General features: G+C 65.7%; 104 protein-coding genes, 1 other RNA gene, 1 pseudogene and 1 riboswitch (1 of these 107 cut by a window edge). Of the genes and pseudogenes, 50 read left to right on the plus strand and 56 right to left on the minus strand.

Annotated features, from left to right (window positions below):
• A protein-coding gene (locus tag HAP40_RS30170) for an FAD-binding oxidoreductase (RefSeq protein WP_166814365.1) crosses the window boundary here: on the minus strand, window positions 1–276 show its start. It extends 1,149 nt beyond the left edge of the window; only the first 276 of its 1,425 coding nucleotides appear in the window; its start codon is at window positions 274–276; the stop codon falls past the left edge of the window.
• Between the two features lie 83 nt (window positions 277–359).
• On the opposite strand from HAP40_RS30170, the gene HAP40_RS30175 reads away from it, so the two are divergent.
• The gene (locus HAP40_RS30175; protein ID WP_166814364.1) at window positions 360–869 is read left to right on the plus strand and encodes a thioesterase family protein; all 510 of its coding nucleotides are present in this window, start codon (window positions 360–362) and stop codon (window positions 867–869) included.
• 52 nt (window positions 870–921) lie between these two features.
• On the opposite strand, the gene HAP40_RS30180 is transcribed toward HAP40_RS30175, so the two are convergent.
• Window positions 922–1,095 carry a DUF1328 domain-containing protein gene (locus HAP40_RS30180; RefSeq protein ID WP_018319670.1) on the minus strand — a complete coding sequence of 58 codons (174 nt, stop codon included), beginning with the start codon at window positions 1,093–1,095 and terminating at the stop codon, window positions 922–924.
• 238 nt (window positions 1,096–1,333) lie between these two features.
• On the opposite strand from HAP40_RS30180, the gene HAP40_RS30185 reads away from it, so the two are divergent.
• The 9 genes from HAP40_RS30185 to HAP40_RS30225 all read left to right on the plus strand — a co-directional run bounded on the left by HAP40_RS30185 (window position 1,334) and on the right by HAP40_RS30225 (window position 9,679).
• Window positions 1,334–3,922, plus strand: coding sequence for an ATP-dependent helicase (locus HAP40_RS30185; RefSeq protein ID WP_166814363.1), 2,589 nt, complete (start codon window positions 1,334–1,336; stop codon window positions 3,920–3,922).
• Between the two features lie 8 nt (window positions 3,923–3,930).
• On the plus strand, window positions 3,931–4,221 hold the full coding sequence (locus HAP40_RS30190) for a type II toxin-antitoxin system HicB family antitoxin (RefSeq protein WP_166814362.1): 291 nt from the start codon (window positions 3,931–3,933) through the stop codon (window positions 4,219–4,221).
• Between the two features lie 88 nt (window positions 4,222–4,309).
• The gene (locus HAP40_RS30195; RefSeq protein ID WP_166819281.1) at window positions 4,310–4,726 is read left to right on the plus strand and encodes a hypothetical protein; all 417 of its coding nucleotides are present in this window, start codon (window positions 4,310–4,312) and stop codon (window positions 4,724–4,726) included.
• Complete coding sequence (locus HAP40_RS30200) at window positions 4,726–5,394, plus strand: OmpA family protein (RefSeq protein ID WP_166814361.1); 669 nt, start codon at window positions 4,726–4,728, stop codon at window positions 5,392–5,394. Before HAP40_RS30195 ends, HAP40_RS30200 begins: the two co-directional genes overlap by 1 nt.
• Before the next feature lie 155 nt (window positions 5,395–5,549).
• Window positions 5,550–6,086, plus strand: a complete 537-nt coding sequence (locus tag HAP40_RS30205; protein ID WP_166814360.1) for a DUF962 domain-containing protein — start codon at window positions 5,550–5,552, stop codon at window positions 6,084–6,086.
• A 29-nt stretch (window positions 6,087–6,115) separates the two neighbouring features.
• Entirely contained in the window at window positions 6,116–7,147 is a 1,032-nt protein-coding gene (locus HAP40_RS30210; RefSeq protein WP_166814359.1) for an NAD-dependent epimerase/dehydratase family protein, read from the plus strand.
• A gap of 27 nt (window positions 7,148–7,174) precedes the next feature.
• A complete protein-coding gene (locus HAP40_RS30215) occupies window positions 7,175–7,801 on the plus strand; it encodes a methyltransferase family protein (protein ID WP_166814358.1) in 627 nt (208 codons plus the stop codon).
• A gap of 221 nt (window positions 7,802–8,022) precedes the next feature.
• Window positions 8,023–8,232, plus strand: a complete 210-nt coding sequence (locus HAP40_RS30220) for a hypothetical protein (protein WP_166814357.1) — start codon at window positions 8,023–8,025, stop codon at window positions 8,230–8,232.
• A 142-nt stretch (window positions 8,233–8,374) separates the two neighbouring features.
• A complete protein-coding gene (locus tag HAP40_RS30225) occupies window positions 8,375–9,679 on the plus strand; it encodes a PQQ-dependent sugar dehydrogenase (protein WP_166814356.1) in 1,305 nt (434 codons plus the stop codon).
• Window positions 9,680–9,683: 4 nt separating this feature from the next.
• Here HAP40_RS30225 and HAP40_RS30230 read toward each other — a convergent pair whose 3' ends face one another.
• Complete coding sequence (locus HAP40_RS30230; RefSeq protein ID WP_166814355.1) at window positions 9,684–10,508, minus strand: aspartate dehydrogenase; 825 nt, start codon at window positions 10,506–10,508, stop codon at window positions 9,684–9,686.
• Between the two features lie 35 nt (window positions 10,509–10,543).
• A pseudogene (locus HAP40_RS30235) lies at window positions 10,544–11,457 on the minus strand (LysR family transcriptional regulator).
• A 150-nt stretch (window positions 11,458–11,607) separates the two neighbouring features.
• Here HAP40_RS30235 and HAP40_RS30240 point away from each other — a divergent pair.
• The gene (locus tag HAP40_RS30240) at window positions 11,608–12,681 is read left to right on the plus strand and encodes a tartrate dehydrogenase (RefSeq protein ID WP_166814354.1); all 1,074 of its coding nucleotides are present in this window, start codon (window positions 11,608–11,610) and stop codon (window positions 12,679–12,681) included.
• A gap of 16 nt (window positions 12,682–12,697) precedes the next feature.
• On the opposite strand, the gene HAP40_RS30245 is transcribed toward HAP40_RS30240, so the two are convergent.
• The gene (locus tag HAP40_RS30245) at window positions 12,698–13,543 is read right to left on the minus strand and encodes a tetratricopeptide repeat protein (protein WP_166814353.1); all 846 of its coding nucleotides are present in this window, start codon (window positions 13,541–13,543) and stop codon (window positions 12,698–12,700) included.
• A 21-nt stretch (window positions 13,544–13,564) separates the two neighbouring features.
• Window positions 13,565–14,212 carry a FecR family protein gene (locus HAP40_RS30250; RefSeq protein WP_166814352.1) on the minus strand — a complete coding sequence of 216 codons (648 nt, stop codon included), beginning with the start codon at window positions 14,210–14,212 and terminating at the stop codon, window positions 13,565–13,567.
• 442 nt (window positions 14,213–14,654) lie between these two features.
• Here HAP40_RS30250 and HAP40_RS30255 point away from each other — a divergent pair, with 442 nt between their 5' ends.
• Window positions 14,655–17,270 carry a VCBS domain-containing protein gene (locus tag HAP40_RS30255; RefSeq protein WP_166814351.1) on the plus strand — a complete coding sequence of 872 codons (2,616 nt, stop codon included), beginning with the start codon at window positions 14,655–14,657 and terminating at the stop codon, window positions 17,268–17,270.
• Window positions 17,271–17,381: 111 nt separating this feature from the next.
• Here the strand turns inward: HAP40_RS30255 and HAP40_RS30260 are convergent, their stop codons facing one another.
• From HAP40_RS30260 to HAP40_RS30275, 4 genes are all read right to left on the minus strand, one after another.
• The gene (locus HAP40_RS30260; RefSeq protein WP_166814350.1) at window positions 17,382–18,323 is read right to left on the minus strand and encodes a LysM peptidoglycan-binding domain-containing protein; all 942 of its coding nucleotides are present in this window, start codon (window positions 18,321–18,323) and stop codon (window positions 17,382–17,384) included.
• Window positions 18,324–18,469: 146 nt separating this feature from the next.
• Window positions 18,470–18,796, minus strand: coding sequence for a hypothetical protein (locus tag HAP40_RS30265; RefSeq protein WP_246741243.1), 327 nt, complete (start codon window positions 18,794–18,796; stop codon window positions 18,470–18,472).
• A 95-nt stretch (window positions 18,797–18,891) separates the two neighbouring features.
• The gene (locus HAP40_RS30270) at window positions 18,892–19,779 is read right to left on the minus strand and encodes a DUF3313 domain-containing protein (RefSeq protein WP_414645350.1); all 888 of its coding nucleotides are present in this window, start codon (window positions 19,777–19,779) and stop codon (window positions 18,892–18,894) included.
• A 204-nt stretch (window positions 19,780–19,983) separates the two neighbouring features.
• Window positions 19,984–20,463 (minus strand): MarR family winged helix-turn-helix transcriptional regulator, encoded by a 480-nt coding sequence (locus HAP40_RS30275; protein WP_166814348.1) that lies wholly within the window; start codon window positions 20,461–20,463, stop codon window positions 19,984–19,986.
• A 111-nt stretch (window positions 20,464–20,574) separates the two neighbouring features.
• Between HAP40_RS30275 and HAP40_RS30280 the strand changes: the two genes are divergently transcribed.
• Both HAP40_RS30280 and HAP40_RS30285 read left to right on the plus strand, forming a co-directional pair.
• Complete coding sequence (locus HAP40_RS30280; protein WP_166814347.1) at window positions 20,575–21,783, plus strand: ABC transporter substrate-binding protein; 1,209 nt, start codon at window positions 20,575–20,577, stop codon at window positions 21,781–21,783.
• Window positions 21,784–21,799: 16 nt separating this feature from the next.
• Window positions 21,800–22,978, plus strand: a complete 1,179-nt coding sequence (locus HAP40_RS30285; RefSeq protein WP_166814346.1) for a cytochrome P450 — start codon at window positions 21,800–21,802, stop codon at window positions 22,976–22,978.
• Between the two features lie 27 nt (window positions 22,979–23,005).
• Here the strand turns inward: HAP40_RS30285 and HAP40_RS30290 are convergent, their stop codons facing one another.
• Window positions 23,006–23,626 (minus strand): CGNR zinc finger domain-containing protein, encoded by a 621-nt coding sequence (locus tag HAP40_RS30290; RefSeq protein WP_208024922.1) that lies wholly within the window; start codon window positions 23,624–23,626, stop codon window positions 23,006–23,008.
• 124 nt (window positions 23,627–23,750) lie between these two features.
• On the opposite strand from HAP40_RS30290, the gene HAP40_RS30295 reads away from it, so the two are divergent.
• Window positions 23,751–24,602 carry an alpha/beta fold hydrolase gene (locus HAP40_RS30295; protein ID WP_166814345.1) on the plus strand — a complete coding sequence of 284 codons (852 nt, stop codon included), beginning with the start codon at window positions 23,751–23,753 and terminating at the stop codon, window positions 24,600–24,602.
• An 81-nt stretch (window positions 24,603–24,683) separates the two neighbouring features.
• Here HAP40_RS30295 and HAP40_RS30300 read toward each other — a convergent pair whose 3' ends face one another.
• Window positions 24,684–25,400 carry a hypothetical protein gene (locus HAP40_RS30300; RefSeq protein ID WP_166814344.1) on the minus strand — a complete coding sequence of 239 codons (717 nt, stop codon included), beginning with the start codon at window positions 25,398–25,400 and terminating at the stop codon, window positions 24,684–24,686.
• A gap of 289 nt (window positions 25,401–25,689) precedes the next feature.
• Between HAP40_RS30300 and HAP40_RS30305 the strand changes: the two genes are divergently transcribed.
• Both HAP40_RS30305 and HAP40_RS30310 read left to right on the plus strand, forming a co-directional pair.
• The gene (locus tag HAP40_RS30305; protein WP_166814343.1) at window positions 25,690–26,613 is read left to right on the plus strand and encodes an ABC transporter ATP-binding protein; all 924 of its coding nucleotides are present in this window, start codon (window positions 25,690–25,692) and stop codon (window positions 26,611–26,613) included.
• A complete protein-coding gene (locus HAP40_RS30310; protein ID WP_166814342.1) occupies window positions 26,610–27,371 on the plus strand; it encodes an ABC transporter permease in 762 nt (253 codons plus the stop codon). The genes HAP40_RS30305 and HAP40_RS30310 overlap by 4 nt, the downstream gene beginning before the upstream one ends.
• Before the next feature lie 114 nt (window positions 27,372–27,485).
• On the opposite strand, the gene HAP40_RS30315 is transcribed toward HAP40_RS30310, so the two are convergent.
• Window positions 27,486–27,806 (minus strand): hypothetical protein, encoded by a 321-nt coding sequence (locus HAP40_RS30315; RefSeq protein ID WP_166814341.1) that lies wholly within the window; start codon window positions 27,804–27,806, stop codon window positions 27,486–27,488.
• Between the two features lie 287 nt (window positions 27,807–28,093).
• Between HAP40_RS30315 and HAP40_RS30320 the strand changes: the two genes are divergently transcribed.
• Window positions 28,094–28,906, plus strand: coding sequence for a L,D-transpeptidase (locus HAP40_RS30320; protein ID WP_208024869.1), 813 nt, complete (start codon window positions 28,094–28,096; stop codon window positions 28,904–28,906).
• 71 nt (window positions 28,907–28,977) lie between these two features.
• Window positions 28,978–29,958 carry a glycerophosphodiester phosphodiesterase gene (locus tag HAP40_RS30325; protein ID WP_166814339.1) on the plus strand — a complete coding sequence of 327 codons (981 nt, stop codon included), beginning with the start codon at window positions 28,978–28,980 and terminating at the stop codon, window positions 29,956–29,958.
• Window positions 29,959–30,111: 153 nt separating this feature from the next.
• Here the strand turns inward: HAP40_RS30325 and HAP40_RS30330 are convergent, their stop codons facing one another.
• Entirely contained in the window at window positions 30,112–32,391 is a 2,280-nt protein-coding gene (locus HAP40_RS30330) for a spermidine synthase (protein ID WP_166814338.1), read from the minus strand.
• Window positions 32,392–32,615: 224 nt separating this feature from the next.
• Between HAP40_RS30330 and HAP40_RS30335 the strand changes: the two genes are divergently transcribed.
• The gene (locus HAP40_RS30335; RefSeq protein ID WP_166814337.1) at window positions 32,616–34,226 is read left to right on the plus strand and encodes a phytoene desaturase family protein; all 1,611 of its coding nucleotides are present in this window, start codon (window positions 32,616–32,618) and stop codon (window positions 34,224–34,226) included.
• Between the two features lie 303 nt (window positions 34,227–34,529).
• Here the strand turns inward: HAP40_RS30335 and HAP40_RS30340 are convergent, their stop codons facing one another.
• Window positions 34,530–34,694: a Flp family type IVb pilin gene (locus tag HAP40_RS30340; protein WP_166814336.1), complete on the minus strand. Its 165-nt coding sequence runs from the start codon at window positions 34,692–34,694 to the stop codon at window positions 34,530–34,532.
• Window positions 34,695–34,846: 152 nt separating this feature from the next.
• Between HAP40_RS30340 and HAP40_RS30345 the strand changes: the two genes are divergently transcribed.
• Window positions 34,847–35,734 (plus strand): 50S ribosomal protein L11 methyltransferase, encoded by an 888-nt coding sequence (locus HAP40_RS30345; RefSeq protein WP_166814335.1) that lies wholly within the window; start codon window positions 34,847–34,849, stop codon window positions 35,732–35,734.
• Between the two features lie 94 nt (window positions 35,735–35,828).
• Here the strand turns inward: HAP40_RS30345 and HAP40_RS30350 are convergent, their stop codons facing one another.
• Window positions 35,829–36,008 carry a hypothetical protein gene (locus HAP40_RS30350; RefSeq protein WP_166814334.1) on the minus strand — a complete coding sequence of 60 codons (180 nt, stop codon included), beginning with the start codon at window positions 36,006–36,008 and terminating at the stop codon, window positions 35,829–35,831.
• A gap of 187 nt (window positions 36,009–36,195) precedes the next feature.
• On the opposite strand from HAP40_RS30350, the gene HAP40_RS30355 reads away from it, so the two are divergent.
• Together HAP40_RS30355 and HAP40_RS30360 are read left to right on the plus strand one after the other, a co-directional pair.
• The gene (locus HAP40_RS30355; RefSeq protein WP_166814332.1) at window positions 36,196–38,025 is read left to right on the plus strand and encodes an aminopeptidase P family protein; all 1,830 of its coding nucleotides are present in this window, start codon (window positions 36,196–36,198) and stop codon (window positions 38,023–38,025) included.
• 315 nt (window positions 38,026–38,340) lie between these two features.
• Window positions 38,341–39,615 (plus strand): multidrug effflux MFS transporter, encoded by a 1,275-nt coding sequence (locus HAP40_RS30360; protein WP_166814330.1) that lies wholly within the window; start codon window positions 38,341–38,343, stop codon window positions 39,613–39,615.
• Between the two features lie 122 nt (window positions 39,616–39,737).
• Here the strand turns inward: HAP40_RS30360 and ligA are convergent, their stop codons facing one another.
• The 19 genes from ligA to rsmH form a co-directional block, all read right to left on the minus strand.
• A complete protein-coding gene (gene ligA / locus HAP40_RS30365; RefSeq protein WP_166814328.1) occupies window positions 39,738–41,891 on the minus strand; it encodes an NAD-dependent DNA ligase LigA in 2,154 nt (717 codons plus the stop codon).
• Between the two features lie 156 nt (window positions 41,892–42,047).
• Window positions 42,048–43,721, minus strand: coding sequence for a DNA repair protein RecN (gene recN, locus HAP40_RS30370; RefSeq protein ID WP_166814326.1), 1,674 nt, complete (start codon window positions 43,719–43,721; stop codon window positions 42,048–42,050).
• Between the two features lie 13 nt (window positions 43,722–43,734).
• Window positions 43,735–44,619: an outer membrane protein assembly factor BamD gene (locus HAP40_RS30375; protein ID WP_166814324.1), complete on the minus strand. Its 885-nt coding sequence runs from the start codon at window positions 44,617–44,619 to the stop codon at window positions 43,735–43,737.
• Between the two features lie 242 nt (window positions 44,620–44,861).
• Entirely contained in the window at window positions 44,862–45,824 is a 963-nt protein-coding gene (gene lpxC, locus HAP40_RS30380) for a UDP-3-O-acyl-N-acetylglucosamine deacetylase (protein WP_166814322.1), read from the minus strand.
• Window positions 45,825–46,187: 363 nt separating this feature from the next.
• Window positions 46,188–47,975 carry a cell division protein FtsZ gene (gene ftsZ, locus HAP40_RS30385; protein WP_166814320.1) on the minus strand — a complete coding sequence of 596 codons (1,788 nt, stop codon included), beginning with the start codon at window positions 47,973–47,975 and terminating at the stop codon, window positions 46,188–46,190.
• A gap of 90 nt (window positions 47,976–48,065) precedes the next feature.
• Window positions 48,066–49,388: a cell division protein FtsA gene (gene ftsA, locus HAP40_RS30390; RefSeq protein ID WP_166814318.1), complete on the minus strand. Its 1,323-nt coding sequence runs from the start codon at window positions 49,386–49,388 to the stop codon at window positions 48,066–48,068.
• Entirely contained in the window at window positions 49,385–50,407 is a 1,023-nt protein-coding gene (locus HAP40_RS30395) for a cell division protein FtsQ/DivIB (protein WP_166814316.1), read from the minus strand. The genes ftsA and HAP40_RS30395 overlap by 4 nt, the downstream gene beginning before the upstream one ends.
• Before the next feature lie 349 nt (window positions 50,408–50,756).
• Window positions 50,757–51,743: a D-alanine--D-alanine ligase family protein gene (locus HAP40_RS30400; RefSeq protein ID WP_166819278.1), complete on the minus strand. Its 987-nt coding sequence runs from the start codon at window positions 51,741–51,743 to the stop codon at window positions 50,757–50,759.
• Between the two features lie 126 nt (window positions 51,744–51,869).
• Complete coding sequence (gene murB, locus HAP40_RS30405; RefSeq protein WP_166814314.1) at window positions 51,870–52,790, minus strand: UDP-N-acetylmuramate dehydrogenase; 921 nt, start codon at window positions 52,788–52,790, stop codon at window positions 51,870–51,872.
• Between the two features lie 4 nt (window positions 52,791–52,794).
• Window positions 52,795–54,198: a UDP-N-acetylmuramate--L-alanine ligase gene (gene murC, locus HAP40_RS30410; protein ID WP_166814312.1), complete on the minus strand. Its 1,404-nt coding sequence runs from the start codon at window positions 54,196–54,198 to the stop codon at window positions 52,795–52,797.
• A 123-nt stretch (window positions 54,199–54,321) separates the two neighbouring features.
• A complete protein-coding gene (gene murG / locus HAP40_RS30415; RefSeq protein WP_166814310.1) occupies window positions 54,322–55,422 on the minus strand; it encodes an undecaprenyldiphospho-muramoylpentapeptide beta-N-acetylglucosaminyltransferase in 1,101 nt (366 codons plus the stop codon).
• A 190-nt stretch (window positions 55,423–55,612) separates the two neighbouring features.
• Window positions 55,613–56,764, minus strand: coding sequence for a putative lipid II flippase FtsW (gene ftsW / locus HAP40_RS30420; protein WP_166814308.1), 1,152 nt, complete (start codon window positions 56,762–56,764; stop codon window positions 55,613–55,615).
• A 182-nt stretch (window positions 56,765–56,946) separates the two neighbouring features.
• Window positions 56,947–58,344, minus strand: coding sequence for a UDP-N-acetylmuramoyl-L-alanine--D-glutamate ligase (gene murD / locus HAP40_RS30425; RefSeq protein WP_166814306.1), 1,398 nt, complete (start codon window positions 58,342–58,344; stop codon window positions 56,947–56,949).
• 7 nt (window positions 58,345–58,351) lie between these two features.
• Entirely contained in the window at window positions 58,352–59,455 is a 1,104-nt protein-coding gene (gene mraY, locus HAP40_RS30430) for a phospho-N-acetylmuramoyl-pentapeptide-transferase (protein ID WP_011089345.1), read from the minus strand.
• A 171-nt stretch (window positions 59,456–59,626) separates the two neighbouring features.
• Entirely contained in the window at window positions 59,627–61,006 is a 1,380-nt protein-coding gene (locus tag HAP40_RS30435; protein WP_166814304.1) for a UDP-N-acetylmuramoyl-tripeptide--D-alanyl-D-alanine ligase, read from the minus strand.
• Window positions 61,003–62,460: a UDP-N-acetylmuramoyl-L-alanyl-D-glutamate--2,6-diaminopimelate ligase gene (locus HAP40_RS30440; protein WP_166814302.1), complete on the minus strand. Its 1,458-nt coding sequence runs from the start codon at window positions 62,458–62,460 to the stop codon at window positions 61,003–61,005. Before HAP40_RS30440 ends, HAP40_RS30435 begins: the two co-directional genes overlap by 4 nt.
• Window positions 62,461–62,544: 84 nt before the next feature.
• Window positions 62,545–64,290, minus strand: coding sequence for a peptidoglycan D,D-transpeptidase FtsI family protein (locus tag HAP40_RS30445; protein WP_166814300.1), 1,746 nt, complete (start codon window positions 64,288–64,290; stop codon window positions 62,545–62,547).
• Window positions 64,287–64,679, minus strand: coding sequence for a cell division protein FtsL (ftsL, locus tag HAP40_RS30450; protein WP_166814298.1), 393 nt, complete (start codon window positions 64,677–64,679; stop codon window positions 64,287–64,289). Before ftsL ends, HAP40_RS30445 begins: the two co-directional genes overlap by 4 nt.
• A 3-nt stretch (window positions 64,680–64,682) precedes the next feature.
• Complete coding sequence (gene rsmH / locus HAP40_RS30455) at window positions 64,683–65,672, minus strand: 16S rRNA (cytosine(1402)-N(4))-methyltransferase RsmH (protein ID WP_166814296.1); 990 nt, start codon at window positions 65,670–65,672, stop codon at window positions 64,683–64,685.
• A 434-nt stretch (window positions 65,673–66,106) separates the two neighbouring features.
• Here rsmH and HAP40_RS30460 point away from each other — a divergent pair, with 434 nt between their 5' ends.
• Window positions 66,107–66,970: an N-acetylmuramoyl-L-alanine amidase gene (locus HAP40_RS30460; RefSeq protein ID WP_208024868.1), complete on the plus strand. Its 864-nt coding sequence runs from the start codon at window positions 66,107–66,109 to the stop codon at window positions 66,968–66,970.
• 43 nt (window positions 66,971–67,013) lie between these two features.
• Here HAP40_RS30460 and HAP40_RS30465 read toward each other — a convergent pair whose 3' ends face one another.
• Window positions 67,014–68,246, minus strand: a complete 1,233-nt coding sequence (locus HAP40_RS30465) for an RNA polymerase sigma factor (protein ID WP_166814293.1) — start codon at window positions 68,244–68,246, stop codon at window positions 67,014–67,016.
• A 138-nt stretch (window positions 68,247–68,384) separates the two neighbouring features.
• On the minus strand, window positions 68,385–68,738 hold the full coding sequence (locus tag HAP40_RS30470; RefSeq protein WP_166819277.1) for a YciI family protein: 354 nt from the start codon (window positions 68,736–68,738) through the stop codon (window positions 68,385–68,387).
• Window positions 68,739–68,887: 149 nt separating this feature from the next.
• On the opposite strand from HAP40_RS30470, the gene rnpB reads away from it, so the two are divergent.
• Window positions 68,888–69,367: RNase P RNA component class A (rnpB, locus tag HAP40_RS30475), an RNA gene on the plus strand.
• Between the two features lie 205 nt (window positions 69,368–69,572).
• Here the strand turns inward: rnpB and HAP40_RS30480 are convergent.
• Both HAP40_RS30480 and HAP40_RS30485 read right to left on the minus strand, forming a co-directional pair.
• Window positions 69,573–70,286: an alpha/beta fold hydrolase gene (locus tag HAP40_RS30480; protein ID WP_166814291.1), complete on the minus strand. Its 714-nt coding sequence runs from the start codon at window positions 70,284–70,286 to the stop codon at window positions 69,573–69,575.
• Between the two features lie 165 nt (window positions 70,287–70,451).
• Complete coding sequence (locus HAP40_RS30485) at window positions 70,452–70,880, minus strand: DUF983 domain-containing protein (RefSeq protein ID WP_166814289.1); 429 nt, start codon at window positions 70,878–70,880, stop codon at window positions 70,452–70,454.
• A gap of 79 nt (window positions 70,881–70,959) precedes the next feature.
• Here HAP40_RS30485 and HAP40_RS30490 point away from each other — a divergent pair, with 79 nt between their 5' ends.
• Window positions 70,960–72,330 (plus strand): PLP-dependent aminotransferase family protein, encoded by a 1,371-nt coding sequence (locus HAP40_RS30490; RefSeq protein ID WP_166814287.1) that lies wholly within the window; start codon window positions 70,960–70,962, stop codon window positions 72,328–72,330.
• A gap of 5 nt (window positions 72,331–72,335) precedes the next feature.
• On the opposite strand, the gene HAP40_RS30495 is transcribed toward HAP40_RS30490, so the two are convergent.
• The gene (locus tag HAP40_RS30495) at window positions 72,336–72,599 is read right to left on the minus strand and encodes a hypothetical protein (RefSeq protein WP_166814285.1); all 264 of its coding nucleotides are present in this window, start codon (window positions 72,597–72,599) and stop codon (window positions 72,336–72,338) included.
• A gap of 229 nt (window positions 72,600–72,828) precedes the next feature.
• Between HAP40_RS30495 and HAP40_RS30500 the strand changes: the two genes are divergently transcribed.
• Window positions 72,829–73,572 (plus strand): sulfite exporter TauE/SafE family protein, encoded by a 744-nt coding sequence (locus HAP40_RS30500; protein WP_166814283.1) that lies wholly within the window; start codon window positions 72,829–72,831, stop codon window positions 73,570–73,572.
• Window positions 73,573–73,640: 68 nt separating this feature from the next.
• Here HAP40_RS30500 and HAP40_RS30505 read toward each other — a convergent pair whose 3' ends face one another.
• From HAP40_RS30505 to HAP40_RS30520, 4 genes are all read right to left on the minus strand, one after another.
• Complete coding sequence (locus HAP40_RS30505; RefSeq protein WP_166814281.1) at window positions 73,641–75,047, minus strand: MATE family efflux transporter; 1,407 nt, start codon at window positions 75,045–75,047, stop codon at window positions 73,641–73,643.
• A 66-nt stretch (window positions 75,048–75,113) separates the two neighbouring features.
• Window positions 75,114–76,913: an ABC transporter ATP-binding protein gene (locus HAP40_RS30510; protein ID WP_166814279.1), complete on the minus strand. Its 1,800-nt coding sequence runs from the start codon at window positions 76,911–76,913 to the stop codon at window positions 75,114–75,116.
• A 535-nt stretch (window positions 76,914–77,448) separates the two neighbouring features.
• Window positions 77,449–79,032: a DHA2 family efflux MFS transporter permease subunit gene (locus HAP40_RS30515; RefSeq protein WP_166814277.1), complete on the minus strand. Its 1,584-nt coding sequence runs from the start codon at window positions 79,030–79,032 to the stop codon at window positions 77,449–77,451.
• Window positions 79,033–79,059: 27 nt separating this feature from the next.
• Complete coding sequence (locus tag HAP40_RS30520; protein ID WP_166814275.1) at window positions 79,060–80,367, minus strand: HlyD family secretion protein; 1,308 nt, start codon at window positions 80,365–80,367, stop codon at window positions 79,060–79,062.
• A gap of 193 nt (window positions 80,368–80,560) precedes the next feature.
• Here HAP40_RS30520 and HAP40_RS30525 point away from each other — a divergent pair, with 193 nt between their 5' ends.
• The gene (locus HAP40_RS30525) at window positions 80,561–81,196 is read left to right on the plus strand and encodes a TetR/AcrR family transcriptional regulator (protein WP_166814273.1); all 636 of its coding nucleotides are present in this window, start codon (window positions 80,561–80,563) and stop codon (window positions 81,194–81,196) included.
• A gap of 54 nt (window positions 81,197–81,250) precedes the next feature.
• A complete protein-coding gene (locus tag HAP40_RS30530) occupies window positions 81,251–81,589 on the plus strand; it encodes a DUF6665 family protein (RefSeq protein ID WP_166814271.1) in 339 nt (112 codons plus the stop codon).
• 85 nt (window positions 81,590–81,674) lie between these two features.
• Here HAP40_RS30530 and HAP40_RS30535 read toward each other — a convergent pair whose 3' ends face one another.
• A complete protein-coding gene (locus HAP40_RS30535; RefSeq protein ID WP_166814269.1) occupies window positions 81,675–82,889 on the minus strand; it encodes an extensin family protein in 1,215 nt (404 codons plus the stop codon).
• 468 nt (window positions 82,890–83,357) lie between these two features.
• A complete protein-coding gene (locus HAP40_RS30540; RefSeq protein WP_246741242.1) occupies window positions 83,358–83,633 on the minus strand; it encodes a DUF2147 domain-containing protein in 276 nt (91 codons plus the stop codon).
• Window positions 83,634–83,833: 200 nt separating this feature from the next.
• Between HAP40_RS30540 and HAP40_RS30545 the strand changes: the two genes are divergently transcribed.
• From HAP40_RS30545 to HAP40_RS30555, 3 genes are all read left to right on the plus strand, one after another.
• Window positions 83,834–84,154, plus strand: coding sequence for a hypothetical protein (locus HAP40_RS30545; protein WP_246741241.1), 321 nt, complete (start codon window positions 83,834–83,836; stop codon window positions 84,152–84,154).
• A gap of 267 nt (window positions 84,155–84,421) precedes the next feature.
• The gene (locus tag HAP40_RS30550) at window positions 84,422–85,177 is read left to right on the plus strand and encodes a DUF2147 domain-containing protein (RefSeq protein WP_166814267.1); all 756 of its coding nucleotides are present in this window, start codon (window positions 84,422–84,424) and stop codon (window positions 85,175–85,177) included.
• Window positions 85,178–85,451: 274 nt separating this feature from the next.
• Window positions 85,452–86,864, plus strand: coding sequence for a FecR family protein (locus HAP40_RS30555; protein WP_166819276.1), 1,413 nt, complete (start codon window positions 85,452–85,454; stop codon window positions 86,862–86,864).
• Between the two features lie 110 nt (window positions 86,865–86,974).
• Here HAP40_RS30555 and HAP40_RS30560 read toward each other — a convergent pair whose 3' ends face one another.
• Complete coding sequence (locus HAP40_RS30560) at window positions 86,975–87,538, minus strand: NUDIX hydrolase (protein ID WP_166814265.1); 564 nt, start codon at window positions 87,536–87,538, stop codon at window positions 86,975–86,977.
• Window positions 87,539–87,609: 71 nt separating this feature from the next.
• On the minus strand, window positions 87,610–88,473 hold the full coding sequence (gene asd / locus HAP40_RS30565) for an archaetidylserine decarboxylase (protein WP_166814263.1): 864 nt from the start codon (window positions 88,471–88,473) through the stop codon (window positions 87,610–87,612).
• 35 nt (window positions 88,474–88,508) lie between these two features.
• Here asd and HAP40_RS30570 point away from each other — a divergent pair, with 35 nt between their 5' ends.
• On the plus strand, window positions 88,509–90,173 hold the full coding sequence (locus tag HAP40_RS30570; RefSeq protein WP_166814261.1) for an aminotransferase class III-fold pyridoxal phosphate-dependent enzyme: 1,665 nt from the start codon (window positions 88,509–88,511) through the stop codon (window positions 90,171–90,173).
• Window positions 90,174–90,430: 257 nt separating this feature from the next.
• Here the strand turns inward: HAP40_RS30570 and HAP40_RS30575 are convergent, their stop codons facing one another.
• The 3 genes from HAP40_RS30575 to HAP40_RS30585 form a co-directional block, all read right to left on the minus strand.
• Window positions 90,431–91,090 (minus strand): hypothetical protein, encoded by a 660-nt coding sequence (locus HAP40_RS30575; RefSeq protein WP_166814259.1) that lies wholly within the window; start codon window positions 91,088–91,090, stop codon window positions 90,431–90,433.
• 137 nt (window positions 91,091–91,227) lie between these two features.
• The gene (locus tag HAP40_RS30580) at window positions 91,228–91,917 is read right to left on the minus strand and encodes a class I SAM-dependent methyltransferase (protein WP_166814257.1); all 690 of its coding nucleotides are present in this window, start codon (window positions 91,915–91,917) and stop codon (window positions 91,228–91,230) included.
• Window positions 91,918–91,952: 35 nt separating this feature from the next.
• On the minus strand, window positions 91,953–93,005 hold the full coding sequence (locus HAP40_RS30585) for a glycosyltransferase family 4 protein (protein ID WP_166814255.1): 1,053 nt from the start codon (window positions 93,003–93,005) through the stop codon (window positions 91,953–91,955).
• 275 nt (window positions 93,006–93,280) lie between these two features.
• Here HAP40_RS30585 and HAP40_RS30590 point away from each other — a divergent pair, with 275 nt between their 5' ends.
• Both HAP40_RS30590 and HAP40_RS30595 read left to right on the plus strand, forming a co-directional pair.
• A complete protein-coding gene (locus HAP40_RS30590) occupies window positions 93,281–94,006 on the plus strand; it encodes a L,D-transpeptidase (RefSeq protein ID WP_166814253.1) in 726 nt (241 codons plus the stop codon).
• Window positions 94,007–94,117: 111 nt separating this feature from the next.
• Complete coding sequence (locus HAP40_RS30595; protein ID WP_246741240.1) at window positions 94,118–94,540, plus strand: c-type cytochrome; 423 nt, start codon at window positions 94,118–94,120, stop codon at window positions 94,538–94,540.
• Between the two features lie 40 nt (window positions 94,541–94,580).
• Here HAP40_RS30595 and HAP40_RS30600 read toward each other — a convergent pair whose 3' ends face one another.
• A complete protein-coding gene (locus HAP40_RS30600) occupies window positions 94,581–94,844 on the minus strand; it encodes a hypothetical protein (protein ID WP_166814249.1) in 264 nt (87 codons plus the stop codon).
• Window positions 94,841–95,632 carry a DUF899 domain-containing protein gene (locus HAP40_RS30605; protein ID WP_208024867.1) on the minus strand — a complete coding sequence of 264 codons (792 nt, stop codon included), beginning with the start codon at window positions 95,630–95,632 and terminating at the stop codon, window positions 94,841–94,843. Before HAP40_RS30605 ends, HAP40_RS30600 begins: the two co-directional genes overlap by 4 nt.
• Window positions 95,633–95,785: 153 nt before the next feature.
• Between HAP40_RS30605 and HAP40_RS30610 the strand changes: the two genes are divergently transcribed.
• The 8 genes from HAP40_RS30610 to HAP40_RS30645 all read left to right on the plus strand — a co-directional run bounded on the left by HAP40_RS30610 (window position 95,786) and on the right by HAP40_RS30645 (window position 105,223).
• Window positions 95,786–97,006 (plus strand): helix-turn-helix domain-containing protein, encoded by a 1,221-nt coding sequence (locus tag HAP40_RS30610; protein ID WP_166814247.1) that lies wholly within the window; start codon window positions 95,786–95,788, stop codon window positions 97,004–97,006.
• Between the two features lie 36 nt (window positions 97,007–97,042).
• Complete coding sequence (locus HAP40_RS30615) at window positions 97,043–97,681, plus strand: glutaminyl-peptide cyclotransferase (protein ID WP_166814245.1); 639 nt, start codon at window positions 97,043–97,045, stop codon at window positions 97,679–97,681.
• Between the two features lie 137 nt (window positions 97,682–97,818).
• Window positions 97,819–99,384 carry a DUF4403 family protein gene (locus HAP40_RS30620; RefSeq protein ID WP_166814243.1) on the plus strand — a complete coding sequence of 522 codons (1,566 nt, stop codon included), beginning with the start codon at window positions 97,819–97,821 and terminating at the stop codon, window positions 99,382–99,384.
• A 129-nt stretch (window positions 99,385–99,513) separates the two neighbouring features.
• Window positions 99,514–100,623 (plus strand): ABC transporter ATP-binding protein, encoded by a 1,110-nt coding sequence (locus tag HAP40_RS30625; RefSeq protein ID WP_166814241.1) that lies wholly within the window; start codon window positions 99,514–99,516, stop codon window positions 100,621–100,623.
• A 62-nt stretch (window positions 100,624–100,685) separates the two neighbouring features.
• Window positions 100,686–101,744: an ABC transporter substrate-binding protein gene (locus HAP40_RS30630; protein WP_166814239.1), complete on the plus strand. Its 1,059-nt coding sequence runs from the start codon at window positions 100,686–100,688 to the stop codon at window positions 101,742–101,744.
• Window positions 101,745–101,766: 22 nt separating this feature from the next.
• Window positions 101,767–103,029: an ABC transporter permease gene (locus HAP40_RS30635; protein ID WP_166814237.1), complete on the plus strand. Its 1,263-nt coding sequence runs from the start codon at window positions 101,767–101,769 to the stop codon at window positions 103,027–103,029.
• Window positions 103,026–103,853: an ABC transporter permease gene (locus tag HAP40_RS30640; RefSeq protein ID WP_166814235.1), complete on the plus strand. Its 828-nt coding sequence runs from the start codon at window positions 103,026–103,028 to the stop codon at window positions 103,851–103,853. The genes HAP40_RS30635 and HAP40_RS30640 overlap by 4 nt, the downstream gene beginning before the upstream one ends.
• Window positions 103,854–104,011: 158 nt before the next feature.
• On the plus strand, window positions 104,012–105,223 hold the full coding sequence (locus tag HAP40_RS30645) for an ABC transporter substrate-binding protein (RefSeq protein ID WP_166814233.1): 1,212 nt from the start codon (window positions 104,012–104,014) through the stop codon (window positions 105,221–105,223).
• 138 nt (window positions 105,224–105,361) lie between these two features.
• Here HAP40_RS30645 and HAP40_RS30650 read toward each other — a convergent pair whose 3' ends face one another.
• Both HAP40_RS30650 and HAP40_RS30655 read right to left on the minus strand, forming a co-directional pair.
• On the minus strand, window positions 105,362–105,889 hold the full coding sequence (locus HAP40_RS30650) for a PRC-barrel domain-containing protein (protein ID WP_166814231.1): 528 nt from the start codon (window positions 105,887–105,889) through the stop codon (window positions 105,362–105,364).
• Between the two features lie 248 nt (window positions 105,890–106,137).
• Window positions 106,138–106,710, minus strand: a complete 573-nt coding sequence (locus HAP40_RS30655) for a hypothetical protein (RefSeq protein WP_166814229.1) — start codon at window positions 106,708–106,710, stop codon at window positions 106,138–106,140.
• 180 nt (window positions 106,711–106,890) lie between these two features.
• Between HAP40_RS30655 and HAP40_RS30660 the strand changes: the two genes are divergently transcribed.
• Together HAP40_RS30660 and HAP40_RS30665 are read left to right on the plus strand one after the other, a co-directional pair.
• Window positions 106,891–107,661: a response regulator gene (locus tag HAP40_RS30660; protein WP_166814227.1), complete on the plus strand. Its 771-nt coding sequence runs from the start codon at window positions 106,891–106,893 to the stop codon at window positions 107,659–107,661.
• Between the two features lie 12 nt (window positions 107,662–107,673).
• A complete protein-coding gene (locus HAP40_RS30665) occupies window positions 107,674–109,002 on the plus strand; it encodes an ATP-binding protein (protein ID WP_166814225.1) in 1,329 nt (442 codons plus the stop codon).
• A 2-nt stretch (window positions 109,003–109,004) separates the two neighbouring features.
• On the opposite strand, the gene HAP40_RS30670 is transcribed toward HAP40_RS30665, so the two are convergent.
• Window positions 109,005–109,220 (minus strand): hypothetical protein, encoded by a 216-nt coding sequence (locus tag HAP40_RS30670; RefSeq protein ID WP_166814223.1) that lies wholly within the window; start codon window positions 109,218–109,220, stop codon window positions 109,005–109,007.
• Window positions 109,221–109,461: 241 nt separating this feature from the next.
• Between HAP40_RS30670 and HAP40_RS30675 the strand changes: the two genes are divergently transcribed.
• The 5 genes from HAP40_RS30675 (at window position 109,462) to HAP40_RS30695 (ending at window position 113,047) form a co-directional block, all read left to right on the plus strand.
• Complete coding sequence (locus HAP40_RS30675) at window positions 109,462–110,025, plus strand: lytic transglycosylase domain-containing protein (RefSeq protein WP_166814221.1); 564 nt, start codon at window positions 109,462–109,464, stop codon at window positions 110,023–110,025.
• A gap of 153 nt (window positions 110,026–110,178) precedes the next feature.
• Window positions 110,179–110,307, plus strand: a riboswitch (TPP riboswitch).
• Window positions 110,295–111,317, plus strand: coding sequence for an FAD-dependent oxidoreductase (locus tag HAP40_RS30680; protein WP_166814219.1), 1,023 nt, complete (start codon window positions 110,295–110,297; stop codon window positions 111,315–111,317). It overlaps the preceding riboswitch by 13 nt.
• Entirely contained in the window at window positions 111,308–111,505 is a 198-nt protein-coding gene (gene thiS, locus HAP40_RS30685) for a sulfur carrier protein ThiS (protein WP_166814217.1), read from the plus strand. Before HAP40_RS30680 ends, thiS begins: the two co-directional genes overlap by 10 nt.
• A gap of 164 nt (window positions 111,506–111,669) precedes the next feature.
• The gene (locus HAP40_RS30690) at window positions 111,670–112,452 is read left to right on the plus strand and encodes a thiazole synthase (protein WP_166814215.1); all 783 of its coding nucleotides are present in this window, start codon (window positions 111,670–111,672) and stop codon (window positions 112,450–112,452) included.
• A complete protein-coding gene (locus HAP40_RS30695; RefSeq protein ID WP_166814213.1) occupies window positions 112,439–113,047 on the plus strand; it encodes a thiamine phosphate synthase in 609 nt (202 codons plus the stop codon). The genes HAP40_RS30690 and HAP40_RS30695 overlap by 14 nt, the downstream gene beginning before the upstream one ends.
• Window positions 113,048–113,193: the final 146 nt, after the last annotated feature.

Consider the following 113,193-nt stretch of genomic DNA (forward strand, 5'->3'; position numbering starts at 1 on the left):
CTGGCCCTCGAGCGAGGTGCCGGTGCCGAAGGGAATGACGGGGACGCGGTTCTTGGCGCAGATCCGCACCACGTCCTGGATGTCGGCGGTCTCCTGCGCCATCACGACGCCGTCAGGCGGCTGGTTGACGATCCATGTGGTGGTATGGCCGTGCTGCTCGCGAACGGCCTGCGAGGTGATGAGGCGGTTGCCGAAGCGTGCGGCAAGCTGCTCCAGCGCGCTTGCGAGGGCTTTCGGCTCCGGCCGCGGCGGATTATTGGTGATGGTGGTGCCCACGGACATTCCTCCCGAGAGAAGAACCGTGGCAAAGGACATAAAACCGGTCAAGTCAAGCGATCGGACGCATAACAGGAAGAAACATGCCCGAGACTGCCGCCCCAGCGCCCCCAGCAGAGCCGTTTCGCGCCTCGATCATGCAGATCGAGCCGCAATGGATCGACTATAATGGCCATCTCAACATGGCCTATTACAACGTGATGTTCGACCGCGCGATCGACCAGCTCTGGCTCGAGCTCGGGATGGGGCCGGCCTACATGAAGGAGCGCGGCGGCTCGAGCTTCACCGCCGAATGCCACGTGCGCTATTTGCGCGAGATCCATCTCGGCGATCCCGTGCAGATCTTCGTCTGGCTGCTGGAGGCCGACGACAAGCGGCTGCACACGTTCGAGGAGATGCGGCACGCAACCGAAGGCTGGCTGTCGGCAACCTCCGAGAACATGTCGCTGCACATGGACATGACGGCGCGGCGCGTTGCGCCGTTTCCGGCCGATATAAGCCAGCGGATCGCTGCGGTCAGAAAGGCCCACAGCGCCGCCACGCGACCCGAGGGCATCGGCCGAAACGTGGCGATGCCCTCGAAGCGGTCATAGGTGTCGGTGCTCGTGATTCACCTTATCCCGGGCGGGAGGTGGACACGCTGCGCTAGACCCTGTTGCGGCCGCGGGCCAAGCCGACCACGGCCGAGACCAGGAACAGGACGACCGCGATGAAGAAGATGATCTTGGCGATCTCGATCGAAGCGCCGGCGATGCCGCCAAAGCCCAGGATACCGGCGATCAGTGCGATAACCAGAAACGTCACAACCCAGCCAAGCATGGTCAAACCCTCGTCTTGATGTCTGTCTTGCGTCGACGCGGCTGACCGCGCCACCTGCCCAGACAATCACGAGGCGGGAACGATTGTTCCGGCCCGCCCCGGCGCGAAATTCGCTGCCTTGGCAGGAACAAATCGGCCTGCCACGCACGTGGAAAACCTGGCACCGGCGCCCCATATAGGGACCAATCCCTGTTAAGAAGGCTCCCTTCCACCACCCCGCGGTGCCATCGTGGGGCCAATGATTCGCATGACCGAGCCGAGCAAGATCACAGGCGTACCCGACCACCAGCCCGCAGCCGGCGGCATTGCCGCGCGTGCGCGCGCCTCGGTGGGCCCGAAATATCTGTCCGGACTTAATCCGGAGCAGCGCGACGCGGTCGAGACCCTGGATGGCCCGGTCCTGGTGCTGGCCGGCGCCGGTACCGGCAAGACGCGCGTCCTGACCACGCGGATCGCGCACATCCTGAGCCAAGGCCGCGCCCGCCCCGCCGAGATCCTGTCGGTGACCTTCACCAACAAGGCCGCGCGCGAGATGAAGCACCGGCTCGGCCAGATGCTCGGCCATGCCGTGGAGGGCATGCCCTGGCTCGGCACCTTCCACTCCATCGGCGGCCGCATCCTGCGCGTCCATGCCGAGCTGGCGCAGCTCAAGTCGAACTTCACCGTGCTCGATGTCGACGACCAGGTCCGACTGCTCAAGCAGTTGCTCCAGGCCGACAACATCGACGACAAGCGCTGGCCGGCGCGCATGCTGGCCGGCCTGATCGACGGCTGGAAGAACCGCGGGCTGATGCCGTCGCAGGTGCCGTCAGGCGAGGCCGCCGTCTTCGCCAACGGCAAGGGCGGCAAGCTCTATGCGAGCTACCAGGAGCGGCTTAAGATACTGAACGCCGCCGATTTCGGCGATCTGCTGCTGGAGAACATCCGCATCTTCCGCGAGCACCCTGACATCCTCAGGCAGTACCAGCAGCGCTTCAAATACATCCTGGTCGACGAATATCAGGACACCAACGTCGCGCAATATCTGTGGCTGCGGCTGCTGTCGCAGGCGCCGTCTTCCAGCTCGTCATTGCCGGGCTTGACCCGGCAATCCATCGATTCCTCACAAGATGGATCACCGGCTCTCGACGCTTCGCGCCGGCCCGGTGACGACGAGCAAAGCAATGCGGCACCTATTCCCGCCAGCGAACGGGCCCTCACCAAAAACATCTGCTGCGTCGGCGACGACGACCAGTCGATCTATGGCTGGCGCGGCGCCGAGGTCGACAACATCCTGCGCTTCGAGCACGATTTTCCCGGCGCCAAGGTGATCCGCCTGGAGCGCAACTACCGCTCGACCGGCCACATCCTCGCCGCCGCCTCGCATTTGATCGCGCACAACGAAGGCCGGCTCGGCAAGACGCTGCGCACCGAGGACCAGGACGGCGAGAAGGTCACGGTCACGGGCTCGTGGGATTCGGAAGAGGAAGCCCGCGGCATCGGCGAGGAGATCGAGCAGCTGCAGCGCCAGGGCGAGAAGCTCAACGAGATCGCAATCCTCGTCCGCGCGTCCTACCAGATGCGCGAATTCGAAGACCGTTTCGTCACGCTCGGCCTGCCCTATCGCGTCATCGGCGGCCCGCGCTTCTACGAGCGCGCCGAGATCCGCGATGCGCTGGCGTATTTGCGCGTCATCAATTCACCCGCCGACGACCTTGCCTTCGAGCGCATCGTCAATACGCCGAAGCGTGGGCTTGGCGACGCCACCGTGCAGATGCTGCACGACCACGCCCGCAAGCGCCGCATCCCTCTGTTCGAGGCGGCGCGCGCCGTGGTCGAGACCGACGAATTGAAACCGAAGGCGCGCGGTTCCCTGCGGGATCTGGTCGCGCATTTCGACCGCTGGCGTGCCCAGCGCGAGGTCACCGCGCATACGGATCTCGCCCAGATCGTGCTCGACGAGAGCGGCTATACCGAGATGTGGCAGAAGGACCGTTCGGCGGACGCCGCGGGCCGGCTGGAGAACCTGAAGGAGCTGGTGCGGTCGATGGAGGAGTTCGAGAACCTGCAAGGGTTCCTCGAGCACATCTCATTGGTGATGGACCGCGACGGCGGCGCCGAGGACGACGCGGTGTCGCTGATGACGCTGCATTCCGCCAAGGGGCTCGAATTCGACAACGTGTTCCTGCCGGGCTGGGAGGAAGGCCTGTTCCCGAGCCAGCGCACGCTGGACGAACAGGGCCGCGCGGGGCTGGAAGAAGAGCGCCGGCTCGGGCATGTCGGCCTGACCCGCGCCCGCCGCCGCGCGATGATCTATTTCGCGACCAACCGCCGGATCCACGGCACCTGGTCCACCACGATCCCCTCGCGCTTCCTCGACGAATTGCCGGCGGCCAATGTCGAGATCACGGAATCCAAGGGCGGCTCGGCCTGGGGCGGCACCGGCGGCTACGGCGCCTCGCGCTTCGACGACATGGAGGCGTTCGGCTCGAGCTATTCGACCCCGGGCTGGCAGCGCGCCCAGGCCAATCGCAACCGCGGCAGCGGCCGCAGTGGAGGCGGTCGAAGCGGCGGCTTCGAGGAGGAAGCCACGACGTTCTCGTCCTCCTCATCATCCGGACCCGATTTCGGCAGCTTCTCCTCGCGCCGCCGCGGCCCCTTGACGATCGAAGGCGAGCTGGTCGCCAAATCCACCGGCACGATCTCGGAATTCTCGCTGGAAGACCGCGTCTTCCACCAGAAATTCGGCTACGGCCGCGTCACCAAGATCGACGGCAACAAGCTCACCATCGCCTTCGACAAGGCCGGCGAGAAGAAGGTCGTGGACAGCTTCGTGCAGCGGGCGTGAGGCCCGGCGTGGCTCATTACATCGCCATCATCGAGGAGGCCGGCCCGGACGCCCCCGTCAGCCTCTGGTTTCCCGACCTGCCCGGCTGCATCTCCGGCGGCGACGACGTCGACGAGGCCCTCGAGAATGCACCCGAGGCGCTCGCGTTCTATGCGCAGGAGCTGAGCGCGGACGGCCGCCAGCTTCCTCCGCCGCGGACGCTGGACGAGCTCAAGGCGGATCCGGAATTTGCCGACGATCTGGGGAAGCACACGGCCGTCCCGATCGAATGGCCGCCGCTCGCCGAGGCCACGGAGTGAGGACTGTGCGCCGCACTGGCGCAACTCTCGACAGTTCTGGTCCGAACAGGCCTTGACCACCACGAACTTCCCCGTATCAGATACCTTCATGGTCCGGGGCTCCGTCACACTGATCGTGCTTGCATTGGGGATGCCGTCGCTTGCGGCGGCGCAGACCGTGAGCTTTGGCGATTCGATCGGCAAGCTGGCCGCGAGCTGCGGGGCGGAAATCGTCGCCAATTGCCGCGGCGTCAATCCGGATTCGAACCGGCTCAAGGAGTGCCTGTCGCGCAACCGCGACGTGCTCTCGCCGCAGTGCGCGAGCGATTATCTCGGCGTCTTCGACGCCATCCAGAAGCGCGTGGCGGCGCGCGTGACGGTGGCGAACGCCTGCCAGCGCGAGATCGTCAAGGTTTGCGGCGGCTCGACCAAGGAGACCAGCAAGTCGGTCCCCTGCCTGGTCTCCACGCCCAAGGGCATCAGCAACAATTGCCTCAAGGCGGTCGACGATGCGGGGTATCGCTGATGCGCGCGAAGGGGCTCGCCACCGCCGGTCTGGGCATCGCGCTGGGCTTCGTCCTGCTCGCGGGCGCCGCGCGCGCGCAGACGGCGGCACCGACCCGCGACGACATCGTCGCCAAGCTGAACCATTTCGAGCAAGCCGCCGAGGTCGACCTTCACGCCCTGAAGCAGCAGGTGATGGAGCGCGCCAAGACCAGGATCAAGAACGATCCCGGTCCGGTGAACCGGCCGTTGATCGCGCCCGATCTCGCCAAGCTGCCCGCTTTCAACGCGCAGATCCAGTTCGATGCCGACACGCCGATCATCCAGCCCTCGTCCTACCAGACCGTCGGCCGCATCGCGGACGCGCTGGTGCATTCGTCGCTGCTGCCCTACACCTTCCTGATCGTCGGCCATGTCGAATCCAATGCGAAGACGCGCGAGGCCAACGCGATCCTGAGCCAGCGCCGGGCGGACGCCATCCGCGACGTGCTGGTGAACACGTTCAAGATCTCGACCAAACGGCTGCATCCGATCGGCCTCGGCGAGGAGCAGTTTCTCGATCGGGCCAAGCCGACCTCGGCCGTCAACGGCCAGTTGCAGATCCTGACCTATGCCAAGCTGCCGGAGGAGCCTGCGCATCCGGCTGCGGCACCTGCGCCTGCGCCGAAAAAGCCTGCCAAGAAGCGCTGAACGCGCGCGGCTTGCTTCCTACGGAACCCTTTGAAGTCCTGACCGTTTTGTGACCTGTCTCACAGCGCAACGGCGCGGTTTCGCGCGACAATGGCACCGGTTTGTGCACCGCCCTATCCGGTGCTATAGGCTTTTTTCGTCCTTCCCCCGACCCCATGCTGAACGAGAGCGAGATGGCTGGCTATTTTCAACGCCAACTGGCCGATTACGTCGAATATCATCGCGATCCCTGGAACTGCGCGATGCACGTGGTCGGCATCCTGCTGCTGTTCACCGGCGCCGTGCTGCCGCTGACCTTCGTGCATTTCTCCATCTTCGGGATCGAGGTCAGCCTGGCGGTGATCATGGCGTTGCCGGTGCTGGTGTACTGGCTGATGCTGGACGCCGGGATCGGGCTCGGCATCCTCGCCGCGGCGGTCGTGCTGCTTTCGGTCGCAACCGTAATCGGCAATCAGGTCTCGATCGCCATGATGTGGTCGATTTTTGCCGTGCTGATCGGGCTTGGCGTCGCTTCGCAGATCGTCGGTCACAAGGTTTTCGAGGAACGGCAGCCGTCGATGGTCGACCATCCCACGCATTTCCTGCTCGGACCGATGTTCGTCATGGCGAAATTGTTCATTGCATTGGGGTTCCGTCCCGACCTTGCCGCGATTCTGACGCCTGTTCCGGCCAATTCTCTTTCGACTCGATAACTTCCAGAAGCGAAACAGCAAACGTCTTCATGGCTCTCGTACTGGTTACCGGTGGCAGCGGCTTCATCGGACATCATCTCGTAGAAGTGCTCCGCGCCAATGGGCAGCGGGTACGGGTTCTCGATGTTCGTCCGCCGGCCGCAGCCAACACTGACGTCGAACATATGCACGGTTCAGTGCTTGATGCCGCTGCCGTCGATGCGGCCGTCGCAGGCGTCGATCAGGTCTATCACCTCGCCGGCCTGCCCGGCATGTGGGTCGCCAACAAGCAGGACTTTCACGAGGTCAATTGCCGCGGCACCGAGATCGTGCTCGCGGCCGCGATGAAGCACGGCGTGTCGCGCTTCCTGCACTGCTCGACCGAATCGATCCTGTTTCCCTATAGCGAGCTCAACGGTGTTCCCGCAGAAGAGGCGCTGCAGCCGGCCGATGCGATGCCCGGCGCCTATACGCGCTCGAAGTCGCTCGCCGAGCATTGCGCCGCCAAGGCCGCGGCCGACGGCTTCCCGCTCGTGATCGGTACGCCGACCATGCCGATCGGCGCCGCCGACCACAATCTGACGCCGCCGACCGCGATGCTCTGGTACTTCCTCCAGAAGAAGGTGCAGCCGCATCTCAACTTCCTGGTCAACCTCGTCGACGTCCGCGACGTCGCCATGGGCCTGGTGCTGACCATGGAGCGCGGCCGCCTCGGCCAGCGCTACATTCTCGGCGGCGATTGCGTCCCGCTCGGCAACATCCTGCGCATGATGGCGGCGATGAGCGGCCGGCGGCAGTTTCCGGTCGTCGTGCCCGGCAGGATCGCCGAGCTCTCCGCCATCATGCTCGAAGCGATCTCCGACCACATCACGCACCGGCCGCCCAACGGCACCGCCGAGGGCGTGCGCATCGCGCTGGCCGCGAGCGACCTGTCGATCGGCAAGGCGCGTACCGAGCTCGGCTATTCGCCGCGTCCGATCGAGCCGGTGCTGCGCGAAACCATCACCCATCTGCTCGTCCGTAACGGCCAGCCGGTCTCCGGCGCCATCGAGCATCGCGCGCTCTCTTCGCGCGCGAGCTGAGCTTCCGCCCCAACGCAAAGAACCTTCATGTCCTTCGATTTCAGCAAGCTTCTCTCCGTCGCCTGGGGTGGCTGGACCACGGCCTGGCCGACCGAACTCCTGGCCCTGATCTGGCTCGCCTTTCTCGCAAGCTGGGTCGGCGCATCGTTCTGGCAGGGGCGGACCAAGAAGCAGGTCATGACGCTGGAGTCGCAGCGCTATCGCCTGCCGATCCTGGTCGGCGGCATCCTGTACACGCCGTGGATTGCACAGCTCCTCGGCTGGAAGCCGCTCTGGGTGCTCGGCAACACCGGCATCTACATCGCCGCGGTCCTTTCGGCCGCCGGCATCGCCTTCGCCTGGTGGGGCCGGCTGCATCTCGGAAAATTCTGGTCCAACACCATCACCCAGAAGGAAGATCACCGCGTTATCGACACCGGCCCCTACGGCATCGTGCGTCACCCGATCTACACCGGTTTGATCTTCGGCATGCTCGTCACCGGAATCGCAATCGGCCTCATAACGACGATCCTCGGCGCGATCCTGATCTCGCTCGGCATGTGGCAGAAGGGCCGGATGGAAGAAGTATTCCTGTCGAAGGAACTCGGTGAGGATGCCTACGGCGCCTATTGCCGCCGCGTGCCGATGATCATTCCGTTCCTGTCGCCGCGGTGAGGGCTTGAGCGAGCCGCATCTTCGGTGTCGTCCCGGCGAAGGCCGGGACCATCACCACAGGCCGTGGTTTGGCGAACGCTCGTCGTTCGGTACTGCTGCCATCCGCGAACGATAGATTCCGCGCTATGGGTCCCGGCCTTCGCCGGGACGACAGCGACAGGAACCGCCATCCCGCTCGCCCGTTACCCTCGACACCTGCACTCGCCGCAGAGCATCGAGCCATGTCGGACGCCTACGATTATTTTCGCCAGCATGCGATTGCCGCCGTCCGCAAGGCGCGAGCGTTGCCGCCCGGGCGGCCGAAGCAAAAGCAGCGCACGGTGGCGCGGGTCTATCATCTCCTGTCCAAGGAAGCCGCGCTCAGACCGAACATCCATCACCTCGATGATTTTCGCGCGGCTCGGCGGCTCGAGCGGCAAATCGGCCGCTGATCACCGGACAAAGCCCGGCAGCGTTCGTCCCATGCAAATTCAGTCGGCTGCCATTCCAAGGGAATAGACCCTGACGGCGCCCCGCGCCGGTTGACGTCTGCCCCGTCAGCCAGTTGGATGCGCGCGCAAACAGGGGCTTGTCATGACTTTTTCCAGTATCTTCGCGCAATTCGTTGCGCTCCTCGGCGGCGTCGCGCTGCAATGGCGGAAGCTGTCAGGCACCGAGCCCACACCGGCCTGGGGAGACAAGCCGGCGATCCCCGAAGCCAAGCCGCAAGGCGCGATCCCGACCTTGAAGATGCCCACCGCGCGCGGCTGGAGCGATGGGCATAAGCCGACGGTCGCGCCCGGGCTCAAGGTCAATGCGTTCGCAACCGGGCTCGACCACCCGCGCTGGATCGAGGTGCTGCCCAATGGCGACGTGCTGATCGCGGAGGCAACACAGATCGCAAGCCCCCCACGCACCGTGTTTCACTATGCGATGCAGGCGACGATGCGGCGGGCCGCCGCGCTCGGCGTTTCCGCCAACCGCATCACGCTGCTGCGCGACAAGGATGGCGACGGCGTTGCCGAGGTTCGCGGCGCCTTCATGGAGAATCTCAGCCAGCCGTTCGGCATGGCGCTGGTCGGCGACACCTTCTATGTCGGCAACACCGACGGCGTGATGGCGTTTCCCTATGTGGCCGGCGCCGATCGCATCACTGTACCCGGCAAGCGGCTCACGACGTTCAAGCCGGGCGGCCACTGGACGCGCAGCCTGCTCGCAAGCCCGGACGGCAAGAGGCTCTATGCCGGTGTCGGCTCGCTCAGCAACATCGCCGAGATGGGCATGGAGGTCGAGCAAGGCCGCGCCGCGGTCTACGAGCTCGACCTCGCCGCCGGCACGCATCGCATTTTCGGCGCCGGTCTGCGCAATCCCGTGGGCCTCGCATGGGAGCCCAATACGAACGTGCTGTGGACCGTCGTCAACGAGCGCGACGGTCTCGGCGACGAGACGCCGCCGGATTATCTGACCTCGGTGCGGGACGGCGGTTTCTACGGCTGGCCTTATTGCTACTGGGGCAAGACGGTCGACGACCGCGTGCCGCAGGATCCGGCGATGGTCGCCAAGGCGCTTCAACCGGACTATGCGCTCGGCGGCCACACTGCCTCGCTGGGGCTGTGCTGGATGCCCGCGGGCACCCTGCCCGGCTTCCCCGACGGCATGGTGATCGGCCAGCACGGCTCGTGGAATCGCAGCACGCTGTCCGGCTACAAGCTGGTGTTCATTCCGTTCGAGAACGGAAAGCCGTCCGGCCCCGGTCGCGACATCCTGTCGGGCTTCCTGTCCCCCGACGAGAAGGAATCCTACGGTCGCCCGGTCGGCGTCGTGATCGGCCCCGACAAGAAATCGCTGCTGATGGCCGACGACGTCGGCAATGTGATCTGGCGCGTCACCGGAGCCTGAGAACTCACGTCCCGACGCAGAGCGTGGCGCGCTGCTTGCGGAGCAGCGCGATCACGGACAGTGCCGTGATCAGGCCGGTCTTGGGATTCTCGGACGGAATGTTCTCGATCGCCATCGAGAAGCGCGCCGAATCCGACTCGACCTCGATGCGGTGAACGTTGCGCGTCACGGTCGGATCGGCCCAGATCTGCACCTCTGTGCGATCGGGCCCGACACCCGCGAGCGACAGCGCCACCGCGACGTTGAGATTGGCCGGAAAGCCTTTTGCGGCCTCGCGCGCGGTGCCCTCGAACAGCTTGAGCGGCTCGCTCAGCCTGTCGATGTCGATGTTGTTCTCGACGATGAACGGCGCCCCCTTCAAGCCGTCGATCGGCTTGCGCGTCACCATCTTCACGGAATGAATGGTGCCGATTGCGGCGGCATTGACCGCATCGAGCCCGATCAGCGCGCCCGTCGGCACGATGATGCGGCCGCCATTGGCGCGGGCGAGATCGACGAGATCGAAATTGTCGAGCAGCCCGCCGACGCTGACGACGACCGCCGCCTTGCCGCGCCTCACCGCAGGCTCGACGATCTCACGCAGATGCCGGCTCGGCGCGCACTCGACCACGATATCGGCGGCATCGCCAAGCTGGTCGATGGGCAGCACGGACGGCGCGCGGCGCAGGGTGCCGAGAAACGTCTGGTGCTTGGCGCGATCGCGCACGGCGACGGCGGACAGCGTCAAGCCTTCGATGCCCTGGTCGAGCGCGGCCGCGATCTTGGTGCCGATCGAGCCCAGCCCTGCAATGGCGACCCGCAACCCGCTCGACGCTCGCTGTTCAGTCATCGCACTCACCTTCTCCGGGCTTTCGTCATAGCGCCTCACGCCCCTCGCGCATAGCTGCGCAGACGCGCCGCGAGCACCGCCAGCATGGCATCGCGGGCCGGATCGCGCGAGCCGCGCAGCCATGCGGCGGCGAGCGGCAGGCGGCCGACGGGACCCTTCTGCTTGAGCCGGAGCGGCACGAAGCGCACGCCGGGGACTGCCATCCGCGCGGTCCAGCGCGGTACGATCGCAACGCCGAGCCTTGTTGCGACCAGGTTGACGATGGTCTGCTTCTCGTCGGCGACCTGCACCACGCGCGGCGTCAATCCGGCCTGCTCGAACAGGTTGATCGTGAGGTCGTGGCTGTGTGGCCGCGAGCGGCGATCCGGCACCAGCATCGCCTCCTCGGCGATATCGGCCAGTGTGATCGACTTCTTCCCGGCCAGCGCATGCCGCTGCGGAAACGCCACGATCGCGGTCTCCTGAAGCAGGTCGCGGAACTCGAGCCGCTTGTCGGGGCGCTCCGGCGGCCGGACGAAGGCGAGATCGAGTGCGCCGGTCAGGATCTTCGGCAGCAGCCGGACGGTCTTGTCCTCGCGCAGCTGCACCGCGATCTCCGGATGTTTGGCGCAAAAGTCCCGGAGCAGCGGCGGCAGCAATCCGGCCGCGGCGCTGTCGATGGCACCGACCCGGAGCCGCCGCGCGACGCCCGCGCGCGAGCGGTTGCGCAAATTATTCTCGGCCGCTTCGACCCGGGCAAGGATGGCGCGTGCATCGCGCAGCAGCGTCGCGCCATCCTCGGTGAGCGACACCGCGCGCGTGGTCCGAACAGCTGCGTTCCCAGGTCGTCCTCCAGCAGCCTGATCTGGCGACCGAGTGCGGAGGGTAGCATCTGAAGCTGTTGCGCCGCGCGGCCGAAATGCAGCTGCTCGGCCGCCGCCAGGAAGCATCGGAGCTGATGCAGTTCCATCCCGCAGATCCTCTCGTCTCGCCAGACGATGATTATATCATTTTTTTGTATAAACCAGCGGCAATTGAGTCGCCCCGGTACTCCCTCTAGAGTCGCCGACGAGGCCGACGGTCGGATCTTCCGGCGCGATCTCTCACAAGGAGTATTCCCATGCGCACCCATTCGATCGCAGCAATCCCCGCCGACGGCATCGGTCCCGAGGTGATCTCGGCCGGCGTGCGCGTGCTGGAGGCGCTGGCAAAGCGCAGCGGCGATCTCGCCTTCAACGTCAAGACGTTCGACTGGGGCTCGGACTATTACAAGAAGCATGGCGTGATGATGCCGGCCGACGGCCTCGCCGAGCTGAAGACATTCGACGCGATCTATTTCGGTGCGGTCGGCGCCCGTGATGTGCCCGACCATATCACGCTGTGGGGCCTGCGGCTGCCGATCTGCCAGGGCTTTGACCAATACGCCAATGTGCGGCCGACGAAAATCCTGCCGGGCGTGGCCTCGCCGCTGCGCAATGTCGGCGTCGGCGATCTCGACTGGGTGATCGTACGAGAGAACTCCGAGGGTGAATATGCCGGCATGGGCGGCCGCGCCCACAAGGGCCTGCCGGAGGAGGTCGGCACGGAAGTCGCCGTCTTCACCCGCGTCGGCGTCACGCGGATCATGCGTTATGCGTTCCAGCTCGCGCAGTCACGGCCGCGCAAGCTGCTGACCGTCGTGACCAAGTCGAACGCGCAGCGCCACGGCATGGTGATGTGGGACGAGATCGCGGCCGAGGTCGCCGGCGAGTTCCCCGAGGTCAGCTGGGACAAGATGCTGGTCGACGCCATGACGGTGCGGATGACGCTGCATCCGAAGAGCCTCGACACGATCGTCGCGACCAACCTGCACGCCGACATCCTCTCCGATCTCGCCGGCGCGCTGGCGGGGAGCCTCGGGGTCGCGCCGACCGGCAACATCGATCCGCAACGCCGCTTCCCCTCGATGTTCGAGCCGATCCACGGCTCGGCCTTCGACATCACCGGCAAGGGGATAGCCAACCCGGTCGCAACCTTCTGGACCGGCGCGCAAATGCTCGAGCATCTCGGCGAGAAGGACGCAGCTGCCAGGTTGATGTCGGCGGTCGAGCGCGTCTGCGCAGCCGGCGTGCTGACGCCGGATGTCGGTGGCAAGGCGACGACGAAGGACGTGACGGATGCCGTGATCGACGCGATCCAAAGCGCGAACGTCTAGCAGACCAGCCCTGACGTCACCGCACGCCATAGCGCAGGAACGCGTCGCCGATTCTGGCCTCGATGAGCTTTGCTGCCGAGACGTCACGGTCGCCGGCCTTGTCGCCCTGACCGAGCTTGGCCAGCCCGCGCCCATAGAGCGCGCTTGCCAGATTTGGCGTCAAGCGCAACGCCGAACTGTAGTCGTCGATGGCCGCAGCGAATTGCCCCATCTTCAGATGGATCAGGGCACGTGAATCATATGTCGCGGCGTCGTTCGACCCCAGCTGAATCGCACTGTGGCAGTCGTCGAGCCCGGCCTGGAGGTCGCCGCTCACCGCTCGGGTCCAGCACCGTCCACTTCTCGCCAACCTCGAATTCGGATCCAGGCGGATGGCCTCGTCGAAATCCAGCAAGGCCCGATCATACTGTTTCAGCTTGAGGTGGGCCTGGGCTCGATTGGCGAAGGCGCTGCCATAACCAGGGTCGAGCCGGATTGCCTCACCGAAAGCCTTGATCGCGTCGTCATATGCGCCAATCCTCAAATAGGCCACGCCGCGATTGTTCAGCGGCTTGACGTAGTCTGGCGCAATTTCGATCGCGCGATCGAAATCGCTGATGGCACGATCGTAGTCCGCCGTCGCGGTATGAGCGTTGCCACGATTGTTGTAGGCCACGGCCAGCGCGGACGGCCTGACATCACCCGAATTGATCAGCGCCGTACAGCCGGAGATCCGGGCTTGGGCCGGGATGCGGTCCCCGCCGTTGCACTGCTCGACGGTCTTGAGCCGGCTGGTTTTCTGCAGTTGCTGGGCAGCCGCGGGCGAACCGGCCAACAGCAAGGCGAGAATGGGTGCGACGCGGCCGATGATGGCGGCCCTCATGGTCGTCTCCGTGTCGAGCTTTCAGCATCCTCTGCAGATGTTCAATCTTGGAGCCTTCTCCTGTTCCTGCGGACCCACCGCGGCGCCCGCGCGCTTCTTGAGCAATTTGGTCTTGCCTTCTTCGATGAGGGTCGAGAACTTGACCGAGCCGTCATCCGCCGTTTCGATATGCGGCGTCGTGCCTCGGATTCCCATGGTTGCAACGGGCGTATCGACCTTCATGTCGCCGGTCTTCGCGACCTGACCGGCTACGAATGTGGCGGTTCCCTTGGTCAGATTGAAAAATGCCGCGTTGGACTTTCCGGCCGGCTCGTACACGTACTCGTCCAAGGTCATGTGAGCATTGCTCGACAGATTGAACGACGAACCGTCGTTGAAATTGATGCTGACCCGGCTGTCCGCTTTGGTTCGAACCACGTCGCGGAGATACACGACATCGCCGACCTTGGTTTGAGCGGCTTGATCGGGAAGGTTCACCTGAACGAGGGCCGCACCTGTACGCTCGATCGTGACCGAACCCGTGACGGCTACGACTTTCCCGATCGGACTTGGCGCAGCTTCCTGAAGGATGGGCTTCACGGGATTTAGTTGAGCCTGCGCCGGCGCAGCAAGGCTCGCGGATGCGCAAACGAAACCAGTCATCAAGGCTGCGATGGTATGCCTGCACATGACCCGCTCCTTCCGCGAAGATCTTGCTTGCGGGATCGCTCGATCTGACCTCTGTGAGCCCAGCCAAGCCCGCAAGTCGTGCATCGTCAGCATCTACGGCGTGGATCGGTCCTGAAGACCAACGCTCCAGAGGGCGAAGTGCTCTTGACTTCGACCTTAGCTCCAAGTCCTTTGCCTCGCCACCAAAAGTAAGCTACATTTTGTGCAGTCCAATCGTCAACTTATTGAAAAGCAGATGCGGTCAGATCGAGACGTCGCGTCTCGTGTGAAGCTGTCACCGGCTTGGTAGTACCCATAGGGATCAGGATTTTTATCGGTCGTCTTCGGCGTGCAGGCCTGGAATTGCCAGTGCCAAAACCTGCTTTAGTGGCGCAGGCAAAACCGACAAGAAGACTGCGGCATCGCGCCGAGCCCGAAGAATTCGGGATGCGAGGCCATTTCCATGTTAGTTGCGTTCGGCGTTGGAGCCCGGGACGGCGTTGTCACGACTTCACCTCTAGAGATCATCGGCATAGTCGAGACCGCGTTCGGTGACGTCACCCTCACCCGCGATAGCGGCGCGGCGATCAAGGTCAGCATTGGCGACCTTGTCTGTCGTCATGACGTAATAGAGACCGCTGCGTACTCTCAGGTCGGAATTCGACTTCTCGACGACACCCTATTCAACGTCTTCAGCCAAGCCCGCATCGAGCTCCGCGAACTCGCGTCCGAGTCCGATGCCGCTTCGCGTTCGACCGCCGTCGCAGTCACCAGCGGCAGCTTCGCATTCGCTGCCGGCCGGCTGGCAAGCAGCGGCATCCTTACGGTCGACACTCCGCTCGGAAGCATTCGTGGCCACGCCGCCTCAAAAGGATTCGGCATCCTGACGATTGCGGCGTTGACTTTTTCGATGATGGAGCATGCACGAGCCGCGGACCCGGACGCCACCTTCGTGGATGACGATACGATCACTTACAAGGACATGCAGCACGGTGCGTTCGAACTCGTCACGAAGGAGCCGGTGCCGCGACGCATCATCGTCGACGATCCGGGCGAGACCGTCGTCCTGAATAGGATCGGCTCGTCGATCAGCGTGAGCCAGGTCACAAACAGCGCGGCTCGCATGGAGGAGCTCCAGGCGGCTCAACGAGACGTTCTTGCCAACTTCACGCGAGAGTCGATGGGCTCCAGCACGCCACCCTTCAGCAATTCGCCCGGACTTCAGCACATCAACTTCACGTCAGACATCACGACGACTGAGCCGACGAACGAGCTTCCACCACTACTTCCGATCGAATTCCCCTTGATCGTGCTGCCGCAGCCGACGCTGAGGTTGCCGACCGCACCCATCAAAATCGACACGGTCACGTTCGACGAGTTCACTGCGTCAAGCGGTACCTTCGGCGCCAGCAGCCCGCTGAATGCCGCGCTGACCTATGGTCTCGATGGAGGGACGGTCGGGAGCACTGTCCTGAACGGACTGACATACGATGTTTCACAGACCGGTCCTTATGGCACACTCTATCTCAACAGCGCGTCCGGCGCCTACACGTTCGTTCCGAACAATGCCGCCATCAATGCGCTGACGTCGCCGACGACCGCGAGCTTCGTCGTCACGGTCTCGGGCGGCGGGCTCTCGGCGAGTGAGGCCTTCAACATCTCCATCATTGGCGTCAACGACACTGCCGCCATCTCAGGCGATACCAGCGGCGCGGTGATGGAGGCGGGCGGCGGCGTCAATGCAGCGGCGGGCACGTCAACCATAACCGGCACGCTCACGAGCACGGACGTCGACCACCCACCCAATACCTTCACGGCGGTCAGTTCGCCGACCAAAAGCACCGGCGGCTACGGGCATTTCACGATGACATCCGCCGGCGTGTGGACCTACACGCTCGACGACGGCAACAGCAAAGTGCAGGCTTTGAATGTCGGCGACACCCTGACCGATACTCTGACCGTGACCAGCATCGACGGCACGCCCCAGCTCGTGACAATCACGATCCAGGGCAGCAATGACGCTGCCGTCATCTCGGGCACCACAACCGGTTCAGTCGTCGAGGCGAGCTGCGCTTCGCCCGGCACGCCGCTCGCGACAGGCACCCTTGTCGCCACGGACGTCGATGATCCGGTCAGCCCCTTCATGGCGGTCATCTGTCCAACGGCCAGCTTGCAGGGCTATGGCTACTTCACGATCACCTCGGCCGGCGCGTGGACCTATACGCTCGACAACAACAACTGCACCGTGCAGGCACTCAATATCTGCGACACCAGGACCGATCAGTTCACCGTGACGACCGTCGACGGTACGCAGCAGGTCGTGACCATTACAATCAATGGCGTGAACGACGCCGCCGTCATTTCGGGAACAAAGACAGGCTCAGTGCTCGAGAGCGGTTGCATTTCTTACGGTAAGCCGATCGCGACCGGCACGCTCGCTGCGACCGACGTCGACAATCCCGCCAACACCTTCACGGCGGTTACCTCGCCCGCCGCAAGCGCCGGCGGCTACGGCACTTTCACGATGACCGCGGAGGGACTGTGGACCTATACGCTCGACAACAACAACTCCGTCGTGGACGCACTCGATGTTTGCGATACCCTCACCGACCACTTCACGGTGACGACCATCGATGGCACCGCGCAAATTGTGACGATAGCCATCCGCGGCGCCAGCGACGCCGACTCCTATCGGTCGGCAGCGGATTCCGGTGCCGACCGGTTCGATACGATCACCTCGATGGACAATTTCAGATTTGTCTTCGAACAAACCGCGACCAGCGACAGCATCCATCGAGGTGGAGTTGCGGTCGATGGCACACCCGGCTCACACGGATACGCACAGGCCGATCCGCACGGCCGGGACGATTGCTTCAACTTCCTGAATTCTGCGATCGAGAGTTCCGGCATCAATTTCGCGAACGATCTTTTCGAACCGGGCAATCATCACGAACGCGCGGCAACGGCCGCCGAACATGGGGGCGCCGCGGCAGCCGCCGACGTTTCGGAGCTGAACCATGACGCTGCGATTGCCGGCGGTTCAGCCGGGCACAATGCGCTGCACGATCTCCTGGTGTGACTTGGTCTGCCGAAGATGCATGCCATGAACGCACTTTCGAAATGCTGGCATGAGGCTCGCCCGCAAGCGGAGGAGGAACGTACCGTCCTGGTCCAACCGGACCGGCGTCGCCTACTTCCGCCCTGCCGGCGGAGGCGGCGGCGTCGCCATCGCGGCGGCCGGCTCGGGCGGGGTCAGATGGCGCGGGACGACGATGGTCTGGCCCGGGGTGAGCTGGGCGTTCTCCGGCAATGAATTGCTCTGCACTAGCGTCCACAGCGGCACGCGGTTGGCGGCCGCAATGCTCTCCATGGTGTCGCCGCGGCGCACCGGCACCCGCACGCCGCTGTCCCACAACTCGACCAGCGTATCGCCGGGCACCTGATAACGCAGCGGCACGGCATCGGCCTGGGTCTGCGGCGGAATGCCCGGCAGTCGCGTCACCATCTCCACGATCTGGCGATGGATGTCGTCCGACTTCTCGATGTTGATGTGGCTGACGCGCGCATTCGCCTTGAGGTCGTAGCTGGCATAATGGCCGCGAAAGCCGGGGACCGCGACGACGTCACCGCCGCCGAGCACGCTGTCGGACAGGAAGATGTTGATGAAGCGCTCGACATTGAGCGGCACGTCGCCGGTCGCCTGCGCGGGATCGATGGCGATGACGAGGCTGATCGGGATGTTCTCCTTGGCCGCCATCTCCGAGATGACGATCGAGCACAGCCCGCCCATGGAGTGCCCGATCAGCACGATCGGCGCCGCCTTCTCCTTGTAGCTGGCGATGACCCGGCTGCCGATCAGGCGGCACAGGGTGAATTCATAGACGTCGGCTACGAAGCCGGCCTGCGTCAGCTTCTCGCCGAGCCGGTCCATGCCGGTCGAGAACAGCGGTCCCATGGCCCCGCGGAACAGGTAGACCTTCGGGGGCGGCAATGGCTCGAACGGTGGCGCCGGTGGCGCGACGGGGACGGCCGCGGTGGTCTTGGACTTGTGCGGTGAAGCACCGGCCACGCCGCTGCTCAAGGCGAACAGCGCAACCACTGCCAGCGCGACGGCTCGCCTCACATCAATCATCGTCCAGCAGTCCCACCACGGGAGGCAATGGCCTCTCCTAAATTGGCTTGGTGAACACCGATTGGGTGGAATTTGGGGCACGGAACCGACTTCGTGTCGCCCGCCGGAGGCGCCGCTGATGCGGCCGGCCTCGCGCATCGGGGCAATCAATTGAAGGGAACCCATGGTTCGGCCTCGCAGGCCTCGGAAATGACCGAACTCTGGATTCCCTTGTAGGTGTCATCATCGAAAAAGACCGAATAGGTGGGCCGTCTGCTTGCGGAGGGATCGCTCTGCCTCAGGCAGGCAAAATAGGATCCCGGCCCATGGTCCGCATAACGGACGGCGGACGTCTCGAGGCCGCCGCTCAGCTTGACTTCGGCAGCACCCTTCCTGATGCCCTCCTTCACTGCCTGTGCGCTGGGCGGGCGCGAAGGATGATAGGAAGGCGGGGGAATTGTGCTCGACGCACATCCCGCCAGCAGCAGCGTCAAGACAGCGGCCGAGGCAGTCAGGACCCTCCGGCGGCCGAGGGCGGCCCCTCGGTCGGCGTATGTTGAGGTCGGACACGGCGAGCAGCGCATCCGGCTCATTGCGTGAGCATCTGCCCTGAATTCACCTCTGGCGCGGGCGGTGGCGCCGGACCGTTGGCCGGACTCTCGTTGGCACCGGAATCCGTCCATGCAGGCGGCAGGCCGAGCCCTTGCCCCGCGAAGCCAGTGAGCCCCGGAAACCGTCCGAACGCCTCGCACGCGACATATTTGGGCGCACCGCCGAGCCGCACCGGAATGCTTTCCATCGGAGGCAGCGCCGGGACGCCGCCGAACGGCGACTCGCCGGTCGCGACCAGCTTGGCGAAGTCGGCGCCGAACTCGGCGGCAAGATCGTAGGCATCGCCTTCGTTGGCGACCCGCGCAGAGCTCGCAATGGAATTGGCACTGCGCGCCCAGACCATGGCCGCGTTCTGAAATCCTGCAAAGTCGCGCGCCTCGGCCTCGACCGACAGACTGCCGAGCCCGACCGGAAGCCGCGGCACCGGCACGGGCACGCCGGGAAGCGCCACCGTCTTGGCGATCGACAGTGCTTTGGATGCGCCGGAGGCTGTCGGGCTGGTCGGCTTGGCATGCGTCACCGTCGCCTGCACCGTAAGGTCCGCCTCGTCATCGGAGGAGACGATGCGGAAGCGCTCGCTCAAGCGGAGACACAGCTCGCGGCTGATCGCATTGGCGACCAGCCGCCGCTCCTTCTCATTCAGCTCGACGTCGGCGCGCGCGGGAAAGACGGTCGATCCGATCCGGATCGTCTTCGCCGCCAGCACGTCTTTCTTGTTCACGCGGATTTGTGATCGCGTGACCAGCCCGTTCGCGTCGGACATCCGATCGTAGCTCCTGAGCGAGCCGGCCCGTTCGAGTGGCGCGGTCGCGCACCCCCCGACCACAAACGTGACGCACATCAGGGCCGCCCATCTGAAGTGCATGGTCCCGCTCGAGCCAGCGTGACTTACCATAGAGATTACCGTGGCCGTCACCCGGCACCCCTGCCATCCGTCGTCATAAATAGATGCAACCCTCTAATTTTGATTTTCTCGTGACGAAACGTTGCCAGACTGTTGCTGGATCGCGCCTCCACGGGATCAGAGACGTGCGGCTTGAGAAAAACTGGAAGCGATCGAGGCCCGACCCTAGAGCGGCAGCATCCGGTTCAGCAATTCAAGCAGCGTGCGCTGCTCGGCCTCGGTGAGCGGGGTCAGCATCTTCCGATTATAGGGTTCGGTCAGCCTTGCCCCGTCGGCAATCAGCTTTGCGCCCTTTGGCGTCAGCATCAGCTCGACGGCGCGGCGATCGGACTTCGAGCGGTTGCGCTTGATGAAGCCGGACGATTCGAGCTCATTCAGGATCTTGATCAGGTTCGGCAGGCGCAGGCGGAGCACGCTGGCAAGGCTGCTGGGGGGAACGCCCGGATTGTCGCGAATGACGGCGCAGATTGCATAGGTCGCGGGCGTCAGGCCCAATGCTGCGAACTCCTCGTAGAAACCTTCGAAGAACTTCAGCTGCGCGAGGCGCAGCATGAATCCAGGCGTGCGCTGGAGCGCGCGCAGGTCCAGTGACGTCTCAGACGGCTGAGCGGGTTTTGCTCCCGGTCGTAACGCTTTCGAGCTCATGATCCTCAATCCGCGGCGGCGGCCACGATCGGCCGAATTGACTCTTCCAAAAATAGCTATAAAATATAACTATTATTTAGCGGCACCAAGACCGCACGATGGAGGGAGACAATGAACAGCAAATTCCTGCATAAATTGTGCATGTTGGCGGCGATGCTGACGGCCGCACCGGCACTCGCCCAGGATGTCGTCAAGATCGGCATCCTGAACGACCAATCGGGTCCGTTCGCGAGCTATCAAGGCATCGGCTCGGTCGTCGCCGCCAGAATGGCGGTCGAGGACTATGGCGGAAAGGCCGGCGGCAAGCCGGTCGAGGTCGTAGCAGCCGACCACCAGAACAAGACCGACATCGGCATCGGCATCGCCCGGCGCTGGTACGAGAACGAGGGTGTCGACGCGATCTTCGACATCCCGAACTCGTCGATCGCGCTCGCGGTGGCCGGCATGAGCGCCGAGAAGAACAAGGTCTTCATCGGATCGGGCGCCGGAACGGTGCTTCTCACCGGCGAAAAGTGCACGCCGAACACCGTGCACTGGACTTACGACACCTATGCCTATGGGCGCGGCCTCGGCAAGGCGATCGTGCAGCAGGGCGGCAAGAAATGGTTCTTCATCACCGCCGACTACGCATTCGGCCATGACCTGGAGAAGCAGGCCGCGGAAGCCGTGAAGGCGTCCGGCGGCGAGGTGCTCGGCAGCGTGCGGCATCCGCTGGGAACGGCTGATTACGCTTCGTTCCTGCTGCAGGCCCAGGCGTCGGGCGCGAGCGTCATCGCATTCGCCAATGCCGGCGACGATACCATCACCTCGATGAAGCAGGCGGCCGAGTTCGGGCTGACCAAGGACCACAAGCTGGTCGGACTGATCCTCGGCATGAACGGCCTGCCCGCACTCGGCCTGAAGTTTGCCCAAGGCGCGCAGATCATGAATCCCTTCTACTGGGATCTGAACGACGGCACGCGTGCTTTCGCCAAGCGTTTCGCCGAACGCATTCCTTCGAAGGCCTATCCGAACGACATGCAGGCCGGCGTCTATGCCTCCGTCATTCACTATCTCAAGGCCGTCGACAAGGCCGGTGGCGCCAAGGACGGCAAGGCCGTGGTCGCGGCGATGAAGGCGATGCCGACCGACGATCCGCTGTTCGGCAAGGGTTACGTCCGCAAGGACGGCCGCAAGATCCATCCGCTCTTCCTCCTGCAGGTCAAGGCTCCCGAGGAATCGACGTCGGCCTGGGATCTCTTGAAGGTCGTCGCCACGATCAAGGGCGAGGACGCGTTCCGGTCCGAGAGCGACGGTCAGTGCCCCCTCGCGAAGCAATAGCCGTTGGAAGCTGACCATGAGCGGCATTGCATCCAGTCCGGTCGACCCGTTCGCGCCTGACTTCCTGATCGACCCCTACCCTGCCTATGAGGAGCTGCGCGCGCTCGGGCCAATGTTCGAGCTGGAGCGTTACGGCGTGTGGGCCATGGCCGGCTATGCCGAGGTCGAACCGGCGCTGAAGGACTGGAAGACGTTCATCAGCGGCGAGGGCGTCGGGCTCAACGGGATGAATCCGGCGCTGCCGAAGCCCCTGACGCTGCAGATCGATCCACCCGACCACGACAAGGGCCGGCGGGTGCTCGGCCGCACGCTGTCTCCCGGTGTCGCAAGGAAGCTGCGCGAGACGTTTCAGAAGGAAGCGGAGAAGAAGGTTTCGGAGCTGATCGACAAAGGCACGTTCGATGCCGTGGCCGATCTTGCCGAGGCCTATCCGATGAAGGTGTTTCCGGATGCGATCGGCATCCGGCCGGACGGCCGCGAGAAGCTGCTCGCCTGGAGCACGTTCGTGTTCGACAGCTTCGGGCCGGAGAACGAGATACTCGCAGCTTCACGGCAGGAAGGTCTCGCCGCGCAGAGCTGGATCATGGAATGTTGCGCGCGAGATGCGCTGCGGCCCGACAGCCTCGGCATGATGATCTACCAGGCGGCCGACGACGGCGAGATCACCGAGCACGAGGCGACGCATCTGGTGCGGCCGTTCCTCACGGCGGGGATCGACACCACCGTCAACGGCATCGGCAACACCCTGCTCGCACTCGCCATGCACCCCGACGAATATCGCAAGCTGCATCACAGGCCGGAGCTGGCGCGCAACGCGTTCGAGGAAGGCCTGCGCTACGATTCACCGGTGCAGACGTTCTTTCGCACCGCCTCGCGCGATCTCGAGATCGGCGGCGGCGTGATCCCGGCGCACCGCAAGGTGCTGCTGTTCATGGCCTCCGCCAATCGCGATCCCGCGCGCTGGGACAAGCCGCACCGTTTCGAGGTGGAGCGGGTTGCGACCGGCCATGTCGGGTTCGGCGCAGGCATCCACGCCTGCGTCGGTCAGATGATCGCGCGTCTGGAAGGCGAGTTGATCTTCAACGAGCTCGCACGGCGCGTGAAGACCATCGAGCTCACGGCGGAGCCCAAGCGTAGGCTCAACAATTCCTTGCGCGGGCTGGAGAGCATGCCGGTGCGGGTGACCGCCGCCTGACTGCAGCACACGTGGTGCTGCCGTCGGTTACTGCCGGTTCTTGAGCCGGCTGCGATGAGCGGCCTGCTTGGCGCGATTGCCGCAGATCGCCATCGTGCACCATCGCCGCGCGCGCCTGCGGGTATGGTCGGCGAACAGCATCGTGCAGTTATGCCCCTCGCATGCCTTCACGTCGGCGAAATCCTCGTCGCAAACGAATTTCGCCAAGGCTTCCCCGATCGGCAGGAGCAAGGACCCGGGTGATCGCCAGCGCCGCGTCGCTCGGAGCGCGAGGACATGATCGCCGTCGTCGGACGCCGCTGCGATCCGGCCGAAGACCTCGTCGCGCTCCAGCAGGCTGTTCAACGGCCCGAGCTCGCGCAACGCATCCACCGCGAGCCGGCGGCCCGCATGTCTTCGAACGAAAGCCCTGAACCACTCGCGCAAAGCCCTGGCTTCATCGGCAACCTCATCCAATTCGCCCGGCTTTGCGCGCATCTTCAGCGCCTCTAACGCGTCAGCCGGCACGAGCCTCGCCTGCGCCAACCAGTCGATCAGCCCATCGCCGTCGTCGAGCCAATCGACGGGCGTGTCGACTGGTGTCGCCACCGAGTTGAGGAAATCGAGCCCGAGCGAGTCGGCGATGAACATAGCGGGCGGTCTAGTCATGGGGTCCTGAGCGTCAGCCGAAAGCCGCCACCTAAGTAACCCTTCAAATGACGATTGACAAGTTATGCAGGAGATCATAACCTCAACTATAGCTTTTAACAGGTTACTAGAGCTGGAGACAATCATGAGCCCGACCGCCTACCGCACCGCTGATGTCGATGGCTTCAAGGTGTTCTATCGCGAGGCCGGCCCGAAGGCCGGGCCAAAGCTTCTGCTGCTGCACGGCTTTCCGAGCGCCGGCCATATGTTTCGCGATCTCATTCCGCTGCTCGCGGACCGGTTTCACATCGTGGCGCCGGACCTTCCCGGCTTCGGCCAGTCCGACATGCCTTCGCGTGACAGCTTCCGCTACACCTTCGACAATGTCGCGCAGGTGATCGAGCGCTTCACCGAGGTGATCGGCCTCGACCGCTTCGCCATGTATGTCTTCGACTATGGCGCGCCGACCGGCTTCCGGCTCGCGCTGCGGCATCCCGAGCGGATCACCGCCATCATCTCCCAGAACGGTAACGCCTATGAGGATGGTCTCAGCGATGGCTGGACTCCGATCAAGGCCTATTGGCAAGACCCTTCACCGGCCAACCGTGAGGCGCTGCGCGCTTTCCTCACGCCGGAGGCCACGCGCTGGCAGTACACGCATGGCGTACCCGATCCGGCCCTGGTGTCGCCGGACGGCCAGAGCCTCGACAATTTCTATCTGGCGCGTCCCGGCTCGGACGACGTGCAGCTCGATCTGTTCGGGGACTACAAGAGCAACGTTGCGCTCTATCCGTCATTCCAGAATTATTTCCGCACGCACAAGCCACCGTTCCTCGCGGTTTGGGGCAAGAACGATCCGTTCTTCATCCCGCCCGGCGCCGAGGCGTTCAAGCGCGACAATCCCAACGCCGTGGTGCAGTTCTTCGACACCGGACATTTCGCGCTGGAGACGCATGCGAGAGAGATCGCGGACAGCATCCGCACGTTCTTGAAATAACGCGGAGGAAGGAGGACCGGCGCCCGAGCCTCGCGCACCGGCCTTGCCAAAGGCGCGCGACGCGTTCGTCGCGCGATCGCCTTAGTTTCTTGCCGGAGCCGCCGCCGCCGAGTGCGAGGACCGCGGCGCACGGGGTTCGGCGACCGGAGCTGCAGGTGCACGCGAGCGCATGATCGCGGCGTCGATCTCGGCGATGACGCGGCGCTGAATCGCCTCGTTCTTGTCGATCGAGACGTGACCCACGCCGGTGCCGCGCACGTCGACATTGTCGAGCTTGCCGCGCAGACCCGCCGCGGCCCTCACCGGCTCGCCGGGACCATCGCCGATATAGATGTTGATGTAGCGCTCGGCACCGGTCGAAAGCCTGGTCTTGAACACGGAGTCGAGGCCGATCGCGAGCTTCACGGGCACGCCGAGCTGGTTGAGCTTGGCGATCATGTCCGGCAGCGCGGTCGCGCCGGAGGAGTGGCCGACAAGGATGATGGTCTTGAGGCGGCCGGCCCTGTAGGCAGCCGCCGCTTCATCGGCAAGCGAGGACCAGGACACGAAGTTGGCGACGGTCACTGGGATGCCCTGCGCCTGGAGCCGGGCACCGATCGTGTCGAGCCCGAGCGAGAAGATGTTGAGCACGCCACGAAGCAGATAGACATGCGTGGTCGCCGCCGCGGCCTGGCTCGGCGCGGCCTTGGCGCCGGTCGGGCTGATGGCAACAGCTGACAGCAGGAGCAGGCCCATCGCCCACATACGGAGGGCGGACGACTGGCTGGCGCCAGCGGTGTGACGGCCGTTCGGTCTCATCGATTTTTTTCCCTGGGGACGATACGCATCGCGATTGATCGGAATCGTAGCCACGGCGCGCTCGCACACGCAACAAAGAGCCGCGTGAGCGACAATCTTAGCAGCAAGCCGTGACCATCGCGCAACACTTGCCCGGAACCTACCATCGATGGGCCTGTTTTGAGACCATTTTTCTCCGGGCAATTGCGACCGGGTAACGGCGTTCCTATCTCAGGGCTCCGCTGCCCCGCCCTTCCCGGCAGGTTCCAGCCTCCCTCCCCAGCTTTTCCCCTTAAGTCTTGCGGCCATCATGTCCTCTATCATTTCCGTCGCCAACTTGTCGAAGACCTATGGGTCCGGCTTCAAGGCGCTCAAGAACGTCAATCTCGACATCAAGCGCGGCGAGATTTTCGCGCTGCTCGGACCGAACGGCGCCGGCAAGACCACGCTGATCTCGATCATCTGCGGCATCGCCAACCCGAGCGAGGGCCGCGTTCTCGTCGGCGGCGAGGACATCCAGACCTCCTACCGCAAGGCGCGCTCGCTGATCGGGCTCGTGCCGCAGGAATTGCACACCGACGCGTTCGAAAGCGTGTGGGCGACCGTGAGCTTCTCCCGCGGCCTGTTCGGCAAGCCGAAGAATCCTGCACATATCGAGAAGGTGCTGAAGGACCTCTCGCTGTGGGACAAGAAGGACAACAAGATCATCACCCTCTCCGGCGGCATGAAGCGCCGCGTGATGATCGCCAAGGCGCTGTCGCACGAGCCGCAGATCCTGTTCCTGGACGAGCCGACCGCCGGCGTCGACGTCGAGCTGCGCAAGGGCATGTGGGAGGTGGTGCGCGGCCTCCAGCAGTCCGGCGTCACCATCATCCTCACCACGCACTACATCGAGGAAGCCGAGGAGATGGCCGACCGCATCGGCGTCATCAACAAGGGTGAGATCGTGCTGGTCGAGGACAAGGCGACCCTGATGCAGAAGCTCGGCAAGAAGCGGCTGACGCTGCATCTGCAGGGCAAGCTCGATGCGCTGCCGGAGAGCCTCAAGCACTACGAGCTCGAGCTCTGCGATGGCGGCGCCACGCTGGTCTACGACTACGACACCCAGGGCGAGCGCACGGGCATCACCAGCCTGCTCGGCGAGCTTCGCACCGCCGGCATCCGCTTCAACGATCTCGACACGACGCAATCGTCGCTCGAGGACATCTTCGTCGATCTCGTGAGGACGTCATGAATCACCGCGCCATCCGCGCCATCTATCTGTTCGAAATGGCGCGCACCTGGCGCACGCTGCTGCAGAGCATCGTCTCGCCGGTGGTCTCGACCTCGCTGTATTTCGTGGTGTTCGGCGCCGCGATCGGCTCGCGCATCAGCGAGGTCGAGGGCGTCAGCTACGGCACCTTCATCGTGCCGGGCCTGATCATGCTCTCGGTGCTCACCCAGAGCATCGCCAACGCCTCGTTCGGCATCTACTTTCCGAAATTCACCGGTACGGTCTACGAGATCCTGTCGGCGCCGATCTCCTATTTCGAGATCGTCATCGGCTATGTCGGCGCTGCCGCGACCAAGTCGATCATTCTGGGCCTGATCATCCTGGCAACGGCCGGGCTGTTCGTGCCGCTGCACGTTCACCATCCGATCTGGATGCTGGCCTTCCTGGTGCTGACGGCGGTGACGTTCAGCCTGTTCGGCTTCATCATCGGCATCTGGGCCGACGGCTTCGAGAAGCTGCAGATGATCCCGATGCTGGTGGTGACGCCGCTGACCTTTCTCGGCGGCAGCTTCTACTCCATCGACATGCTGCCGCCCGCCTGGCGCACGGTCGCGCTGCTCAATCCGGTCGTCTACCTGGTCTCGGGTTTCCGCTGGAGCTTCTACGAGATTGCGGATGTCAGCATCGCCGTCAGCGTCGGCATGACCGTGGCGTTCCTGGCGATCTGCCTGGCGATCATCTGGTGGATTTTCCGGACCGGGTATCGGCTGAAGAATTGAGCTGTCATTCCGGAGCGCGCGAAGCACGAGTCCGGAATCCATTCATCCACTAACTTTGCCGCCTGATGGATTCCGGGCTCGCGCTACGCGCGCCCCGGAATGACGGCAGTAGACTCATCTGTAGCAGTGAAAATGGTGATAGCCGTCATAATACCCGCGGCAGCCGTGGCGGTAATGGCGGTGGGGAATGCCGAACACGCCCTCGACGGCGCCTACGGCGCCGCCGACACCGGCACCGACGACACCGCCAACTGCGCCGCCCACCGGACCAGCGATCCGGTTACCCTCATAGGAGCCTTCCTGGGCGCCGCGCACGATGCCCTGGGCGTGGCCGGCTTGCGGTAGCGACAGCAGCGCGAGCAGGATGGCGGCGGCTGCGAACAGCAGGCGGACGGGCAAACCGGCCGGCAAGGCGGCGACACGGGCTTTGTTCATCTTTGGTCCCAGAAGGCTGTAAGGAATGATTGGCGGCGGGCGCCGCCTGTCGAAGCGCTGTCATCAACGCGCGGAGCGGCGGAATGGTTGCGCCTTTGTGACGAATTGTCGGCGTTGTGAACGCACGTTGGGCTCGCGAAAATGTCAGCGCCGCCGCGGCCTTCGTGGCACAAAGCGGCCTTGCTTACGTCAGGCGTCGCGTTAACGATGGGTGGCCAGGCCGCTGGAACGAACGCCGGATTGCAGGCATAGTGCACGCCGGGGGACGGAGAGCCGCGGCGCCTGGCATGAACAGGCCGGAGGCCAGAAGTCCGATGCGTTCGTTTTTGATTGCTTTCACATCCCTGATGCTTTTGAGCGCGGGCGCCGCGCAGGCCAAGGTCGAGATCACCGTCGACAAGGACAACCAGCAGATGACCGTCGCGGTCGACGGCGTCGCGCGCTATCGCTGGCCGGTATCGACCGGCCTCCCCTCGCGCGAAACACCAAACGGCGCGTTCCGCGCCTTCCGCATGGAGGAAGATCACTACTCCAAGGAATTCGACGACGCGCCGATGCCGCACGCGATCTTCTTCACCAAGGTCGGGCACGCCATCCACGGCACGGACTCGGTCGGCCGGCTCGGCTCGCCGGCCTCGCATGGCTGCGTGCGACTGTCGCGCCAGAACGCCTCGACCCTCTATGCCCTGGTGCAGCAGCAGGGCGTGCTCAACACCACGGTAACGCTGACCGGCTCGGCGCAGGTGGCGCTGGCGCGCAACCCGCGCGGCCGCAACGGCAATGCGGTTGCCCGTGCCCAGCAGCCGCCTGCCGAAGAGCAGTACAGCGCTGCCGGCGATCCCGTGAATCTGGCGCCTCCGGCGCAGCCCGCGCGCCGCTACATGCCGCAGGACGACAATTACATCTATCCGGCCGACGGCAGCGACACCGGCGCGCGCTACCCGGCGCCGCGCTCGGCCAGCCGTCCGCTCTATGACGCGCAGGTCTATCAGCAGCAGCCACGGCCCTCTTATGACCAGGGCTATGGCCAGCAGGGTTACTATTATCAGCCGCAGCCCCGCCAAGTTTATCAGCCGCGCGGCTATTACTACCAGAACTGACGCGCCGTCCGCAGTCGCTATCGATCGCCTTCGCCGGCCAGCACGAACGATAGATGTCCCTTCGAGGCACCATGCCATCACGTGCCGCGACCATTCTGACTGTGTTGTTGGTCCTGATGGCGGGGCAAGCCATGGGATTCGACCTCGAAGCACATCGCGGCGGGCGGGCGCTGTTGCCGGAAAACACCCTGCCGGCCTTCGCCAGCGCGCTGTCGATGGGCGTGGACACGCTGGAGCTCGACGTCGGCGTGACCGCGGACGGCGAGGTCATCGTCTCGCATGAGCGCGGGCTCAATCCCGATCTCACGCGGGATGCGGGCGGCGCCTATATCGCGGCGCCCGGCACGCCCTTCGTGAAACTGCGGCTCGACGAGGTCGGGGCCTATGACGTCGGCCAGATCCGTCCCGATAGCGCCTATGCGCGGCAATTCCCCGATCAGCGCGCCGTGCCGGGAACACGCATTCCCACCCTGCGCGAGTTGTTCGCGCTGGTGCGCAAGTCCGGCAACACGCGCGTGCGATTCAACATCGAGACCAAGATCGATCCGAACCGCCCGGATGAAACCCTTGCCCCGCAAGCATTCGTCACCAGCCTGCTCGGCGTGATCGAGGCCGAAAAGTATTCCGACCGAGTCATGATCCAGTCGTTCGACTGGAGAACGTTGCAGCTCGTGCAGCAGCAGGCGCCGAAGATGCCGACGGCCTACCTCACGCTCCAGCGCGGCACAAGCACCGTGGCGCTCGACAAAGCCACTGCGTGGACCGCGGGCTTCAATCCGGCCGACCACGGCGGCTCGCTGCCGCGGACGATCAAGGCTGCGGGCGGCGCGGTGTGGTCGCCTTATTTCGGCGACGTGACGGTGGCGCTGATCTCCGAAGCTCGCGGACTTGGATTGCGCGTCGTGGTCTGGACGGTCAACAAGCCGGAAGACATGGCGCGCATGATCGAGCTCGGCGTCGACGGCATCATCTCGGACAGACCGGACCTGTTGCGGCAGGTCGCCGGCGAGAAGGGGATTGCGTTGCCGGCGGGGACGCCGGTGGCGCCGTAACTCCGATCTCGTGTCCCGGACGCGGTGCAGCGTACAACGCTGCTCCGCAGAACCGGGACCTGGAATGCCACGCCACAGGCCCCGGCTCTGCAGCGCATCACTTCGTGCTGCGCAGCGTCCGGGGCACGGGCTGCGTCCGGGCGACGAAGCTCCTTATTCCCCGTCCCGCACGCGCCGGTACAGCGCGCCCAGGATGTTGGAATAGTCGTCGCTCCAGACCCGCACCCTGTCGTCGGCCTCAGTCTGCTCCCACGACTTGTTGGAGGCGAGCTTGCCGATGTCGGCTTCCTCCCGCGCGGAGATGACGACGTCGGTCGAGAAGATGTAGTCACCATCGCGCCCGGAATCCTCGTTGAAGACCCAGCTCGTGAGATCGTTGGCGTCCGCAATGCCGACCACGACGGTCTCGAGATCGAGATGCCGGTTGGAGACGTGCATCACCACCGCGCCGTGCGGGGCGAGCTTGTCCTTGTAGATCTTCATCGCCTCCCTGGTCGCAAGATGGATCGGGATCGCATCGGACGAATAGGCATCGACGATGATGAGGTCGTAGGCGCCGTCGGGCTCCTTGGCGAAGGTCAGCCGCGCATCGCCGATCACCGGCTTCATGTCGGGCATGCAGCTCGAGATGTAGCGGAAATTCCTGGGGTCGCGTGCCGCGTCGACCATGGATTGGTCGATCTCGAAGAAGGTCCAGTTCTCGCCTGGTTCGGCGGCGCAGGCGAGCGTACCCGAGCCGACGCCGATGGCAGCGACCCGCAGCGGCGCGCCCTTGCGCTCGCGGATCGCGCTGACGGCCTGACCGATCCCGCCGTCCTTGTGATAATAGGTGATCGGCTCGGGCCGGCCGGCGACTGGCGTGCCGTCATTGCTGCGGAAGCGTTCGGCACCGTGGATCGTGGTGCCGTGCATCAGCACGTGGAAATAGCCGCCGGGCGTCACCACGATCTTGTGCACGCCGAAGAAGCTGCGCACCGTGGTGACGCGGCCCTCGTCCGCGGGATAGATCCTGATCAGCGCCAGCGCGAGCGCGACGGTCGCGAAAATCTTCCAGCGATCGGCATTGAGCGCCAGCGCGAGCAGCGGGGCGAGCACGCCGACGGCGCCGGCGACCCAGACCCGGTGGTCCTCGAACCAGGTCGAGAGATCGCCTGTCATGGTGGAGGGAGCAACGAGCGCCACCGCGAGTGCGGCGAGCGCCAGCCAGTACCATTTAACGATGCCGGCGAGACGCTCGTTCGCGGGCGGCCGGCAAAGCGCGGCGAGCGCGATCAGGATCGGATATTCGGCGATCCACGAGAAGGTGAATGGAGCAACGAGCCCCGCGAACAAGCCGCCGACCATGCCTCCGAACGACAAAGCGACATAGAAGCCGGTGAGATATTTGGCGGCCGGCCTCGTCCGCGCCAGTTCGCCGTGGCAAGCCATGGCGATGACGAAGAAGCACAGTTGATGGCCGCCGAGCGTGAGCAGCAGGTTCTGCTCGCCGCCAAAGGCCAGCAGGAAGACCACGCCGGCGATCGCCACCGGTTGGAGCATCAGCATCCATTTGTGCGGCAGCAGCGGACGCGAGTGGAACACGACGACCCAGGTGAGCAGGTACAGCGACAGCGGCAGCACCCACAGAAGCGGCGCGGCCGCGACGTCGGTGGAGATGTGCGCGGTCACCGCGATGAGCAGGCCGGACGGCACCGCGGCCAAAAAGATCCAGCGCAGCCGCGTCACCAGGCCAGGCGCCGGCGCATTCACCTCCTCCGTTCGCGCGTTGGCCTCAGCCAGCTTCGGCGAGCGCAACAGCAACGCGCCGCAGGCAGCGATCAGCACAATCAGGAGGCCGTAGCCGGCGGTCCAGAACCTGTTCTGCGTGTGCAGCGTGAACATCGGCTCCAGCAGGAACGGATAGGACAGCAGCGCGAGGAAGCTGCCGATGTTGGAGGAGGCATAGAGGAAATACGGATCGTGCGCGGCGGGATGGCCGGTGCGGACGAACCAGGCCTGCAACAGCGGATTGTTGGCGGCGAGCGCGAAGAACGGCAAACCGATCGAGACCACGAACAGGCCGAGCAGCCAGAACGCATAGCCCGACGCGGGTGGCTCACCATAGGCGGTGGCGATGCCGAGCGGCAGCGTCGCGAAGGCCGCGACCAGCAGCACCAGATGGACGACAACCGGAACGATGCGGTTCCTCGTCTGCATCAGCAGATGCGCATAGGCATAGCCCGCGAGCAGCAGCGACTGGAAGAACACCATCGCCACCGACCATACCGCCGGCGAGCCGCCGAGCCGCGGCAGCACCATCCTCGTGAACAGCGGCTGCACCGAGAACAGCAGCAGCGCGCTGACGAAGATCGCAGCGGTGTAGACCGTCAGCAGCAGCCGGTTGCGCGACGAGGACGGCTGCTCCGTGGCAGCGGGTTGCACGATCGAATCCATGAAAACTCCGGCAAGGCTCCGGCGGGCGCCGGAGGCGCGCAATGGAGCACAAGGCGCCTGATCGGGCAATAAAGGGGCACGTGATGTTGCAGCGAGAATTGCTTGATATAAGAGGGTCGTTCCGGCGCGATGCGAAGCATCGAACCCGGAACCTCGAGATTCTCCGGTGCGGAGCCCGCACCATCGTTCGCGCTTCGCGCGCCCCGGAATGACACCAGGGAATCATGACCGAAACCGACGTCGTCATCATCGGCGCTGGCCATAACGGCCTCACCTGCGCGGCCTATCTCGCGAAGGCGGGGCTGCGCGTCCGCGTGGTCGAGCGCCGCAAGGTGGTCGGCGGCGCCGCGGTCACGGAGGAGTTTCACCCCGGATTCCGAAATTCGGTCGCGGCCTACACCGTGAGCCTGCTCAATCCGCAAGTGATCGGAGACCTCGAGCTTGCCGAACACGGCCTGCGCGTCGTCGAACGGCGCGCGCAGAATTTCCTGCCCGCGCCCGATGGCAGCTATCTGCTCACCGGCGAAGGACGGACGAAGGCGTCCGTTGCACGGCTCAGCGCGCATGACGCGAACGCGCTCGACGGGTTTTCGCGCGAGCTCGAGGACATCGCGGACGTGCTGCGCCAGTTCGTGCTGCGCGCGCCGCCCAACCTGCTCGAGGGCTTCGGCCCGGGCGCGATCCGCGAGGCGGTGAACGCCTTGAAGACGGCCAATATCCTGCGCGGCCTCACGCTGGAGCAGAGCCGCAGCCTGCTCGATCTCTTCACCCGCTCGGCCGGCGAGATGCTGGACGAGCGGTTCGAGCATGATCTGGTCAAGGCGCTGTTCGGCTTCGACGCCATTGTCGGTAACTATGCCAGCCCCTACGCCGCGGGCTCGGCCTATGTGATGCTGCACCACGCCTTCGGCGAGGTGAACGGCAAGAAGGGTGTCTGGGGCCACGCCATCGGCGGCATGGGCGCGATCACGCAGGCGATGGCGCGCACTGCGCGCGATCGTGGCGTCGTGATCGAGACCGATGCAGGCGTGCGCGAGATCATCGTCGAGCGCGACCGCGCCGTCGGCGTCGTGCTCGAGAACGGCGCGGCCATCCGCGCCAAATATGTCGCGGCCAACGTCAATCCGAAGCTGCTCTATACGCGGCTCATCGCCGCCGACGCCCTGCCCCAGGACTTCCTTGCGCGCATCCGGCACTGGAAGAACGGCTCCGGCACATTCCGCATGAACGTGGCGCTGGACCGCCTGCCCTCCTTCACCGCGCTGCCCGGCGATGGCGATCATCTGACTTCCGGCATCATCCTGGCACCTGATCTCGGCTATATGGACCGCGCCTGGCTCGACGCCCGCGCGCAGGGCTGGAGCCGGGAGCCCGTGGTCGAACTACTGATCCCCTCCACGCTCGACGACACGCTTGCGCCGGAAGGCAAACATGTCGCGAGCCTGTTCTGCCAGCACGTCGCGCCGGAGCTTCCCGATGGAACGTCGTGGGACGACCACCGCGAGGAGGTCGCCGATCTCATGATCACGACCGTGGACAAATATGCCCCGGGCTTTGCGGCGAGCGTGCTTGGCCGCCAGATCCTCTCGCCGCTCGATCTCGAGCGGCAGTTCGGCCTGTTGGGCGGCGACATCTTCCACGGCGCGCTGACCTTGAACCAGCTGTTCTCGGCGCGGCCGATGCTGGGCCATGCCGATTATCGCGGACCGCTGAATGGCCTCTATCATTGCGGCTCCGGCGCCCATCCCGGCGGCGGCGTCACCGGCGCCCCCGGCCACAACGCCGCGCAGGCGATCCTGAGGGATCACCGGTCGCTGTTCGGAAGCCGTGGATAGGTCTGTGGATGGGGCTGTGGATGGGGCTGTGGACAGGCTGTTGGGAGGTGCGTGGTCAGGAGCTGGATGTCCGCGGATGGGCGAGCGGGACAAGCCTGGGGAAAAGAAGTGGAGAACCGTAGGGATAATCGCGGAAAAGGCCCACGGAGAACTGGCACGACAAGGCGTGGACAGATTGTGGAGAGCGCCTGAGAGCCGTGCAGCAAAAACGACCTCGCCCGCCAGGGGCAATTCCCTAGCGGGCGGTGATCGGGAAACAATCTAAGAAGAAAATCAGCCCCCGCTGGGAATGGGAGGCGGAAATTACTTCAAAGAGGTGCTAATCGAACCGAACTTGTCGTTCAAACTGGTGCCCAGGCTGTTCACCACGGTGATGATCGCCAGTGCGATGCCGGCTGCGATGAGGCCGTATTCGATCGCAGTTGCACCCGATTCATCCGACCAGAACTTCAAAACGATGTGCTTCAAGACTTGCCTCCGTTCCATTTCAGGCTGTGTTGGCTCCGCCACACATCCGGAAATCTACGGCATGGAACCTTCGGCTGAGTTAATCCTGGAACCGCAACTTATGCGGAAATTGGGAACAAAAGTTCCGAAGATTGAACTGACGGAACCCTAGAATGAAGCCTTCCCCTACCCATCGTGCCAGTTTTTCGATCGGCAGCGAGGCGGCCGCCAGGCGCGTCGTCGATGTTCTGACTGAGGTGTTTTTCGAGGGCGATGCGGCGGTCGCGGCCTTCGAGCGGCCGGACGGACAATGGGACGTCACGCTGCATTTCGCCGAGGCACCGGACCAGGCACTACTGCGCGAACTCGTTGTAACTTCAGCAGGAAATGAGATTGCCGACACCCTCACCTTCGACACGATGGAGGCCAAGGACTGGGTCAAGGCCAGCCTCGAAGACCTCGTCCCGGTGCCAGCCGGCCGTTTCGTCGTGCACGGCAGCCACGACCGCGACCGGGTGGCGACAAACAAGCTCAAGATCGAGATCGAGGCGGCGCTGGCCTTCGGCACCGGCCATCACGGCACCACCCGCGGCTGTTTACTGTTGCTTGACCACGTCCTGAAGAGTTCCCGCCCGAGGAACCTGCTCGACCTCGGCACCGGGACAGGCGTGCTTGCCATCGCGGCGGCCAAGGCGCTGCATCGCGCCGTGCTCGCCTCCGACATCGACCCGCCCTCCGTGCGGGTGGCGGCGGAGAATGCGACGCTGAACGAAGTTGGTAACCATGTGCGGGTGATCCGCGCCACCGGCTTCGCCGCGCCGGAGTTCGGCACATGCGGTCCATTCGACCTGGTGCTGGCGAACATCCTTGCCAACCCGCTCAGGCAATTGGCGAGCCCGATGGCGCGACATCTCGCGCCCGGTGGGCGCGTCATCCTCTCCGGCCTGTTGACGCATCAGGCCCCCGCCGTCATCGCAGCCTACCGCGCGCGCGGCCTCGTGCCGCTGCGGCATCTGCGGATCGAGGGATGGAGCAGCCTGTTGCTGCGAAAGCTGTCGTAGGGGGTTTGCGCAGCGTCACCCACCGCTTCTGTCACCGCGGAGAAGACGTGGTGGGTTACGCCTTCGGCTAACCCACCCTACGAATTCGACGCCGCTACTTCGCCGGCTTCTCGTCCTGGCGCGTCGCGCGCTCAGCTTGCAACGCCCGCCTCGCGCGGCGCTCGGCGAAACGCTCGATCATCTGGCTGATGAGGCCACGCGGCTTCTGCGGTGTCGCCGCAGCCGGGGCACCGCGCGCGGGCGGCGAAATCCGCTCAAACGAGAATGATGGCATCGTGTGTCCCCTCGCCGTTGAGATGAACCACTTGCTCGAATTTCCCTGTCATCCGGACGAAGCGCAGCTGCCGCACCCTTTACTCCACTCAATTCGAATGGGACTATTTCAAGCACAGTCCATGCCAGATGCGATGCAAATGCGTCTAGATTGCGGACTGCTCCCCATGATCCTAAAGTGATCCACCATGTTCGAAGCGCATTTCCAGACATTCGAGGAGCCCGAGGCGGGCGTCGCATTGACGGCGCGCCTCGCTGCGCTCCGCGAAGAACTTGCCCGCCGGAAGCTGACCGGGTTCGTGATCCCACGCGCCGACCAGCAGCAGAACGAGTATGTGCCGCCATCGGAAGAACGGCTCGCCTGGCTCACCGGCTTCACCGGATCGGCTGGTTTGGCGGTGGTGCTGACCCAGGAGGCCGCGATCTTCGTCGACGGCCGCTATACGCTCCAGGCCGCCAAGCAGGTCGATGCGAAGGCCTGGACGGTGGAATCGCTGATCGATCCGCCGCCGGAAAGCTGGCTGTCGGCGCATCTGAAGGCCGGCGACCGCCTCGGATTTGATCCCTGGCTGCACACTTCTTCGGCAGCCGAACGCCTCTCCGCCGCCTGCGCCAAGGCCGGCGCCGAATTGGTCGCCGTCGACAGTAATCCGATCGACGCGATCTGGCAGGACCGACCGCAGCCGCCACTTGCACCGGTAACCGTGCACGGACTGCAACATTCCGGCATCACCGAAGCCGACAAGCTGACGCAGGTCAGAAGCGAAATCGCTAAGCTCGGCGTCGATGCGCTGGTGGTATCGGACAGCCATGCCGTAGCCTGGACCTTCAACATCCGCGGCGCCGACGTCGCGCATACGCCGCTGCCGCTGTCCTACGCGCTGGTGCCGAAGGAGGGACGGCCGACCATCTTCATCGACCACCGCAAGCTCTCCAACCTGACCCGCGACCATCTCGAGCAGTCCGCCGACGTGCAGGAGCCCGGTGCGATGGCGCCGACGCTGATGGCGCTGGCCAGGAGCGGCGCCGCAATCGCCCTCGACAATGCGACCGCCGCCGACGCGCTCGGCCGCCTGATCGCGGGGGCCGGCGGCAAGCCGGTGCGCGGAAGCGATCCGATCGCGCTATTGAAGGCGGTCAAGAACGCCAGCGAGATCGCGGGCACACAGACCGCGCACCGGCGCGACGCCGTGGCGCTGGCGCGCTTCCTCGCCTTCATCGATCGCGAGGCGGCAAGCGGCAAGCTCACCGAGATCGATGCGGTCGAGGCGCTGGAGACGTTTCGCCGCGACACCGGCGCGCTCAAGGACGTCTCGTTCCCGACCATATCGGGCACGGGCCCGAACGGTGCCATCGTACACTACCGCGTCACGCGCAAGAGCAACCGGCGGATCGCTCCCGGCGATTTGCTGCTGATCGATTCCGGCGCGCAATATGAAGACGGCACCACCGATGTCACCCGCACGATGGCCGTGGGCGAGCCGACCGACGAGATGCGCGACCGCTTCACGCGCGTCCTGCGCGGCCATATCGCGATCGCACGCGCGGTCTTCCCCGACGGCACTACCGGCGCGCAGCTCGACACGCTGGCACGGCAATATCTGTGGGCCGCCGGCATCGATTTCGAGCACGGCACCGGCCATGGCGTCGGCAGCTATCTCTCGGTGCATGAAGGGCCGGCGCGGATCTCGAAGCTCGGCACCACACCGCTGAAGCGCGGCATGATCCTGTCCAACGAGCCCGGCTATTACAAGACCGACGGCTTCGGCATCCGCATCGAGAACCTCGAACTCGTGGTCGCCGCCGACATCAAGGGCGCGGAAAAGCCGATGAACGCGTTCGAGACGCTGACGCTGGCGCCGATCGATCGCCGGCTGATCGATGTCGCGATGCTGAGCCGCGATGAGCTCGACTGGCTCAATGCGTACCATGCGCGGGTGAGAGCCGAGGTGCGGCCGGCGCTGGACGAGGCGACCAAGGCCTGGCTCGATCAGGCCACCGCGGAACTGCGGGCGTAGGCCCGTCATCTCGCGACGCATAGCACTACGCGCATTGCGCAAGGCTGCTTCCTCACGGCGGATGTCATTCCCCGCGAAAGCGGGGAATCCAGTACGCCGCGGCTTATCCGCATGCGACTCCCGCCTCTGGAATACTGGATCACCCGCTTTCGCGGGTGATGACAGCGGGTTTTCAGCACAGGCAACGCGCCCAATTGGTCGTCATCGCGCCTCCATCATAACCATCCCGAATTCCGTATAGCCGCATTCCGAAACGCCGATATCCGTCTTGCGCGAGCGCGCTACAGTCGATTCGAATTCGAAAGACGGACACGTATGCACGGCATGATCAGCAAGCCGCCGGGAGCGGCCACCAACATCGCGACGTCGCGCCTGGTGTTGCTGCTGCTCGTCGTCATGACCGGAATCGCGCCGATCTCGCTCTATATGCTGGTTCCGGCGCTGCCGGTGCTGGCGACCGATTTCGGCAGCGACATCTCGATCGCGCAGATGACCGTGTCGCTCTACATGGTCGGCATCGCGCTGTCGCAGCTGATCATGGGACCGCTGTCGGACAGATTCGGCCGGCGCCCGGTGCTGCTCGGCGGCCTGGCGCTGATGGTCGCGGCCAGCATCGCCTGCATCTTCGCCCAGACCCTGCCGCAGCTGATCGCCGCGCGCTTCTTCCAGGCGCTGGGCGGCGCCGCCGGCATGGTGGTGAGCCGCGCCATCATCCGCGACATCTACGAGCGCGATCGCGTCGCCTCGATGATCAGCCTCGTGGTCGCCGCGCTGATGATCGGGCAGATGGTCTCCCCGCTCACCGGCGGCCTGATCGAGACCGCCTTCGGCTGGCGCGCGATCTTCTACGCCATCACCATCGCGGCGATCATCGTCGCGGTCGGCATCGCCCTGGCGCTGCCGGAGACGCGCCGCAGCCGCGCGGCCGGCAGCGGCTTTCGCGGCGATGTCGGCGTCCTGATCCGCAACCGCGCCTTCGTCGGTTACGTGATGTGCCAGGTGCTGGCCTCGCAAATCATCTTCACCTTCGCCGGCGGCGGTCCCTACATCGTGGTGACGCAGATGGGCCGGAGCAGCGCCGAATATGGCGCGTGGTTCGCGACCACGGGTTTCGCCTATCTCGTCGGCAATCTGCTCTGCGTGCGCTTTGCGCCCAGGCACTCGCTGGAGAAGCTGATCTGGATCGGCCTCGGCCTCCAGCTCGCCGGCAGCCTGCTCAACCTGCTCTGGAGCTTCACCGGCTGGAACGAGGCGCCGGCCTGGCTGTTCGGTACGCAGATGATCGTGATGGCCGGCAATGCCTTCGTGATGGCGAATTCCGCCGCCGGCGCCATCAGCATCCGCCCCGAAGCAGCCGGCACCGCCTCGGGCGCGATGGGCTTCCTCCAGCAGGGCATCGGCGCGCTGATGTCGCAATTCGGCGCCTATCTCGGCGGCCATTCCGCCACCACGCTGCCGCTCACCTCCGCGGTGCTCGCCATCTCGCTGCTCTGCGCCTGCACGATGATCTTCGTCGTGCCGCGGCGCGAGGTCGTGGTGAGCGAGGCGCTGATCGGGCAGGCGGAGGAGGAAGAGAGCGGGATGATGTGAGGTTTTTCTCGGTCATTCCGGGGCGCCTCGAGAGGCGAACCCGGAACCTCGAGATTCTCAGGTGCGCAAGTGCGCACCATAGTTCGATGCTTCGCATCGCCCCGGAAATGACGGAATCAAAGTCACTCACCGATCAGCTTCAGCCACTCGTCCTCGGTCAGCACCTTGACGCCATGCTTGTTGGCCTCGGCGAGCTTCGAGCCGGCGCCCGGGCCGGCCACCACGAGGTCGGTCTTCTTCGACACCGAGCCTGACACCTTGGCTCCCAATCGCTCCGCGGTCGCCTTGGCCTCGTCACGCGTCATCTTCTCCAGCGAGCCGGTGAACACCACCGTCTTGCCGGCCACGGGCGAGTTGCTCTTCGGCTTCTCGGCGTCGACGATCTCGACCTCCTTGGTCAGCCGCTCGACGATGCCGCGATTGTGGCTCTCGCCGAAATAATCGGCGATGCTCTTGATCACGGTGTCGCCGATCTGGTCGAGCGCGTCCATGTCCGCCATCGCCTCCTCGTCGCCGTGAGCGACCTTCAGGCAGGCGTCGTGGAAGGCATCCCAGGAGCCGTAGCCCCGCGCCAGCGCCAGCGCCGTGGTCTCGCCGACATGGCGCATGCCGAGCGCATAGACGAAGCGCTCCAGCGCGATCTTGCGTCGGCTCTCGATCGCACCGAACAGGTTGCGTACCGAGGTCGCGCCGTAGCCCTCGATCTCCTCGAGCTTGAGCTTGGAATTGCGCTTCTCCAGCGTGAAGATGTCGGCGGGCTCCCGCACCCATTCCTCATCGAAGAAATACTGCAGCTGCTTCTCCCCTAAGCCGTCGATGTCGAAGGCGCGGCGCGACACGAACAGCTTGAGGTGCTCGATCTTCTGATAGGGACAGGCGAACTCGCCGGTGCAGCGCGCGCGCGAGCCCTCCTCGCCCGCCGCCGTCTCCTCGCGCGTGACGTCGGTGTGCAGCGGACACGGGCACTTCTTCGGGAAGTGGAATTCCTTTGCCGTCTTCGGCCGCTTGTCGAGGACGACGTCGACCACCTGCGGGATCACGTCGCCGGCGCGCTGGATCACGACGGTGTCGCCGATCCTGATGTCGCGGCCCTCGCGCAGCACCTCGCCCTTGTTGCCGATGCCCCTGATGTAGTCCTCGTTGTGCAGCGTGACGTTCTGCACGATCACGCCGCCGACACCGACCGGTTCGAGCTTGCCGACCGGCGTGAACGAGCCGGTGCGGCCGACCTGAATCTCGATGTCGCGCAGCACGGTCATGGCGCGCTCGGCCGGGAATTTGTGGGCGATGCCCCAGCGCGGCGTGCGCGAGACGAAGCCGAGGCGCTCCTGCCAGTCGATGCGGTCGACCTTGTAGACGACGCCGTCGATGTCGTAGTCGAGTCTCGCACGCTGCTCCTCTATCGAATGATGAAACGCCAGCAGCTCCTCGACGGAGTGACAGAGCCTGGTCAGCGGATTGGTCTTGAAGCCGCAACGCTCGAACCAGCCGATCATGCCGCTCTGCGTAGCCTCCGGCATCTCGCTCATCTGCCCCCAGGCATAGGCGAAGAAGCCGAGCGGGCGCGAGGCAGTGATCGTCGGGTCCTTCTGCCGAAGCGAGCCCGCGGCCGAGTTGCGCGGATTGGCGAAGATGGTATCGCCCGCCGCCTTCTGCCGCTCGTTGAGCGCCAGGAACGCCTTCTTGGTCATGTAGACCTCGCCGCGCACCTCGCAGATGTCGGGGACATTGCGGCCTTTCAGCTTCTGCGGCACGTCTTCGAGCGTGCGGATGTTGGCGGTGACGTCCTCGCCTACCGCGCCGTCGCCGCGCGTTGCCGCGGTAACGAGCTCGCCGCCCTCGTAGCGCAGCGACATCGAGAGGCCGTCGATCTTCGGCTCTGCGGAGAAATCGACCTTGCCGTCGTCGATCTTGAGGAAGCGCACGATGCGGCCGACGAAGTCGCGCACGTCCTCTTCCGCAAAGGCATTGTCGAGCGACAGCATGGGGACCGAATGCCGGACCTTGCCGAATCGCCCCGACGGCGCGGCGCCCACCTTCTGCGACGGCGAGTCGGCGCTGACGAATTCAGGAAAGCGCTTTTCGATCGCATCGAAGCGCCGGCGCAGCGCGTCGTATTCGGCGTCGGTGACGGTGGGCGCGTCCTCTTGATAGTAACGCTCGTTGTGCCCCTCGATCTCGAGCGCCAGACGCATGTGCTCGACCTTGGCCTGCGCCTTGGTGAGGTCCGCGACGTCGCGAGGCGGTGTTGCTTTGGATTTTGCTGCTCTGGCCATGGTGCTTGGATACGACGGAGCGGGCGGAAGGGTAAAGGCGGTTCAAGTCTCTCGCCCCGGACGCAGCGCCGCGCGAAGCGGTGCGCTGCAGAGCCGGAGCCCATGTGGTGGGGCATTCTGGGTCCCGGCTCGCGCTACGCGCGTCCGGGGCAAGGTCTAAGCCGTCGCCGCCTTCAGCAGACGTTCCGCGGCTGCCCTCGCCTCGGCCGTGATCTCGGCGCCGGCGAGCATGCGCGCGATTTCCTCGCGGCGGTGGTCGGCGGCGAGCGCATTGACGCGGGTGGCGACCCGCTTGCCCTTGTCGAGGGCGTCCTTGGAGATCAGGAGGTGCTGGTCGGCGCGCGCGGCGACTTGCGGGGCGTGGGTCACGGCCATCACCTGGACCTTGCCGGCAAGCCGCGCCAGGCGCCCGCCGATGGCGTCGGCAACCGCGCCGCCGACACCGGTGTCGATCTCGTCGAAGACGAGCGTCGGCGCCGAGCCGCGGTCAGACAGCACCACCTTGAGCGCGAGCAGGAAGCGCGAGAGCTCGCCGCCGGAGGCGACCTTCATCAAGGGCCCGGGCTTGGTGCCCGGATTGGTCTGCACCCAGAACTCGACGCGGTCAAAACCTTGCGGTCCCGGCGCGGCCTCGTCGGTCTCGACCTGGGTCATGAATTTTGCGCGTTCGAGCTTGAGCGGCGCGAGCTCGGCATTGACGGCCTTGTTGAGCTTCTCGGCCGACTTCTGCCGCGCCAGTGACAGCTTCTTGGCGGCGGCCGCATAACGGCCGTCTGCCTCGATCGCAGCCTGCTCGAGCTTCTTCAGCCGCGAGGCGCCGGCGTCGATCAGCACGACGTCGGCGGCGTATCTGGCGGCCAGCGCGGCGAGCCCGTCGACCGGCGTCGAATATTTGCGCGAGGCCGCGCGCAATGCGAACAGCCGTTCCTCGATGCGTTCGAGCTCGGCCGGATCGAAATCGGTTGCGGCGAGCGCGGCCTGCAGATGCTGGTCGGCCTCCTCCAGCGCGTTGATGGCGGCGTCGATCGCCTTCACTGCGGGCTCGACCAGCGCCGGCGAATTGACGCCGCGCCGCTCCAGCCGGCGCACCGCGGCGGACAACGCCGCGACCGGGGAATGATTGCCGCCGACCGCCTCCTGCGCCTCGCGCAGATCGGACGCGATCTTCTCGCCCTGCATCATGGTGGTGCGGCGGTGGGCGAGCGAGGTCTCCTCGCCGTCCTTCGGCGCGAGCTGCTTCAGCTCGTCGGAGGCGTGGCGCAGATAATCGGCCTCGCGCGCGGCGCGCTCCATGCCGGTGCGATGCTCCTCCAGTGCGGTGTTGGCGGTGCGGCGCGCGTCCCAGAGTGCTTCGACGGCGGCGACGTCCTTCTCCAGGCCGGCAAAGGCGTCGAGCAGGCGGCGGTGGGTGGCGGCATCGACCAGCGCGCGCTCGTCGTGCTGGCCGTGGATCTCGACCAGGGCGGCGCCGACCGCCTTCAGCGTCTGCACGCTGATCGACTGGTCGTTGATGAAGGCGCGGGTGCGGCCGTCGGAGAGCTGCACGCGCCGGAGAATCATCTCACCGGTGTCGTCCAGACCGTTCTCGGCCAGGATCCTGGCCGCGGGGTGATTCTTGGGGACATCGAACACGGCGGTGACCTGCCCCTGCTCCGCGCCATGGCGCACGAGGCCGGCGTCGCCGCGGCCGCCGAGCGCCAGCGCAAAGGCATCGAGCAGGATGGATTTGCCCGCACCGGTTTCGCCGGTCAAAACCGCGAGCCCGGTGGCGAATTCGATATCGAGCCGTTCGATCAGGACGATGTCACGGATCGACAGACGCGCCAGCATGGAACCAAATTTCCTAGCCGAGGCCCATCTTCTTGAAGGTCCGGCTGATCCAGGACCCCTGATTCTCGCTCGGCTCGAGACCGCCGGATTTTACAAGATTATAGGCGTCCTTGTACCAGCGGCTGTCAGGAAAGTTGTGGCCAAGCACGGCCGCCGCGGTCTGCGCCTCGCCGACGATGCCGATCGCCATATAGGCCTCGGTCAGGCGGAACAGCGCCTCCTCGACATGGCGGGTGGTCTGGTACTGCGTGACCACGGTCTTGTAGCGGTTGATCGCCGCCGTGTAGTCGCGCTTCTGCGCGTAGTAGCGGCCGACGTTCATTTCCTTGCCGGCGAGCTGGTCGCGCGCGCCTTCGATCTTGGCCTTGGCCGAGGTCGCATATTCCGAGTTGGGATATTTGCGCACCACCTCTTCCAGCGCGGCGATCGCCTTCTCGGTACGGGCCTGGTCGCGGCTGGTGTCCGGAATCTGGTCGTAATGGGAGGCGGCGATCAAATATTGCGCATAGGCTGCGTCCGGGCTGCCGGGATGCAGCGTGACGTAGCGGGTGGCGGCGCCGATGCAGCCGTCATAGTCGCCGCCCTGGTAGGACGCGTAGGCCGACATCAGCAGCGATTTGCGCGCCCAGTCGGAATAAGGATGCTGGCGATCGACCTCCTCGAACTTCTTGGTCGCCGCCTTCATGTCCTTCTTCTCGTTCATGAGGTACAGGCCCTCATTGTAGATCTTGTCGGCGGGCTCCTCGACGAAGGTGTCGTCCTTGGCGGTGAATTTGTCCCAGAGGGCGCCGGTGCCGCAGCCGGCCAGCGGCAGCGCGAGCATGAAGAGGGTCGCGGCCTGGACCAATCGACCGGCTCCGACCGAGAGATATCCGCGCGTCATACGCTGTGCCGACATGAGTTTTGCCTTGACGCCCTGTGATGCGTGCCCGCCAGCCCATGACCCCCGTCACGGGCGCGAAATGTAACCGTGGTGCCTGCCATGCGACCACGCCGATTGATCCGAAAAAGGATCGCTAATTAACCGGATAGGCAGGCATTTCGCCCGGATTAAGGCGAACGCGCCGCAATCCTAGCCGATCATGGTTACCAGGAGTTTCCCGGGGGTCGGTCGCAACCGTGCCTGCGACGACAGCTCTGTCAGGACACGTCCGGCCCGTAGGCCGCAGCGATCCGGCCGCCGACGATGCTGCCACCGACTTCGGTGACCGGGCGCGTGGTGCGGCGGGCCGCTTCGCCCTCGACTACCCGCCAGGCGGTGCGATCGGCCAGCAGCGCGGTCAGGACAGCGTGGTTGAGCTTGTGGCCGCCGCGCAGCGAGCGGTAGGCGCCAAGCAGCGGCAGGCCCGCCAGAGCGAGGTCGCCGATCACGTCCAGCACCTTGTGGCGGGCACATTCGTCGGCGTAGCGCAGGCCCTCGGTGTTGAGCAGCCGCTCGTCGTCAAACACGACAGTGTTGTCGAAGGAGGCGCCGAGTGCATAACCCGCGCTCCAGAGCCGCGCGACATCGCCCATCAGGCCGAACGTCCGGGCCCGACCGACTTCGCGGCGGAAGCGTTCCGGGCTGAGGTCGAAGGCGTAGCTCTGCTGGCCGATGACGGGGTTGGTGAAGTCGATCTCGACCTCGGCACGGAACCCGTTGGCATAGGGCCTGATCTCGCCGAAGGAGTCGCCGATCTTGACTGCGATCGGCTTCAAAACCTGGATGAAACGGCGCTGGGCCGATTGGGTGACGATACCGGCCTGATCAATCGCCGCAATGAAGGCAGCGGCGCTGCCGTCCATGATCGGCACTTCCGGTCCGTCGATCTCGATCGTGGCGTTGTCGACGCCCATGCCCCGCAGTGCAGCAAGCACATGCTCGGCAGTTGAGACCAGCGGACCGTTGCGATCGCCGAGGACGGTGGCGAAATCGGTCGCGATCACCTGCTCGGCAGTGGCTTGAACTTCGCGGTCGCGTCCCTCGAGTCCGGTGCGGACAAAAACAAAGCCCGCGTCGATGGGCGCAGGCCCAAGCGTGAGAGTGACGGGAAGACCGGAATGAACGCCTACGCCTGCCACGGAGGCTTGCGCACGAAGCGTTGTTTGCCGGCTAAATTTCATCAGGAACCCGCCCCACTACGATCACCGCGACTTATACTAGACCCGCCTCGCCGGCCAGTGCCGACGTCCCCGCGAATCCGTATCCCCAAGTCACGCCAAACCATAGTCACTGCCTCAAACAGCGCCAACTCACGCTTTTTTACCGATTGTTACCCCAAACCCGCCGTATTCGCGCCAAGGCTTAACCAAATTGGGCCGCTGTTTGGAGGGGGTACCGGTAGTTTTACTGAACCACCGAATGTGTAATTAATTATTTAAAATCAGTTGGTTGGCTGCACAATCCGGGCCTGCACGGGACAAAAGGAAAGGTCCCGGCAAGCTCGTTGCCGGGACCCTTTTTCGTCAGCCTTGTTGTAACAATCCTCAGGTCGCCTGCCGCCGCAAGAAGGCGGGGATATCAAGATGGTCGTCTCCCTGTGGCGCCGGGGCAACAGGCGCGGGACGGCCATGCATGTCCAGGCCCTGCGGCGCCGGACGGCGGGCATACTCGGATACCGGCTCGTTGGACGCGATCTGCTGCGCCACGGTCTTCTGCGGCCGGCGCTCGGGCAGCGGCGGCATCGCGGGGCCGGCGGTGCGGGCGGCCACCGGCGGCTCGCTCTCCTCGTCGCGACGGCCAAGGCCGACATTGGCGAGGCGCTGGAGCAGCGACAGGCGGCTCTTCTGCGGGGTCTCTTCCTCGACCTCGCCACGGGCCTGACGAATCTCGGCCTGGGCCGGCATCGGCAGTTCCTCAATACGCGGCATCCGCGGCGCACGGACCGGCGGGCGCTCGGCCTGCGGCGGAATGAAGTTTTCGGGCATCATCGGCTCCTGCATCGCGACGGGGGCCATGTCGGGCTCCGGGAACAGGGTCGGCTTCTGCGCGATCGGGCGCACGGTGACGTCGCCGTAGGTCTGCGTCGGCGCGGGAGCCTGTGGGACGTCGGCGACCGCGGCGGCGATGGCGGCGAGCGCAGCGCGCTCGACATTCGGGCGAGGCGCGGCAGCGGCCGGAGCGGCGGCCGGGGCCTGCACTTCCAGCTTCTGGGCGCGTTCAGCCAGACGCTGATTGTCGGCACGGAGCCGGGCAGTCAGGTCGGCGAGACGGCTCTCGGCAACGGCGGCCGGCGGGGCAGCCTGCTGCGCCGGCGGTGCCGCGTTCGCGACGGGAGCGGAGGTCGCCTGACTGTTGCGGGCAATCGCCGCCTGCTCGATGCCGGTGGCAACGACCGAGACGCGGATCAGGCCGTCGAGCGCTTCGTCGAAGGTCGCGCCGACGATGATGTTGGCGTCCTGGTCGACTTCCTCGCGAATGCGGGTCGCGGCCTCGTCGACCTCGAACAGGGTGAGGTCCTTGCCGCCGGTGATGGAGATGAGGAGGCCCTTGGCGCCCTTCATCGAGCTGTCGTCGATCAGCGGGTTGGCGATCGCAGCCTCGGCGGCGGTCAGCGCACGCTTGTCGCCGGAGGCTTCGCCGGTGCCCATCATCGCCTTGCCCATCTCACGCATGACGGCGCGGACGTCGGCGAAGTCGAGGTTGATCAGGCCTTCCTTGACCATCAGGTCGGTGATGCAGGCAACGCCCGAATAGAGCACCTGGTCGGCCATCGCGAAGGCGTCGGCGAAGGTGGTCTTCTCGTTGGCGACCCGGAACAGGTTCTGGTTCGGGATGATCAGGAGCGTGTCCACGACCTTGTGAAGCTCGTTGATACCGGCCTCGGCCGTGCGCATGCGGCGGCCGCCTTCGAAGTGGAAGGGCTTGGTGACGACGCCGACGGTGAGGATGCCCATGTCGCGCGCGGTCTTGGCGATGACGGGCGCAGCACCCGTGCCGGTGCCGCCGCCCATGCCGGCCGTGACGAACACCATGTTGGCGCCGGAGAGATGGTCGCGCAGCTCGTCGATCACCTCTTCCGCCGCCGCCGCGCCGACGTTCGGCTGCGAGCCGGCGCCGAGGCCTTGCGTGACCGCCGTGCCCATCTGCACGATGCGCTGCGCCTTCGACATCGTCAGCGCCTGCGCGTCGGTGTTGGCGACCACGAAGTCGACGCCCTGCAGGCCCGCCGTGATCATGTTGTTGACGGCGTTGCCGCCGGCGCCGCCGACGCCGAAGACGGTGATCCGGGGCTTCAGTTCGTGAATATCAGGAACATTGATGCTGATGGTCATGGTTGCTGCCTCTCGATCACGCGCGCGTGGGTTCGCCCCGGCCGGTGGCCGCGGGAGTTGGTGAAAATCGATAATTGCGGAAAGCAGACATCAGAAGCCCTCGCGTAGCCATCGTCCGACCTTTCCGAAATAACCGCCGGTCCCTGTCCTGACCTGCTGCCGCGTATGCCGCGGTTCGACATGTTCGAGGTGAACATATTGCGGGTAGACGAGAAGTCCGGCCGGCACCGCGAACGCGGCGTTCTTCGCCTCGTTGGGCAGCCGGCCAAAGCCGAGCGGACGTCCGACCCGCACGGGCCGGCCGAGAATCTGGGTGCCGAGCTCGACCAGCCCGGTCAGCTGCGAGGCACCGCCCGAGAGCACGACGCGGCCGTTGGGCTCTGCGGCGAAGGGCGAATCCTTCAGCTTGTCCCGAACCATTTCGAAGACTTCCTCGGCACGGTGCTTGACGATGTTGGCGATGGTGGCGCGGGAGACGATCTGCGGCAGATCCTGCTCGTCACCGGCTGTCGGCACAGACATCAGCTCACGCGAGTCCGATCCGCCGGTGATGACGGTCCCGTATAAGGTCTTGATTCGCTCGGCATCGGCAATGGTCGCCGAGAGTCCACGCGCGAGATCCATCGTGATGTGTTGCCCGCCGACCGCAAAACCGGCCGCATGCACGAAGCGCCCGCCCGAATAAACGGCAATCGTGGTGGTGCCCGCGCCCATCTCGACGACGGCAGCGCCGAGATCGGCCTCGTCGTCGGTCAGCACCGACAGGCCGGCCACATAGGAGCTCGCCGCCATGGCTTCGACATTGATGTGGCAGCGCTCGACCGCCAGCATCAGGTTCCGTGCCACGGTGGCGTCGCAAGTGACGACGTTCATGTCGACACCGAACTGGTGCGCGACCATGCCGCGAGGATCGCGGATGCCCTTGACGCCGTCGAGCGTGTAGCCGACCGGCAGGGCGTGCAGCACGGTGCGGCCTTCACCGGTAGCATGGCGCATGCCGGTCGAGGTGACGCGGCTGACATCGGCCGGGGTTACGGCGCCGCCGCGGATGTCGGCGGCGGCTTCGACCAGCTGGCCTGCGAGCCGGCCGCCGGAGACCGACAGCAGCACGGATTCGACCCGGACCTTGGCCATCTTCTCAGCGAGCCCGACGGCCTGGCGCACCGCCTGCTCGCATTCACCGAGATCGATCACCGCGCCGGCCTTCATGCCGCGCGACTGGATCTGGCTGTAACCGATCAATTCCACCGCATGGGTGCGGCCGCGCAGCGCATCGCTCGGCGGCGACGGCTTCAGCCGCGCGATCATGCAGGCGATCTTGCTGGTGCCGATGTCGAGGCAGGCGACGATGCCGCCGCGCTTGTGCGGCATCGGGCGGGTCTTCGGCGTCTGGGTGCGATCAAGACCGGTCATGCGGAATCCCCGGCCTTCTTTTTCTTCTTGTCCTTGAACTGCTCCTCGCGCGCCTTGGCGGCGTCGTCGGACAGCTGCACCACGAAGCGATCGGGCAGGCGCATGTCGACGGCAACGATGTCGCGGGAGAACAGCCTGTCCTCCTTGTCGAGCCTGGACAGCATCGCGAGGGCGTTGCCGACGTCCTGCTCGGGCAGGCGGATGTCGAGGCCGTCCTTGAGCCTCAGATTCCAGCGCCGCTCGCCGACGAAGATCGCGGCCTTGGTGATCGAGTTGACCTGCGGATAGCGCGCCAGCAGCGCCAGGAAATCGCGGGCCTGCGTATCGGCGCCCTTGCCGACCACGAGCGGCAGCGACAGGAAGCGGCGCGAGACATAGGGTTCGAGCACGGCGCCGTCATCGGCGATGACGGAGAGCCGGCCGGCCTCCTGCCACAGCGCGAACGCCTTGCGCTCGGTGAGCTCGATCATGAGCTGGCCCGGATAGAGCTTCAGCACGGTCGCGTCCGCGATCCAGGGATTGGCCTTGAGCTTGTCGCGCACCGCTTCGGCGTCGAGGAACAGCAGCGAGGAGCGGCCGCTGACGCCGCCGATGGCGAGGATCTCGTCCTGGGTCAGTTGCTTCCGGCCGTTGATCACGACCGAGGTGATGCGGAAGCCGGCGGAATTGGCCAGCGCGTTGCGGGCGTCGCTGACCGCAGTGATGAAATCCTGGAGGTGGCCGCCCTTGACGATGCCGAAGCCGCAGCTTCCGATCAACAGCAGCACGGTCATGCTGATCCCGATCCGGCGCGGCAGATAGCGCTCGACCAGCGCGACCACGCGCGGCGGCGGCTCGCGCTCGACGACGGCCTTGGCCCTGGCCTTGATTTTGTCCTTGGCGGCGGCGCGCGCCTCGGCGCGCCTGTCCTGCATCCACTCGCGCAGAAGCACGACCGCTCCGATAGCGGCCGCCTTCAGGTCAGCTTGGGGCCTCAGCGATCTCAGAAACGACCGGGTGAGGCTTCCTGCACCATCCATTGCACGAGCTCGTCAACAGTTTGCCCGCGACATCGCGCGGAACCTGGCGAACATGACGTCTAGAACTTGCCGGGCCGGGTGCTGGTCTTCAGCAGATGAAGCCTCTCCCCTACAAAGCGTGCGCTGGAGGTGACATCACCGCGAACAGCTCACGCGCCGGCAGCCCAAGCGCCATATGCGCCGCCAGCGTTAACCTTCGGACGTCCTGGTAAACAAAAGGTAAAATTCGTTAACGCCGGATGCTTTTTGCCCGGCGATATCTGGCATTTATGCCGCCATGTCCGGTATTTTACCGGTTTTGGTGCCCAAACCGGGCGGTTTCGACCGGCCGGCCGTTAACCAGTCCTAATTATTTCCGGACCTGCCGCTCGGCGAGCTCGATCAGGCCGCGCAGGAAGTCGACGAACGCGATGCCCTCGGCCTTCAGCGCCTTGGGGTAGAGCGACGACTTGGTCAGCCCGGGGAGCGTGTTGGTTTCGAGGTAGACGAGGCCCCTGTCCGAGACGATGAAGTCGGACCGCGAATAGCCGGTGCAGGACATCGCACGATGTGCCGCCATCGCCTGCTCCTTCAGCGCGGCGGTGATCTCGGGCGAAAAGCGGCCGGGGCAGATCTCCTGTGTCGACTTCAGGAGATATTTGGCGGCGTAGTCGAAATTGCCTTCGCCCGGAATGATCTCGATCGGCGGCAGCGCGATGATCGAGCCATCGGTGCGCTCCAGCACGCCACAGGTCGCCTCGACGCCGGCGACGTAGGGCTCGATGACGTATTCCTCCTGCTTGGCGGCGTTGCGGACGGCGACCAGATCCTGCTTGGCATTGACGAAGATCAGGCCGTAGCTCGATCCATCCTTCGCCGGCTTTGCGATCAGCCTTCCGTACTCGGCGAAAGCCTCGTCGATCTCGTCGAGCGAAAGGTTTGCCGGCGGCGTCACGCCGCCGAGCGCGGCGAAGTGCTTGGCTGCGATCTTGTCGAAGGCGAGATGCGAGGAGGCCGAGCCCGAGCCGGTGAAAGGCACGCCGCGCGCTTCGCACATTACCTGCAATTCGCCGTTCTCGGCGCGCCCGCCATGCAGGCCGAGCACCAGCACGCGATCCTCGGCCTTGGCCTTATCGAGTGCCTGCGCCAGCGCAATGCCCGATGTGCCGGGCCTGAACTCGTCCTCGAACGGACGGGCATGTTCGAGCAGCTGCTTGGACTGCACGACGTGCACCTTGTCCTCGACGTCCCACCACCACAGGTCGGCCTCGGGGAGCGCCTGATGCAGCGCCTGTGCCGAGGCGACCGAAACCAGACGTTCGCGGTTGGAGCCGCCGAAGAGGATGGTGATGCGCATGGTCATAGTCCGCAATCTCTCTAGTTCGTCATTCCGGGGCGATGCGCAGCATCGAACTATGGTGCGCACTTGCGCATCTGAGAATCTCGAGATTCCGGGGTGCGCTTCGCGCCCCCGGAATGACTGTTAAATAGAGACCCCGATCCGCTTGATTTCCCAGTGTAGCTCAATTCCGGAATTCGCCTTCACGCGTTCGCGCACGGTCTCGCCCAGCGTCTCGATGTCGTGCGCGGTGGCCTCGCCCGTGTTGATCAGAAAATTGCAGTGCATCTCCGAGACCTGCGCGCCGCCGACGCGCAAGCCGCGGCACCCGGCCGCTTCCACCAGCTTCCAGGCGGAATGACCGGGGGGATTCTTGAAGGTCGAGCCGCCGGTCTTCTCGCGGATCGGCTGCGCGGTCTCGCGATGGCTCTGCACCTCCGCCATCCGCGCGCGGATCGCATCGCTATCCCCGATCTCGCCGCGAAAGCGCGCGGAGGTGAAGATGATGGAGGTGTCGACGCCGCTGTTGCGGTAAACGAACTTCATGTCGGCGTTGGAGAAGACGTGCTTGCCGCCGTCGCGCCCGACCCCCCGCGCCTCGATCAGCACGTCCTTGGTCTCGCCGCCATTGGCGCCCGCATTCATTCGCAGCGCGCCGCCGATCGTGCCGGGAATGCCGAAATAGAATTCCAGCCCGCCGATATTGGCGGCGGCCGCAACTTCCGCCACGCGCTTGTCGAGTGCGGCAGCGCCGGCGGTGACGACATCACCGCTCGCGCTCGCCTCGCCGAAGGCGCGCGGCGCAAGGCGGATCACCACGCCTGCAATGCCGCCGTCGCGCACGATGAGATTGGAGCCGACGCCGACGACATAGACCGGGACATCGGGCGCAAGGCGCGCGAGAAAGTAAGCGAGATCGTCCTCGTCGGCCGGCGTGAACAGGACTTGCGCCGGGCCGCCGACACGAAACCAGGTGAGCTCGGCGAGCGACTGGTTGGCGAGCAGCCGCCCGCGAAGCTCGGGCATCGCGGCTTTGAGGTCAGGCGTGATGTCGGGAAAACCCACCGTCCTACCCCAGCGCCTTCAGTTCGTCCGGCAAGGCATAGGCCCATTGCGTGATGTTGCCGGCTCCGAGGCACACCACGAGATCGCCGGACTTCGCCAGTCCCTTGACGATGCCCGCGAGCTCCGGGGCCGCCGGCAGCGGGATCACCTCGCGGTGGCCATGGGCGCGCAGGCCCGCGACGAAATGATCGCGGTCGATGCCATCGATCGGCGCTTCGCCGGCGGCATAGACGTCGGCGACGACCACCGCATCCGCATCGTTGAAGCAGGTGCAGAATTCCTCGAACAGCGATTGCAGGCGGGTGTAGCGGTGCGGCTGCACCACGGCGATCACCTTGCCGGTATAGGAATCGCGCGCTGCTTTCAGTACCGCCGCGATCTCCACGGGGTGATGGCCGTAATCGTCGATCACGGTGACGCCGTTCCATTCGCCGGTCTTGGTGAAGCGGCGCTTGACGCCGCCGAAGCCGGCCAGCGCCTTGCGGATTGCCTCGACCGACACGCCAAGCTCGTGCGCAACCGCAATCGCAGCCGTTGCGTTCGAGGCGTTATGCCGGCCCGGCATCGGCAGCGCGAGATCGGCGATCTCATGCACAGCGCCGCTCTTGCGGTCACGGATCACGACCTTGAATTTCGAGCCGCCGCCGCCCGCCGTGAGATCGACCAGCCGCGCATCGGCCTGCGGATTTTCGCCGTAGGTGATGATGCGGCGATCCTCGATCCTCCCCACCAGGCTCTGCACCACGGGATGGTCGATGCACATCACGGCGAAGCCGTAGAACGGCAGGTTCTCGACGAAATGGCGGAAGGCATCCTGCACGGCATCGAAGGTCTTGAAGTGATCGAGATGCTCGGGGTCGACATTGGTGACGATCGCGACATCGGTCGGCAGCTTCAGGAACGTGCCGTCGCTCTCGTCGGCTTCCACCACCATCCAGTCGCCGGCGCCAAGCCGCGCGTTGGAGCCGTAGGCATTGATGATGCCGCCGTTGATGACGGTGGGATCGAGCCCGCCGGCATCGAGCAGCGTTGCGACCATCGTCGTCGTGGTGGTCTTGCCATGGGTGCCGGCAATGGCGACGCAGCTCTTCAGCCGCATCAGCTCGGCCAGCATCTCGGCGCGGCGCACCACGGGAATGCGCCGTTCGCGCGCCGCCATCAGTTCCGGATTGTCGCGCTTGATCGCGGTGGAGACGACGACGACCTCGGCGCCGTCGATATTGTCCGCCTTGTGGCCGACCGAGACCTTCGCGCCCTTCTTGCGCAGACGGTCGAGATTGTAATTGTCGGACGCGTCCGAGCCCTGCACGGCATAGCCGAGATTGACCAGCACCTCGGCGATGCCGCTCATGCCGATCCCGCCGATCCCGACGAAGTGGATGGGTCCGATCTCGCGCGGCAGTCTCATGCTCTGTTCCTGACCTCGCCGCCGGAAAAGGGCGGCATTTGGCAAAGATCACGGCCAAATCAGCCGCGCGCCTTTTCTATTGGATGCCCCGCTTTAGAAGGCGAAGACAAGGGCTTTTTCGCGTCAGATTCCCGCGACCTTGACCACGAGATCGGCCAGCCGCTCGGCAGCATCGAGCCGGCCGGCGCCGCGGGCGGCCTCGGCCATGCGGGCAAGGCGCGCGGGCTCGGCGGCGAAAGTGGAGATCTCGGCGGCCAACCGATCAGACGTGAACTCGGTCTGCGGGATGCGGATGGCGCCGTCGACCTTGGCCAGCACGCCGGCATTGGCGAACTGGTCCTGGTCGATCGAGCCGGGCAGCGGCACCAGGATCGAGGGCCGGCCGATCGCGGCGAGCTCGGCGACCGTGCCGGCGCCGGAGCGCGATACCACGAGATGATTCGAGGCAAGCCGCGCCGGCAAATCCGTGAAGAAGGGGGCGAGCTCGACCTGGATCTTGAGCTTGTCGTAGACCGCGCGCACGCGGCTCATATCCTCTTCGCGCACCTGCTGGGTGAGGACGAGGCGGCTCCATAACGCAGGCTCGAGCCGCTCGATCGCGCCCGGCACGATATCGGCCATGATGCGCGCGCCCTGGCTGCCGCCGACGACGAGCAGCCGCAGCGGACCATTCGCGTCGGGCGCGACATATTTCACCGCAGCGGCGGCGAGGATCGCCGGGCGCATCGGCGTGCCCACGGTCGTGGTCTTGGCGGAGAGCGCCGGATCGCGGTCGAGCACGCCGGGCAAGGACGTCGCGATGGCGCGCACGCGGCTCGACAGGAACCGGTTGGCGCGGCCGAGCACGGCGTTGGCATCGTGGATGATCCCCGGCACGCCGGCGAATTTCGCCGCGACCAGCGGCGGCAACGTCGGGTAGCCGCCGAAGCCGACGACGGCGACCGGCTTCAATCGCCTGATCAGAGCGTAGGCCGAGAGCGTGCCGGCGGCCAGCGTGAGGCCGGCATAGGCAAGCTGGAGCGGGTTGCGGCCGCGCGCGGTCTCGCTGCTGACGACGTCGATCATGTCCTTGCTGAACAGCCCGCTATAGCGCAGCGCGCGCTCGTCGGTGACGAGGCGGACACGAAAGCCGCGCCGGATCAGTTCGACGCCGAGCGCCTCGGCCGGAAACAGATGGCCGCCGGTGCCGCCCGCGGCGAGAAGAATCAGGGAGGACGTGTCCATGCCGGGGAGTTTTACAGGGAGTTTTCAGTCATTGCGAGCCGGCTACAAGATGCGGTGCCCCGGGCGCGGCGCAGCGCGCTGCCCTTCGCAGCGTGGTGCGCTGCTGAACCGGGGCCCATCCGTCCGACAGCATGCTTGCGGCATTCTGGGTCCCGGATCTGCGCTTCGCTTGTCCGGGACACAAGACCGATTAGGCGTAGCTGCGCATCGCCTCGGCGCGGCCGCTTGCCTCGACCTCGGTGCGTGGGCGCAGCCGGGTCAGGGCCAGCATCATGCCGACGCCATAGGCCAGCGACACGATCGAGGAGCCGCCATAGGAGATGAACGGCAGCGTCATGCCCTTGGCGGGGATGAGCTGGAGGTTCACCGACATGTTGATCGCGGCCTGCACGCCGAACAGGATCGCAAGGCCCGACGCGGCGAAGCGCGAGAACATGTCCTCGTTGGCATAGGCGCGCGACAGCGTGCGGATGACGACGAAGGTGAACAGCGCCAGCATGGCGAGGCACAGGATGATGCCGAACTCTTCGGCGGCAACCGCGAACACGAAGTCGGTATGGCTGTCCGGCAGGCTGCGCTTGGCGATGCCCTCGCCCGGCCCGAGGCCGAACCAGCCGCCGTTGTAGAAGGCCTCCATGGCGGTATCGACCTGGAAGGTGTCGCCGGAGGCCGGGTTCATGAAGCGCTTGATGCGGCCAGCGACATGCGGGACGAACAGATACGCGCTGAACAGGCCGGCCGCACCGAGACCTGCGAGACCGAACACCCAGATCATCCGCATGCCCGCGATGAAGAACAGCGAGCCCCACACCATCAGGATCAGCATGGTCTGGCCGAAGTCGGGCTCCATCACCAGCAGCGCCACCAGCATCAGGAGCAGCACCAGCGCCATCGAGGTCGCCGGCATCTCCGGCCGCTTGGTCGATTCCGCAAACAGCCAGGCGGCGATGACGACGAACGACGGCTTTGCGATTTCGGAGGCCTGGATGTTGACGCCGAGCAGCGTGATCCAGCGCCGCGAGCCCTTCACTTCGGGGCCGATCGCGAGCGTCAGCACGATCAGGACGATGCTTGCCGCAAAGATGATCAGCGCCGAGCGGCGGATCGCGCGCGGCGTCAGGAAGGAGACCCCGAGCAGAACCAGGCAGGACGGGAGGAGGAACATCACGTGACGACTGAAGAAATGGAACGGATCAAGCCCGATGCGGGTCGCAACCGGCGGGCTCGCCGCCAGCGACAGGATCACGCCGGTCAGCATCAAGGCCAGGATGGCGCCCATCAGCGGCTTGTCGACGGTCCACCACCACTCGGAAAAGGGGGTGCGTTCTTCACGGGAGAGCATGGGCGGCCGCTTTCGGACAGAGGTCCGTCCATTGGTCGCCGAGGTTGGTTACCGGGGGGTTAATGGGACGTTCAAGTTTTGAAGAGTCTTCGACACGCTATGGCGGTGCGCTGCAGAGCCAGGGCCCATTGTGGCTTCTGGGTCCCGGCTCGCGCTGCGCGCGTCCGGGACACCAGAGCTCGCTACACCACCGGCTTCACACCCGGCAGCGCCTGCACCAGCTCGCGGAACTTGGTGCCGCGGATCTCGAAGTTGCGGTACTGGTCGAACGACGCGCAAGCAGGCGACAGGAGCACAACGGCGTCTGCCAATCCCGACACTTCCGCGTCGCGCGCGGCATGCTCGACCGCGACGTCCAGCGTCTGGCTGATCTCGTGCGCGACCGTACCCAACGTCCCCGAAAATTCCTGCGCAGCCTCGCCGATCAGATAGGCCTTGCGGATGCGCGGGAAGGAGCCCGTGAGACTGGTGATGCCGCCCGCCTTCGGCTTGCCGCCGGCGATCCAGAAGATGTCGGCAAAGGACGACAGCGCATGCGCGGTGGCGTCCGCGTTGGTGCCCTTGGAATCGTTGACGAACAGCACGTTGCCGCGGCGGCCGACCTGCTCCATGCGGTGCGCAAGGCCCGGAAAGCTGCGCAGGCCGTTCTGGAGCACATCGAGGCCGATGCCCATCGCGAGCGCGGCAGCCGCCGCGCAGGCCGCGTTCTGCGCGTTGTGCTGACCGCGTAGCGAGCCGATGCCGCCGAGCGCGGCGACCTCGCTGCGGGCTCCGCCCGCGGCGCGCACGATATTGCCGTGCTCGACATAGATGCCGCTCGCCAGCGGATTCTTGACCGAGATGCGTTCCACCTTCTTGCCGGCACGGTCGAGCCGGTCGGCGATGTCGCGGCAAAAGCCGTCATCGACGCCGACGATAGCTGTTCCGCCTGCCTGCACACCGGCGACGAGACGCTCCTTCACCGCGGCGTAATGCGCGATGGTGCCGTGGCGGTCGATGTGATCCTCGCTGACGTTGAGCAAAATGCCGACGGAGGGATCGAGCGAGGGCGTGAGGTCGATCTGGTAGGACGACATCTCGATGACGTGGACGCGGCCCATGCGCGGCGGCTCCAGCGACAGGATGGCGGTGCCGATATTGCCGCCCATCTGGGTGTCGTAGCCGGCGACCTTGGTCAGGTGCGCGATCAGTGCCGTCGTGGTCGACTTGCCATTGGTGCCGGTGATGGCCACGAACGGCGCATCTGGCGCGTGGCGCCGCCGTTCGCGGCAGAACAGCTCGATGTCGCCGATCACCTCGCAGCCTGCCTCGCGCGCCTTCAGCACGCTCCAATGCGGTGCCGGATGGGTCAGCGGCACGCCGGGCGCCAGCACCAGCGCGGCGAAACTGGCCCAGGACATGGTGCGCAAATCGGCGGTGACGAAACCGGCCTGCGCGGCCTTTGCCACGTTGTCGGCATTGTCGTCGGCGGCGATCACCTCGGCGCCGCCCGCCTTCAGCGCGTGGCAGGATGCGAGCCCGGAGCCGCCGAGGCCGAATACCGCGACGGTCTTGCCGGCGAAGGACGTGACGGGAATCATCGATCGATCACCGAAGCTTCAGCGTCGACAGGCCGGCGAGCGCGAGCATCACCGAGATGATCCAGAAGCGGATCACGATCTGCGGCTCGGTCCAGCCAAGCTGCTCGAAATGATGATGGATCGGCGCCATCCGGAAGATTCGCTTGCCGGTGAGCTTGAACGAGACCACCTGCACGATGACGGAGACCGCCTCCAGCACGAACAGGCCGCCGATCACCGCGAGCACGATCTCGTGCTTCACCGCGACCGCAATCGCGCCGAGCATGCCGCCGAGCGCGAGCGAGCCGGTGTCGCCCATGAAGATCGAGGCCGGCGGCGCGTTGAACCAGAGGAAGCCGAGACCGGCGCCCAATAGCGCGCCGCAGAGCACCGCGAGTTCGCCCGTGCCGGCGACATATTTGATCTGAAGATAATCGGCGAACACCGCGTTGCCGGCGAGATAGGCTATCATCGCAAAGCTCGCGGTCGCGATCATCACGGGCACGATGGCGAGACCATCGAGACCGTCGGTGAGGTTCACCGCATTGCCGGCGCCGACGATGACGAAGGCGCCGAACACGACGAAGAACCAGCCGAAATGCAGCACCGTGTCCTTCAGGAATGGAATCGTCAGCGCGGTCGAGGCGGGATCGCGGTTCAGCCGCACCAGCGCGTAGCAGGCGACCAGCGCGATCGCGGCCTCGATCAGCAGGCGGAGCTTGCTGCCGAACCCGGTCGTGGTCTGCTTGGTTACCTTGAGGTAATCGTCATAGAAGCCGACGAAGCCGAAGCCGAGCGTCACCGCCAGCACGATCCAGACGTAGGGGTTGAGCGGGTTGGCCCACAGCACCGTACCGACGGTGAGGCCGGAGAGGATCATCAGCCCGCCCATGGTGGGCGTGCCCTTCTTGGCAAGGTGCGATTGCGGGCCGTCGGTGCGGATCGGCTGGCCCTTGCCCTGCCGGATGCGCAAGTGATCGATGATCCAGGGCCCGAACAGGAACACGAACAGCGCGCCGGTGACGACGGCGCCGCCGGTGCGGAAGGTGATGTAGCGGAAGACGTTCAGGAAGGTGCGAAACGCACCGAAGCCCGGAAATGTGTTGGAGAGCTCGATCAGCCAGTAAAACATTCAGACGGTCCTATGGCGCCTTTGCACACGCGGCCTTGGCTTTGGTCCTGGCCTCGACGTGCCTCACGCGCATTCGCTGGTCTTCATCATCGGGTCGGGCGCGACCTCAGGGAAAACGCACGGCGTCGCGCCGCAAAGGGTGGGATTCGGGAACGGCGCCTTCCAAGCAGTTTACGCCTTTGCCTGCAAGGCGGCCACCAGGGCCGGCACAAACTTGTTGACCCAGAACATCTTCTTGCTGCCCTTGACAACCACGACGTCGCCTGCCTTCAGCAGGCTCGCGACCTCGTTCGGCTTCAGCGTGGCGGGATCGTCGTGCCAGCCGAGGCCCTTGCCCGACGGCAACCCGTCGAAGAGGTGGCGCATCAGGGGCCCGACGCAAAAGACGCCGTCGATACCGTCGAGATATTTGGCGAGGCCGGTGTGGTAGCTCGGTGCGTCGTCGCCCAGTTCCAGCATGTCGCCGAGCACCGCAATTCGCCGCCCGCCGGTCATGTTGCGCGCCTGCAGGCTTTGCAGCGCAGCAGCGACGCTGGCCGGGTTGCCGTTGAAACTGTCGTCGATCACGGTGACGCCGCCGGCCGCCTGCTCGACGCCGCGGCCGGTCATGATACCGACGCGGTCGAGCTTGATCGCCAGCGTCGCCGCATCGAGATTCGCCGCGCGGATCGCGGCGAGCGCAGCCAGCGCATTCTGCACCCGATGTGGCGCGCCCGGCGTCAGGCTGAAGGCGATCTCCTTCTTGCCGATCATGGCGACGACCTGCCAGCTCTCGCCATGCGGCTTATGTGCGACCTCGTGCACCTCGGCATGCTCGCCGAAGCGCACGACCTTTCCTTTCCAGTCCGACGCCTTGATCCCGGCGGGCAGCACCAGCACGCCGTCCTCGGGCAGGCCAAGCGCGATCGACACCTTCTCGCGCCTGATGGCTTCGAGCGAGCCGAGCTTTTCCAGATGCACCGGCTGGACGTTGACGACCAGCGCGACCGTGGGCTGCGTCAATTCGCTGAGCCGCGCGATCTCACCCTTCTGGTTCATGCCCATCTCGACGACCCAGAGGCTGGCGTCCGGCCTGGCATTGCACAGCGTCAGCGGCACGCCCCAGAAATTGTTGAAGCTCGACGGGCTGGCATAGGCGTTGGGGTAAGCGGCCAGAAACTCCTTGGTGCTGGTCTTGCCGGCGCTGCCGGTCAGCCCGATCACCGGACCGCGATAGCGCGCGCGCGCGGCGCGCGCGAGGGCCCAGAGGCCATCTATCAGCGTGTCCTTCACGACGATCTGGGGAATGCGGATGCCTGCGATCTCGTGCGGCACGATCATCGCGACCGCGCCCGAGGCTTCCGCCTTGTCCGCGAACTCCCAGCCATCGCGCGCGCTGGCGAAGGCCGAGATGAAGCCGCCGCTCGGCGTCCCGCTCAGCGCGACGAACAGGCTGCCCGGCTTCACTAGGCGGCTGTCCTGGGTGACGAAATCGATCGGCGTATCCGGGAATGCCCCATCGACACCCAGCGCGCGCGCCACCTCGGCAACCGTCCATATCGGCGCGCTCATGCAACCCTCGATGCTAGTGCGGCGGCGACCGCCTCGTGATCACTGAAGGGCAGCACCTGGCCACCGACGATCTGCCCGGTCTCGTGGCCCTTGCCGGCGACGAGCAGCGCGTCGCCCTCCTGCAAATCCTCGATCGCCGCACGGATCGCCGCGGCGCGGTCGCCGATCTCGCGGGCGCCCTTGGCGGTCGCGAGGATCGCGGCGCGGATGGCCTCCGGCTTCTCGCTGCGCGGATTGTCGTCGGTGACGATGATTCCGTCGGCGTTCTCGGCTGCGATCTCGCCCATGATCGGCCGCTTGCCGGCATCGCGATCGCCGCCGGCGCCGAACACGACGACCAGCCTGCGCTTGGCGTAGGGGCGCAGCGCCTGCAACGCCTTCGCCAGCGCGTCGGGCTTGTGCGCATAGTCGACGAAGATCGGCGCGCCGTTGCGCTCGCCGACGCGCTCGAGCCGGCCCTTGGCGCCTTCGAGATGTTCGAGGCTCGCAAACACATCGGCCACATCGCTGCCGGTGCCGATGGCAAGGCCAGCCGACACCAGCGCATTCTCGATCTGGAACTCGCCGACCAGCGGCAGCCGGACGGAATGGCGCATGCCGCGATGTTCAATGCCGAGCAGTTGCGAAAAGCCCTCCACACTGGCGTCCGCAAGACGAATACCCTCGCCTGCCCCGTCGCCACGGCGGCCGACCGCCATCACGCGCAGGCCACGCGCCTTCGCTGCATCAATGACTTCCGCCGAGCAATCATGATCGGCCGAGATCACCGCAGCTCCGTCGGGTAGAACCAGATCGCGGAACAGGCGAAGCTTTGCTGCGAGGTAATGTGCGACGGTCGGATGGTAGTCCATGTGGTCGCGCGAGAGATTGGTGAAGCCGCCGGCCGAGACGCGCACGCCGTCGAGGCGATATTGGTCGAGCCCGTGCGAGGAGGCCTCGAAGGCGAGATGCGTCACGCCCTCGCGCGCGATCTCGTCGATCTGCCGGTGCAGCGCGATTGGATCGGGCGTCGTCAGCGAGCCGTAGACGGTGCGCCTGGGCGAAACGAGGCCGATGGTGCCGATGCTGGCGGAAGCATGTCCCAGCCGCTCCCAGATCTGGCGCGTGAAGGCTGCGACGGAGGTCTTGCCGCTGGTGCCGGTCACCGCAGCGATGGTCGCGGGTTGTGCGGGGAAGAAGCTTGCCGCGGCCAGTGCCAGAGCGCGGCGCGGATTGAGCACCGTAACGAACGGCACCTTGATGCCATCGGGCGCACGGTCGCCGACGACGGCCACCGCGCCTGCGGCGACAGCCGCATCGATGAAGCGCGCGCCGTCGGTCTTGCTGCCTGCAAGTGCGAAGAAGAGGTTCCCCGGCCTGACCTGGCGGCTGTCGAGCGCAAGGCCGGTCGCATCGAGCGCCGCGGTGGCGGGCTCGATTGCGGCATCATTGCCTAGCAGTTCGCGAAGCTTCATGGCCTTCCAGTCGACATGCCGCGCCGGGCGACTGAGGCTTCGGAAAAGCCCCGACTCACTGGCGGCAACGGCCTACCCGGTTGATTACTGGGTTGTCCTGGATGCTGCAAGAATAAGGCGCTCGGACGGCGGCAGGTCGAACCTCGGCTCGACGCCCAGGAGCGGCGCTATTCGCTCGATCACCTTGCCGCCGGTCGGCACCGTGTTCCAGCCCGAGGTGATGAACCCCTTCGTCTCAGGAATGGCCTGAGGCTCGTCGAGCATGATCAGGACGTGATATTTCGGATCGTCGCAGGGCAGGATGGCGGTGAACGAGTTGAGCACGCGCTTCTTGGCGTAGCGGCCGTTGATGACCTTCTCGGACGTGCCGGTCTTGCCGCCAACGTAGTAGCCCTTGACGTCGGCGGTCTTGGCGGTTCCGATTTCGGCATTGAGCCGCATCAGATACCGCATCTTGTCGCTGGTCTCGGTCTTGATCACGCGCTTGGCCAGCGCCGCCGCTTCGGCTTCGCTGCGCTTCATGAAGGTTGGTGGGATCAGATAGCCGCCGTTCACCAGGGCGTTGATGCCCATCACCGCCTGCAGCGGCGCCACCGAGAGGCCCTGGCCGAAGGCGGCGGTGACCGTGTTCAGCTCGCTCCAGCGCCGCGGAAGCAGCGGGGCTGCGCTCTCCGGCAGCTCGGTACGCAGCCGCGTCATCTGGCCCATCTTGGCGAGGAACGCCTTGTGCGCCTCGACGCCCTGGCTGAGCGCGATCCGCGCCGCGCCGATGTTGGACGAGTAGGTGAACACTTCCTTGGTGTTGATGAATCGCCCGAGCGGATGGCTGTCGTGGATGGTGAACTTGCCGTAGTGCAGGTTTCCGCGCGCATCCCACATCGAGTTGAGATTGATCTTGCCGGAATCGAGCGCCATCGCGAGCGTAAAGGCCTTGAACGTCGAGCCCATCTCGTAGACGCCGGTGGTCAGGCGGTTGATGCGATCGGGATCGTGCGCTTCCTTTGGATTGTTGGGATCGAAGTCCGGAAGCGAGACCATCGCCACGATCTCGCCGGTCTTGACGTTGGAGACGATGCCGGACGCGGCCTTGGCGTGATACTTGTCTTTCGCCTTCAGCAGCTCGTCGCGCAGCGCGTGCTCGACGCGCAGATCGACCGCGAGCTCGATCGGCTTTTGCAGACGGTCGGTGGCAAAGCCGGCGCGATGGAGATCGGCGAGCCCCTGGTTGTCGAGCCATTTCTCCAGGCCGGCGATGCCCTGGTTGTCGATATTGACGAGTCCGATGAGGTGGGCGACCTCGTTGCCGGTCGGATAGACGCGCTTGTTCTCGCGCAGAAAGCCGATGCCGGGAATGCCGAGCTTGTGGACGGCCTGCTGCTGCGACGGCGTGACCTCGCGCTTGAGCCAGACGAAGCCCTTGCGTGTCTTCAGGCGCTCGCGCACCTCCGCCTCGTCGAGGTCGGGGATGGTCGCGGTCAGGAGCTCGATCGCCTCGTCCTTGTCGATGATGCGACGCGGCTCGCCGAACAGGCTGGACGCCTTGACGTCGGTTGCCAGGATCGCGCCGTTGCGGTCGACGATGTCGGGCCGTGCGGTCGCAACCACCTCCTGCGCCGCAGCGCGGCGCGCGCCATGGGCGTCGGCACCGATCGCAAACATGACGAGGCGGCCGCCGATCAGGGCGTAGACCGAAGCGAAGGCGAGCATGGCGAGGCCGACGCGGGCGCGCGCCTTCGCGGCGCGATCGACATTGCGCCCGTAGAGCAGGCTGCGGATCAGCCGCCGCCGCCAAGGCTCGGTCGGTGTGGGCTTGGCCGGAACGGCGCTCATTGATTGTCCTCCGGCTGAGGCACGGAGCCCGTGACAGTATCGGGATCGCTCGCGGCTTCGATGGTGTTGAGCATGGCTCCGATCGGATCGGGCTCTCCCGGCCTGAACATCCGCGGCGGACGCTCCGGCAAATTCTTCAGCGAGTCGTATTGCGTGCCATTGACCGGCTTGAGCGACAGATGCCGGTCGGACAATCCTTGCAGGCGCTGGGGCGCATCGAGCTTGGCCCATTCGGCGCGCAGCGAGGCGATCGCGTCGCGCTGCTCGCGGATTTCCGCATGCAGCCGCAGCACCCTCTCGGTACGCGCGGTGGAGTCCATCTTGATCCGGTAGACATGGGCCGCCGCGAAGATCAGCGCGCCGATGACGAGGAGGTGGATGATGCGCATGCGCTAGCCGCCCCTCATGACGTCGGAGAGTCTTGGCCAGGAGGATGGCTCGCCATCGTCATGCGCCGGCGCCGCGGAGCGCTCGGCGGCGCGCAGCTTTGCCGAACGGGCGCGCGGGTTATGCGCGACTTCGTCCTCACTGGCGACGACCGGCCGCCGCGTCAGCAGCTGGAAGCTCGGCGCGACTTGCGCGACTTCCGGCAGATGCCGCGAGCCACCGCCGGTCCTGGAGCGCTCGGCGAGGAAGTTCTTGACGATGCGGTCTTCCAGCGAATGGAACGAGACCACGACGAGTCGGCCGCCGGGCTTGAGCACGCGCTCCGCCGCACCCAGCGCCGTCTGAAGCTCTTCCAGCTCTTCGTTGACGAAGATGCGCAGCGCCTGGAACGTCCGCGTGGCCGGATGGATGTCGCCGGGCTTCGATCGTACGACCCTGCCGACGAGATCGGCGAGCGCCCGCGTGGTCTCGAACGGCGTCTCCAGACGGTCCGCCACGATGGCGCGGGCGATGCGGCGCGAATGCCGCTCCTCGCCGAAGAGATAGATGATGTCGGCGAGATCGCCTTCGGAGGCGCGCGCGACGACGTCGGCCGCGGTCGGGCCCATCTGTCCCATCCGCATGTCGAGCGGACCGTCGAGACGGAATGAGAAACCGCGCCCTGCCTGATCGAGCTGCATCGAGGACACGCCGACATCCATCACGACGCCATCGACGTCCTCGAGGCCTTGCGCCGCGCAGACCTCGGCGAGGTTGGAGAAGCGGTCCTCGACCAGCGTGAGCCTGCCCGCGGCACGTTCGACCAGTTCGGCACCGCCCGCGATCGCCGTGCGGTCGCGATCAATGGCAATGAGCCGGGTTCCCGGCACCTCGAGGATGGCGCGGCTGTAGCCGCCGGCGCCGAAGGTGGCATCGACGTAAACACCGCCCTCGCGCGGGGCGAGATGCGCGACGGCCTCGCGGCCGAGAACGGGAATGTGGAGAGCTGAGCTCATGCGCCAAGCCTGCCTGACACCGCCGATGCCGGATCGCGGTCCAACCAGCCCATAACGCCTCGAATCAATCCGCGTCGCGGCGGTTCCACGACAAAGCCCTCGTCCAGCATGGTTACCAGGCCCGGTGGCCCTGAGCGGCCAACCCAGTGTTCCCAGTGGAATTTGTCGGGCAGCCATGGGATTTCGAGCCAAAATACGCTTTGGCCGCCTCCGGACGCGGGTCGGCTCTTCATCTCTCAGTAACGGCCCTTAGCGTTAAGAAAGCGTTGATCGGCTCATGACAAGTCGAAAAGGTGTCGGCGTGGTGATGCTTCATCCACACACATGCGCCAAAATGCACCCGTTAACCGCGCCGGGCGATTGCGTGCGGCGAGGGGTAAAGGAATAGTAAAGAGAAGGGCTTGGCACACTCTCCTATCCGATTTGAGCTGTTCATGTCGTCCGGTTCGTCCACGCCGTCTGGAAATGATTCGAAGCGTCAACGCGTTCTCCCGGTTCCCAAAGCCGCGGCGAACATGCGGACGTTCGACCCGGATTCGTCGACCGTCTCCGACATCATCCCCTCGCCCAACCATGGCGAGCGCAACAAGGGACGGCAGCCGGACATGATCGTGCTGCACTACACCGGCATGCCCGATGTCGAGGGCGCGCTGGCGCGGCTGTGCACCGCGGGGACCGAGGTGTCGGCGCACTACGTCGTGCTGGAGGATGGCCGCATCGTGCAATGCGTGCCCGAGGCGAAGCGCGCCTGGCACGCAGGGGTCTCCTCCTGGGCCGGCGAAGACGACATCAACTCCTGCTCGATCGGCATCGAGATCATCAATCGCGGCCACGATTGGGGTTATCCGGAATATCCGCTGCGCCAGATCGCCGCCGTGATCGCGCTGTGCCGCGGCATTATGCTCCGCCGCAAGGTGCCGGCGCATCGGGTACTTGGCCATTCCGACGTCGCGCCCGCGCGCAAGAAGGATCCCGGCGAGAAGTTTCCATGGCACTCGCTGGCCAATTCCGGCGTCGGCCACTGGGTCACGCCAGCGCCGGTCGTGCGCGGCGAGAGCCTGATGCTCGGCACCATCAGCGACGCGGTGCTGAGCATGCAGCAGGCGCTCGCCCGATATGGCTACGGCGTGCCGCTGACCGGCAAATACGACGCCGCAACGATGGAAGTCGTCACCGCCTTCCAGCGCCATTTCCGCCCGGAGCGACTGGATGGCGTGGCCGATCATTCGACGCTGTCGACATTGCAGGCGCTGCTCGCGAGCCTGCCGCAGGACGCGACGGCCGTCGCGTCGAAGTGACGGCGGCAGCCAGGCACTGCGTCACTGCGAGGAGCTGGCGCGCCTACCCCATCTCCCTCACCCGTCGCGCATAGAGCCGCCGCAACGGCTCCAGCTGCGCCGCCTCCGTCGCCGCGCGATACGCCTCGCGCGCCTCCTCCTTGCGGCCGAGCCGCCGCAACAGATCCGCACGAACCGCAGGGATGAGCTCATAACCATCGAGCCTGCCGCGCGCGGTGATCGCATCGACGAGATCGAGCGCGCGCGATGGTCCGTCGACCATCGACACCGCCGCGGCATGGTTCAGCTCGATCACCGGCGAGGGACTGATGCGCAGCAGCACTTCGTAGAGTCCCGCAATCTGCGGCCAATCGGTCTCCTCGAAGCTGGTTGCGCGGGCATGCAGCGCCGCGATCGCGGCTTGCACGGCATAGGGCTGCGGCCGGCCCGGCAGGCGCAGCGCGTCTTCCACCAACATCAGGCCATCCTCGATCTGCGCGCGGTCCCACAGCGAGCGGTCCTGCTCTTCGAGCAGCACGATGTCGCCGGCCGGTGTCTGGCGCCCGGCGCGGCGCGCGTCGTGCAGCAGCATCAACGCCAGCAGGCCCTTGATGCCGGCGCGATCAGGCATCAACCGATCCAGCAGGCGGCCGAGCCTGATGGCCTCGACGGCGAGATCGGGCCGCATCAGGTTCGCACCCGACGTCGCCACATAGCCCTCGGTGAAGACGAGATAGATCACCGCGAGCACGCCATCGAGCCGCGATGCCAGTGCCTCGCGCTCCGGCACTTCATAGGGGATGCCGGCGAGGCGGATCTTCTGCTTGGCGCGAACGAGGCGCTGGGCCATCGCCTCCTCGCTGACGAGAAAGGCGCGGGCGACCTGCGCCGTCGACAGCCCGCAGACGGTGCGCAGCGTCAATGCGACCTGGACTTCGGCCGCGAACGCAGGATGGCAGCAGGTGAAGATCAGCCGCAGCATGTCGTCGTCGAGCACGGCCGGCGGCTCGTCGCGCGCTTGCGCGTTCAGCTCGAGCTCGTGCACCAGCGCCTGCTGCTTGCCGCGAAAGACGGCCGCGCGGCGAACGCGGTCGATCGCCTTGTGCTTCGCGACATTGACCAGCCAGGCGCGCGGATTGTCGGGGATCTCGCACGCCGGCCAGCGTTCCAGCGCAACGGCGAAGGCATCCTGGAGCGCATCCTCGGCGAGATCGAAATCGCCGACGAGGCGGATCAGCGTGGCAAGCGCCCGCCCCGCCTCGTCGCGGAAAATGATCTCGATCTCGGAAGGGGTCATGTCACGCGATCAACATACCCATCGTCATGCCGGGGCGTCGCACCAGCGACGAGCCCGGAAACCATACTTCCGATCGTGGTTATGGATTCCGGGCCTGCGCCCGACGGCGCATCCCAAAATGGCGAAGGTAAGATCATTTCATTTCTCATACACCCAGATCGGCCGCACCTCGATCGAGCCGATGCGCGCGCTGGGGATCCGCGCCGCGATCTCGATCGCGGCGTTCAAATCCCTGGCTTCGACCAGATAGTAGCCGCCGAGCTGCTCGCGCGTCTCCGCAAACGGGCCGTCCGTCGTCAGCATCTTGCCGTCGCGCACGCGCACGGTCGTCGCGGTCGTCGTCGGCTGCAAGCGGTCACCAGCCTTGAAATTGCCGTTCTGGATGATGCCTTGCGTGAAGGCCTGATATTCGGCCAGCATTTTCTGGCTGGTCGCCGCGTCGTTCTTCGCGTACTCGACCTCGTTCTGGTAGATCATCAGCAGATATTGCATCGCTTCACTCCGGTTGTTCGGCTGCGTCGCCGACATCCAGTCGAACGGGGCGCGCGCCAAACGACATCTTCAGGATAAATTATTTGCGGGCCGCGCGCGCGGCGATACCGGCTTGACGGAACCGTCACAAATGCTCCATGCGTTATCGGTCAGTCGGCCGGACGGCCGCTCCGGCAGGTGCCGAAAGGCCGCCGGGGAGGAAAGTCCGGGCTCCCTTGACATGCGGTGCCGGATAACGTCCGGCGGGGGTGACCCCAGGGAAAGTGCCACAGAGAACGAACCGCCCGCCGTCGCCCCTTCGGGGCTTTGGCGCGGCAAGCCCTCGGGCCTGCCGTGCCGTAGCAGCGCAAGCTGCGTAGGCAGGTAAGGGTGAAAAGGTGCGGTAAGAGCGCACCGCGGATCCGGCAACGGAGCCGGCAGGGCAAACCCCACCGGGAGCAAAACCGAATAGGGACGGCGCAGCGGGCTGTTCGCGCAAGCGATAACGCCGCGGGGCGATGTCAGGCCCGCCGTCCGGGTAGGTTGCTCGAGGCCATGTGCAAACGTGGTCCCAGAGGAATGGCCGTCACGTATCGTTCGCGCAAGCGGATGGTGCCCTACAGAACCCGGCTTACAGGCCGGCTGATATCTTGCAACGAGGGGTCCGATGCTAGCGCATCGGGCCCCTCACCATTTTGAGACCGAGCGCGCCGCCATTCGAAGGCGTCATTCCGGGGCTCGCGAAACGAGAGCCCGGAATCCATCGCCCGGCAGAGAGGATGGAGGAATGGATTCTCAGATGCGCAATTGCGCATCGTAGTTCGTGCTGCGCACGCCCCGGAATGACGGCGAGAGTTACGCAACGATCTTCGCCAACACCGCCATCAGCGCCTCCGGCGCCGTCACATTCGGCGCGTGGCTGGCGTCGAGCTCGACATAGCGCCAGCCATCCTCGTTCTTCGTCCGCTGCGCGAATTGCCCGAACACGTCGCCCGGCGGAATGCGCGTACAATAGATGTAGCTGCGCGGCACTTTCGCCTCGCCGTGCGCGAGCCTCAAGCGCGCCTCGAAGCACTTGATCGGCATCGGCACGCGGCGGGCATTGAGCCAGTCGAGATCGGCCTGCGGCGTATCAGGCGGCGGCGGGTTCGGCGGGATGCGATAGCCGTCGCCCGAGCTTACTGCCTTGCGCATCGGCTCGCGCCCGCCCTCGTTGAGATCGAACAGCGACTGGCCGTCACGCGGCACGAAGGCGTCGAGATAGATCAGCTGCGTCACGCGCTCGCGCGCGCGGTCGGCGACACCGGTCGCGACCATGCCGCCATAGCTGTGGCCGAGCAGAACGATGTCGCTCAAATCCTCGAAGGCGATGACGTTGAGGATGTCCTGGATATGGGTCTCCAGATCGATCGAAGGGCTTGCCAGATGCGCGCGCTCGCCGAGCCCCGTATAGGTCGGCGCCACCAGGCGGTGGCCGGCCTGCGCCATCAGCGGATGCATCTTCTTCCAGGCCCATCCGCCGGACCACGCGCCATGACAGAGCAGGAAAGTCTTCGCGCGCGTCGCCATCAGCGTTTCCATCGTTCTCGTTGATGCGATGGAGTGTAGCGGCCGGCCGCGCCATGTAAATGCCGGCTCTCAGGGCGTGATCCGGAAAAGTGTGCAGCGGCCTTCCGAAAAGATCAGGCTCAAACAATACCTAGAGCGCGATGACGATCCTGACCTCATCGCGCTTCAGGCCGCCCGCGTATCCGCCTTCACCAGCACCGGCGCAAGCTCATCGGCCTCACGCCGCAGCTTGCTCGCCTCGAAACCGTGCATGCCGAGCTGCCATTGCAGCCCGACGATGGCGCCCTTGGTCGGTTGCAGCAATGCGAGCGACGCGAACAGCGTCACCGGCAGCCACACTGCGAGCTGCAACCATTCCGGCGGTGCGTAGGCAGTCTCGACCGCGAGGATCGCCGGCACCACGAGATGGCCCACCACCACCATCACGAGATAGGCCGGAAAGTCGTCGGCGCGCTGGTGAAACAGCTCTTCGCCACAATGGTCGCAAGTATCAGCCACTTTCAGGAAGCGGCCGAACATGTGCCCTTCCCCGCAATTCGGGCACTTGCCACCGAAGCCGCGCCACATCGCCTTTGCCAGAGAGACCGTCGCCATGACCACACCTCTTCCTTTTCGATGATCCATACAATAGTATCTTGCATCCATACATTCAAAGGATATGGGCCAGCATTGCATGGATTGGATTCCTACAATCTCGGAGCTTTCGGGCCCGCGCTACCAGCGCATCGTCGAGGCCATGGAGGCCGATATCGCCGCCGGCCGGCTGGTGCGGGGCCAGCAATTGCCGACGCAACGCGCACTCGCAAAAGCCCTCGGTATCGACCTCACCACGGTGACGCGCGCCTACACCGAAGCGCGGCGCCGCGGCATCATGGAAGCCCGGGTCGGACAGGGCTCGTTCGTGTCGGAGACCAGCGCGCGCCGCGCAGTCGACCTGCCGCATCCCGTCGCGATCGACCTTTCGATGAACGTGCCGCCGCATCCGCTGGAGGCGCAGCTCGACGAGCGCATCATCGCCGGCATGGAAGCCATCCGCGCGCAATCGGGCCTGACGGCGCATCTCAACTACCAACCGCCCGGCGGCAGCGCGCATGAGCGCGAGGTGGCGGCGCGCTGGATGCGCGCACGCGTTCCGCATGCGCATGCTGACAGGCTGGTGATCTTTCCCGGCGCGCAGACGATCCTGTTCAATTTGCTTGCGCACCTTGCGCGGCCTGGCGATGTCGTGCTGACGGAAGCGCTCACCTTCCCCGGCATCAAGGCCGCCGCCGCACGGCTCGGCGTCAAGCTCGTCGGCGTCGCCATGGACGACGGCGGCATCCTGCCCGATGCGCTGGCAGAGGCTTGCCGCGCGCACCGACCGAAGGCCGTTTATCTCATCCCGACACTGCACAATCCGACGACGGCGACATTGTCCGCCGCACGGCGCGAGGCGATCGCGAAGATCATCGGCGATGCCGATACGAGGCTGATCGAGGACGATGCTTACGGGCTGCTCGACCGCGCGGCATCGCCGATCGCATGTCTCATCCCCCAGCGGGCTTATCTCGCGACCACGCTGTCGAAATGCATCGCGCCGGCGCTGCGCGTCGCCTATCTGCTGGCCCCTGACAACGATGCACAGCAGACGATGCGCAGCCATTTGCAGGCCACGGTGCAGATGCCGGCGCCGCTGATGGTCGCGCTGGTGACGCATTGGATCGAGACCGGCATCGCCGACCGGATCATCGCCGCCATCCGGAACGAGGCGGTCGGCCGCCAGCAGCTCGCACAGCGCGCGCTGAAGGGATTTCAATTCCTGGCCAAGCCCGCCGCGCATCATCTGTGGCTGCGCCTGCCGGAGGGTCGCCCCGACGTCGCGGGGCATCTGCTGCGGAACGGACTGGCCGTCGTTGCCAGCGATGCCTTCTCGGTGAACGGCACACCACCGCATGCGGCGCGGGTGTCGCTGGGCGCGGCGCGCAACCGATCAGAACTGACGGAAGCGCTCCGCATCCTGGTTGGCGCGCTGCACAGGCCCGCCGACGCCAGGCAGATCGTCTGATCAAACTATCGATGACGGCGATGGCGCGAGCGAACGACAGGTGCGGCCGGTGACGGATAGACCTGCGATGCATAAGCATCGCGTGGACTGTTTTGCTGACCGAGCGCCGCGCGCGCCGCAGGCGTGAGCTGGCCGCCATTCAGCACGTCGCGGTCGGGATGGGCAGCCTGATAGGCCGCAGGCTCCGAAAACTGCGCCTGCGCCAAGGTCGGCGTCAAGGCCGCGCCCGACAGGAGTGCGATCGCGACGGCAATGTTCGTGCGGGTCATGGTCATTCTCCATCAGCTCGTTCGGGATTGGCCGATCGGAGCGCACGGTGGCGACGGGCGGGCCCCCAAGGATTGAAGTACGATCGTCATGTAGGCATGTCTTCCGCGAAAGCCCGACATCGCAGATCACGCTTGCGTGCAGCATGGATTGACCTGCACGGCGGCAAGCGTGCTATGCGGGCGACGGCGATCAGCTATTCGGGATCGCCCATCCGACGAGGACAATGGGTTGGAAACGCTCACCTACGCGCTACTGCTGCTCGGCGCCTTGGCCGGGGGCTTCGTCTCGGGGCTGGCCGGATTCGGCACGGCGCTGATGGCGCTCGGCATCTGGCTCTACGTCCTGCCGCCCTCGCTGGCCGTGCCCCTGGTGCTGATCTGCTCGGTGATCGCCCAGACATCGACGCTGCCGTCGATGTGGAAGAGCTTTGACCTGTCGCTGGTGTGGCCGTTCCTGATCGGCGGCTTGATCGGCGTTCCCCTGGGAACGATGATGATCGCCTCGGCCGATCCGAAAGTGTTCAAGCTCAGCGTCGGTGTGCTGATCCTGATCTTTTCGAGCGCGATGTATCTGAACAAGCGGCCGCTCGCGATCAAGTTCGGCGGCCGGATCGCCGACGGTGCGATCGGCTTTGCCGGCGGCATTCTTGGCGGCCTCGCCGGATTGTCCGGGCCGTTGCCGATTTTGTGGGCGAACATCCGCGGCTGGAACAAGCACGAGCGGCGCGGCATCTTCCAGCTCTTCAACTTCACGGTGCTCGCGACCGCACTGGCGCTGCAGACCGCATCGGGTCTCGTCGAGCTCAAAGTGGTCTGGCTCGCGCTGGTCGCCTTTCCGGGCACGCTGATCGGAGCATGGGCCGGCGCGCGGGTCTATCACGCCCTCAACGACAAGCATTTCGGCGATGTCGTGCTCGGCCTGTTGTTCCTGTCGGGCCTCACCCTCGTCTGGAACAGTATTGGCGCGCTCTAGCTCTGCAGTCGCTTCGCGGCCAGCGTCATGCTCCCCGGCCCGGGGCCGGGGGCATGAACAAGCTGTCGCTACGCAGGCTCGCGGACGAGTGGCGCGACGGGTTTGGGACTCTCCTGCTCCGGCGCCCTCTCCTTCGGGGGCAATGCAAGGCGCGTCCTGAACTCGCGGTGCAGCAGCCACACGCTCAGCGCGGCCTGAAGCGTCGTTGTCACGATCGACAAATACCAGACGTGCTCCATCCGGAAGCCCGGCCACGTCGAGAGCCAGATCGACGGCAGGGAATAGGTGAGGACCCGCATTGCCGAGGTCACCAGCACGGGCTTGGTGTTGCCGAGGCCCTGGAACATGCTGGACGTGGTGAAGATCAGCCCCTGCGCCACCATGTTGAAAGAGACGATGCGCAGGAAGAGCGACGCAACCGCCATCGTTTCCTGATCACTCGAGAAGCCGGCAAGCAACAGACCTGGCGCGACTTGCGCGAGGAACAGAAAGACAATCATCACGGCGGTCGCGACAAGCGCCGCCTTGACAAAGGTCTCCCGCACGCGCGCGCCATTGCCGGCGCCGAAGTTCTGGCCGGCGATGGGCCCCGCAGCCAGCGCAATGGCGAGCGCAGGCATCTGGATCAGGCCGAGGAGACGCGTGCCGATACCAAATCCGGCCTGCGCCGCCGGGCCGAAAACGCTCAGCACATAATAGCCCACGCCCATGATGATGAAGACCATCACGAACTCGCCGCCAGCGGGCAGGCCGACATTGAGGATTCTCTTCCACTGCGGAAGCTGGGGCCGCCATTGCGCAGGATGAAAAGCGACGTAGCGCTCCAACCTCAGGAAATACGCGAGCAGCATCAGCACACCGACGAACACGGCGATCGAGCTTGCGAGGCCTGCCCCGGCGACACCGAGCGGATACCCGGTGCCCCAGCCCGAGATCAGGACCGGCGCCAGCGCAATGTTGATGCCCACCGCGAGCGCCTGCACCAGCATGCTCGGCCGCACGATGCCGGTCGCCCGCAATGCGGACGCCATCACTTGCGTCGCGAATTGCAGCGCCAGCGCCGGCATGAACCAGAGCAGATAGACGGTGCCGGCTTCGACCGTCGCCTCGTCGGCCGCGACCGCACGCATATAGGGACGCGACAGCGCGAAACCCGCAACCAGGGTCAGCAGCCCGAACAGCACCGACAGGACGACCGACTGGTTGAACACCAGATTGGCATCGCCACGGTCCTTGCGGCCCACGGCATGCGCCATCAACGCAACCGTGCCGACGCCGAGCACCTGCATCAGCGCGTTGACGAGAAATCCGGCATTGCCGGCCGCGGCGACGCCGGCGATCGCGGCCTCGCCCAGGCTCGAGACGAAGTAGAGGTCGACGAGCTGGCAGATCATGATCGTGATCATGCCAACCACGATCGGTGGCGCCATGCTCAGGATATGGCCCACAATGGAGCCGTGCGTCAGGTCTTTCATGTCAGTCCATCCCTGCCCTAATCCTTCGCAGCTCGCGGACGGTCTCCTCCGTCCGCAGGCTGCGCCTCATTCCGCCGCTGCGATATGCCCGAGCTCCACCACCTGGCGCTCGAACAGACCGCGATAGATGCCCTCTCGCTTGCCCGCGAGCATGGCATGCGTGCCCTGCTCGACGATCTCGCCGCGGTCGAACACCAGGATGCGATCGAGGCTCTTCACCGTCGACAGGCGGTGCGCGATCACGATCGAGGTGCGGCCCTTCATCAGCCGCTCCATCGCCTGCTGGATCAGCGCTTCCGATTCCGAATCGAGGCTCGAGGTCGCCTCGTCCAGGATCAGCACCGGCGCATCCGCCAGGAACGCGCGCGCCAGCGCAACGCGCTGCCGCTCGCCGCCGGACAGCTTCACGCCGCGTTCGCCGACGAGCGTGCCGTAGCCCTTCGGCAGGCGCAGGATGAAGTCGTGCGCATTCGCGAGCCGCGCCGCCTGCTCGATCGCCTCGAGGCTGGCACCCGGCCGGCCATAGGCGATGTTCTCGGCCAGCGAGCGGTGGAACAGGATCGGCTCCTGCTGCACGATCGCGATCTGGCTGCGCAGCGAGTGCTGCGTGGCCAGCGCGATGTCCTGCCCGTCGATCAGCACACGGCCATTGGTGACGTCGTAGAGCCGCTGCACCAGCTTGGCGAAGGTCGTCTTGCCGGAGCCGGAGCGGCCGACGAGGCCAACCCGCTCGCCGGCGCGGATCGTCAGCGACAGCCCGTCATACAGCGGCGCGCGATGGCCGCCATAATGGAACGTGACGTCGTCGAACGCGATCTCGCCGCCCTCGATGACAATCGGTCGCGCATCGGGGGCATCGGCAATGCCGATCGGCTCGTCGTGAATTGCGACCAGTTCGTCCATGTCGTTGACCGAGCGCTGGAGGTTGTTGATGTGCATGCCGACGTCGCGCAAGTATGCGTGGATGACGTAGTAGCTCGTCAGCACATAGGTGACGTCGCCGGGCGAGGCGTGACCCGACATCCACAGCATCACCGATCCGCCGATCACGGACGCGCGCAGGCACAGCAGCAAGGAGAGCTGCGACATCGCCGTGTAATTGTAGCGATACCAGGTCCGCCGCACGCGCACGCGCCAGCGGTCGATGACGCGGGCGAGCCGCGCGTCCTCCCGGCCTTCGGCGCCAAACGACTTGACCACGGCGTTGCAGGTCAGTGCGTCCGCCAGCGTGCCGCCGACCTTGGTGTCCCAGGCATTGGAGACGCGCGCGGCCGGCGCGATGTAGCGGGTCGAGAACACCACCGTGATAGTGACGTAGACGATCGCCCCGATGGCGATCACGAGGCCGAGCGAGGCCCAATGCACGCCGATCAGGATCATCGAGCCGACCAGCACCAGCAGCGAGGGCGCCAGCGCCATCAGGATGGTGTCGTTGAGCAGGTCGAGCGCCCACATGCCGCGGGTGATCTTGCGCACCGTGGAGCCGGCAAAGGAGTTCGCGTGCCAGTCGGTCGAGAAGCGCTGCACGCGCGTGAACGCATCCTGCGCGACGTCGGACATGATCTTCAGCGTGAACGGCACGATGGCCTGAAGGCCGACGAGCCGCAGCACCATCGAAGCCGCGCCCAACGCCACGATGGCGCCGAATGCCACCAGCGCCGCGTGGCGCGCATCGGGATCGGACGGGCCGCGCGTCAGCGCGTCGACCAGATGCCCCGAAAACACCGGCATGAACAGGTCGGCGATGGTCGCACCAAGGAGGCCGCCTGCCACGACGAGGCCGCGCCCCGGCTGCTTCAGCCAGTGCCGGAATACGAAGGGCAGCACCACGCGAATCGCGGCGGGCTTTTTTGACAGAGCGGTCATGACATCATCCGGCCGCATCCGCGGGCCGGCTCCATCGATGGACGCAAGGCCGGCCGCAAGGGCCGAGACGCGTCACTTAAAACTGACTTTGACTTGGGAAGCGGAGCGATCGGGACGCTTGGTCGAAAACTTGGCCCAATCGAAGCTGGCGGAAGAGGCCTCTAACAGGCCGCGTACATACCGAGCCAGGATGTCATCGAGGTCATCATCGAGCGCGGGCGTACGATCTGCGAATGCGACGAATTCATGCAAATCTCTCCCCGGTTCGATTGAATGAGGTGCGCTTTATAGATGTGCCGCTTGCGATTTGCAACGGGCCCCGCGCGAGTTCACGAACGAGTGTTGCAATTTGGTGCGACGGGCCACGCTGCGCCGTGGTGTGCATTGCCATGGCGCGCTCGGCCGCGGCGCCAATCTCCGCCGTCATGCCCCGGCTTGACCGGGGCATCCAGTACGCCGCAGCTTCTCCGTAAATCACTGACGTCGCTGGAAGACTGGGTCGCCAGGTCTAGCCGGGATACCGAATGTGTGGCGCCTAATGCGCGTCACCGCCGCCCGTCATCGCGGCCGGCTTGTTCAGCAGCGCGACCAGCAGGCTGAGGCCGAGATAGAACACCGTCAGCAAGAAGAAGGCGTCGCCGAAGCTCATCACCACGGCCTGGCGGTGCACCAGCTGGGAGAGCTGCTTCATCGCCATCAGCGTGGAATCGCCGAGCCCCTGGAACTTCTGCATGAACATGGTCAGGGTTTCGGTCGCGCTCGCGTTGCCCCAGGTCACGCGCTCCTGGAGGCGCGTGATGTGCAGATCGGTGCGGTCGTTGAGCACGGTGTTGATGACGGCGAGCCCGACCGCGCCGCCGAGATTGCGCATCAGGTTGAACAGGCCGCTCGCGTTCTTCACCCTGTCGGGCGCCAGCGTGCCGAGCGCGATGTTGTTGGTCGGCACCATCGCGAACATCATGCCGATGCCGCGCAGGATCTGCGGCACGAGCAGCTCGTAGAAATCGTAGTCGCGCGTGATCCAGGTCATCTGGTAGGAGCCGATCGCGAACACGATGAGGCCGAATGCGATCATGTAGCGCATGTCGAACTTCAACATGAGGCGGCCGACCAGCGGCGCGACCAGGAACATGGTGATACCCGAGACGAACATGGTCTCGCCGATCATCAGCGCGCTGTAGCCGCGCACCTCGGCGAGATAGCGCGGATAGATGTAGGTCAGGCCGTAGAGGCCGATGCCGATGCAGAACTGCAAAAGGCAGCCGATCGCGAAATTGCGGTTGGAGAAGGTGCGCAGATTGACGATCGGCTCGGCCGCGGTGAAGACGCGCCAGAAAAAAGCGATCGCCGAGATCACGCAGATCCAGGCGCAGACCGCCACGGAGGTATCTTGCATCCATTCATATTGCGGGCCTTCCTCCAGCACATATTCCAGCGTGCCGAGGAAGCCGGCCATGAACAAGAGGCCCCACCAGTCGAAACGGTCGAGCAGCTCGAAATGCGGCTCGTCGAAATCGACCAGCGCCAGAACGCCCAGGGTGATGCCGATGCCGGGCAGCACGTTGATGAAGAACAGCCAGTGCCACGACATCAGGTCGGTGATGTAGCCGCCGACGGTCGGGCCGATGGTCGGGGCCAGCGTTGCGACGAGGCCGATGATGGGACCGACGATGTGGAATTTCGTGCGCGGGAACACGGTATAGGCCGAGGCGAACACCGTCGGGATCATGCCGGCGCCGAGGAAGCCTTGCAGCGCGCGCCAGAGGATCATCTCCTCGATTGTCGAGGCAAAGCCGCAGAGCAGGCTCGATGCGGTGAAGCCCGCCGCCGAGATTGCGAACAGCAGCCGCGTGCCGAAGGCGCGCGACAGAAAGCCGGACAGCGGGATCGCGATGACCTCGGCGATCAGATAGGCGGTCTGGACCCACGAGACCTCGCTGGAACTCGCGGACAATCCGGCCTGGATCTCGTTGAGGGACGCCGAGACAATCTGGATGTCCAGGATCGACATGAACATCCCGAACACCATGATGATGAAGGCGAACAGCCGCTTCGGCGCGATGCGCTCAGAAGCGGGATCCGCCATCATGGCAGGTGAAGCTGTGGTGGCGTCGGCCATCGTCCGACCTCGCAGCGCTCGGGTTGGCTACTGCGGATGGATCGCGGGATCGTCGAGATCGACCTCGCTGTCGGCATCGGCGGCGCCCTTGTTGGTGTCGACGGTCGCGTAGACCGACATGCCGGCGCGAAGCAGATTCTGCTTCGCCACCGATTTCGGCACGCGGATGCGGACCGGCACGCGCTGCACGATCTTGGTGAAATTGCCGGTGGCATTGTCGGGCGGCAGCAGCGTAAACACCGAGCCCGAGCCCGCCGCGATGCTGTCGACGACGCCCGCGAATTTGCGCATGCCGTAGGCGTCGACCTTGATCGTCACCGGCTGGCCGGGACGGATGCGCTTGAGCTGCGTTTCCTTGAAATTGGCGTCGATATAGACGTCGTCGAGCGGCACGATGTTGCCGAGGCGCTGGCCGACCGCAACGAAGTCGCCGGTGTTGACCAGTCGATTCGAGAACGTGCCGTTGACCGGCGCACGCACCGCGGTGAAGCCGAGGTCGCGCTCGGCCTTGGCGAGCGTGGTCTTGAGCTCGGCGAGCTGCGCCTGCGCTTCGGCCTGCTGTGCCTTGGCGACGTCGACATTGCTGATCGCGACGTCGTAGGCGGCCTGCGCGGCCTTCACCGCGGCGGCGCCCTGGTCGCGTCCGGCTTCCGAGCTCTCGAACACCGCGCGCGAGGCAAAGCCCTTGTTGCTCAGCGCCTGCTGACGCTCGTAATCGAGGTCGGCGCGCTTGAGGCCGGCTTCAGCCGAGACGAGTTGCGCCTTGGCCTGCGCGACCTGGCTGTCGAGCGCTGCGACCTGGCGGCCGATGCGGTCGATGGTGGCCTGCTGGGTCGCGATCCTGGTCGCGGCGGCATCGACCGCGATCCTGTAGTCGCCCTCGTCGATGCGGAAGACCACGTCGCCGGCGCGCACCGGCGTGTTGTCGCCGGCGAGGATCGAAGAGATGTGGCCGGCGACGCGCGCACCGAGCATCGTGTTGTTGGCGCGGACATAGGCGTCATCGGTGGAAATGTAGAAGCGGCCGACCAGCGTGTAGTAGCCGGCATAGCTCGCGGCGGCGAGCGCGAGCACGACGCCGACGCCCATCAGGACGAATTTTCGCTTGCCGGTTTTCGGCGCGCCGGCGGCGGGCGCGGCCGGCGCAGGTGCGGCGGGCTTGTCGGTCACGGGCTTCTCCGGCGCCTCGCCGATGCGGAGCTTGGTTTCGTCGGCCACGTGGGCGCGCAACGGCTCGGCACGGGGTGCGGATGTCTCGGACCCAGCATCGCTGCCCGCCTGCTCCGCCGCTTCCGGGCGAAGCGCGCGCGCAGCCTGGTCTCTCGATACGGCCATAAAGGCCTCCCAAAAATATATGCGACCGGGCCCGACCGTCCTTGCGGCCGGTTCCCTCGCTCGTCAAATATCATTGACCGAACGGTTCGGTCAATCTAGATAATATTCCCGGTTGGACCCTACTGGCCCGAATCCTTTATTTGGGTTTCATAGGTCAACATCCCGGCCAGAAACCTTCCGAGACCCTAAACCAATGGTTGTAGCTGCCAGCGAACGCCTGCACGTCGTCCAGGAAGAGGACAGCACCAAGCGGCGCCAGATCCTGGACGGGGCCCGCAAGGTGTTCATGGCGCTCGGCTTCGACGGCGCCAGCATGGGCGAGATCGCGCGCGCGGCGCAGGTCTCCAAGGGCACGCTCTACGTCTATTTCGCCGACAAATGCGCGCTGTTCGAAGCCATCCTCGAAGAGGAAGCGCTCGAGCATGGCCAGGTCGTGTTCAATTTCGATCCCGCGCGCGATGCCGAAACCACGCTGAAGGAGTTCGGCCGGGCCTACCTCCATCTGCTCTGCCGGCCCGGCGGCGGATCGGCGATCCGGACCGTGATGGCGATCGCCGAGCGCATGCCCGATGTCGGCCGCCGTTACTATGCACGGGTGCTGGACAAGACCATCAACCGCCTCTCCGAATATCTCAGGGTCCATGTCGCCGCCGGCGATCTCATGATCGACGATTGCGATCTTGCGGCCTCGCAATTCATGGAACTCTGCAAGGCCTCACTCTTCCTGCCCTTCGTCTTCCAGGCCGCGCCCGCGCCCTCGGACGAGCGAATGACCGAAGTGATCGACAGCGCGACGCGGATGTTCCTGGCGGCATACCAGGCGAAGTGACGACCAGCAGGCCGCGCGTTGCGAAGCCCGGCACCGCCACTCTATATTGCGGCCATGTCTCGTGATCTTCGTCCGCCGGTCGACATCCTCCATTATGAGATCGTCCAGGAACAGGCCTCGGCGCTTGGGCGGATGGGCCGCGCGCTCGAACAGACGCTGGCGCGCCTGCGCGAATTCGACGCCGCCTACGCGCACGCGGAGATACCGGCCTCGCTGCAGCCGGCGCGGCGCAAGCTGGTCGCGGAAGCCGGCCAGGCGCTCTGGATGTTCGTGGTGCAGCGTGAGGCAACCGGCTTGCGCGACAGCCGCCATATCATGCGGACCTACAACGTCCCGGCCGAGGTGCAGCGGTGCATGGGGCTGGCCCCTGCGCCATCGCGGCCGACCTCGTAAAACGTAGCCCGCATCAGCGCGGCGCGCGGGAGACTGCCCCGGATGTCGCTGCGCTCATCCGGGCTACCAGGGAGGCCAGCCGCCCCTATTCGTCGACGTAGTCGTCTTCGTCGCGCTTGTGTGCGGCGCTCTTGCGTGCACCGAGCGAACCGGTGACGGAGGCATCGCGCGCGTTGGCATAGGGGCTGCGCGATTGCGCACGCGCGGCGACCGCCTCGCCGGAGGCGGCGGCCGGCTGGCAGATCAGGCGACGGCTGGCGCGGCGCATCAGGTCGACGTGGATGTGATCGTAGTGAAAGACGTTGGAGCCCGGCGCGAGCACGGTCGTGAAATGCGCGCAGGCACCCGCCTGCACGTCGCGCAGGAAGCCCTGCTCCTCCGGCACCCCGCGCCAGCCGTCCTTCACGGTGACGCGGCGGCCGTCGGCCAGCACGAAGGCGGAGATGTCGAGCGCATTGCCGAAGGCGTGCTCGGAAATGTGGGCGCGCGAGTTGCCGTTCATGCCGCGGCAGGAATAGGCCGAGATCTGCTTGATCTCGGCGACGCGCACCCCGAACCAGCGCATGGCCGAGGGCTGCACGGTATCGGCGAGCCAACGGTCGAGCTCGGACACGATCGGACAGGCGAGTGTCGCGGTCGGCTTGATCGCAACGGGGCCGACCGCGGTGACGGGATTGCCCTGCGCCGGGCCAAGACGCGGCAGCGGCTGCTGCGCGGGCGCCTGCGAGTAAGGTGCCGGACCTGCAGGCCGCGCCGGATAGCTCGGTGCATTCATGTAGCGCGAGGCGCCCGCGGCATCGGTGCCCTCGGGTGGCAGATCGATCTCGTCTTCCTGCGGCGCCACGCCGGGCGCGTTCAGCGACATCGGCCCCGACGAGGCCCCATAGCCGGACGGCTGGCGTAACGCGCTCTCGGGGTAATTCGACCGTTGCGGATAGGAGGATGCCGGATAGTTCTGGCCCTGCGGGTAATTCGATCGTGGCTGCGTCACCGGCCAGCGCGGCTGGTTGCCGATGCTGCCGGGCGGACGCAATGGCTCGTCGGCAAAGCCATAGGTGCTCGAGGCCTCGCCGATAGCGGCGACCTTGAGTGGAAATTCGGCGCCGCATTGGCCGGGGCCGGAAATCGGGTCGATGCGGACGATGTCCGCACCCTCCTTGACCGCCCCCGATTTCAGGCACGCCGCTTCCGCCTCGGCTCGCCATGGTTCGCGTTCGGCCTGGAAGAAGCCGCGCCCGCAACCCGCTAGCGAAACAAGGACGATGGAGCCGACGAGATACAAACGAACTCCGCGCGTCATGCACGCACGTTCGGTGAATTTACTTAAAGACTCTTCAACATGTCGATTTCAGTTTCCCTTAACCATGGCGGCTCGCGCGCGCTAAAGCGCTGCCAGTTCCGAGCGGCAGGAAGGCTGACTTTTTCGGGCAGCGACTTTCTGTTAACCATAAAGCGCTCGCGCGGGGCGGCGCGACAGCGGGAGCGACCTCATGACGTTCGCCGGGACACTGAGCGTTATCACCGCGTACCTCGCCATCGCCTTCGTCGGCGCCATCGTGCTCGGCATGATCTAGAAGCGCATCAAACGCATCGAAGGCGGTCCCCTTCTTCCTTCTCCCCTTGCGGGAGAAGGTGGCGCGAAGCGCCGGATGAGGGGTTGCTTCAGCGAATTCAAATGCAAGAGGATTGCTCGCGGAGAGAGACCCCTCACCCGCCGAGCTTCGCTCGGCACCCTCTCCCGCAAGGGGAGAGAGGAAAACGCGCGCACTTACGACCGCGCGCTCCATTGCCGCGACGTCGTGATCACCTGCCCCCGCTGCTCCTCGACGCGCGTCCAGTCGTTGCCGGAGCAAAAGAAATGGCCGATCGCGCAGGCTTCGACGTGTAGCTTGCCGGAGCTCTTCAGCGTCATCGTCGCGTGATAGGTGTTGCCGCTGAGGCGGCTGTAGATGCTGCCGGCCCAGACGTCATGTGATTTCGGCTTCATGTTGACGAGCACGCTCTCGCCACGGTTTGAGGCCTCGGTCAGTACGTAACCGCACAATGCGGGTCCGCAGCGCTCGATGCGAACCGTGCCGTTGGCCCCGTTGCTCTCCCATTCGCCGAGTGGCGTAGAGGCCGGCTCGTCTGAGCTGTGCGATCGTCATGCCTTGCTTCGGAGCGAGGACCGGCGGCTCCAAGCGCGATGGATCGAGCGCAACATTCGTCGCCGGACCTGTGCGCGGCAGATCAACCCGCGGCGGATTGGGGCTCAGCGTCTCAGGCCTTGCCATCTCCAATCTTGGCGCCGGCGGCGGCGCGACGGGCTGCGAAGTCGTCGCGGCAAGGACGGGCCGCGGCGGTGGCGGCACGGCCGCGGTCGCTTGTGGCGGCCGGACCGGCGCCTCGGGACAAACCGGCCGCGGCGCCTGGACGACCGGCGCGGACGGGCGTTGCGAGGCCGGTGCCGTGCCGGGATCTTCCATCGGGCGGAGGCTGCGACTGGATACCGAGACGCAGGAAGCCGACCGGCAATTGCGCGGGGCTTCGACGTGGAAGCGGTGGCCGCCGATCGAGAAGGAATAGGAGCCGGCCTCGGCTGCAGGCGCCATCGCCATCAGAGCGATCAATGTCCCAAGCGAAGTCACCAGCCGCTTCATCGACGCCCCTCCTCGTGTCGCTGCGAGATTATCCGGATGGAGGATGACCGAATGTGCGCGGGCTCACGCAGGCGGCCGCGACCGTTGTGACGTCTATCACAGAAGGCAGGGCGGCTCCGGCGTAGGGTCGAGCCACGTTTCATCCACCAGCGACGTCAGTCCAGATCCGGACCAGGCCATTTCGGAGGTTGTCATGAACAAGCTCACCATCGCCGCCACCGCGCTCTTGCTCGCATCCACCGCCGCCGCGCACGCCGGCAACACGATCTCGTTCCAGATCGAAGGCCAGCAGATCCGCATCGAGACGCCGCGCAACTGCGCCTCGCTCAATTGCGTGACCATCGTCGCGCCGGGCCTGTCGGACAAGCCGATCAAGCTGAACAACATCAACCTCAAGGGCCTCGGCGGCTCCAAGGACGATGACGTCGAACCCGCGCCGGCTCCGGCGGCCACGACGGCGCAGCCTGCACCGGCTCCGGTGCAGCAGCAGCCCGCGCCGCAGGCGCCGGTGCAAGCGACCGCGCCGGCGGTGACGGCGCCCTCGGCTCCCGCCCCGTCCGCCAGCTTCGACAACACGCAGCCCGCACCCGTCGCCGCGCCTGCTCCCGTTGCTGCTGCTCCCGCGCCGGCCCCGGCTCCGGTTGCCGCCGCGCCCGTTGCGGCTGCGAACTCGCCGATCGGCGTGTGGGCGACCGAAGAGAACAAGGGCAACGTCCGGGTCGAGCAGTGCGGTGCCAATCTCTGCGGTTACGCCGAGAAGACCAACGAGCGCGTCCTGATCAACATGAAGCCCGAGGGCTCGAAGTGGAGCGGCCGCATTCGCGATCCCAACTCCGGCCGCAATTACGACTCGACCATCGCGATGAAGGGCCCGAATGCGATGCGCGTGCAAGGCTGCGCCTTCGGCGGCATGTTCTGCGGCGGTCAGACCTGGAAGCGCGTGAGCTGACGCGCGGAGCGCGTCATCCCGGGGCGATGCGCAGCATCGAACCCGGGATCTCGAGCCACACGCTTGCGCTAGCACTTCGTCATTCCGGGTTCGCGACTTCGTCGCGCCCCGGAATGACGAACAAGAATGGAGCGCCACGTCCCTGCAACCAAGAAGTGGCGTTTGAACGTTCGCCCCGCCCTTGCGACAGGTGTTCATCCACCATTCAGCTGTCCCCGGCTGAAATCCGCAGCTCTCGCCTCGCGTTTCTCACCGGGACCTCCCCTTGACTTCATTGGTAGCCTGGCGCCGCTTCGTCTTCGCGCTCGCCCTGCTGGCCCTGCCGCCGGCAGGCAGCAGCGTGGCGTTCGCATCCGAAACGATGGAGCTTGCCCAGGCGCAGCCGCCAGCACAGCCGACGCCCGCCCCCTCCTCAACGCCATCGGCGTCGCCTAGTCCCGCACCTGACGCACAACCCGCCGCCGTCGAGCCGATTGGCAACGTCGCGACCGTGACGGGGATTGCGACCGTGATCCGCGACAAGAACTCGTACCCGCTGCGCGTGCGCGACGACATCTATCTCAACGACGTCGTCCAAACCTCGTCGAACTCCTCGCTCGGCATCACCTTCAACGATGCGACCACGTTCAACCTCTCCGCCAGCGCCAGGATCACCATCGACAATTACGTCTATGAAGACGGCGGCAAGCAGAACGCCGCGATCTTCGACGTCGGCAAGGGCACGGTTGCCTTCGTTGCCGCAGCGGTGGCGAAGACCGGCAACATGAAGATCACGACGCCGACCGCGACGCTCGGCATCCGCGGCACCACCGGCGTCGTCGACGTGCCGGAAGGTGCGGCGGCGAGCCGGACCGGCAACGTCAACATCAAGCTCTATCCCGACGCCGACGGCCGGGTCGGGCATATCGACGTCGACGAGCGCAGCAGCGGCACGCGGCTCGGCGCGCTGACGCAAGCGTCCAGCGGCTTTGCGATCCGGCCGGGTGCAGGTGCAGGCGCCGGCGGCGTCATGCGCTTTGCCGCAGTGCCGATCGCGATTCCGGCGCAGCAGATCGCGCGCGACCGCGGCTTCGTCAGCCAGGTGCATCTGGCGCAGAGCACGGGCCGGCAGATCGTCACCGAGCAGCGGGACTTCCGCCGCGCCAATCCGGGCGCGCTCAGCCGCATTCCGCGGCCGGGCCAACCGCAGCAGCGGCCATTGCGGCCGAATACGCCCCCAGGCCTGCAACCGCAGCGGCCGAACGGCCAGCCCGGCCAGAACATCCGTCCAGGTCGGCAGCCGGATACGCCGAACCGGCAAGGCGCGCAGCCGCCGCAGCGGCAGGGCCAGGGACAACAAGGCGGACAGAAAGGCGGCGCGGTGCAGCCGGGTGGCCGGCGCGCGGGCCAGGAACAGCAGCGGCAAGGCGAGCAACACCAGGGGCCGCAACGTCAGGGCCGACAGCAAGGCGCCGGTCGGCCGCAAGGTGCGCCACGCATCGGACAAGGCATGCAGCCCGGTGGCATACAGCAGCCACAGGGGCCGCAGACGGGATTCCAGCCCGGCCAGCCGACACAGCCGCCCGCGGCCCAGCAGCCAGGCGGCATCCAGCGCCAAGGCGGTTTCCAGCAGCGGCTTCCCAGCGCACAACGTCCTGCGGCGCCACGCAAGCCCGCGCCTGCTTCGAGGGACAAGGAGCGTCGGTGACGGTGCCGCTCCCCACCATGAGGATCGCGTGAGTGCAGCCCTGGTGCGATCTCAACCGCATTGACTCGCGCATGCAACTTCAATCGCAAGTCGCCCGACGCAACGAGACCTCACGCCTCGCCGCGCAGCCAGGCCCGCACCTTCTGCAACAGGCCATGCCGCAATTCGTCGACCGAGGCGGCTTCAGCCGGCGTCAGCGTCTGCAAGGCCGCATCGAGGTCGTCAGCCGCCGGCGGCGGCTCGGGAGTGGCTGCAGGCACCAGCCCCGCAGCCGCGAGCGCGATCGGCCCAATTTGCGTGAGAAACGCGCGCTCATACTCGCGCGACAGCCGTGCGATGGCATCGTCCAGCGTCAGCCAGTCCACCGCCTTGATGTCGTCCATCAGCTTGCGGACGGGGCCGCCATCGGCCTCCATGCGCCAGAAATGCACGGCCTTGGTGCGCCCGCCCGACTGATAGACCAGCGTGCCCAGAAATTCGTGGATGGCGACATCGTGGCCGGTCTCCTCCAGCACTTCGCGGTGCGCGGCCTCCTTCGGCGTCTCGCCATTGTCGAGCTTGCCCTTGGGCAGGACCCATTCATTGCGCTTGCGCTGACGCACCACTGCAACCAGCGGCGGCGCACCTCGCCGCAACACAATACCCCCCGCCGCAAGTACCGGCGCCCGCGCCATCACTCATTACCCGTCGTGTCGCCGAATCGCTTCCGCGGACGATATAGGCGGCGGGCGCGGCGGATTAAAGGCTACCTTCTCTTCAACAGCGCTTGACCTGCGCGAATGCGAGTGCCTTCGCCAATGCCGTCGCAGAACGCGAAATCGCCGGGCGCCAGGATGATGATGGTCGAGCCGTGCTCGAACCAGCCGAGCTCCTCGCCCTTGGTCACGTTGACGTCGCAGGGGAAATTGACGGGACCGCGGGTTTGCGCGTTCAGCACCATGTCGAGGAAGTGCAGACGGATGCTCGCCACTAGGATCGCGGCAACCGGCACCAGCGTCACGGCCTCGCCGGTCGACAGATGCGTGCGGATCACGGCGCGCTCGTTCTTGCAGAACAGCCGCTCGACGCGCTTGAGCGCGATCGGGTTGACGTTCCAGACGTCGCCATGGATCAGCGTGACCCGCTCGATATGCGCGTCACAGGGCGCATGGAAGCGATGGTACATGCTCGACGTCAGCCGCAGCGTGACGAAGGAGCCGTTGCGGTGCTGGTCGACCAAAGCTGAATCACCGAGCAAGTCGAGCAGCGAGTAAGGCGCGCCCTTGACCTGGAACAGCTCGGTGTCGGCGATCTTCCCATGGGCCCCGACGATGCCGTCGGACGGGCTGGCGACAATGGAAGGGTCGGGATCAAAGGGGCGCAGGCCCGGCTTGAGCTCCCGGGTGAAGCAGTCGTGCAGGCTCCTGAAATGCGTCTTGCGCGCCTCCGACAGATCGAGGTCGGAGAACAGTTTCCACAGCGCGATCGAGAAGTCCCGCACCAGCGGATTCTCGATCTTGGAGAACCAGCCCATGAAGCGGGTCAGCGCCGCGCGGGGGATGCGGTTGGTCAACAGGAAGTTGAGGTCTTCCTGCTGGGTGAAAGAGGCGATGAGGGCTTTGACTGTCATGAATCTGTCAGCTCGCAGGGTTAGCGCTTGTTGTCATGGAAACGACACTCCCGATTCTCTCGATGTCCGTGGCCGCCGCAGCGTCTGCTGCCGCCGTCTTCCCGAAGATCAAGGCGCGGGTAGAACTCTCCCGCGCCAAGCACCGTTCGCTTGCCGGGCACTCCAAGATGTCGCGCCGGGTGGCAAAGCTGCTCCCGTTCTACGAGTTCGAGGGTGACAAATATTTCGGCTGCGACGGCGCGCCCGACAACGTGGTGATGCAGCGCAAGGACGCCTTCTTCCGCCTCGCGCGCGTCTACGCCGATCGTTACCCCAAGGGCCGCGCGATGACGAAGGAGGCGGCGGAGAATATCTCCGACCTGAACTTCACCGAGAGCTACCGTGTGCCCTTCCAGTTCTCGCGCCTCGTCCGCGAGCATCTGGGCACCTCGACCTTCATGGAATCGTCCAGCGGCGTCACCGTCACGGATGTCGACGGCAACACCTCCTACGACCTCACCGGATCCTACGGCGTCAACATCTTCGGCAACGACTTCTACAAGGAATGCATCGAGGGCGCCGAGAAGCGGGCGCATGCGCTCGGCCCGGTGCTCGGTCCCTACCATCCCGTCATCCTCGACAACGTGGCGCGGCTCCGCCAGATCTCGGGTCTCGACGAGGTCTCCTTCCACATGTCCGGCACCGAAGCCGTGATGCAGGCGGTGCGGCTCGCGCGCTATCACACCAAGCGCACGCACCTCGTCCGCTTCGCCGGCGCCTATCACGGCTGGTGGGGCGACGTGCAGCCCGGCGTCGGCAACCCGATCACCGCGCACGAGACCTACACCCTCGCCGAGATGTCGGAGAAGACGCTGCACGTCCTGAAGACGCGCACGGACATCGCCTGCGTGCTGGTCAACCCGCTGCAAGGGTTGCATCCGAACGCCAACGCGCCCGGCGATTCCTCGCTGGTCGATTCCTCCCGCGGCGGCAACTTTGACCGCGCGGCCTACACCGATTGGCTCAAGAAGCTGCGTGAGGTCTGCGACCAGCGCGGCATCGTGCTGATCTTCGACGAGGTGTTCGTCGGCTTCCGTCTCGCCGCCGGCGGCGCCCAGGACTATTTCGGCGTGCGCGCCGACATGGTGACCTACGGCAAGAGCCTCGCCGGCGGCCTGCCGGTCGGCGTGGTCTGCGGCAAACGCGAGCTGATGCGCCGCTTCCGCGACGATCGTCCCGCCGACATCTGCTTCGCCCGCGGCACCTTCAACTCGCATCCTTATGTCATGACGGCGATGGACGAGTTCCTGAGCCGCCTCGCCAGCCCCAATTTTCGCGCGGTCTATGACGGCCTCGACGAGACCTGGAACAGCCGCGTCCAGAAGCTCAACCAAATGATGACCGATGCCGGCCTGCCGGTGCGGTTCGCGAACTTCTCGTCGATCTGGACGGTGAAATACACCACCCCGTCCCGCTACAATTGGATGCTGCAATATTACCTGCGCGCCGAGGGCCTGGCGCTGAGCTGGGTCGGCACCGGTCGGCTGATCTTCAGCCTCAATTACACCGACGCCGACTTCACCGAGGTCGCCGAACGCTTCGTCCGCGCCGCCCAGCAGATGAAGGCCGATGGCTTCTGGTGGCACGACGGCATGCTCTCCAACAAGAACATCAAGCGGCAGATCCTGAAAGAGATGCTGGCCAAGCGCTTCGGACGCTGAGGCTCTCTCTTCCCCAACCACCGTCATTCCGGGGCGGCTCGAAGAGCCGAACTCCGGCGCGCCCTTGCGCACCTGAAAAACTCGAGATTCCGGGCCCGGTCCTTCGGACCATCCCGGAATGACCGTGCCTGTGGCAGCGCCCGCTCGAACTCCCCCGCACGCGGGGCGAGGCCCAGCCCCCAAGACGTGGATGCCCGGCACAAGGCCGGGCATGACGTAACCATCAGACATCGGAGTGCTTGGTAAGAACGGCGCGCTCAGGCGTGCTGCTCTTCGAGCGTGGACTCGCCGACGAGACCCAGCGTGTGCTCGGGGTTGAGATGCAGGCCCGGGTCCATCAGTTCGCCGCGCATCAGCGCGAGCGGGGCCTTGCGATAGAGCATCAGGTCGTGGAAGGGGTCGGTCAGGATCTTGGTCATCCAGACGAGGCCGGTCTCGACGTCGCGGATGAAGAACAGGTGCACGGTGCGGAACAAGAGACCGCCGCCGCCGACCACGAGCCAGATTTTGGCGACCTGCCGCATGAAATCGGTCGCGCTGGCCCAGGGCGTGAAGAGGCCGAACAAGGTCGGATCAGCGAACAGCACCAGCGGCGATGCCGCCCAGATCGCCATCAGCACCACCTTGCGCTGAAGGTTGTAGCCGACCTTGATCTCTTCCTTGTACTCGTGCGTCGCCTGGTTGATGTGGTCGTATGTGTGCGGCTCGAAGAAGAAATGACCGGCCTGGCGCGAGGTCATCGAGACCAGCCAGCCGACCAGCGCGGAAACCACGGGATCGATGAACAGCCAGACATAAGCGAAGAGGAAGCTCAGCGCGCTGACGAAGTGCAGGCTCTGATTGATGCGGCTGTGGTGATAGTAGCGATGGTCGTCCCAGCGCTGGATCCGCAGCTGCTCGAGATAATTCTTGATCATGCTCTCCCCCAAAATGCTTTCGGGTTCAGGATTTACAGGGATTCGATGTAGGCCGTGTGACATCATCATTTTGTCATGTGACGATGCGCAGCGGCGCGATGACGCACACAGACGCGTAAGCTCAAGCCGCCTTCTTCTCAAGCCGCCTTGGCGACGTCGATCTTGCGGAAGCGCACCAGCGAGAAGTGCCCGAGCGGCGGGATCAGGCGGCGCTCCGCGAGCTCGATGCCGTTGGCGCCGGCCAGCCATTTCGCATAGCGTGACCAGGCGAACTCGGCGGTGCGGAAGCCGAGCGGACGCACCACCGGCTGGAGCTTCTGCTCGATGAAGCGGCGCATGCCGGTATCGGCGCTGACGCGGGTGAGGATGATCAGCTCGCCGCCGGCGCGCAGCACGCGGGCGAATTCGTCGAGCGCCTTCTCCGGGTTCGGCACGGCCGTCACGACATATTGCGCCATCACGACGTCGAAGGAATTGTCGGAGAATTCGAGCTTCTCGGCGTCCATCACCGCGAGGCCCTCGACGTTCTTCAGCTTCTGCTCCGTCACGCGGCGGCGCGCCTTGTCCAGCATCGCTTCCGAGATGTCGGTGCCGAAGATGCGCAGGTTCGGCGCATAGAGCGGCAGCGAGATGCCGGTGCCGACGCCGACCTCGAGCACGCGGCCGCCGATCTTGTTGGTGGCTGCGATCGCCGCCTGACGGCCCTTGGCGAACACGCCGCCGAACACGAGATCGTAGACGGGCGCCCAGCGGTCATAGGCCTGCTCGACCGTGCCACGGGTGAGGTCGAGCTGCTGAGTGCCGTCGAAGTTCATGATCTTAGCCATCGATGAGGTTCTCGCTGTGGTTCTAATCTTGGGAATCAACCGCGCACCGGCCGCCGCGCCAGGCGAGGCGAGGCGCGCAAGGCACGGCTGGGCTGAAGTGAGGTGAGATTGCCGACGAACTGGCGCGCGCTGTTCTCCCAGGAGCGCTCCAGCGCGAAGTTGCGACAGGTCTCGCGCGACATGGTGAGCGCGCGCAGGCATGCGGTGCGCAGATCCTGGTCGATCGCGCCGATCGGATGATCGGCGATGACGTCCTTTGGACCGGTCACCGGAAATGCCGCAACCGGCGTGCCGCAGGCGAGCGCCTCGAGCTGCACCACGCCGAACGTATCGGTCAGGCTCGGAAACACGAAGACGTCGGCCGCGGCGAGATGCGCGGTGAGGTCCGCCCCCTTCTTCTCGCCGAGGAAGACGGCATCGGGATATTTCTTTTCGAGTGCCGCCTTCTGCGGACCGTCGCCGACGACGACCTTGGTCCCCGGCAGGTCGAGCGAGAGAAATGCTTCGAGGTTCTTCTCCACCGCCACGCGGCCCATCGTCATGAAGATCGGGCGCGGCAGGTCGAGCCGAGCCGGAGCGTCGGGATGGAACAGCTCGGTGTTGACGCCCCGTGTCCAGAAGCCCAGCCGCTTGAAGCCGCGCTCGGACAGCTCCTGCCGCAGCGACGGCGTCGCCACCATGGTCATCGCGGCGGCGTCGTGGAAGTGACGCAGCACCGCATAGCCGACGCTCGTGGGAATGCCGGTCCGCACCGAGACATATTCGGGAAAGCGCGTTGTATACGAGGTGGTGAAGGCGAGACGGTTGCGGCGGCAATAGGCTCGCGCGGCCCAGCCGATCGGGCCTTCCGTCGCGATGTGCAGCGCTTCGGGGGCGGCCATTTCGATCCGCCGCGCGATCTCCTTAGCCGAAGGCAGCGCGAACCGCAGGCCCGGATAGGTCGGCAGCGGCCACGACCGAAAACCGTCCGGGGTCAGGAAGTCGATCTCGACGTCGAGGGCCTTGGCCGCATTCGACAGCGAGGTCAGCGTCCGAACCACGCCGTTGACCTGCGGATGCCAGGCGTCAGTCGCGATTAATACCCGCATGGGAAAGTCCCGAGAGTTTGATGATTCTCAGGCATCGACCATCAACGAAGGATATTTCAGGCGTGTGACGTCATAGAAGTGTCGGCGGACTGTTTTGTTCGTTAACGGCCCGGCGTGGCCACGAAACTGTCATGAAACAATTCTTGCCGCGACGAAACCGTTTTCGGTTTTCCGCGCAAATGTCCCGAAACGTTTTGCCGTTAATCATTTTACGCAACGGAGCACCGCAACGGTGCCGCGGTGATCAACAACACCGAGCAAACAGGGGCGATCAAATGTTCAATCTGGACAGCTTCAAGACCTATTCGCGCGCCGTTGCGTTCGGTGCAGTGACGATCTCCGCAATCGCGTTCGCGGGTGCAGCCAACGCCGCGCCGGTGCAGATCTTCCCGTTCTTCCAGCCGCTGCCGCCGATGGCCGCGCCCCAGCCGTTCGAGCCATATCAGCAGTATCAGCCGCATCAGCCGACGCCCTATCAGGCTGCGCCGTCCGAAGATCAGGACGCGGTCGAGTTGCCGGCCCGCTTCCGCCGCCAGACCGTTTCCTACGCGACGCGCGAAGCGCCGGGCACCATCATCATCGATACGCCCAACACTTATCTCTATTACGTGCTCGGTAACGGCCAGGCGCTGCGCTACGGCATCGGCGTCGGCCGCGACGGCTTCACCTGGTCCGGCATCCAGTCGGTGAGCCGCAAGGCCGAGTGGCCGGCCTGGACTCCGCCGCCGGAGATGATCGCCCGCCAGCCCTATCTGCCGCGCCACATGGCCGGCGGCCCCGGCAATCCGCTCGGCGCCCGCGCCATGTATCTCGGCGGCACCATCTACCGCATCCACGGCACCAATGCGCCCGAGACCATCGGCAAGCGCGTCTCCTCCGGCTGCATCCGCATGACCAATCAGGACGTCACCGATCTCTACGCCCGCGTCAATGTCGGCACCAAGGTCGTGGTGCTGCCGATGACGGAGCGCAGGGCGGAACTCGGCAGCGCCACGCGCTAGGCAGCAGGACATCGTGACGCGAACGGCCCCGGAACCCACCGGGGCCGCTTTCGTTTGCCCTCGACATGCCGGCGCGCGCTTGCTGCGGCGCGGTCCCAGATGGAGGCGCACATGCAATCAGGCCTGCAATCCTCGCCAAGCCCATGGCTGCCGGCGATCGCGTGCGCCGCAGCCCTGGCGCTGCTGTTGTCTGCGCCCTCTTCGCTCGCGCAGCAGCCGGCGAGCGACGAGGCCGGCCACCAGGCTTTCAACAATTCCTGCCGCACCTGCCACTCCATGAAGGAGGGCGACAATCGGCTCGGTCCCAACCTCAACAAGATCGTCGGCCGCAAGGCCGGCGCGCTGCCGAATTACAACTACTCGCCGTCGATGAAGGACGCCGGCCTGGTCTGGGACCAGGACAAGCTCACCCGTTTCATGGTCAAGCCCGACGAGGTCGTGTCCGGCCACAAGATGCAGCCCTATGGCGGCATCTCGGCGGAGGAAGCGGGCAAGGTGTTTGCGTATTTGAAGGCGGCGGGCGGACAGCAGTGACGGCCCGCCTTAGAAGGCGGAGCCGAGCTTTCCGGCCATCTCACCGCCGCTCCGCGATCAGCCGCAACCACGCCGCCGAATGAAACGCGCTCATCAGCAGATACATCGGCACCATCCCGCCGAGCAGAGAGCCATGCCCGGCGGCGCACAGCATCTCTGCCGCTCCGTCGCCGAGCACGGCCGTCGCCACGGCCATGATCGCGAAGGTCGGCGTGGCCGCCAGCCCGAGCCATCTGGCGAGGTGACGCGCGACCACGACGCCGTCGCGGTTGACGCCGGCGGCCGCGCTGACGGGAGACGTCATTTCCTCTCTCCCGCAGCCTCCTCGCGAAATGCCTTCTCGCCGGCGTCCGAGATCTCGACCCACTTCTTGTCCGGCGCCGCGCCGTCGCTGTAGCTGTCGTGCCAGTTCCACCATTTGTAGGTCGGCGTCTGCGGATAGCCCTTTGGAGAGTCCTCCCAGACCTCCTGCCGGCCGAGCGGCGTGATGTCGAGATAGTTCCAGGTGCCGCCCATCTGCTCGTCGCCGCGGCTCTTCACGAAATAGGTGCGGAAGATGCGATCGCCGTCGCGGTAGAACACGTTCGTCCCGTGCCATTCGTCCACGCCGAAATCGGCGTCAAAACCGTCGGTGACGGTGACCCATGGGATGGTCCAGCCCATCCGCTGCTTCAGCCGCGCAATGTCCGCCTGCGGCGCGCGCGACGCGAAGACCAGCGTCGTGTCGCGGGCATTCAAATGCGCGACATGGGCGACCTGGTCGGCGACCATGGAGCAGCCGCGGCAGGCGTGATCGGGCCAGCCGAACACGCCCGGCTCGAAGAAGGCGCGGTAGACGATCAATTGCCGCCGGCCCTGGAATAGGTCGACCAGACTGACCTTGCCGCCGGGGCCCTCGAACGCATAGGTTTTGTCCACCGCCATCCACGGCATGCGCCGGCGTTCGGCGGCCAGGGCATCGCGGGCACGGGTATGGGCTTTTTCCTTCACCAGCAGTTGCAGGCGGGCCGCCTCCCAGTCCTGCGGCGACACCACCGGCGGCGTCTGCATGGCGTGCTGTCCGTTCGTCCCGGCGTTTTGAACTGATGTCATGATGGCTCTCCTCATTTCCTGCTTCGGCCGTCATTCCGCGCCGCGCGATGACGGAGGCGGAACCAACCGCCCCTCACCGCACGTCGTCGGCCGTCAACGGTTTCTGGCATCGTGCGGTTGCGCGGTGGGAGTAACAAGTGTGGCGGGATTGACATGGAATCGCTGATCACGGCCGCTGCGCGCGCGCTCGAGGCCGGCGATCCGCTCGGCGCGCTGAACCGCGTTGCGCTGCGCAACGACGCCCCCTCGCTGGCGCTGCGCGGCATCGCGATGGCACAGCTCGGCGATCTCGCGAAGGCGAAGTCGCTGCTGCGCAGCGCCGCGCGCGCGTTCGGCCCGAGAGAGGCGGTGGCGCGCGCAAGATGCATCGTGGCCGAGGCGGAGATCGCGCTCGTCTCGCGCGATCTGAGCTGGCCGGTGAAAGCGCTCGCGGCGGCCCGCGCGACGCTCGACAAGCACGGCGATCTCGCCAATGCCGCCCATGCCGGCCACATCGAGGCGCGCCGTCTGCTCCTGCTCGGACGTCTCGACGAAGCCGAACATGCATTGGCCGGGCTCATCACCTCTCCGCTTCCGGCGGCCTCGCAGGTCGTCCGCGAGCTCGTGGGCGCCGGCATCGCCATCAGGCGGCTCAGGACGAAGGATGCACGCGCCGCGCTCGACCGCGCGGCACATGCAGTGCGCCTCGCCGGCATTCCGGCGCTCGCGGCGGAGGTCGAAGGTGCAAACCTCGTGCTCGACACGCCCGCGGCGCGCCTGATCGCCCGCGGCAGGGAGCATCCGCTGCTGCTGGGCGAGATCGAAGCGCTGGCGACGTCCAAGGCACTTGTGGTCGACACCTTCCACCACACCATTCGCAGGCAAGGCGTCGTCGTGTCGCTCGGAACGCGGCCGGTGCTGTTCGCGCTTGCCCGCCAGCTGGCGCAGGCCTGGCCCGCGGACGTGTCGCGCGAGGCGCTGATGGCCGCCGCGTTTCACGCCAGGCATGCCGATGAATCGCATCGTGCCCGGCTCCGGGTCGAGATCGGACGGCTCCGCGCCAAGCTCAGGCCGCTAGCGGATGTCAATGCGACGAAGCAGGGTTTTGCGCTGACACCGCGCAAGACGCGGGAGGTTCTCGTGCTGGCGCGGCCGGTCGAGGAGAAGCACGCCACCGTCCTCGCCCTGCTCTGCGATGGCGAGCCGTGGTCGAGCTCGGCGCTCGCGCTGGCACTTCGCACGAGCGCGCGGACGGTGCAGCGAGCGCTCGACGAGCTGGCGCGCTCGAACAAGGTACAGTCGTTCGGACACGGCCGCGCGCGGCGCTGGATGGCGCCGCCCGTCCCGGGTTTCCCGACAGGCTTGTTACTCCCCACGCCGCTCCTCAAGACGTAGGGTGAGGTCAGTTCACATCCACGAGGGATCGCGCACATGAAACGTTCGGCTGCCGAGATCGTCAGGGAGTACGGGCCCTTTGCGGGCGTCGAAGCCGTGCATGGCGTCACCTATGACGGCAGGCATGTCTGGTTCGCATCCGGCGACAAGTTGAACGCCGTCGATCCGGACGACGGCAAGATTGCGCGCTCCATCGATGTCGCCGCGCATGCGGGAACGGCGTTCGATGGCCGGCACCTGTTCCAGATCGCCGAGGACCGTATCCAGAAGATCGACGCCGCCACCGGCAAGGTGCTCGGCACGATCCCTTCGCCCGGCGGCGGCGGGGATTCCGGATTGGCCTGGGCCGAGGGCTCGCTCTGGGTCGGCCAGTACCGCGAGCGCAAGATCCATCAGGTCGATCCCGAAACCGGCAAGGTCCTCCGCACCATCGAGAGCAAGCGCTTCGTCACCGGCGTGACCTGGGTCGACGGCGAGCTCTGGCACGGCACCTGGGAGAACGAAGAAAGCGACCTGCGACGGATCGACCCTGAGACGGGCAAGGTGCTCGAGCAGCTCGACCTGCCGGCCGGGACGGGGGTTTCGGGGCTGGAGTCCGACGGCGGCGACCGGTTCTTCTGCGGTGGCGGCGATCGCGGCAACGTGAGAGCCGTCCGCCGTCCCCGGCGCAGCTGATTGCCAATGACGGCTTGAACGCGGCAACGGCGCGTTCGCAGTCGTTAACCTGTTCGCCCCAATTCCACCCCATCGGTGCGCTCTAGCGCCCTCCTCGCCCGCCCTGTAAAATCCCCGTCGGGCGGCTTGGGGGATTGATGCGACTGACGTTGAATCTGAAGACGATCCTGATCGCCGTCGCGGTGCTCGCGGCGTCGTTCTTCATCAGCTTGAAGGCGATGGACCTGCTGGCGCCGCGCGCGACCAATTCGGCGCCGCCGGTAGCGCAGCTGCCGCCGCTGCCGCCCGTCTCGAAAAGCTCGATCGTGATCGCGCCGGTCGCGATCGCGCTGTCGGCGATCCGCGACCAGGCCGAAAAGGCCGCGCCGCGAAATTTCGCGGGGAAGGCCGACAACCCCATCTCGCAGATCCTGGAGAACGCCGATATCGGCTGGTCCGCCGTGCGCGGACCGATGGCAGCCAGCGGCGACAAGGACGTGCTGACGATCTCGACGCCGCTCACCGGCAAGCTGAACGTGACGGGCTCGCTGTCGTCGAAGGCCACCGGCGCGCTTGGCGACGCACTCGGCAGCGTGCTCGGCGGCGATGCCGCGAAACGGATCGGCGCCGTCAACATCAAGAACCTGAACGCCAGCGCGGAGATCAAGGGCAACGTCGTCGTCACCTCGCGTCCGAAGCTCGCGGCCAACTGGCACCTCGAGCCCAATCTCGGCGCCCAGGTCAATCTCGGCGACACCAACCTCAACGTCGCCGGCGCCAAGGTCAACGTACCGGCGCAGGTGAAGCCGCTGATCGACAAGAATGTCGGCGAGCAGATCAACGCCGTCTCCGAGCGCATCCGCAACGATCCGTCCCTGCGCGAGAATGCGAAGGTGCAATGGGCCAAGGCCTGCCGCTCGATCCCGCTGCAGGGCTCGGGCTCGTCGGCGCTGCCGCCGCTCTGGCTCGAGATGAAGCCGGTGCGCGCGATCGCGGCGCAGCCGCGCGTCGACGCGCAGAACGTGACGCTGCTGCTCGGCCTCGAGGCCGAGACCCGCGTCACCTCGACGCCGACCAAGCCGGACTGTCCGTTCCCCGAGAAGATCTCGATCGTGCCGCCGACCGGCACGGGCGTGAACATCGGCGTGCCGATCGACGTGCCCTTCACCGAGATCAACAAGCTTATCGCGGAGCAGATGGTCGGGCGCACCTATCCCGAGGATGGCTCCGGCCCGGTCGACGTCACCGTCAAGAGCGTCAACGTCGTTCCCTCCGGCAACCAGTTGCTGATCTCGCTGTTGGTGCGCGCCAAGGAGAAGAAGAGCTGGTTCGGCCTCGGCGCCGAGGCCACCGTGCACATCTGGGGCCGGCCGGTGCTCGACCAGGCGCAGCAGACGCTGCGGGTCGCCGACATCCAGCTCGCGGTGGAATCCGAGGCCGCGTTCGGCCTGCTGGGCGCCGCGGCGCGCGCCGTGGTGCCGCAGATGCAGCAGGCGCTGCTGCAGAAGGCGACGCTGGATCTGAAGCCGATCGCCGCCAACGCGCGCGAGAAGATCGCCGCGGCGATCGCCGACTACCAGAAGAGCGAGGACGGCCTCAAGGTCGATGCGAAAATCGACAGCCTGACCCTCGCCGACATCGCCTTCGATTCCAAGACGCTGCGCGTGGTCGCGGAGGCCGGCGGCACGCTCGACGTCTCAGTGACGAAGCTGTCGGGGATGTAGCGCGCTCATTCACGGGGGCCGCGCGTCGCCGCTTGCGCCGCTGGCATTCTCTTCCGGGGATGCTAAGCTCTTGCTCGCAACCTCAAACGAAGTGCCGACGGCACTGTCGCAGGCAACGCGAGGACGAACATGGAAGCCGGCATGGTCACGCCTGCGCCGGCGCTGGTGCGCTTTTCCGGCATTCAGAAGACCTATGACGGCGAGCACCTCGTGGTGAAGAACCTCGATCTCGACATCAGGAAGGGCGAGTTCATCACCCTGCTCGGCCCGTCGGGCTCGGGCAAGACGACCACGCTGATGATGCTGGCCGGCTTCGAGGTTCCGACCCATGGCGAGATCTACCTCGCGGACCGTCCGATCAAGAACATGCCGCCGCACAAGCGCGACATCGGCATGGTGTTCCAGAACTATGCCCTATTTCCGCATCTGACGATCGCGGAGAACATCGCCTTCCCGCTGTCCGTTCGCAAGATCAGCAAGGCGGAAGCGGAAGAGCGCGTCGAGGCCGCGCTGCGCATGATCAAGATGGAAACCCTGGCCCACCGGCGGCCGGGGCAATTGTCCGGCGGCCAGCAGCAGCGCGTGGCGCTGGCCCGCGCGCTGGTCTTCAACCCGCAGCTCGTTCTGATGGACGAACCCCTGGGCGCCCTCGACAAGCGCCTGCGCGAGCAGATGCAACTTGAGATCAAGCAGCTGCACGAGACGATGGGCATCACGATCGTCTACGTCACCCATGATCAGAGCGAAGCGCTCACCATGTCGGACCGCATCGCGGTGTTCAACGACGGCATCGTGCAGCAGATCGACACGCCCGGCGCGCTTTACGAGCATCCGGTGAACAGCTTCGTCGCCCACTTCATCGGCGAGAACAATGTGCTGGCCGGCACCGTCGAGACGGTCGACAAGGACTATTGCCGCGTCGCGCTGGCTGGTGGCGGCACCGTGATCGCGCGGGCGGTCAACGTCTCGCTCGCGGGCGCATCGACCTCCCTCTCGGTGCGGCCGGAGCGTGTCGCGATTCTCACCGACGGCACCTCCAGCGACGGGCCGAACCGCCTGCCGGCGAGGGTGCAAAGCACCATCTATCTCGGCGACCACGCGCTGGCCGTGCTCGATGTCGCCGGCAATGGCGAGTTCATCGTCAAGCTTCAGCCGGACGCGCATGACAGCCTGGGACAGGGGGACCGCGTGTTCGTCACCTTCCGCCCCGAGGACTGCCTGGCGCTCGATCCCGTCTGATCCCATGCAAGCGGGCCTGCATCGATCATTCTGACGTCACTCATGAAGAAGGAACAAAGACCATGCTGAAGCGCAAGATTGGCAAGATTGCTCTGGGCTTCGCAGTGACGCTCACCGCCGGCGTCGCGCTGGCGAGCGTCGCGCAGGCGCGGGACCTCACCGTGGTGTCGTGGGGCGGCGCGTATCAGGAGGCCCAGAAGAAGGTCTATTTCGAGCCCTTCAAGAAGGCGGCCGGGCTTCCCATGAACGACGAATCCTGGGACGGCGGCATCGGGGTGCTGCGCGCCAAGGTGCAGGGGGGCGCCGCCACCTGGGACGTCGTCCAGGTCGAGAGCGACGAGCTCGCGGTCGGCTGCGAGGAGGGCCTGTTCGAGAAGATGGACTATGCCAGGATCGGTGGCGAGGCCGCCTATATCCCGCCGTCCGTCAATCCCTGCGGCGTCGGCGCCATCCTCTACGATTTCGTTCTCGGCTACGACAAGGACAAGCTGAAGACGGCCCCCGGCGGCTGGGCCGACTTCTTCGATACGAAGAAAATTCCGGGCAAGCGCGGCCTGCGTCAGGGGCCGAAGACCACGCTGGAGATCGCGCTGATGGCCGACGGCGTCGCGCCGAAGGACGTCTACAAGGTGCTGGCGACCGACGAGGGCGTCGATCGCGCGTTCAAGAAGCTGGACAGCCTCAAGGGCGACATCGTCTGGTGGAAGGCCGGCGCCCAGCCGCCGCAACTGCTCGCCTCCGGCGAGGTGGCGATGACTTCGGTCTACAACGGCCGCATCGACACCGCGAACAAGAACGAGAAGAAAAATTTCGGCATGGTGTGGGATGGCGCGCTCTTCACGCTCGACAGCTGGGTCATCCTGAAGGGCAGCCCGAACAAGGATGCCGCCTACAAGTTCCTGGATTTCGCCGGCAAGGCGGAGAACCAGTCGAAACTGTCGGAGAACATCGCCTATGGCACCTCGAACAAGGATGCAGCCGGCCGGCTCGCGCCCGCCGTGCTGAAGGACCTGCCGACGGCGCCCGACAACATCAAGAACGCGGTCGAGATCAATGTCGGCTTCTGGCTCGAGAACATCGACCGCCTGACCGAGCGCTTCAACAAATGGGCGGCGAAGTAGCGCCGCCCGCAAGGCTCTGCCCATGACGGATGCGCGCTTGACCGGCGCCAATGCGTCGACCGAGGTGCCGCTCAAGCGCCGATTGAAGCGTGCAGAGCGAAGACGCCAGGTCAAGGCATTGGCGCTGGTCCTGCCGCTTCTCGTCTTCCTGCTCTTCACCTTCGCTGGGCCCATCGCCGGCATGCTGTGGCGCGCGGTCGGCGACCGCGAGGTTCGCCAGGTCCTGCCCCAAACGATAGCTGCTCTGGCCGGTTGGGACGGCAGGGACCTGCCGGACGAAGCGGCCTTCGCTGCGCTGGCAAATGACATCCTCGCGGCGCGCGCCTCCGGCACGATGGCCATCGCCGCGAAGCGGCTGAACTACGCCCTGAACGGCTTCCGCACCATCCTGACCAGCACCGCCCGCAATCTCAAGGCGGTGCCGGAGCCGGGCACGGCCATGGAAACGCTGGTCAAGATCAATCCGGCCTGGCGCGAACGCGCGACATGGACGACGATCAAGGACGCAAGCGGTCCGTTGACCGGCTTCTACCTGCTGTCGGCCCTCGACCTCGTCAGGAACGCGGACGGCGCGATCGTCGCGGCCCCGCCGGATCAGGCGATTTACCGCGACATATTCATCCGCACCTTCATCATCAGCATCAGTGTCACGGCACTGTGCCTGATCCTCGGCTTCCCGGTCGCCTATCTGCTGGCGACGCTGCCGCCCGGCCGGTCGAACCTGCTGATGATCTTCGTGCTGCTGCCGTTCTGGACCTCGCTCCTGGTCCGCACCTGCGCCTGGATCGTGTTACTGCAAAGCAAGGGCGTCGTGAACGACAGCCTGCACTGGCTCGGCATCATCGACGAGCCGTTGCGCCTGATCTACAACCGCTTCGGTGTCTGCGTGGCCATGACCCACGTTCTCCTGCCGTTCATGATCCTGCCGCTGTACAGCAGCATGAAGGCAATCTCGCCCGCTTACATGCGCGCCGCCGCCTCGCTCGGGGCGCCGCCCGTCACAGCTTTCCTGCGGATCTACCTGCCTCAAACGCTGCCCGGCATCGGCGCGGGAAGCCTGCTCGTCTTCATCCTGGCGCTCGGCTACTACATCACACCGGCACTGGTCGGCGGCGCCGCCGACCAGATGATCAGCTACTTCATCGCGCTCTACACGACCGAGACGGCCAATTGGGGCCTTGCCTCGGCGTTGGGTGCGGTGCTGCTTCTGGCCACTCTTCTGCTCGCTCTCGTCTACGGCAAGCTGGTGCAGGGACAGCCCGTCACGGGAGGCATGAAGAATTGAGCGATCATGCTTCCCTCCGCACGCCGAGCCAGCGCATCGCATGGGCCACGACCGTCATCGTCTCCACGCTGGTGTTCATCTTCCTGATCGCGCCGATCCTAGCGATCATGCCGCTGTCGTTCAGTTCGGGCTCGTACCTGACCTATCCGCTGCCCGGCTTCTCCTGGCGCTGGTACGACGACTTCATCACTTCGCCGCGCTGGATGAATGCGCTGAAGAACAGCATGATCATCGGCGTCGCCTCGACCATCCTGTCCATGGTGCTCGGCACCTTGGCCGCGCTGGGGCTCGCGCAATGGAAGAGCCGGCTCAAACCGCTGGTGCTGGCCTTCGTGCTGTCACCGGTCGTCGTGCCCGGCGTCATCACCGCAGTCGGCCTCTATTTCTTCTTCGCCCCGATCGGCCTGACGGGCAGCTATCTCGGCTTGATCCTGGCCCACACCGCGCTGGCGACGCCGTTTGTGGTGATCACGGTCGGTGCGACATTGCAAAGCTTCGACACCAATCTGGCGCGCGCCGCCGCCTCGCTCGGCGCTTCACCGCTTTACGCGTTCCGCCGGGTGATCCTGCCGCTGATCCTGCCCGGCCTCGCCTCAGGCGCGCTGTTCGCCTTCGCGACCAGCTTCGATGAGGTGGTCATCGTGCTCTTCATGGCGGGTCCCGAGCAGCGTACCCTGCCGCGCGAGATGTTCGCCGGCATCCGCGAGAACATCAGCCCGACCATCACGGCGGCGGCGGTGATCCTGACGATGGTCTCGGTCATCCTCCTCGCGACGCTGGAAGGTCTGCGCCGGCGCAACGAGCGGCTCAAGAGCGGCGCCTGAGCGGCGACGCACCCTTTCCCACAAGAGGGTAAGAACACCGCGCCCCCCTACTAATTTCTCAACCCTCCTCACGCATCTTTGGCTTAGCTGCGACCACCGATTGCCGCTAGAACGTCCCTGCAACAACGCCCGAACAACAACACACAGGGAGAAACAGCATGCAGAAACTATTCGCCGCGGTCGCGGCCGGCTTCGCACTTGCCGCAACAGGCGGCACCGCGCAGGCGCAGATTTCCGACGACGTCGTCAAGATCGGCGTGCTCACGGACATGTCGAGCCTCTATGCGGACGCGACCGGCAAGGGGTCGCTCGCCGCCGTCGAGATGGCGGTCGCCGATTACGGCGCCAAGGTTGCGGGCAAGCCGGTTCAGGTCGTCGCCGCCGATCACCAGAACAAGCCCGACGTCGGCGTCAACATCGCCCGCAACTGGTACGACAACGACAAGGTCGACGCGATCTTCGACGTGCCGACCTCCTCAGTCGCCCTGCCCATCTCGGCGCTGACGCGCGAAAAGAACAAGATCAACATCAATTCCGGCGGCGGCTCGTCCGACATCACCGGCATCGCCTGCTCGCCCAACACGGTGCACTGGACCTACGACACCTATGCGCTGTCGAACGTCGCAGGCAAGGCGATGGTCAAGCGCGGCGAGGACACCTGGTTCTTCGTCACCGCCGACTACGCCTTCGGCATGGCGCTGCAGCGCGACGCGGCCAACGTGGTCAAGGCGAGCGGCGGCAAGGTGCTCGGCGAGGTCCGCCATCCGCTCAACTCGTCGGACTTCTCCTCCTTCCTGCTGCAGGCCCAGGCCTCCAAGGCCAAGGTGGTCGCGCTGGCGAATGCCGGCGGCGACACCACCAACGCGCTGAAGCAGGCTTCCGAATTCGGCCTGACCCAGGGCGGCCAGAAGATGATCGCACTGCTGCAGGAGATCACCGACACGCATTCGCTCGGCATCAAGGCGACGCAGGGCCTGATCGTCACCGACGCCTTCTACTGGGACATGAACGACGAAACGCGCGCCTTCTCCAAGCGCTTCAACGAGAAGGTCGGGCACATGCCGACCATGATCCAGGCCGGGCTCTATTCGGCGACCATGCACTATCTGAAGGCGATCGACGCCATCAAGACCGACGAGGCGCCGAAGGTGATGGAGCAGATGCGCAAGACGCCGGTCAACGACTTCTTCGCCAAGAACGGCAAGATCCGCATCGACGGCCGCATGGTCCACGACATGTACCTGTTCGAGGTCAAGAAGCCCGAGGAATCCAAGGGCGAGTGGGACCTCTACAAGCTGATCGCCACCGTGCCCGGCGACGAAGCCTTCCGTCCGCTCGACAAGGGCGGCTGCCCGCTGGTGACGCACTAAGTTCGGCAGTCTCTGTCATTGCATCAGCGCAGAATTGCTTCGCAATTTTGTCGCGAGCTCCTCGCAATGACGAAAAGACACGACAGCGCGCCCAGTGAAAACCGGGCGCGCTTCGTTTAGGCAGCTACACGAGCTGCATTACTCCGAGTACTTGAACTCGGGCATATTCTTCAGCTCGTCCTTGCTGGCGTTGAACACGGCGTGGTCCGGATACCATTTCGACGTGGACGACGTCGTGGTCGCCGCGGGCTTGTCGGTGCCGGTCGCAGCGCCGGTGGTGGTGGTCGCGGCGGGCTTGGCACCCTGGTTTGCGCCAGTGTAGGCGACGGCCTCGTTGACGAACTTCAGCTTCTCATAGGGCACGGCGACGAGATGCTCGCCCATGCCGAGGAAGCCGCCGACGCCGATCACCGCGATCTTGATGTCGCCGCTCTTGTCCATCAGCAGATCATTGATCGTACCGATGTTCTCGTTGGCTTCGTTGTAGACCTTGAGGCCGTCCATCTTGGACGTACGCCACTGGCCGGTTGCGGTCGTGGACGTCGTCGTGGCGGTGGTGGCCGCCGTCGGCGCCTTGTCGGTGGTGACGGTCGGCGATTGCGCGTACGCAACGGTCGCAAGCAGGGCTGTGCCGGCAAGGCCGGCGACGATCGACTTCATCATCATGTTGTCCTCTCCTTCAACAAAAAAACTCGTGCGGAGAAAACAGCGCTGATCACGCACAGTTCCGTGCGCGCGGCAATTTCGTCGCGCAATGCGCGAGCGCGAACTTCACCGTGGAATGTTCCTGCGTCACCCAGGAACATTTTGCGCCGCACGGTTCCCCGCCGACGACCATACGCCCTGGGTGAAGCATGATCGCGGCGAGGAAACGCGCCGACCCAGCGTCGCCCAGGTCAGCTCTTGTAGTCAGGTCAGCTCTTGTAGTCGATCAACAGCGCGGAGATGTCAGCGCTGCTGGATGAGCCGCCGTTTGCGCCATACGACGACGCCGACGATTGCGACTGCTGCAGCGCCTGGAGAAACTGCTGGAGGATTTCGGTTGTCGTGGACTCGGTCGATGTGCTGCTGGTCGACGACGCCGTCGTTAAATCCGAAGAGCTGTCGTCCGACGGCGGCGGGCCGGGGGGCGGTCCGCCTGCTCCACCGGGGCCGCCCGCCCTGCCGGGACCGTTGGCAAAGGCGGACTGAAACACGCTCTTCAGCTCCTCGGCCTGGTCCGAGGTCAGCGTCCCGTTCGACACTTCGTTCGAGATCAGGTCGTCGATCTTCGACTGCATCTCGTCCTTGGAGGGACGCGCGCCGCTCGACTGGTCGCTCGCCCGGCTCTGCTGGAGCGCCGTGTCGATGTCGGTCAGGGCGGTCGAGAGCGCGGACTGGTCCGACGACGAGATCGTGCCGGCGGAGACTTGCGATTGCAATTCCTGCTGCAGCCGCTGCAGCGGTGACTGGGTGCTGCCGGCGGAGGCCGCCGAAATCGAGGTCATGATGGCTCCGTGGGTCTTGCGGGGTTTCGTCGCGAGCACCGCCACGATATGGTTTACGGCCTTAACGAGAACTTGCCGCTCCACTGCCCGGTCATGTCCCGGCATTGCGGCAAGGTCTCCGGAAACACTCCGAAACAAAAATCTTCGCCATTTGGCCCAAATCTTGGACAAACAAAGCGCATGGCCATTCCCAATCCCAACATCCTGGTCGTCGAGGACGACCGCGAAACCCGGACGTTGATCGCGAAGTACCTGCGCAACAACGCCTGCAACGTCACCGCCGTGAGCGACGGCCGCGAGATGTCGCGCGCGATGGCCGACCATCGCGTCGACCTGATCATCCTCGACGTCATGCTGCCGGGCGAGGACGGCCTCAGCCTCTGCCGCAAGGTGCGCGCGGAGGCGCAGACGCCGATCATCATGCTGACCGCGCGCGGCGAGGACGTGGACCGCATCGTCGGCCTCGAGATGGGCGCGGACGACTATCTGCCGAAACCGTTCAACCCGCGCGAGCTGCTCGCCCGCATCAACGCGGTGCTGCGCCGCCAGGCCGCGGCTCAAGCGGCGAGCTCGATCGAAGGCGCCTCCACGCTCACCTTCGAGGGCTGGCGCATCGACCTGCGCCTGCGCGAATTGCGCAATCCCGAAGGCGCGCGCGTCGCGGTGACCAGTGCCGAGTTCGATCTGCTGCGGACGTTCTGCGAGCGGCCCGGCCGCGTACTGTCGCGCGACAGCCTGCTCGACCTCACGCAAGGGCGCAACACCGGCTCGTTCGAGCGCTCCATCGACGTGCTGGTGAGCCGCATCCGCCGCAAGATCGAGCCCAGCCCGGCCGATCCCACCATCATCAAGACGGTGCGCTCCGGCGGCTATCTGTTCACGCCGAGGACCGAAGTTGCAAGAACTGAAGCAGCGAGCAACGAGGCGGTGACCGCGCCCCTGAGCAGCTGAGGAACGACCGTCATGACGCCGTTCCGCTTCTTCCACCTCAAGAGCATCGGCGGGCAGATCGCCGCGCTGGTGGTGGCCTCGATCGTCGCGCTGCATCTGATCCTCACCGCGAGCTTCCTGATCGGCCGGCCGGACCGCGCCGAGCCGCCGCCCGACAGCGCACACCAATTGGCGGACGCGGCCCTGCTGCTCAACGGCGCGGATGCAGGCGAGCGGCCGCGCATTCTCGCCAATATCGCGCGCGCATTTCCGAAGATCGGGATCGAGGTGCTCGCGCCGGAAGCGACCGCCGTCGTCGCCGATGCCGAGGACCCGCACGTGCGCAATGTGCGCCGGCATCTCGGCCAACCGTACAAGGTGATGGCGCTCGCGCCGCAGGACGGCGTGCACCGGGTCGCGATCGGGCTGCCCGACGGCACCACGATCGCGGGCCGCGTCGAGCACGGCCCCCGTCCACCGCGGTTCTGGGGCGGACCATGGATGATGACGCTGCTGTTCGCGCTGATCAGCGTCACGGTGCTGGGGCTATGGGCGGCCTACGCGCTGGCCGCACCGCTGTCGTCCTTTGCCAAGGCCGCTGAGAATTTCAGCCTGGACGGCACCGCCGAGCCGCTGCCCGAGCGCGGCCCGGAGGAGATCCGCTCGGTGGCGCGCGCGCTCAACCGCATGCACGAGCGGATCGCGCGGCTGATGTCGGATCGGACGCGGATGCTGGCCGCAATCAGCCACGATCTGCGCACGCCGATCACGCGCCTGAGGCTGCGCGCCGAGTTCATCGAGGACGAGGGCAACCGCAAGCGCATGCTGATCGACCTCGACCAGATGCGCTCGATGCTGGAATCGGTGCTGTCGCTGCTGCGCGACGACCGCAAGGTCGAGGCGGTGACATTGGTGGACATCGCCAGCACGCTGCAGCTCGTCGCCGATCAGTTCAGCGACATGGGCCATGTCGTGCATTACGACGGGCCGGGATGCGCGACCGCCGCCGCGCGGCCCGACGACCTGCATCGCGGCGTCACCAACCTCGTCGAGAACGCAGTGCGCTTCGGCGCCGAGGTGACGATCCGCCTCGACGTCTCGGGCACCACGCTCGTCATCGACGTCGAGGACGACGGCCCCGGCATCTCGGATGCGCGCAAGCAGGAGATGCTGGAGCCGTTCGTGCGCGGCGACGATGCCCGCACCATGGACGAGTCCACCGGTTTCGGGCTCGGCCTGTCGATCGCGCGCGCGATCGCGCTCGCCCATGGCGGCGAGCTGTCGCTGCACGACCGCGCCCCGCACGGATTGATCGTGCGGATGCAATTGCCGGTCTGGCAGGAGCCGCGGCTGGCGGCTTGACCTCAAGCGGCGAGCTGCGGGTGCTCGACGGCCTCATGCTCGAAGATCGCTACGGCCTCGAAGCGATAATTGCAGGCGTGGCAGGTCCAGAGATAGGAGATCCGCCCCTCGCCCGGCTCGATCCAGTCCGGCTGCGGGATCGGCGTGCCGCACTGGGCACAGGGATTGTGCCTGGGGACGTCGCCGAAATGCGCCTTGGCCATGTTCGATTTCATCATGGCACCTCTCCCGATTTGCAGCAGCTTCATACTCGCTTTCGCGCATCGGCGCGAATAGACAGGCGTGCTGTCGCGAGCGGGGTCTGCGCCCCGCGTATCGCCTAGACTGGCTTTGCGTCGTAACGACGGCCTCGTGCCGCAAGTTCGCCGATGGCGGCGTTTGGCCACATCATCGCCGCGTTCGGGAGGCCTAACGGCAGCCGGGTGCAGGTCACTTTCCAAGGACCTTAAGGAATATCTGATGAAGATTTTACGCATTGCCGCGCTGCTCGCGGCCACACTGACGTTGCCGCAGGCCGCCTTCGCCGGTGAGGCCGAATACGCCGAGATGGTCGCGGCCCATGCGCGCGCCAACGGCGTGCCGGAAGCGCTGGTGCACCGCGTGATCATGCGCGAGAGCCGCTATCAGCCGGGCCTCGTCGGCCGTGGCGGCACCATCGGCCTGATGCAGATCAAGCTCGCGACCGCCCGCGGGGTCGGCTACACCGGCGATGCCGCCGGCCTGCGCGATCCCAACACCAACCTCACCTATGCCGTGAAGTACCTCGCCGGCGCCTATCGCGCCGCCAATGGCGACCACGCACGAGCCGTGCGTTATTTCGCGGGCGGCTATTACTACGCTGCAAAGCGCCAGCGGCAGGCAGCCGTGCAGGTCGCCAATATGGGCGAGCCCAATCTGGGTCAGGGCAATTTCGGCCAGCCTTGGCTCGAGCCGAACGGCAACCCGCAGCCGATGTTCGGCGCGCCGTCGCACCGCAAGCTCGCGCAACGCGTCCGCAACGCGCGGGCGCAGGCGCCTCAATAGCAACTCTCGGACGCGGTATCCCACATATGCATTGGCCGCGGCTCTGCGATGCATCACGCCGCCCAAACGCGGCGGGCTGCATCGTGTCCAGGGCACGAGCGGTGGGGTTCCGCCCCAAACGCGTTGACACCGTCCGTCACTGGCATACATTAGAGGCGTTCCGAGGGGTGCTCCGAGGAGGAGCTGAGATACCGCTAAACGGGCAATGATGCCCGGGACCGCGGTGACCCTTTGAACCTGATCCGGGTCATGCCGGCGAAGGGACAGGGATGTTGCAGACGACCAAGCGACCGGATTCCCCGGTATCCATCATCGGCGCAGGCATTGCCGGAGCCTGGCAGGCGTTGTTGTTCGCGCAGGCCGGCCACGCCGTGACCCTACACGAGCGCGGTGACGCCGCGATGACCGACGCCACCAGCCACTGGGCCGGCGGCATGCTCGCGCCCTATTGCGAGGCCGAGGTCGCCGAACCCATCATCAGCCGCCTCGGTCTTCGCTCGCTCGACATCTGGCGCCGTGAGCTCCCGGACACGCCCTTCAACGGCTCCCTCGTCGTCGCTCATCCCCGCGAGCGCGACGATTTCGAGCGCTTTGCCCGGATGACCGATGGCCACGAGCGGCTCGATGCCGCCGGCCTCGCCGCACTCGAGCCGTCGCTGGAGGGCCGTTTCCGCGACGCGCTGTTCTTCCCGACCGAGGGCCATGTCGAGCCGCGCCGCGTGCTGCCCAGGCTGCATGAGCGCATCGTTGCGGCCGGCGGCACCATCAAGTTTTCCAGCGACGTCAGCGCCCAGGACCTCGCAAAGGAGCCCGACGGCATCGTGATCGACTGCCGTGGCCTTTCGGCGCGCGACGAGCAGCCGGAGCTGCGCGGCGTCAAGGGCGAGATGATCCTGATCGAGACGGCCGAGGTGCAGCTGTCGCGCCCGGTGCGGCTGATCCATCCGCGCTGGCCGCTTTACGTGATCCCGCGCGAGGACGGCCTGTTCATGCTGGGCGCGACCTCGATCGAGGCCGAAGACACCGGCGTCAGCGTCCGCTCCGCGCTGGAGCTGCTAGGCGCCGCCTATGCCGTGCACCCGGCGTTCGGCGAGGCCCGCATCGTCGAATTCGGCTCGGGCCTGCGTCCGGCCTATCCCGACAACCTTCCGCGCATCGGCATCCGCGGCGGCAAGATCAGCGTCAACGGGCTCTACCGCCACGGCTTCCTGCTCGCCCCGGCACTCGCCGAGCTGACGCTCGCCTATGTCCAGCGCGGCCAGATCGACAATGAGGTGATGCAGTGCGCGTGATCGTCAACGGCGAGGATCGCGAGGTGACGTCCGCCAGCGTGGACGCGCTGCTCAGCGAGCTCGACTACGAGGGCACCCATTTCGCCATCGCGCTGAACTACGACGTCGTGCCGAAAAGCCGCTGGGCCGAGACGCAGCTGAAGGCCGGCGACGAGATCGAGATCATCACGCCGCGGCAGGGAGGGTGAGGGATGAAGGCAAGCTCTCTCCCCATGTCGTCCCGGCGAAAGCCGGGACCCATAACCACCTCCCTTCATTGGGACGAACGATCTCTCCCCGCATGCCCCAAGCGAAATCACGCGGTATGGGTCCCGGCCTTCGCCGGGACGACAATTGAGGAGACACCTCCCACATGGTGACCTTCTACGGCAAGACCTTCGCCTCGCGCCTCCTGATCGGCAGCGCACTCTATCCCTCGCCCGCGATCATGCAGGCGGCGATCCGCAGCTCCGGCTCCAACATCGTCACGGTGTCGCTGCGGCGCGAGGCCGCCGGCGGCAAGTCCGGCGATGCGTTCTGGAAGCTGATCCGCGAGCTCGACGTCACCGTGCTGCCGAACACCGCCGGCTGCCGCACCGTGCGCGAGGCGGTGACGACGGCCAAGCTCGCCCGCGAATTGTTCGGCACGTCCTGGATCAAGCTGGAAGTCATCGCCGACAACGACACGCTGCAGCCCGACGTCGTCGGCCTCGTCGAGGCCGCAACCATCCTGATCAAGGACGGCTTTGAGGTGTTTCCCTACTGCACCGAGGATCTCTCGGTCGCGAACCGCCTCGTCGATGCCGGCTGCAAGGTGGTGATGCCGTGGGCAGCTCCCATCGGCAGCGCGAAAGGCATCACCAACCGCGACGCGCTGAAATTGCTGCGCGACCGGCTGCCCGACATCACGCTGGTGGTCGACGCCGGCATCGGTGCGCCCTCGCACGCCGCCCACGCGCTCGAGCTCGGCTATGACGCCGTGCTGCTCAACACCGCCATTGCGAAAGCCGCCGATCCCGTCGCCATGGCCAACGCCTTCCGCCTCGGCATCGAGGCCGGCCGCACCGCCTACGAGGCCGGGCTGATGAACGCCCGCGACTTCGCCTCCCCCTCCACCCCTGTCGTTGGGACTCCGTTCTGGCATGCCGTATCCTGATCGCTTCTATCCCGTCGTCGACAGCCTCAAATGGGTCGAGCGGCTGACCAAGCTCGGCGTCGGCACCATCCAGCTGCGCGCGAAGGAGCTCAACGACGCCGACGCGCTGCAGACCGTCACCGACGCGCTGGCAATCACCGAGGGCACGCAGGCCAGGCTGGTCGTGAACGACTATTGGCGCGCGGCGATCGTCGCGGGCGCAAAGTATCTCCACCTCGGCCAGGAAGACCTCGCCGATGCCGACCTCGATGCGATCCGCGAGGCGGGCCTGTCGCTCGGCATCTCCACCCATGACGACGCAGAGCTGGCGACTGCGCTCGAAGCCAAGCCCGATTACGTCGCGCTCGGTCCGATCTTCTTCACCACCTTGAAGTCGATGCGCTTCGAGCCGCAGGGCATTCCGAAGATCACGGAATGGAAGAAGCGCATCGGCAACATCCCGCTGGTCGCGATCGGCGGCATCAAGTTCGAGCACGCCGCGGAGATCTTCGCCGCGGGCGCGGATTCGATCGCGGTGGTGTCCGACGTCACGCAAAACCCCGACCCCGATGCCCGCGTGCGGCAATGGCTCGGCCTGTCCAAGGAGGCGGCGTGATGCTCGCTCCGCTCTCACGCCACGTCATTGCGAGGAGCCCTTGCGACGAAGCAATCCAGACTGTCTCCGCAGAGAGATTCTGGATTGCTTCGCTGCGCTCGCAATGACGGAGCAAGAACTCACCAGCGTCGTTCCGGCGCGCATGC

Origin of the sequence: Bradyrhizobium sp. 1(2017) (assembly GCF_011602485.2) — a bacterium.
GTDB lineage: Bacteria > Pseudomonadota > Alphaproteobacteria > Rhizobiales > Xanthobacteraceae > Bradyrhizobium.

Bases quoted from the DNA above. Each gene is read 5' to 3' on its own strand.
- HAP40_RS30175 (WP_166814364.1), top strand. From the start codon at position 360: ATGCCCGAGACTGCCGCCCCAGCGCCCCCAGCAGAGCCGTTTCGCGCC.
- HAP40_RS30180 (WP_018319670.1), bottom strand. From the start codon at position 1,095: ATGCTTGGCTGGGTTGTGACGTTTCTGGTTATCGCACTGATCGCCGGT.
- HAP40_RS30185 (WP_166814363.1), top strand. From the start codon at position 1,334: ATGATTCGCATGACCGAGCCGAGCAAGATCACAGGCGTACCCGACCAC.
- HAP40_RS30195 (WP_166819281.1), top strand. From the start codon at position 4,310: ATGGTCCGGGGCTCCGTCACACTGATCGTGCTTGCATTGGGGATGCCG.
- HAP40_RS30200 (WP_166814361.1), top strand. From the start codon at position 4,726: ATGCGCGCGAAGGGGCTCGCCACCGCCGGTCTGGGCATCGCGCTGGGC.
- HAP40_RS30205 (WP_166814360.1), top strand. From the start codon at position 5,550: ATGCTGAACGAGAGCGAGATGGCTGGCTATTTTCAACGCCAACTGGCC.
- HAP40_RS30210 (WP_166814359.1), top strand. From the start codon at position 6,116: ATGGCTCTCGTACTGGTTACCGGTGGCAGCGGCTTCATCGGACATCAT.
- HAP40_RS30215 (WP_166814358.1), top strand. From the start codon at position 7,175: ATGTCCTTCGATTTCAGCAAGCTTCTCTCCGTCGCCTGGGGTGGCTGG.
- HAP40_RS30220 (WP_166814357.1), top strand. From the start codon at position 8,023: ATGTCGGACGCCTACGATTATTTTCGCCAGCATGCGATTGCCGCCGTC.
- HAP40_RS30225 (WP_166814356.1), top strand. From the start codon at position 8,375: ATGACTTTTTCCAGTATCTTCGCGCAATTCGTTGCGCTCCTCGGCGGC.
- HAP40_RS30230 (WP_166814355.1), bottom strand. From the start codon at position 10,508: ATGACTGAACAGCGAGCGTCGAGCGGGTTGCGGGTCGCCATTGCAGGG.
- HAP40_RS30240 (WP_166814354.1), top strand. From the start codon at position 11,608: ATGCGCACCCATTCGATCGCAGCAATCCCCGCCGACGGCATCGGTCCC.
- HAP40_RS30245 (WP_166814353.1), bottom strand. From the start codon at position 13,543: ATGAGGGCCGCCATCATCGGCCGCGTCGCACCCATTCTCGCCTTGCTG.
- HAP40_RS30250 (WP_166814352.1), bottom strand. From the start codon at position 14,212: ATGTGCAGGCATACCATCGCAGCCTTGATGACTGGTTTCGTTTGCGCA.
- HAP40_RS30255 (WP_166814351.1), top strand. From the start codon at position 14,655: ATGTTAGTTGCGTTCGGCGTTGGAGCCCGGGACGGCGTTGTCACGACT.
- HAP40_RS30260 (WP_166814350.1), bottom strand. From the start codon at position 18,323: ATGATTGATGTGAGGCGAGCCGTCGCGCTGGCAGTGGTTGCGCTGTTC.
- HAP40_RS30270 (WP_414645350.1), bottom strand. From the start codon at position 19,779: ATGCACTTCAGATGGGCGGCCCTGATGTGCGTCACGTTTGTGGTCGGG.
- HAP40_RS30275 (WP_166814348.1), bottom strand. From the start codon at position 20,463: ATGAGCTCGAAAGCGTTACGACCGGGAGCAAAACCCGCTCAGCCGTCT.
- HAP40_RS30280 (WP_166814347.1), top strand. From the start codon at position 20,575: ATGAACAGCAAATTCCTGCATAAATTGTGCATGTTGGCGGCGATGCTG.
- HAP40_RS30285 (WP_166814346.1), top strand. From the start codon at position 21,800: ATGAGCGGCATTGCATCCAGTCCGGTCGACCCGTTCGCGCCTGACTTC.
- HAP40_RS30290 (WP_208024922.1), bottom strand. From the start codon at position 23,626: ATGACTAGACCGCCCGCTATGTTCATCGCCGACTCGCTCGGGCTCGAT.
- HAP40_RS30295 (WP_166814345.1), top strand. From the start codon at position 23,751: ATGAGCCCGACCGCCTACCGCACCGCTGATGTCGATGGCTTCAAGGTG.
- HAP40_RS30300 (WP_166814344.1), bottom strand. From the start codon at position 25,400: ATGAGACCGAACGGCCGTCACACCGCTGGCGCCAGCCAGTCGTCCGCC.
- HAP40_RS30305 (WP_166814343.1), top strand. From the start codon at position 25,690: ATGTCCTCTATCATTTCCGTCGCCAACTTGTCGAAGACCTATGGGTCC.
- HAP40_RS30310 (WP_166814342.1), top strand. From the start codon at position 26,610: ATGAATCACCGCGCCATCCGCGCCATCTATCTGTTCGAAATGGCGCGC.
- HAP40_RS30315 (WP_166814341.1), bottom strand. From the start codon at position 27,806: ATGAACAAAGCCCGTGTCGCCGCCTTGCCGGCCGGTTTGCCCGTCCGC.
- HAP40_RS30320 (WP_208024869.1), top strand. From the start codon at position 28,094: ATGAACAGGCCGGAGGCCAGAAGTCCGATGCGTTCGTTTTTGATTGCT.
- HAP40_RS30325 (WP_166814339.1), top strand. From the start codon at position 28,978: ATGCCATCACGTGCCGCGACCATTCTGACTGTGTTGTTGGTCCTGATG.
- HAP40_RS30330 (WP_166814338.1), bottom strand. From the start codon at position 32,391: ATGGATTCGATCGTGCAACCCGCTGCCACGGAGCAGCCGTCCTCGTCG.
- HAP40_RS30335 (WP_166814337.1), top strand. From the start codon at position 32,616: ATGACCGAAACCGACGTCGTCATCATCGGCGCTGGCCATAACGGCCTC.
- HAP40_RS30345 (WP_166814335.1), top strand. From the start codon at position 34,847: ATGAAGCCTTCCCCTACCCATCGTGCCAGTTTTTCGATCGGCAGCGAG.
- HAP40_RS30350 (WP_166814334.1), bottom strand. From the start codon at position 36,008: ATGCCATCATTCTCGTTTGAGCGGATTTCGCCGCCCGCGCGCGGTGCC.
- HAP40_RS30355 (WP_166814332.1), top strand. From the start codon at position 36,196: ATGTTCGAAGCGCATTTCCAGACATTCGAGGAGCCCGAGGCGGGCGTC.
- HAP40_RS30360 (WP_166814330.1), top strand. From the start codon at position 38,341: ATGCACGGCATGATCAGCAAGCCGCCGGGAGCGGCCACCAACATCGCG.
- ligA (WP_166814328.1), bottom strand. From the start codon at position 41,891: ATGGCCAGAGCAGCAAAATCCAAAGCAACACCGCCTCGCGACGTCGCG.
- recN (WP_166814326.1), bottom strand. From the start codon at position 43,721: ATGCTGGCGCGTCTGTCGATCCGTGACATCGTCCTGATCGAACGGCTC.
- HAP40_RS30375 (WP_166814324.1), bottom strand. From the start codon at position 44,619: ATGTCGGCACAGCGTATGACGCGCGGATATCTCTCGGTCGGAGCCGGT.
- lpxC (WP_166814322.1), bottom strand. From the start codon at position 45,824: ATGAAATTTAGCCGGCAAACAACGCTTCGTGCGCAAGCCTCCGTGGCA.
- ftsZ (WP_166814320.1), bottom strand. From the start codon at position 47,975: ATGACCATCAGCATCAATGTTCCTGATATTCACGAACTGAAGCCCCGG.
- ftsA (WP_166814318.1), bottom strand. From the start codon at position 49,388: ATGACCGGTCTTGATCGCACCCAGACGCCGAAGACCCGCCCGATGCCG.
- HAP40_RS30395 (WP_166814316.1), bottom strand. From the start codon at position 50,407: ATGGATGGTGCAGGAAGCCTCACCCGGTCGTTTCTGAGATCGCTGAGG.
- HAP40_RS30400 (WP_166819278.1), bottom strand. From the start codon at position 51,743: ATGCGCATCACCATCCTCTTCGGCGGCTCCAACCGCGAACGTCTGGTT.
- murC (WP_166814312.1), bottom strand. From the start codon at position 54,198: ATGAGACTGCCGCGCGAGATCGGACCCATCCACTTCGTCGGGATCGGC.
- murG (WP_166814310.1), bottom strand. From the start codon at position 55,422: ATGGACACGTCCTCCCTGATTCTTCTCGCCGCGGGCGGCACCGGCGGC.
- ftsW (WP_166814308.1), bottom strand. From the start codon at position 56,764: ATGCTCTCCCGTGAAGAACGCACCCCCTTTTCCGAGTGGTGGTGGACC.
- murD (WP_166814306.1), bottom strand. From the start codon at position 58,344: ATGATTCCCGTCACGTCCTTCGCCGGCAAGACCGTCGCGGTATTCGGC.
- mraY (WP_011089345.1), bottom strand. From the start codon at position 59,455: ATGTTTTACTGGCTGATCGAGCTCTCCAACACATTTCCGGGCTTCGGT.
- HAP40_RS30435 (WP_166814304.1), bottom strand. From the start codon at position 61,006: ATGAGCGCGCCGATATGGACGGTTGCCGAGGTGGCGCGCGCGCTGGGT.
- HAP40_RS30440 (WP_166814302.1), bottom strand. From the start codon at position 62,460: ATGAAGCTTCGCGAACTGCTAGGCAATGATGCCGCAATCGAGCCCGCC.
- HAP40_RS30445 (WP_166814300.1), bottom strand. From the start codon at position 64,290: ATGAGCGCCGTTCCGGCCAAGCCCACACCGACCGAGCCTTGGCGGCGG.
- ftsL (WP_166814298.1), bottom strand. From the start codon at position 64,679: ATGCGCATCATCCACCTCCTCGTCATCGGCGCGCTGATCTTCGCGGCG.
- rsmH (WP_166814296.1), bottom strand. From the start codon at position 65,672: ATGAGCTCAGCTCTCCACATTCCCGTTCTCGGCCGCGAGGCCGTCGCG.
- HAP40_RS30460 (WP_208024868.1), top strand. From the start codon at position 66,107: ATGTCGTCCGGTTCGTCCACGCCGTCTGGAAATGATTCGAAGCGTCAA.
- HAP40_RS30465 (WP_166814293.1), bottom strand. From the start codon at position 68,246: ATGACCCCTTCCGAGATCGAGATCATTTTCCGCGACGAGGCGGGGCGG.
- HAP40_RS30470 (WP_166819277.1), bottom strand. From the start codon at position 68,738: ATGCAATATCTGCTGATGATCTACCAGAACGAGGTCGAGTACGCGAAG.
- HAP40_RS30480 (WP_166814291.1), bottom strand. From the start codon at position 70,286: ATGGCGACGCGCGCGAAGACTTTCCTGCTCTGTCATGGCGCGTGGTCC.
- HAP40_RS30485 (WP_166814289.1), bottom strand. From the start codon at position 70,880: ATGGCGACGGTCTCTCTGGCAAAGGCGATGTGGCGCGGCTTCGGTGGC.
- HAP40_RS30490 (WP_166814287.1), top strand. From the start codon at position 70,960: ATGGATTGGATTCCTACAATCTCGGAGCTTTCGGGCCCGCGCTACCAG.
- HAP40_RS30495 (WP_166814285.1), bottom strand. From the start codon at position 72,599: ATGACCCGCACGAACATTGCCGTCGCGATCGCACTCCTGTCGGGCGCG.
- HAP40_RS30505 (WP_166814281.1), bottom strand. From the start codon at position 75,047: ATGAAAGACCTGACGCACGGCTCCATTGTGGGCCATATCCTGAGCATG.
- HAP40_RS30510 (WP_166814279.1), bottom strand. From the start codon at position 76,913: ATGACCGCTCTGTCAAAAAAGCCCGCCGCGATTCGCGTGGTGCTGCCC.
- HAP40_RS30515 (WP_166814277.1), bottom strand. From the start codon at position 79,032: ATGGCCGACGCCACCACAGCTTCACCTGCCATGATGGCGGATCCCGCT.
- HAP40_RS30520 (WP_166814275.1), bottom strand. From the start codon at position 80,367: ATGGCCGTATCGAGAGACCAGGCTGCGCGCGCGCTTCGCCCGGAAGCG.
- HAP40_RS30525 (WP_166814273.1), top strand. From the start codon at position 80,561: ATGGTTGTAGCTGCCAGCGAACGCCTGCACGTCGTCCAGGAAGAGGAC.
- HAP40_RS30530 (WP_166814271.1), top strand. From the start codon at position 81,251: ATGTCTCGTGATCTTCGTCCGCCGGTCGACATCCTCCATTATGAGATC.
- HAP40_RS30535 (WP_166814269.1), bottom strand. From the start codon at position 82,889: ATGACGCGCGGAGTTCGTTTGTATCTCGTCGGCTCCATCGTCCTTGTT.
- HAP40_RS30550 (WP_166814267.1), top strand. From the start codon at position 84,422: ATGAACAAGCTCACCATCGCCGCCACCGCGCTCTTGCTCGCATCCACC.
- HAP40_RS30560 (WP_166814265.1), bottom strand. From the start codon at position 87,538: ATGGCGCGGGCGCCGGTACTTGCGGCGGGGGGTATTGTGTTGCGGCGA.
- asd (WP_166814263.1), bottom strand. From the start codon at position 88,473: ATGACAGTCAAAGCCCTCATCGCCTCTTTCACCCAGCAGGAAGACCTC.
- HAP40_RS30570 (WP_166814261.1), top strand. From the start codon at position 88,509: ATGGAAACGACACTCCCGATTCTCTCGATGTCCGTGGCCGCCGCAGCG.
- HAP40_RS30575 (WP_166814259.1), bottom strand. From the start codon at position 91,090: ATGATCAAGAATTATCTCGAGCAGCTGCGGATCCAGCGCTGGGACGAC.
- HAP40_RS30580 (WP_166814257.1), bottom strand. From the start codon at position 91,917: ATGGCTAAGATCATGAACTTCGACGGCACTCAGCAGCTCGACCTCACC.
- HAP40_RS30585 (WP_166814255.1), bottom strand. From the start codon at position 93,005: ATGCGGGTATTAATCGCGACTGACGCCTGGCATCCGCAGGTCAACGGC.
- HAP40_RS30590 (WP_166814253.1), top strand. From the start codon at position 93,281: ATGTTCAATCTGGACAGCTTCAAGACCTATTCGCGCGCCGTTGCGTTC.
- HAP40_RS30595 (WP_246741240.1), top strand. From the start codon at position 94,118: ATGCAATCAGGCCTGCAATCCTCGCCAAGCCCATGGCTGCCGGCGATC.
- HAP40_RS30600 (WP_166814249.1), bottom strand. From the start codon at position 94,844: ATGACGTCTCCCGTCAGCGCGGCCGCCGGCGTCAACCGCGACGGCGTC.
- HAP40_RS30605 (WP_208024867.1), bottom strand. From the start codon at position 95,632: ATGACATCAGTTCAAAACGCCGGGACGAACGGACAGCACGCCATGCAG.
- HAP40_RS30610 (WP_166814247.1), top strand. From the start codon at position 95,786: ATGGAATCGCTGATCACGGCCGCTGCGCGCGCGCTCGAGGCCGGCGAT.
- HAP40_RS30615 (WP_166814245.1), top strand. From the start codon at position 97,043: ATGAAACGTTCGGCTGCCGAGATCGTCAGGGAGTACGGGCCCTTTGCG.
- HAP40_RS30620 (WP_166814243.1), top strand. From the start codon at position 97,819: ATGCGACTGACGTTGAATCTGAAGACGATCCTGATCGCCGTCGCGGTG.
- HAP40_RS30625 (WP_166814241.1), top strand. From the start codon at position 99,514: ATGGAAGCCGGCATGGTCACGCCTGCGCCGGCGCTGGTGCGCTTTTCC.
- HAP40_RS30630 (WP_166814239.1), top strand. From the start codon at position 100,686: ATGCTGAAGCGCAAGATTGGCAAGATTGCTCTGGGCTTCGCAGTGACG.
- HAP40_RS30635 (WP_166814237.1), top strand. From the start codon at position 101,767: ATGACGGATGCGCGCTTGACCGGCGCCAATGCGTCGACCGAGGTGCCG.
- HAP40_RS30645 (WP_166814233.1), top strand. From the start codon at position 104,012: ATGCAGAAACTATTCGCCGCGGTCGCGGCCGGCTTCGCACTTGCCGCA.
- HAP40_RS30650 (WP_166814231.1), bottom strand. From the start codon at position 105,889: ATGATGATGAAGTCGATCGTCGCCGGCCTTGCCGGCACAGCCCTGCTT.
- HAP40_RS30655 (WP_166814229.1), bottom strand. From the start codon at position 106,710: ATGACCTCGATTTCGGCGGCCTCCGCCGGCAGCACCCAGTCACCGCTG.
- HAP40_RS30660 (WP_166814227.1), top strand. From the start codon at position 106,891: ATGGCCATTCCCAATCCCAACATCCTGGTCGTCGAGGACGACCGCGAA.
- HAP40_RS30665 (WP_166814225.1), top strand. From the start codon at position 107,674: ATGACGCCGTTCCGCTTCTTCCACCTCAAGAGCATCGGCGGGCAGATC.
- HAP40_RS30670 (WP_166814223.1), bottom strand. From the start codon at position 109,220: ATGATGAAATCGAACATGGCCAAGGCGCATTTCGGCGACGTCCCCAGG.
- HAP40_RS30675 (WP_166814221.1), top strand. From the start codon at position 109,462: ATGAAGATTTTACGCATTGCCGCGCTGCTCGCGGCCACACTGACGTTG.
- HAP40_RS30680 (WP_166814219.1), top strand. From the start codon at position 110,295: ATGTTGCAGACGACCAAGCGACCGGATTCCCCGGTATCCATCATCGGC.
- HAP40_RS30690 (WP_166814215.1), top strand. From the start codon at position 111,670: ATGGTGACCTTCTACGGCAAGACCTTCGCCTCGCGCCTCCTGATCGGC.
- HAP40_RS30695 (WP_166814213.1), top strand. From the start codon at position 112,439: ATGCCGTATCCTGATCGCTTCTATCCCGTCGTCGACAGCCTCAAATGG.